The organism is Bradyrhizobium sp. UNPA324 (genome assembly GCF_006658635.1).
GTDB lineage: Bacteria > Pseudomonadota > Alphaproteobacteria > Rhizobiales > Xanthobacteraceae > Bradyrhizobium > Bradyrhizobium nanningense.
Genome location: NZ_LFJD01000004.1, coordinates 2453469 through 2563377, shown reverse-complemented (window position 1 = coordinate 2563377; position 109909 = coordinate 2453469). Strand labels below are relative to the sequence as shown.

Here is a 109909-nt window from a genome sequence, read left to right as displayed (position 1 = left end):
GATGTGCGCGCAACTTTCTCGGACAGCGCGCGAACGAGTTCGTGTCCCTGCTCGGCCAGCAGCTCGACGCTGTTGGTGGTCAGGAGTTGGTTGTAACCCATCGCGGTCGAGATCGCGCGCTTGCCGCCATGCTCGATTCCTGCCTGCACGTCGTGGCTGCCGGTGCCGCCGGTCTCGAAGGCGTAAACCCGCACGGCCTGCTCGCGCGTCAGCCCGGAGGCGAGCGCGTAGCGCGCATAGGCGCGCTTGAACTCGGCCTCGCTGGACGGGCGCTGCGGCGTGAACTGGTAGAGCTCCTGCGCCGCGCGCAGGAAATCGGCAACGACGGGAATCGGTTTGCGGGGCGGCCGTTCCGGCGTTTCCTCCGGCTCCGGATTCACCGGCTTCTTCGGCCCGTTATAGAGCGGCGGATGCTCCAGCACGTAATCATCGAGCGTCACCTGCTGCCCGCTGCGCCGCTTGGCATTGCGGGTCTTCCGCTTCTCCGAGATCTGACTCCAATAGGCACCGGCCTCGGCATCGAAGGCCGCGCGCGCCGCCTGATATTCCGCGAGCTTGCGGCGATATTCGAGCACGGCGGGCGAGGCCCCCGCGCTTTGCGCAAAAAACTGCGACAGCAGCTGGGCGTTGGCATCGCGGACGGCCGGCGGCAGCGCGTCGGCCTCGCCACTGCGGGCGGCCGGTGTGATCAGGACAAGCGCAAGTGGAACCAGCGCCAATTTGTTTCGAATCGATCGATGCATGCCGTCCTCTTAGCAGGCATCCGGTAACCGTCACGTTAACGCGCCGTTTACCATCACTTCCAGGCGAACACCGGCTGTTCCAGGTCGGTGACGCGGGTGTGCCGCCCCGCCAGCACTTCACGGAACTGGTAGATCAGGGCCGCCGTCGGCGCGTGGATCAGGCTCATCTGATGATGGAACCGGATCACGCGGCGGGTACTTTCGGGGATCGCGGTGAAATCGAAGGCGTCGTCGTGCTCGATCGTATCGAGCGCGATGCGATGGACGGAGGCGACCTCGTCCGGGTTCGGCGCGATCGCGGCACTGTCAGCCGCCCAGACCACGACCGGCGTGATCAGATAGCCGGAGCGGGTCGGATAATCGTCGAGCAGGCCGAGCACCGCGTCGGCTGAAAGCTTGAGCGCAAGCTCCTCGTCGAGCTCGCGCAGCGCCGCCTCGACCGGCGTCTCGCCGGCATCGCAGCGTCCGCCGGGCAGCGCCCATTGGCCACGATGCGCACGCAGATGAGAGGCACGCCTGGTGAGCAGGAAGGCGGTGTCGTCACCGTCGCTGGATTCGGTCAGCGCCAGCACCACCGCGGCGCGCTTCAGCGCCGACGGCTCGGCCTCGCCAGGCAGCCGCGCGAAGGACGCGCAGGCAGCTTCGATATTCCGTCTGGTGGCATCGTCGAAAGGTCTCATGGTGCTTGACTACACCAGGACTGCATCTGATGAAACGAGGAGAGACAGCGCTGCAGAGATGGACGGAGCGATGACGAGCAAGGCCGCCGCAAGGCTCAAATCAGAGGGCTGGAGCATGCTGGAGACGACCGGCTTCATGCACCTGATCGGTCCGTTGTGGGAGCGCAAGGTCGGCGGCCATCACGAGTTCGCGCTCGCGACCGAAGACAAGCACCACAACCGCCGCGGCATGGTGCAGGGCGGCGTGATGATGACCTTCGCCGACCGCACCTGCGGCATGACCGCCCGCTACGTCTCCGGCAAGGAGTTCATGGCGACGGTGCAGCTCGACACCCATTTCGTCGAAGCCGGCCAGATCGGCGACATCCTGATCTCCCGCCCGCGCGTGGTGCGCTCGACCCGCAGCCTGATCTTCATGAGCACGGAGGTGACGGTCGACGACCGCTGCATCGTGATGGCGAACGGCGTGTTCAAGATCCTGAAGGGGCCGGGGTAAAGGGGAGGCGTGGTCAAGCGGTCACCATCGCAGTCACACACTCCACTGTCGTCCCCGCGAACGCGGGGACCCATAACCCCAGGGAGGAGTGGTGGCGCGAAGCAGGCCACTCCGAGTCTTCGCCAAACAATTCCCTGTGGCTATGGGTCCCGGATCTGCGCTTCGCTTGTCCGGGACGACGAGAGGAGATTGGGCGGCCTTCCTCTCCGCGTCATTGCGAGGAGCTCTTGCGACGAAGCAATCCAGCAATCTTTCCGCGGATGCATTTCTGGATTGCTTCGCTGCGCTCGCAATGACGGAACCAGGCGGCTATGCTGCCCTCCATAAAGATATCGAGGACCCGCCCATGCAATACCGCCAGCTCGGCCGCACCGGCCTGAAAGTGTCGCCGATCTGTCTGGGCACCATGATGTTCGGCGGGCCGACCGATGAAGCCGCATCAAAGCGGATCATCGACAAGGCTCGCGGGGCCGGCATCAACTTCATCGACACCGCCGACGCCTATTCGAAGGGCGCATCCGAGGAGGTCGTCGGCCGCGCCATCGCCAGCAACCGCCACGCCTGGGTGCTCGCGACGAAGCTCGCCAATCCGATGAATACTGGGATGGGTGACGATCCCAACCGGGTCGGCCTGTCGCGGCGCTGGGTGCTGCAGGCTGCTGACGAAAGCCTGAAGCGGCTCGGCACTGATCACATCGACATCTACTATCTGCACAAGGAAGACCATTCGACGCCGCTGGAGGAGACGGTGCGCGCGATGGGCGATTTGATCCGAGCAGGCAAGGTGCGTTATTTCGGCGTCTCCAATTACCGCGCCTGGCGCGTCGCCGAGATCTGCAACATCTGCGACCGGCTCGGCATCGACCGTCCGGCGGTGAGCCAGCCCTATTACAACGCGATGAACCGCATGCCCGAGGTCGAGCACTTCCCGGCCTGCTCTTATTACGGCCTCGGCATCGTTCCCTACAGCCCGCTGGCGCGCGGCGTGCTCACCGGCAAGTACAAGCCGGATGCTGCCCCCGACCAGGAGACGCGCGCGGGGCGCAACGACACCCGCATGATGCAGACCGAATGGCGGCCGGAATCGCTTCAGCTCGCGCAGGAGATCAAGGCGCACGCGGAGAGGAAGGGCATCGCCGCCGGCCAGTTCGCGGTTGCCTGGGTGCTCAACTCAGCCTTCGTCTCCTCGATCGTCGCGGGGCCCCGCACCGAGGAGCAGTGGGACGGCTACATCAGCGCGCTCGACTATCGCTTCACCGCCGATGACGAGGCACTGATCGACCGGCTGGTCGTGCCGGGCCATCCCTCGACGCCGGGCTACAACGACCCCGCCTACCCGATCGAGGGCCGCCGCGCGCGGACGGCGTGAACTTTCGAAAGACGACGATGGCGCACGAAGACCGCTACGGCCTGCCGCTCTCCACCGCATCCGATGCGGCTGCCGGCGCTTATCGCGACGGCGTCGACCTCATGCTCTCCGGCTGGACCGGCATGGCGGAGACGCTGGAGCGCGCGATTGCGGCCGATCCCGATTTCGCGCTTCCCCATATCGCCCGCGCCCGCGTGCACGCCTTCTACCAACAGGGCGATCTGGCACGGAGCAAGGCGGCGCTCGCGCGCGAGCTGGTCGCAAGGCGCGGCACGGAGCGCGAGCGCTCGCATGTCGAGACGCTGGCGCTTGCGATCGAGGGCCGGCTGCACGAGGCGATCGCATCGACGCTGAAGCACGTCGAGAACTGGCCGCGCGATGCCCTGGTGCTGTCGCTGCCGCTCGGGGCGTTCGGCCTGTTCGCCTTCTCCGGCATGGCGGACCACGATCGCGCGCGGCACGAGCTGTGCGAGCGCGTGGCGCGGCATTACGGCGAGGATTGGTGGTTCCTCACGATGGCCGGCTGGGCCATGACCGAGAATGGCGACGTCGCACGCGGCCGGGCCGTCACCGAGCGCGGCTTCAGTTTGCGCCGGGCGAATGCCCACGCCGCGCATGCGGTGCTGCATGCGATGTTCGAGGACGGCTCGATCGAGGCGGCCGATCGCCTCGTCGACGACTGGATTCCGTCCTACGACCGCGCCGGAATTTTGCACGGCCATATCCGCTGGCACCAGGCGCTCGGCGCGCTCGAGCAGGACGATGCCGCGCGCGCCCTCGCGATCTATGCCGACGTGCTCCGGCCTTCCGCCACACAGGCGCCGCCGCTCAACGTTATCACCGACGCCGCCTCGCTGCTCTGGCGCCTATCGGCGTACGGCCACACCGTGCCGAAGACGTTGTGGCAGGAAGCGGACGCCACCGCACAAAAACTGTTTCCGAAGTCGAGCCTGTCCTTCGCCGACGTCCACATGGCCCTGTTCGCGGCGGCGACGCAAAACCACGCGGCGCTCACCGCACGCCTTGCGACGATCGAGCAGCGGCTCGCCGAGGGCAAGCTGCCGGCCGGCCCCGTCGTGCCGGCGATCTTCCGCGCGCTGGCGGCCTTCGCGGACGAGGATTACGCCTCATGCGCGCAAACGCTCGCGCCTGTCCTCACCGAGGTCGTGCGGATCGGCGGCAGCCACGCCCAGCGCGAGCTGGTCGAGGACACCTACATCATCGCGCTCATGCGCAGCGGCGAGCTGCCCCGCGCCCGTGCCCTGCTGGACGCCCGCCTGCACCGCCGCCCGTCCCTGCGCGATGCGCGCTGGCAGACGGCCACGGGCTAGCTCTGCCACGAAAAAAACACCGGCCTGGCGGCAAGTGCCGGCGGGACGGGTTGGGCGATGTGGGCGAATCGCCCTCGGGATGGCGCGGTGGTATTCCAGACGGGTCTTGCAGAACAAACGGGATCGCAACTAATTTGCGATTCGATGGTTGTGGGATGGAACCGGTTCACGGTTCTCGGGCAGGTGAGCCTTCCGATGCGCCTCTGCAGACCGCTTCCGGCCGCAGCGCTGGCCTTGGCCGCCACCCTTGCCGCTGGGACAAGTCCTTGTTTTGCCGAGACTTCCAAACCAATCCCGGTCAACAATCCGGCGGCGCAGCAGAATACCCTCATCGACCTGTTGGCGCTGATGTCCGGCCACTGCAAGACGTTCAAGGTCGCCGGCCGCACCTTCGCCTGCAAGACGGTGGCCTACGCCCATGGCGACAAGGGCCGGGTCAATTTCGCGGTCGCGGTCGACGATCCCTCCGACGACAGCCACGTCGTGTCGTTCTCGGGCGAGAACGGCAAGCGCGCCGACGACAATTCCTACGAGCTGCCGATCGACCGCATGCTGCTCAACTCCAAGGACCGCCCCAAGGTCGACGGCCTGCCGGTGCCGGCCGAGCAGACCTCCACCGGCCTCTGCCGCCAGACCGGCAATTTCGCCGCCAAGAAGGTAACTGACGTCACCTGCTCCGCCACCGACAGCGAGGGCCGCCGCTACGAACTGCTGTTCGTCTCCGACGGCACGCCGGTCAGCGTGCGCCGCATCCGGCAGTCCTCGCCCTCGATCCAGGATCCGTTCAAGTAGCTCTTCTCGCCTCTCCCCGTAAGAACGGGGAGCGGGAGAAACAACTTCACGCGAACGCCTTTTCCAGCGTAGCGAAGATCACCGCGAGCGACTTGTCGTGCCGCGTCACCGCCGGCACCGGGCGATCGATCTTCATCAGCTGATAGACCGCCATCTGCGCCGCCCGCACCGAATATTCGACGGTGAACACGACGTCGTCGGGGATTTCGACGAACTGGCTGACGAAAGCGAGATTGACCGAATTCTTCGGCACCGGCAGCGGCCGGTCGGCCCAATTGCGCGGCATGAACATGCTGGTGATGTAGGGCATGCGGCAGGGAATGCAGATCGCGTCCTCGAACACGCCCATGTCGAAATTCAGGTGGCCACACAGCTCCTTCAGGATGTCCGCGCCGCCGCAATCGGACATCGCCTTGCCGACGAAATTGCCGACGCGGTCGGGATGCAGCGCATAGCCCCAGAACACCTGCACGTTGTTCGGCTGTCCTGCGAAATGCGGCTGGTGATAGAGCACGACCGACATCAGCCAGTTGGAATCCTTGAACGTCACAAGGCCGCCGGTGCCGGCCCTGTTGCCGGAGAACGCCTCCATCCGATCGAAGAACAGCGGATCGCGGCAGGTGACGGTGAAGGACAGCCAATAGGATTCGGGGATCGAAGTGTTGAAAGCGGAGGGATTGCCGAATTCGGGACGCCCCTGCGCGATCGTCTCCCACAACGTCCAGCCCTGACTGTCTTTCTTGGTGAGACGCGACGGCGGCTCGGTCATCGAGCCCAGGCTCGAGGCGTCCGTCATCGAGCCGTTCTGGAAGAACACGAGATCGCCGTCCTCGAGCAGGACATTGGCGGTGCGGCCGTCGCGATCGAGCACGAGCTGGCGCACCCGCAAGCGTCCGCCGTCGCTTTCGATCGCCATGTCGGTGACGCGCGTGCCGCGCACGAATTGTACGCCCTGGCTCTTCAGCCAGTTGGCGAGCGGCCGTACGATCGCATCGTACTGGTTGTAGACGGTGCGCTTGACGCCACTGAGCGTCTCGATGCGCGGAAACTCGTTCATGAAGCGGTGCAGATAGCGCTTCAGCTCGACGGCGCTGTGCCAGGGCTGGAAGGCGAACGTGGTCTGCCACATGTACCAGAAATTGGACTCGAAGAATTCCGGCGAGAGCCAGTCGGTGATGCGGCTGTTGCCGAGCGCCTCTTCCGAGGCCTCGGTGAGTCGCACCAGCTCCAGCCGGTCGCGCGCGGAGAAGCCCATATGCGAGACGTCGACCTTGAAGCGGTTGCGATCGACCAGCCGCGCCTTCGAGTGTGCCGGATTCTCCACGTTGAAGGCGATCGTCTCGTCGCGCACGCTGAGGCCCGGATGCTCCAGCGAGGGAATGCTCGACAGCAGGTCCCAGGTGCATTCGTAATGGTCGGTGGTGAGCATGCGGCCGCCGCGCAGCGAATAGGCGCCGTTCGCGAGCTGGGCGCCGTCGAGGCTGCCGCCGACCAGCGGCTGCGCCTCGTAGATCACGATGTCACGCCCCCGCTGTTGCGCGTCGCGGATCAGGAACGCCGCGCCCGCGAGCGATCCGATGCCACCGCCGATGAAATACGCCTTCATGACCTGCCTCGATTTCGGTTCGAATGTCGCGGCGACATTGCATCGCGCAGCAACGGCCGAGATTGCGCTGGATCAAGCGCTGCGGGACCGGCGAAATCACGTGGCCGTTATCGGCGCTGGCTTCTTGGCATAGACGTGCTCGATCTCGTCCGCGAAGCGGCGTTCGAGCGCGGGACGCTTGTTCTTCAGCGTCGGCGTCAGCAGGCCCGCCGCGATGGTCCACGGGTCCAGCGTCCACCACACCGCGCGCGGTGTCGCGTAGGACGGATAGGCCTTCACGGCTGCCGCTATTCGCGCCAGCAACGCGGCCCGTTCCGCCGCGCCGCCTTGCTGGCCGCGCGCCGCCAGCCTTTCCTTTTCCTCCACCCAGGCTTTGGCATTCAGCACGACCAGCGCGGTGAGGAACGGCCGCTGTTCGCCGACCACCAGCGCTTGCTCGAACAAGGGATCGGCGAGGATCGCGGTCTCCAGATCCACCGGCGCGATCTTCTCGCCGGTGGACGTGACCAGGATGTCCTTGATGCGGCCGGTGATGGTGATGCGCCCAGTCTCGATGCGGGCCTGGTCGCCGGTATGCAGCCAGCCATCGGCGTCCTTGACGCGGCGCGTCTCCTCCGGCTTGTGCCAGTAGCCGAGCATCACGCTGGGGCCGCGCACCAGCAATTCGTCGTTCTCGCCCAGCCTGACCTCGACGCCGTCGAGGACGTGGCCGACCGAATGCGGATCGTTGTCGTCAGGGGTGTTGACGGAGACCACCGGCGAGGTCTCCGTCATCCCGTAACCCTGGAGGACGTCGAGCCCGAGCGCGAGAAACAGGCGGATGACGGGCTCCGCGATCGGCGCGCCGCCGGAGACCGCGACGCGCAGGCGGCCGCCGAGCTGCGCCAGCACCTTGTCGGCGACGAGGCGCTCGAGCAGCGGCCAAGCCAGCCGGTCCAGCAGCGACGGCACGCCATGCTGCTGCCGCGCGTCGAAGCGCCGCCCGCCGACGGCGATGGTGAGGTCGAGCAGCGCGCGCTCGATCCAGCTCGCGGATGCCCGATGTTGCACGATCAGCGCGTAGATGCGCTCGTAGATCCGCGGCACCGAGACCAGCACCGTCGGCTGCACATGCTTCAGATCCTCCGAGAGTTGCGGCACCGAGCGGGCATAGGCGACACAGGCGCCGACCGCGATCGGGAAGTAATAGCCGCCGGTGCGCTCGAAGGTGTGCGAGAGCGGCAGGAAGGACAGGAAGACGTCGTGCGGTTCGGCTTTGATGCGGCGCGCGATCGCCTTCACATTGGCGACCACGTTGCCGTGCGACAACATCACGCCCTTCGGCCGCCCGGTCGTGCCCGAGGTGTAGACGATGGCGGCGAGATCGTCCGGCTGGACCGCGACGTCGGTCAGCGGCGCGCTTACGCGGGGGGCTTGTGCGAGCCAGTGGTCGAGCCCGACGATGCGCGCATCCGGTGTGATGAGCCCGCCCGCATCTGCGCAGACGATGCGCTTGAGATGGTCCAGCGGCTGTCCGGTCGCCACGATCGCCTGCCAGCGCTCCAGTGTATCGACAAACAAGAGCAGCGCGCCGGAATCGACCAGGACGTAGGCAATGCTGTCGGGGTTGTCGACGGCGTGCATCGGCACCGGCACGAGGCCACGCGACAGCGCCGCCTGGTCCATGGCGATATGCGCAATGCCGTTCGGCATCAGGATGGCGATGCGTTCACCTGGCGCGAATTCCTCCGCGGCGAGCGCCCGCCGCCACAGCTCGAATTCCGCATCGATCTCGCGCCAGGACTGGCTGACCCAGCGCTGGGCGGTCGCGTCGAAATGGCGATAGGCCTCCGCTGCCGGTGTCGCCTCGACCCGCCAGCGCAGGACCTGCGGCAGCGTCTTGATCTCGGCAAGACCGTCCGGTTGACTCATCGGCCCCGGCATGGCGTCCTCTCGCATCTCATCGATTCCCAACCATTTGGTGCCTCGACACTAGGCCGGCCAGTCCTTGCCGCTTTGATCCTCAGCAAGGCGGCCGCAACTCACCCTCGCGTCCCGGACGCGGTGCGGCGCGTAGCGCTGCGCCGCAGCGCCGGACCCATACTCGCAAAGAGCCTTCTGGCGATATGGGCCCCGGCTCTGCGGCGCACCGTCGAAGAGACGCTGCGCCGCGTCCGGGGCACGAGTGTCGTCGCGAAACGAGGGAAAATCGGCATTGCCTGCCGTCTCCATTACCTCGCACATTCCACTCGACAAACCCATTGAGAAATCCGCTCATGACCAGCCCCCTCCCCGCTCTCATCGTCGTCGACGTGCAGCGCGCGTTCGACGAATGGGAGGCGGCGGGAAAGCGACGCAACAATCCGGATGCGGTGGCGCGGATCGTCGATCTGCTGCAGACGTTCAGGGCGCGCGGCGCGCCGATCTTTCATATCCGCCATGAGGGCACAAAGCCGAATTCGTCGTTCCTGCCTCAAAGCTCCGGCTATGCCGTCAAGGACGAGGCGCGCGAGCAACCCGGCGAGACCGTCATCGTCAAGCGCGTCAACAGCGCCTTCATCGGCACCGACCTGGAGCAGCGCCTGCGCGCGGCCGGCATCGGCACGCTCGTGATCTGCGGCGCCACCACCAATCATTGCGTGGAGACGACGACCCGGATGGCCGGCAATCTCGGCTTCGACGCGCGTCTCGTGCGCGATGCGACCTGGACGTTCGACCGCATCGGACCCGACGGCGACAAGCATTCCGCCGAGGAGATCCATGCGATGACGCTGTCGAACCTCGACAGCGAGTTCGCCAGCATCGTTACCACCCGTGACGTGATCGCGTCATTCGCGGCCAAGTGATGGCAACGACGTGATCGATACCGCCGATGCGACAATAAATCTCACGACGCAGGATCATCCGCCTTTCGAATCGCATGCCGCGCACTGCGTCGTTTCGACGCCCGCAACGTCCTGGAACACAGCCGACGCCCATCTGTTGTCCCACGACATTCAACTGGAGTGATAACATGAAGTATCTCATTGTCGCGATGGCGGTCGGAGCTGCGGCGCTTGCCGGCGGATCGGCGGCGAACGCGGCCGGCAATTCGAGCGCGAAGCAGAGCGCGCAGGAAAGCCAGACCACCGACATCAGTGCACACCGCAGGCACCATCACTGGCGTGGTCACCATCATTGGCGGCATCACGGCCACTACCGGCCTTATTATCGAAGCTACGGCTATTACCCGCGCCACCACGGCTATTACGGCGGTGGGCCGTACGGATATTATGGCGGCGGCCCCAGCGTGACATTCGGCTTCGGTGGCAGCCGCTGGTGAGCCACGAGGCCCGCAGAGATGCGGGCCTTTTATCTTACCTCCGCAGGATCAGCCCCGCCGTCTCCAGCCCGCTCGCCAGCGCCGCTTCCACCGTGCCCATGTCGGGGCCGCGATAGAGCGCTTCGCCCGAGAACGACACCAGGCCGTCGGCACGCGCCAGAATCGCCTGTGCCGCGCGCGTCCGCGGTGTCGCCCAGGAATAGGCGCCGCGGGCAAAGGGATCGTGCGCCCAGTTGGTCGCCGATGCCGCCACGAGCTCGCCCGCGACGTCCTCGCGCGGCAGCTTGAAGATGGCGGCGAGCGAACCGAGCCCGGCCTCGATCAATCCTTGCGGATCGAGGCTGTCCAGCTCCAGCGTGCGCGGGCCGCCGAACCAGCCGGTGAGCACGGCATGCTGGCTCGGATATTGCGTCCACCACACCGGGATCTTCTGTTCGGACAACAGGAAGGTCATGTGCGCGAGATCCTGGTGTCGCTCGCGCCACCATGGCCGCGCGAAGCGCAGCAGGATCTTGATGACATTGCCGAAGCCGATGTCATCAGTGACGGCAAGCCTCGCACTCGCGCTCGCCGGCAGGGCTATCTCGCGCAGCAGCGGCAGCGGCACGGTGAGGATCACGCGGCTGCAGCCATGCACGTCACCGCCGGCGCAGCGAACGACAGCCTCGCGGCCGTCCTCCTCGATCGCCGACACCACGCAGCCAAGATGGATGGTGACGCCGTGCCGGCGGCAGTCCGCCACCAGAAAGTCGACCAGCGCGCCATAACCGCCATCGATGCGCGCCTGCGGAGCATGCCCGCCATCCATCCATTCCTCGCGCAGCGCCAGCGTCGAGGCGCGCTCCGGGTCGGCCGCGTCATAGCCCTCGACCATCCGCTCGATCGAATGGCGCATCGACGCGGAGTCATTCCCGGCAAAATGCCGGCGCAGGAACTCGGCGACAGGGAGATCGTCCTGCAAATCCCTCAGCAAGGCTTGGAGTTCGGCCTCGTGCGGGTCGTCGCGCTCTTCGCGCGAGAGCCTCGCCCCGTCAAAGCTCCACTGCTCGCCTTCGATCTCCTGAAGCGAGAGCCCGGCCTCGCGCAGCAATCCGCGCGTGACCGGCGCCTCGCCATGGACGAATTCGGCGCCGCCCTCGGCGGGATAGCCGAACTCCGAAAGCGGCAGCTGATGGATGCGGCCGCCGCAGCGCGCGCGTGCCTCCAGCACCGTCACCTTCCGGCCAGCACACGCCAGCTCGCGCGCCGCCATCAGGCCTGCCGCGCCGGCACCGACGATGACGATATGCTCTGCCATCTCGGACATGGCCGGCTTTACCGGCTCGCCGCTTGCGGATCGTTCCTGATCAGGTAGCGCAGCAGCAGCACACCGCCGCCGAGGTCCCGTGTGCTCTCCAGCGTCATCGCCGCGATCGGCGCGCGCTTGTCGCTGTCCGCCTCCGTCGAAGAGAACACGAAGGGCGCGCCCATGGCGCCGTCGATCGCGGGGCTGAGGATCAGGTTGAACTCGTCGATCAGGCCGGCGCGCAGGAACGCGCCATTGGCGACGCCGCCGCCCTCCACCAACAGACGCTTCACGCCGGGCTCGCGGTTGAGGATGTCCAGCGTCAGCGCCAGGTCGATCTCGGACTTGCCGGCGAAGATATAGGACACGCCCTCGCCGCGCAGCCCTACGAGATGCGAATCCGGCACGCTCTCGGTCAGCACGACGACGATCGGGTCACCGCCGATGTCGGCGCGGCCCCAGCCGATCTTGCCCTGCGCATCGAGCACGACGCCATAGGTCTTGGCATCGCGTCGCGCGAACCAGTTTTCGCGCGGAAATGTCTCGCGCGTCTCGGTCGGGTAGGGCTGGCCCTTGGCGAATTCCGAGCCGGTGACGCGGCCGATCACCCAGGCATCGCCGCCGAGCTCGTCATGGATCTTCTCGAACCAGTCGGTGCCCGCTCCCTTCGGACGCCAGCGGCTGGGGTGCGTGCGGCCGTCGAGGCTGGAGTGCATCAGGCAGATGACGTAGGGCTTCATGCAACTCTCCGTAATGCGCTTCACGCCGCCGGCGCATCGCTCTTCTCATTGCCCTTGGCGCGATCGTTGACGATCACCGCGAGCGGGTTGAGCTTTGGCGGCGCGACCAGCTGCAGCGTGTTGGTGTCGTGATGATTGAACGGCGCGCCGCGCACGAACAACTCGGTCTGGATCAGATAGGTCCAGCTGCCATCGTCGTTGAAGGTGATGTCGCAGCGGTAGGCGTCGGTACGGAACGCCTGTTCCAGAAAATCGGTCGAGCAGATGCCGTAAGCGGTGTCGCCGCGCTTCGCGGTGACGGAAATTGTCTTGTCGTCGGGCCCGGCCTTGCCCGAGGCCAGCAGCACCTGTCCGCGCGGAATCGCCAACGTCTGCATGATCAGCCCGGTCGCGGGCTCCCACAGCCAGTAGCCGACCTGATCGTGGAAGGTGATGTCTTCCTCGGGCGTGTTGATGTGGATGTGATAGCGCAGCCCGTAGAACAGCTGCGGGCCGTTGGCCTACGGATCGATCGGGTCCATGCGGATGCGCTCGATGAAAGTTCGCCGCTCCGGCCCATCCGCCTTCGGATTGATGTCGATGCCCTTGTCCGCCTGCCAAATGCCCGCGAGGCGGCGCAGCGGGCCGAGATTGGCAAGGCCGTCGGGCGAGACGTCCTCAGACTCGGTGAAGATGTCGGCGGGAATGGGAAGCATGGAAGTCCTCGCGGGAAGTTGCGCAGGCAGCCATAGCATGGCGAAGAGAATCTGGCGCGTGCTCAGGCCTCACAATCGCGAATGCACATCGGCGTTGCGCGCGGGGCGATTGTCGGGCTTTTTAGGAAGATCGTGCCTGTGGCCATCCTTCGAGACGCCCGCCGTTGGCGGGCCCTCAGGATGAGGACCGGGTACGAGGCACCATTCTCAGCGAGCACCAATGCCGCTTAGCCTCATGCTGAGGAGACCGCAAAGCGGTCGTCTCGAAGGGCGAGGCGCGCGCTCAGCTCCCACAAAGCGCCATACGCGATCACCCTGCCAGAAGACGGGTGCCGGCATCAAGTCGATCTCGTCAGGCGCGCGAAATCGCTGACGCCGCTATCAACGAGGATCGCCCTCAAGCCGCTTCCGACACCGATTTCGCGCGCTGCTCGAGCACGCCGATCGTGGAGACCAGATTGTCCCGCCGCGCGCGAAGGTTAAGCGCGAGCAGCGGATAGGTCGGCTGCTGCGCATCGAACACGCCGGACTTGGCTTCCTCTTCGAGAATATCGGTATTCAAGAGTCGAACGCGCCACCACAAATCGGCGATCAACGCATCGAGCCGGAGTTCGCCGGCAGTACCAGAACGGGACACTTCTTGCATCGCTTGCCTCAACCTGAAACGGGCCTCTCCACCGAGGCCTGACTTGGGTTAGGACTGAGCAAGCAGGGTGCCAGGATGGCGGGCGCGATCCGGCTCCGGAATCAACCCGCAATGCACGGGCGGTGGAGAGCTGACGTCATGGCCGTCTCTCAGCCCTTGCGAAGGCTCGTCAAGCCCGGCCAACAAGCTGTTGGTGCTCGGGGCGATGCGCGGTCGTTGGCAAGTGCGGCCTCACCCGGGAGCCGGAACGCCTCACGCCACCGCCTGCCGTCGGCGCTGCGGTGCGGGGCCTTGCCATGACAGGTCGGCCAAGGGCACGGGCTTGCTGAAGAGAAAGCCCTGGCCGAGCGGGATACCGAGGGCGCGGAGCCGTCCGACCTGTTCAGAAGCCTCGACGCCCTCGGCAACGATCGAGAGCTTCAGGGTCTTGGCAAGCTGCACGATGGATTTCAGCACCGCGACGGTTTCGCTGCGATCAATCCGGTCGATGAAGGACTTGTCGATCTTGACCTTGTCGAAGGGAAACGCCGTCAGATAGGACAAAGACGAGTAACCGACACCGAAATCGTCGAGCGCAATGGAAACGCCGAGCGCCTTGAGGCGCTGAAGCGTCCTGAGGTTTTCCTGCGTGTCGGCCAGGAACACGCTTTCGGTAATCTCGAGCTCGAGCCTGCTTTGCGCCAGCCCGCTCTGCGCCAACGCGAACCTCACCGTATCGACGAGATCGGTGCCGGCGAACTGCAGGGCGGAGAGATTGACCGCAACCCTGACATCGGTCGGCATGGTCATCGCATCGCGACAGGCCTTGGCCAGCACCTGATTGCCGAGCTCGACGATCAGCCCGCCAGCCTCCGCGACTGCGATGAACTCGGCCGGTGGAATAAAGCCCTTGGTCGCGTGCTGCCAGCGCGCCAGCGCCTCGACCGACTTCACGCGGCCGGTGCCGAGCTCGATCACGGGCTGATAGAACACCTCGATCTCCTCGCGCCAGATCGCCTCACGCAGCTCGATCTCGAGTACGTTGCGCTGATCGGCCTCGGCCTTGAGCTCCGCCGAGTACACGTGGAAGCAGTTTCGGCCGGCGTTCTTCGAGCTGTACAGCGCCAGATCGGCATTGCGAAGAATCTCATCGACGCGCGTGCCGTGCTCGGGGACGAGAGCAAGACCGATGCTGCAGCCGACCACGACGGGATGGCCGTCGATGTGATAAGGCTCGGCGATGGCCGTGACCAGCCGCGCGGCGAGGCTGGCCGCACCGTCCTGCATCGCGGCCCGGCCCGGTGCGACGATCACGGCAAACTCGTCACCGCCAATCCGCGCCGCCGTGTCGGTGTCGCGGATCTGCGCCCTGATCCGATCCGCGACCTGCTTCAGCAACGCATCGCCACATTGGTGACCGAGTGCGTCGTTGACCGACTTGAACTTGTCGAGATCCAGCAGGAGCACGGCGAAGGGAGCTTCCGAGGCGCCGGACTTCGCGAGCGCCTGGTCGATGCGCTCCTTGAATAGATTGCGATTACCAAGTCCGGTCAAGCTGTCGTAATGCGCCAGCCTTTCGATTCGATCCTCGGATGCCTTGCGTTCGGTGATGTCTTCATGGGTGGCGACCCAGCCGCCGCCCTCGCGCCGTCCGTAGGAAATATAGACAACCCGCCCATCCGGAAACTGCACGGTGTTCGAGGTGTGCTCCGACTGGGTGAGCCGTTGCTTCAGATCGGCCAGGTAAGCCTCGACGTCGAGGACGGCGGTCTGTCTCGCAAACACTTCGCGGAAATCCATGCCGATTCGAATCTCCTCGGGCGCGAGGCCGTAAAGCTCGATCCATTGCCGATTGAATGCGATCAGGCGGTCGCGGCCGTCGAACATGCTCAACCCCTGGGGAAGGTTTCTGAGCGCATCTTCGAACTTGCTGGCAAATTCGCGAAGCTCGCGCTGGGCGCGATCGAGCGCCAGTTGGCGCCGCCAGTAGAACAGCATCGCAGTCAGAATGATGAACGTGAGCAGCAGCGCGCCGCCGAGATAGACCCCCTGCCTGGTGTCCGCGCGCGAATAGATCTCGCGCTCCGAGATGCCTACCGTGAAGATGAGCGGAAAGAGCCGCGATCTGCGTGCGGTCACCAGCCTGTCAGGGCGGTTGGGGTGGTTTTCGTTCCAGTATTGGGCGTAGAAGCCGTCCCCCAGCTCGCTTTCGACGCGGTTCGGCGAACGTTGCCCCAACACGGAGTGCGCATCGATGCCGCGCGCGGCGAGCACGACCTGGTCTGCGTTTCTGAGCACCAGCGTTCCGCCGGTGCCGAGCTTTGCGGTGTCGTAGAACCGGCCGACCACCTCGACGCTGATCGAGCCGACGACCACGCCTGCCGGATTCCTTGCGAGGTCGAAGATCCTCCTTGCAAGCTGTATGGTCCATTTGTTGGACGCGCGGCCCAGCACCGGCTTGCCCACATAGAGGCGATCCTCGGACTGCGACATGGTATGAATGAAGTGTTCGCGATCGCCGAGGTAGAGCCGCGGGCCGGAATAGCTCGCCGTCGTATCGATCATGTACCCGTCCAACCCGATCAGGGCGAACTGGACGACGTCACCGGTGGCGATGCGGGCCTTGTCGGACCAGAACTTCAGACTGAAGGTCATCGGATCCTGGGCGTAGAGCGCTCGCACCACCAGCAACGACTGATCCACGCGCTCGAAGATGCGCTCGGTGTTCTCCTCGAACAATTCGGCGACGCTGTTGCCGTGCGACCGCGCCTGCTGGACCGCATCCGTGCGTTCCGATGACGTGATCGCGAAATAGCTGATCCAGATCAGGGGCAGGAAGAACAATGCGATCTGCAGCGGAGCATTCCGCAGGATCGTTCTTCCGGCTCTGCGGACCGATCTTGCCGGAATCACGAAATGCCCCCTCGCCTCGGCCGCCAGGGCAGAACTGCACTCACCGCCAGTAGTGACATCGCCCGTCTCTGCCTCGATTGCCCCGGGGACCGCCGCGGCCGAAAGCGGCGCGCGGGCCGGTTCACGGCCCAAAGCTAGGCGTCACAGCCTTAAGTTTCGGTTCGGGTCGAGGTCAATTCTTTAACTTACGATCTCCGTATGATCACGGAGGTCGGCTGTTCTTCGGTAACCACGCGGTATTGGCATAATGGGAGACGATATCTCGGCTCTGTCCCGGTCTCTCACATCGCGCGCGCAAGGACGATCACGCCGGACAAGACGAGGGCTGCGCCTGCCGCATGACTCAATCCTCGGCCGAACGGCAGCAGTTTCTCAGCGGCGACATAGAGCGCGATGCCGATGATCCAGGTCAGATTCATCACGCCGCCGACGAACAGCAACACCATCAGAAACCAGCAGCAGCCGACGCAGTAGCTGCCGTGGCGAAGTCCCATCCGGAATGCTCCGGGCGTGCCGGGCCGCCAGTGCCGACTGAGAAACAACAGGGGGCTCTCGCAGTAGCGCAGGCAGGAATGTTTGAGCGGCGTGAACTGATAAAGCCCTGCGGCAACCAGGATGCCGCCGCCCAGGATCGCGCTGGTGCTTGCCATCGCCATCGACAGCAGCCCGTAGCGTTCGAGCGCCCCTTGCGCCAGGACCGCAGCGAGACTGAACCCGGCCCATGCCACGAGATAGCCGGCGAGAAATATCCAGGCATCGATCGCGGCGCGGGACTCGGTCTCCTGCTTGCGCTTGACGGTCGCATACAACAGAACGGTGGGCGCCGCACTCGGCGCCATCATCGCGATCATCATCACCCACCACATCACGAACAGCAGCGCGGCATAGAGCGGCGTCCACGGCATCGGCGCCATGTCCGGCATGTCCGCCATCATCTCGGTATCCATGCCGGCGCCGCTCGCAAGATAGGCCCAGGCGAGCGTCGCCACTGCGGCGGTCCCGATCGCGACGACCAGCCGATCGCGACGGAGCAGGTGTTCCAGCATCAAGTGCCCCTGCATGGACTTTGTCCGGAATCGCGATGAGGAGCCGACATCGAGATCGCGTCTCGATGTCGGCGCCGCATCAGGCCGCAACCCCCTTGGGCGTCTGCACGACATTGGCGAGCGAGCTGTGCGTGCCCTTGGTCTCGAACGGGATCGCGCCGGTCGAGCGGATGTTGGCGGACGCGACCTCGGCGGCCCTATGCTCGAAACCCTCCGGCATGATCACCTGGATGCGGTGCGGTTGACCCGTCACCGGATTCTTGATCGGCTCGACATCGGTCTCGAGCACGCCCTTGGCCACGAGCTTGGCGACGCGTCCGTCCTTGTCGAAGGAAAACTCGAACGGCGCGAAGACCGGATCGTGGATCTTGGTGACGATCATGCTGACGATCTGGAACAGCGTACCCTCGGCCGAATGTTTGCCGGAAAAGATGTCGAACAGCGCCTGACGCTGCTCCGCCGTGGCGCGCTCGTCGATGATGGGCTGGATTGTCCCGTTGCCCTCATGCAGCGGCCCGGGGAAATCGACCGTGATCGCGAAACAGAGACCGTCGAGCCTGGTCCCCTCGAAATGCCCTTTGGCAATCCGCATGGCGACCAGCCCCTTGCAATAGCCCTGGGTCGGCGGCGCATTGAAATCGCAGGGGCAGCCAAACGCGCAGGTGCAATTCTTCATCCATTCGCCTTCGAGACGCCAGTCCGATGCAGCCATGGCACATCTCCCAATGTGAGCGGGGACGCGGCAGCTGTTTGGCCGAGTTGGTCGGCGTTAGGTCGAAGCAAAGCGAAAAAGCGCGAGCGGGATCGATATCCGATCAGAAGGCCGGCATCGCGCAAAGTCTGGTGGCGAGCTGCCATTACCGTCCAATGGCCAAAGCATATCAGCCTCAGCCGGGCGCGGATAGTAATGCATACGGCAGAGTAGCCGGGGGATTCAGTACGTCCGGGATCAGGGGAATGGTGCCCAGGGAGGGAATCATACGCAATCACCGACAAGACGAACTGCTGTTTGTCCTTAATATGGTGGCCTGAGCCCCCGGAAGGGGCCGCAGTTTTGCTGCGCCGCAAAACCCCTCGATCGCGGAGCTTTTCTTATCGCCGGGGCAAGCTGGCCCGCTGGGAAGCATCTTTATGGCCTGCTGACGCCGCCCCTTGTCCCCCTCCCCTGGCGGTTCAACTTGGCCTAGGAGTAGCTGACCAGCCGCGAGCCGCGGCGGCGACGACCGCAAGCGTCGCTTTCGCGCCGTCAGCCTCGCCCTTCTCGAAGTCGCCTTCCGTCTGCGCCATCGCATTCGTGACGTGCGCAAAACAGACGACCGGACTGCCGCTCGTCGCGCTGAAGGCATAGAGAGCGGCGGCCTCCATCTCGACGGCGAGCGCGCCCAGATCCCGCGCTCGCGAGATGGCGGCCTCGGTCTCGCGATAGGGAGCATCGGTCGTCCACGTTGCGCCCCGATGCATCGTGATGCCCGGCAGAGCCCGCCCGGCCTGCTCGACATTCGTGAGCAGCGGCGCGTCGGGTGCTTCGGCGAAGGTCGAGCCCGGCAGGTAATGATAGCTCGTCCCCTCGTCGCGCAGCGCGCGGTCGATGAGCACGAAGTACGGCGTCGGCCCGATCGGAGTGATTTGTCCGGCTGACGTGACGCTGACGAGCAGCCGGCAGCCGGATGCGAAAAGTTGCTCGGCGACCAGCACGGCGAACGGCGCGCCCACGGCGCAGCCGACGATCCCAACCTCGCCCATGCCGTCGAGATCGAAGGCAAGAAGCTCCGTGTGATAACAGGCCCAGCCTTCATGGACACGGCCGGCACCGGTCCGCTTGAGGTGACGGACGACGTCACCGTCCGGATCGAGGACGCAAATCTCGGGGACAGTGACGAGCGGCAATTGCCTCTGCCGGCGCGCCTCCCTCAACAGCGCTTCGGGCCGAAAGACCGAGGGCGCGTTGTGGTCCTTGAGGCCGATAATCGGCCACGCGGCTTCTGCGCGATGAGGCTTGTCGTCCATGATGCACCTGATCGGCTTGTCTCAAGCGAGGGATTCGACGGGCAAGCCGGCAGCTTTCCACTCTGGATAACCGTCCTCGAGCCGGCGGACGCGATAGCCCCTAACCCTTAGCGCCGCGACGGCTTCGAATGAAAGGACGCAATAAGGGCCGCGGCAGTAGGCGATCACCTCGCGGCCCTTCGAAAGTTCGCCGAGGCGTCGTTCCAACTCGGCAAGCGGGATGTTGAGTGCGCCCGGCAGATGACCAAGAGCGAATTCGTCTTCGGGTCGGACATCCAGCACCGTAACCAGATCGTCGTGCAATCTTGCGACCAGATCATCGCGCGAGACCGGTTCGAGCGCGTCGCGGGCGTGGAAATAGTCGGTCACAACGCGGCCGATCTCGGCGATATTCCGCTCGCCGACGCGACCCAGCGCCTTGGTCAGCGCGACCACCTCGGCTTCGCCGGCGAGGCGATAGAGAACGTGTTTACCGCGACGCTCCGTCTCGACGAGACGCGCGCGCCTGAGGATCTGCAGATGCCGAGATGTGTTGGCGAACGTCAGATGCGCGCGGGCCGACAGCTCCTCGACGCTGCGCACCCCCTGGGCGAGGTGCTCCAACAGCTCAAGCCGATGCGCATGGCCCAACGCCTGCGCCACCTCGGCGAGGTTCTCATAGATCGCGTGTTTCGGTCCGGCACTTGACACGGTAGCTCCTGAATATATCATTCAGCAGATTGATTGAACGTATCTAGCCGCCCTTTGAGAGGAGTGCAAGTCCATGATCCTCCGCCAGTTCTTGCATAGCGATCCCGTCGGCATCTCCTACCTCTTCGGATGCGGCGGCAAGGCGGCCGGCGCGGTCGTCGATCCCGTCGGCGATATCCAGCCCTATCTTCAGGCTGCCGACAATGCCGGCATGCGCATTCATTTCGTCGTCGATACGCATATTCATGCCGACCACCTCTCGGCAGGCCGGGCGCTAGCCGACGCAGCAGGGTCGTCCTACGTGCTCTCGTCGAACGCGCGTGTGTCGTTTCCGTTCAAGGGGGTTGGCGACGGCGATGTCCTTCCGCTTGGCAACGTCACGGCAACGGTTCTCCACACGCCGGGTCACACACCTGAGCACATCTGCATTCTGGTGACGGACCGGACGCGCGTCGACGAGCCCTGGTTCGTCTTCACCGGCCATACTCTAATGGTCGGCGATCTCGGCCGTACCGAGCTCGCCGTCAGCGCCGAAGAAGGCGCAAAACAACTGTTTCGGAGCGTGAGCAAGCTGAAAGGCCTGCCGGACTACGTGGAGGTCCTGCCCGGCGCCTATGCGGGTTCTGTCTGTGGCCGCCGGCTGAGCGGGAAACCATGGTCGACCATCGGCTTCGAGAAGCGACACAATCAGGCGTTCGCGATCGAGAATGAAGCCGAGTTTGTTCGGTTCATGGTCGCCGAGATTCCGCCGGCTCCGCCGGAAGCCGCGAAGATCAGAGCCGCCAATTCAGGCGTCACGGCCGCTGCGGCCTGATGTCATGAGCGAAGCGCTAACCGTCCCGCAAGGACCGCCTTCGGTCAGGTTGGGGCTGAAGGAAAACTGGCCGCAGTTCGCTTTGCTTGTCCTGATCAACGCTTTCGTCGGCGGGATGGTCGGGATCGAGCGAACCGTCGTGCCGCTGATCGGCGCCGAGGAGTTTAAGGTCGGCTCGACGACGCTCGTCGTCTCCTTCATCGTCAGCTTCGGCGTCGTGAAGGCGTGCGCCAACCTGATCTCCGGCCAGTTCGCCGACAAGTGGGGGCGCAAGCGGGTTCTGGTCCTCGGCTGGCTGGTCGGGCTGCCGGTGCCCTTCATAATCATCTGGGCTCCGAGCTGGGAATGGGTGATCGCCGCCAATGCCCTTCTCGGGATCAATCAGGGTCTTGCCTGGTCGATGACCGTGATCATGAAGATCGATCTCGTCGGACCGAAATCGCGCGGCCTTGCCGTCGGTCTGAATGAGTTCGCCGGCTACCTCGCGGTCGGCGTGACCGCCTACCTCACGGGATATCTTGCGTCGGAGTACGGGCTGCGGCCGGCACCGATCTACCTTGGTGTCGCCTATGCCGTCCTCGGCGCCGCGCTCTCGATCCTTTTGGTGCGCGATACGCGCGAGCACGTCCGGCTGGAGACGGCGGCGCATGTGCGTCAAGCGTCGCCGATCAGCTTCCGGGAGATCTTCGTCCTCACGTCGTTCAGGGATCGGAACCTGTTCGCCGCATCGCAGGCCGGGCTGGTGAACAACCTCAACGACGGTATGAGCTGGGGCATCTTCCCGTTGTTCTTCGCTTCCTTCGGTCTGGCGATCGACCGGATCGGCATACTGAAGGCCGTCTATCCAGCGACCTGGGGCATCCTCCAGGTCGCCACAGGTCCTCTGTCCGACCGCTGGGGCCGCAAGGGCCTGATCGTCGCCGGCATGTGGGTCCAGGCCGCGGGCTTGTTCCTGACGGGGGCGACGACTCATTTCGAGTGGTGGCTCGTCGGCAGCCTGCTGCTCGGACTTGGCACGGCCATGGTGTACCCGAGCTTGATCGCCGCCGTGTCCGACGCCTCGCACCCAAGCTGGCGCGCACGCTCGCTCAGCGTCTACCGCTTCTGGCGCGATCTCGGCTACGCGATCGGGGCGCTGTCGGCCGGCCTCATCGCGGACAGATTCGGACTTTCAGCGGCGATCGCTTCGATCGCCGCCCTGACGTTCCTTTCCGGCGCTGTCGTGGCGGTGTTCATGCGGGAGCGAGCGGCGGGTTCGGTTGACCTCGCGCAACAAGCGAGCCGACCGGCGGAGTAGGCTGATTTTCTTCGATGATGGAGCAAGCCGATGCAGAAAGTCTTGATCCAGACGGTCGCCGCTCTCTCCCTCCTGCCCAGCGCAGTATGGGCGCAGGCGCAAGCGCCATCAGATACCGAACGCTACTACGGCTGGGGTCCGCACATGATGGGTTGGGGCGGAGGATGGTATCCCATGATCTTCGGTCCGTTGTTCATGATCCTGTTTCTCGCGGTCCTGGTTGCCCTTGCAGTCGCCCTCGTTCGCTGGCTGGGCGGGCCATGGCCAGGAACATATCCGCCGCATCAATTGCCGCCGGCCCGCACACCGCTCGATATCCTCAAGGAGCGCTTTGCGCGCGGCGAAATCGACAAGGCGGAATTCGAGGACCGGCGGCGCGTCCTCGGCGAGTGACTCGGCGCGCCGTCTCAGGCTCGCCTGGTTGGAAAGGAAACAACCGTGCAGATTCTGCTGATACTGAACGATCCGCCCTATAGCAGCGAGCGGACCTATAATGGCTTGCGCATCGCACTCGCTCTCGCCAAGAGCGATCCCGCGGTCTCCGTGACGGTATTCTTGATGGCCGACGCGGTCGTGGCCGCGAAGTCCGGCCAGAAGACGCCGGACGGCTATTACAATGTGGAGCGCATGCTGAAGGGCGTTCTCGCGGGCAAAGGACAAGTCCTGCTTTGCGGCACCTGCATGGATGCCCGCGGGCTCACTGATGCCGAGATACTCAGTGGCGCCAGACGCAGCACCATGGCCGAACTCGCGACCCTCACCGCTTCCGCGGAGAAGGTGTTGGTGTTTTGAACCACCCAGGAGCTGGTATGCCGCCGATTTATTTCGACTACAACGCGAGCACGCCCGTCGATCCCGCAGTCGCGGCGGCGATGCACCCCTTCCTGAAGGAGGCCTTCGGCAACCCATCGAGCGGGCATTGGGCGAGCACGCCGGCCAAGGCCGCCTTGGAGCGCGCCCGCGGCCAAGTCGCCGCGCTGATCGGCGCCGCGCCCGATGAGATCGTGTTCACCAGCGGCGGCAGCGAAGCAAACAATCTAGCGATCAAAGGCACGTTCTTCGCGCCGAACCGCCAAGGGGCGCACATCATCACGTCGGCAATCGAGCATCCGGCTGTTCTTGCTCCCTGCCGGTTTCTCGAACGGCTCGGCGGCTCGGTCACTTACCTCCCGGTGGACCGGACGGGCCGGATCGATCCGGAGGACGTGCGCCGCGCCATCACTCCGCAGACGGTCCTGATCAGCATCATGCACGCTAACAACGAGGTCGGCACCATCCAGCCGATCCGGGAAATCGCTGCGATCGCGCGGGAGCATGGAATCCGCTTTCACACGGATGCAGCACAGTCGGTTGGAAAACTCGCGACCAAGGTCAACGAGCTCGGCGTGGATCTGTTGTCGATCGCCGGTCACAAGCTCTACGCCCCGAAAGGTGTCGGCGCGCTCTATGTCCGAAGCCGAGTCGAACTGGAGCCCCTGATCCACGGCGCCGGCCATGAGCTAGGCCGGCGCGCCGGCACCGAAAGTGCGCTGCTCGCGGTTGGTCTTGGGGCTGCCAGCGTGTTAGCGCAGGATCTGAAGCCGATGGAGCGCGTCCAAGCTTTGTGCGATCGCTTCTGGCGGACGCTGCAAGATCGATTTGGCGATGGTGTCGCGCTTAATGGCCACATCACGCATCGTTTGCCCAACACTCTCAACGTATCGTTCGTCGGCAAGATCGGCGCGGAGATACTGGGACAGCTGCGCGGCGTCGCTGCATCGACGGGTTCGGCGTGCCACTCGGGACGGATCAAGCTCTCGCCCGTTCTCGCCGCGATGGGCGTGCCCGACAGGATCGGTATGGGAGCGATCCGTTTCAGCTTGGGAAGGACCACCACATCGGACGAGATCGATGATGTGGTCGCACGTCTAGCCGGGGTCGCATCGGCCTGATCGCTTGGGTGCAGCAGATCAGTTACCGGTCTAAGCGGCGTTTCTCCGCCAACAGGAGGACGGGCTCGTTCGCGCAATCGCTCGCGGCGTACCGGGTCGTGCTCCAGCGTGGAAAAGCGTAGTTTTGGTGCCCAGGGGCGGAATCGAACCACCGACACTGCGATTTTCAGTCGCATGCTCTACCAACTGAGCTACCTGGGCGTGCTCCAAGAGAGGGGCCAAAGCCCATCGAGCGGGCGGGTTATAGTGGGCCGGAAGCGGCCTGTCCACCCGGCTTCGCCAAGAGGCTTCGCCGGGCACGGCCCAGCTGTGCACAAGGCGGGACGGGCTTGACGCGGCTGGTGCGCGGCGCGCCGCCATGTCGATCAAATCATTGATATTGTTTGACTATTCAACGCCGTCCACGTCGTCATCGCGGCCTGGGATGACATAGGAGCCTTTCAGCCAGCGGTTCAAATCGACGTCGCGGCAGCGCGAGGAGCAGAACGGGCGGGTGGCTGCCGATTGCGGCTTGCCGCAGATCGGGCAGGTTCTGAGCGGGCTGGCGGGCTTTTTGATCTGGTCGTCCATGATGTCGGCAGCTTGCACGGGGTGAAAGGGTTCAAGAGCCTGTCGGCAAACGGGTTCCGCACCCGACGGCGGATGCGCCTCGTCAGGCCATTCTACTGTGCATGGGGTTGTTTTCGCGATTTTGTTGGACCGGCTTGTCGGCTCACACCGCGGTGGAATTGAGCCAGCCGAAGCGGATCGGAAAGCCCTCGCCGCCGAGCAGTGTGGTGGTCTCGTAGAGCGGCAGGCCGACGACGTTGGTGTAGGACCCCACCATCTTCACCACGAAGGAGCCGGCGATGCCCTGCACGGCGTAGCCGCCGGCTTTGCCGCGCCATTCGCCGGAGCCGATATAGGCCTGGATGTCGTCTTCCGAGAGGCGCTTGAAACGGACGCGGGTCTCGACCAGCCGCTGGCGGAAGGCTTCGCGCGGGGTGACGAGGCAGATCGCGGTGTAGACGCGGTGGTTGCGGCCCGACAGCAGGCGCAGGCACTGCGCCGCTTCGTCGACCAGATTCGCCTTGGGCAGGATGCGGCGGCCGACCGCGACCACCGTGTCGGCCGAGAGGATGAAGGCGCCGCGCAGCTCGTCGTCGAGCTGCACCGATTTCAGCGCCGCATCGGCCTTGGCCCGCGCGAGCCGATTGGCGCAGGCGCGCGGCAGCTCGCCGCGCCTCGGCGTCTCGTCGACGTCGGCCGGCCGGAGCGCGTCCGGCTCGATGCCGGCCTGGTTGAGCAGCGACAGGCGCCGCGGCGAACCGGAGGCAAGTACGAATTTGGGGCGGCCAAGCATCAGGTGATTTGGGGGATGAAGCGGGGGTGAATTGCGCGCGGAACCTATCGGAAGGGGGCTGATTTCACAACCCGGGAACCCGAGGTTTGGTGATTCGAGGCCTCCCCCACCACGCATGTGCCCGCGGTTTGTAACGCGGGTGTTACGGGAGGTCTCGTGTCCCGGACGCGGCGCGGCATGAAATGCCGCGACGCTGAGCCGGGACCCAAGGCCTGGCACATGCGGTGAGATGGGCCCCGGCTCTGCAGCGCATCGTTGCACGCTGCGCCGCGTCCGGGGCACGCGTGCTACCCGCTCGCCGCGCCCGCCTTGGCGAAGCGCCGGCGGATGCGCATCAACAGCTGGTCGCAGACGTCGCGGTACGCGGCGAGCTTCTGGTCGCGGCTGCCCTCGCTGGTGGTGGGATCCTGCGTCGGCCAGTATTCGACGTCGGCCGCGAGTGTCCGCGTCAGCTCCAGCGCCTTGTGGTGCGCCTCCGGCGAGAGCGTGATGATGAGGTCGAAATTCAGCCCCTCCCAGTCCTCCAACTCCTCGAAGGTCTGCGGCTTGTGGGTGGAGATGTCCTGGCCAAGCTCGGCCATCACGGCAACGGCGAACGGATCGAGCTCGCCTTTTCTGGTGCCCGCGGATTTGACGTAGAGGCCCTGCGGAAACATGTGCTGCAGCAGGCTCTCGGCCATCGGCGAGCGCACGCTGTTCATCGCACAGGCGAACAGCACCGATTGCGGATCGCGTGCGCGTGGGGGCGCAGCCATCCGCGTTTAACCCTTCCAATGCAGTACGGTAATGAGCGTGAACAGCCGGCGCGAGGTCTCGAAATCGACCCGCACTTTGCCCTTCAGCCGCTCCTGCAGCGTGCGCGATCCCTCGTCGTGGATGCCGCGGCGGCCCATGTCGATGGCCTCGATCTTGTCGGGAGTCGCGGTGCGGATCGCCTGGTAGTAGCTGTCGCAGATCATGAAATAGTCCTTCACGATCCGCCGGAACGGCGTCAGCGACAACAGATGCGCGACGACGGGCGTGCCGTCCTCGCAGCGGATGTCGAACATCAGCCGGTTGCCGGTGATGCCGATATGCAGCGTGAACGGGCCCTTCCCCTCGGCGCCCTCGGGCGCGAACAAATTCTGCTCGATCAAGTCGTAGATCGCGATCGCACGCTCGTGCTCGATGTCTGGCCCGGAACGGCCGATCGAGTCTTCGTCGAGCGTCACGCCGACGATGCGATTGCTGGAGTCGTCCTGTTCGGGCGGCTTTGTCATGACAGATTGAGGCGCAATCCAATCGAGCGCGAATGGGCGTCCAGCCCCTCCGCCTTGCCGAGCGTCATCGCGGCCGGACCCAGTGCACGGAGCTGATCCGGGCCGCATTTCAGGATCGAGGTGCGCTTCATGAAGTCGTGCACCGACAGGCCTGAGGAGAATCGCGCCGAGCGCGCCGTCGGCAGCACGTGGTTGGAGCCGCCGACGTAATCGCCGATCGCCTCGGGCGTATGCGGCCCGAGGAACACCGCGCCGGCATTGCGGATCCTCGCGGCGAGGGCATCGGGATCGGCAGTCATGATCTCGAGATGCTCGGCAGCGATCGCGTCGGCGAGCGGAATGGCGTCGCCCAGGTTCTTCACCATGATGATTGCGCCGAAATCAATCCAGGACGCGCTGGCGATCGCGGCGCGCGGCAGCGTCTTCAATTGCGCCTCGACCGCCTTTTCGACGTCGGCGGCAAGGCGCGCCGAGTCGGTGATCAGGATCGACTGCGCACTGGCATCATGCTCGGCCTGCGCCAAGAGGTCAGCGGCGATCCAGTCGGCATTGCCGGTGTCATCGGCAATGACGAGCACTTCGGACGGGCCGGCGATCATGTCGATGCCGACCTTGCCGAACACCAGACGCTTTGCGGCGGCGACATAGGCATTGCCGGGGCCGACGATCTTCGCGACCGGCGCGATGGTCGCGGTGCCGTGCGCCAGCGCGGCCACGGCCTGCGCCCCGCCGACGCGGTAGATCTCCGTGACGCCGCCGAGATGCGCGGCCGCCAGCACCAGCGGATTGAGCTTGCCGTCGGGCGAAGGCACCACCATCACGAGGCGCGAGACGCCGGCGACCCTTGCGGGCACTGCGTTCATCAGCACCGAGGACGGATAGGCCGCGGTGCCGCCGGGCACGTAGAGGCCGGCCGATTCGATTGCGGTGTAGCGCCAGCCGAGCTCGACGCCGAGCGCGTCGGTGAAGCGCTCGTCCTGCGGCATTTGCCGCCGGTGATAGGTCTCGATGCGGTCGCGCGCGAGCTTGAGCGCATCCAGCGTCGCGGCATCGCAGGCCTTCGTGGCGGCCTCGATCTCCGCGGCGGTGACGCGCAGCGCGGATGCATCCAGCCTCAGGCGATCGAACTTTGCGGTGGCCTCGAGCAGGGCCGCGTCGCCGCGCTTGGCCACATCGTCGACGATGGCGCGCGCGGCGGCCTCGACGTCGGCCGAGACCTCCCGTTTGGCGGCGAGGAAGGCCGCGAATCGCTGGTCAAAGTCGGCGCTGCTGCGGTCGAGGCGAACGGACATGTCTGGCTTGGCTTCTGGCTGGTCTTTGGGGCGGATTGGCGCACCAGGTCCCCTGCTCAATGGCGCGGCGGGGAAGCGGCGTCAACCCTTGCGGCCGAGCCGCTGCCGCCTGGCACCGTCCCTGGAGACGGCAGGGAGGCGTGGTTGGCATGCCACTCAGCCGTCCCCCTCGATCTCCACCCCCGTTCCCAGCGCATCCGCCCCGAGATCGGTCAGCTCGCATTCCAGGCATTCGACGTCGAGCCGGATGGCGCCACCTTGGGCGAACAAAAGCAGGGCGCTGCCGGCAGGCTCCTCTTCGCGCCCGTCCCTCGGGTGAAACTCGATGCCGACGAGATCCAGGACCTTGTCGGGTGCAGCCAAGTCGATGTTGCGCGACTTGCAGGCGAGCACGCGGTCGAAGCGGAGCGCGGCGACCAGCCGGCGCGGCTCGGCCTCGCCCTCCAGCGTCTGCTCCCAGTCCAGCCGGCTCATTCCGACCACCAGCCGCTTCTCGCTTTGTCGCCAGATGATGTCGGAGGCCTGGACACGGGCGTCCTGGACATGGGTCGAGATCACAGCGAGATCGTCGGCGTCGAGTGCGATCAGTTTGAGCTGGGGCGACATCGCCGACGCTTCTCCCTGGGAGTGGACCGGGCTCAACGCCTACAGGCCCTGAAATTTCCGCACAACCTAACGGCCCGGCAGGCTAGAGGCTATTGATATCCTCCATCTCCAGCACCCTCCGTGGATACCCTTCCCGGGCGACGCGGATCATGGCCCGGCCGATTTGCTCGGTTGAGGTGACGAGCCGCGGCGAGAGCCGGCGCAGCACCGACCAGAGCGGCCAGGTTGCGGCATAGACCGCCTGCACCCAGGCGGTCTTGGAACGGGCCCCGTGCAAGGGCTGGATTGCACCGGGCCGGAACATGTAGGCGGCCCTGAACGGCAGCTTGAGCAGATCGTTCTCGGTCTTGCCCTTGATCCGCGCCCACATCCGCGATCCCTGCTCGGTGGAGTCGGTGCCGGCGCCAGTGACATAGGTGAAGACCATCTGTGGATTGAGGCGTGCCAGCGTCGTCGCCGCCGCGAGCGTCAGGTCATATGTGAGGTGGCGATAGTGCTCCTCGCTCATGCCGATCGAGGAGACGCCGAGGCAGAAAAAGCAGGCATCGAAGCCGGTCAGCTGCGTTTCGATCGCCGAATAGTCGAGAAAATTGTCGTGGATGATCTCGGCGAGCTTGGCGTGGCGCACGCCGGTCTGGCTGCGGCCGACGACGAGCACTCGGTCGACACCGGCATCGACCAGGCATTCGCGCAATACACCCTGCCCGACCATGCCGGTCGCGCCGAAGATGATGACTTGCATCGGGATGTCCCCAATGGCGTCGCAGCTCATGCGGCGACCGCCCTGTCGAAGGATACACCGGTCGGCGTCTCCGTGCGATCAGGGCGATCTCGAGGTGAGGCGCCTCACTCCCTGAAGAACGCCAGCAGATCGGCGTTGATGGTGTCGGCGTGCGTGGTCGGCATGCCGTGCGGGAAACCCTTGTAGGTCTTCAGGATACCCTTCTTCAGCAGCTTGGCCGAGAGCGGCGCGGAATCGGCGTAAGGCACGATCTGGTCGTCGTCGCCGTGCATCACCAGCACGGGCACGTTGATCTTCTTCAGGTCTTCGGTGAAGTCGGTCTGCGAGAACGCGACGATGCCGTCGTAATGCGCTTTCGCGCCGCCCATCATGCCCTGGCGCCACCAGTTCTGGATCACGGCTTCCGACGGCTTTGCGCCGGCACGGTTGTAGCCATAGAACGGACCTGCGGCGATGTCGCGGTAAAACGCCGAGCGGCCGGCGGCAAGTTGCTTCTGAAAATCGTCGAACACGCTCTTCGGCAGGCCGCCGGGATTGGCCGCGGTCTGCATCATCAACGGCGGCACCGCCGAGAGGATCGCGGCCTTCGCCACCCGGCTCTCGCCGTGGCGCGCGATGTAGTGCACGACCTCGCCGCCACCGGTGGAATGGCCGACATGGAGGGCGTTCTTGAGGTCGAGATGCGCCGTGACCGCCGCCAGATCGTCGGCATAGTGATCCATGTCGTGGCCGTCGGCGACCTGTGCCGAGCGGCCGTGGCCGCGGCGGTCATGGGCGACGACGCGGTAGCCGCGCGTCACGAAGTACATCATCTGCGCGTCCCAATCGTCCGACGACAGCGGCCAGCCGTGGCTGAACACGATCGGCTGGCCACTGCCCCAGTCCTTGTAGAAGATCTCGACGCCGTCTTTGGTGGTGATGGTGGGCATTGTAGGGCTCCTTTGAATGGAACGTCATTGCCGGCCGCGCAAAGCGCGAACCGGAATCTGGAGATTATTCGATCGAGATTCCGGGTTCATCGCTGCGCGATGCCCCGGAATGACGGTGAATGCGTCGCGTGTTCGCGATCGTTCAGGCAAACGCCATCGGCTTGAAGCGGCGCCAGGCGCCGACGGTGAGCACGACGAAGAACACCAGCACGATGCCCTGCACCACCGCGAACACGGGACCCGACGGCGGCGCCGGCGCCACGGCAGGTGCGAGCGCGGCGAGCGCCGGCACCTTGAGGAACGACTGGATCACCAGCACGAAGACGTTGAAATAGAGCGAGATCATCGCGGTCACGACGTAGACCGGACGCCAGACGCCGGTGAGCTTCATGCCGTACAGCGCGACGCAGGCGACCGCGAGCAGCAGCAGCGAGATGATGCCGATGATGTGCGACGGCAGCAGCTTCTCGAACGGAAACAGGAAGCCGGTGACGCTGGTCAGGATCGTGAACGCTAGGAAGATCGCGGTGAGGCCGGGCATCGACTTCGAGCCGAGCAGGCCGAACATCACGACGAGGCCGGCGGCGATGGCGATCAGGCTGATGATGACGTGGACCATCGTGAAGGCGGGCAGGCTCAAGCCAAGGACCATGACATCTCTCTCCTACTCTCATTGAGATTCACGAGAGTCGTATTACGGTCCTCATGGGATTGCCACCTGCGATGTCGTCACATGCACGTGCGAAGCCATGCGTCATCGTGCGAATCGACAAACGCATGGCTGAATTCTTTGCACCGCTGTCACAAACGACGGCAGTTGCCGACGAAACTTGAATCGACCCTTCACACTTCCTTGGTGTCGAAGATCAGGAGGTCGGCGCCGCCACTGGCGAATTTCGGCACGTCAGCGCCGGTCGCCTTGCCTTCCGGGCTGCCGAAGGCCGCCTGGATGTCGGCCACGCTGTCGAAGGTGAGAATGGCGACAAGATGGATTCCGGAAGGCCCGGTTGGCGATGCGACCGGCCCCTTGCTGACGGCGTACTTCTTCAGGCCGGGAAGTTTCTTGGCGAGCGGAATGTGCGTCTCGGCATAGTACTTGTCGAAGGCGGCAGCATCCTTGGGCGTTTTATAGAGCACGACAACTTCAGCCATTTAGTCCTCCCGTTAAGCGTCTTGTTTGTCAGTCATGGATCCTCATGGTGCGGAGCGTGCGAAGCACGCCTGCGGACGATGCTTGCGGATCGACGCGCGAACCATGAAAGGCCCGGGTCGTCGTTCCGAGCCTCCATCCTTCGAGACGCGCGCTCAGGCGCGCTCCTCTGGATGAGGAGATAGTCTGTAGTTGCTGGCACGATGGCAAGTCCCATTCGACTTGCCATTCTCTTGACTTCTCGTTGCCTAAAGCGCCGGTTTTGCGGCATCGCCGAGATAGCCGTGCAGGGAAGCCACGACCTGGGCGCCCTCGCCGATGGCGCCGCCGACGCGCTTGACCGAGCCGGAGCGAACGTCGCCGACGGCATAGACGCCGGGCACCGAGGTCTCCAGCGGCGCCACGAGGCGGCCCTGGTTCTGCTCGGACTGCGCGCCTGTCACGACGAAGCCGCCGCGATCGAGCGTGACGCCGCAGCCGTCGAGCCAGGCGGTGGCTGGATCGGCACCGACGAACAGAAACAGATTGCGGATGTCGGCAGCATCCTCGTCGTCGGACAACCGGCTCTTCCAGCGGATGCGCCGCAGCAGCGCGGCCTCGTCACCCTCGAGCGCGGTGATCTCGGTGTTGAACATCAATTCGATGTTCGGCGTTGCTTCGATGCGCTCGATGAGATAGCGCGACATGCTGGCCCCGAGACCGCCGCCGCGGATGATCATCAGGACGCGTCTGGCGTGACCCGACAGGAACACGGCGGCCTGGCCTGCCGAATTGCCGGCGCCGACCAGAGCCACTTCCTCGCCGGCGCAGAGCCGCGCCTCGATCGGCGAGGCCCAGTACCAGACGCCGCGTCCCTCGAACTTGTCGAGGTTTGCGATCTCGGGCCGGCGATAGCGCGCGCCGCTCGCGACCACGACCGCGCGTGAGCGCAAGGGATTGCTGCCGTCGAGCGCCACCGAGAATGCGCCGTCCGTGCGCGTGCAATCGAGCGACTTCACCGTCACGGGGATCATGATGTCGGCGCCGAATTTTTGCGCCTGGGTGAAGGCGCGCGCAGTCAGCGCCTGGCCCGAGATGCCAGTGGGAAAGCCCAGATAATTCTCGATGCGCGCGCTGGCCCCGGCCTGACCGCCGAAGGCGCGGATGTCGAGCACGGCAACCGACAGCCCTTCGGACGCCGCGTACACGGCGGTGGCGAGCCCGGCCGGTCCGCAGCCGACAACGGCAACGTCGTAGATGCGGTCATCCTTGGCGCCGCCGATCATGCCGATGGCGCGCGCAAGCTCGCTCTCACTGGGGTTGCGCAACACCGCGCCATCGGCGGCAACCACCAGCGGCCAGTCCTCGGGCTTGGGCGAATAACGCGTGATCACCTCGGCGGCGTCGCGATCGCGCTCGGGATCGAGCAGATGATGCGGCTGACCGTTGCGGGTGAGAAAGCCCTGCAACCGCACCACGCCGGCCGAATGCGAGGGCCCGATCAGCACGGGGCCGCCGATGCCGCCCTGGATCAGGTTGACCCGGCGCAGGATCAGCGCGCGCATGATGCGCTCGCCGAGCTCGGCCTCGGCGACCAGCAGCGCGCGCAGCCGGTCCGGCGGCAGCAGCAGCGTCTCGACGTCGCCCTCGGCGCGCCCATCCACCAGCGCCGGCTGCCCCGAGAGCTGGCTGAGCTCGGCCAGGAATTGCCCCGGTCCCTGGTCGATCACCGGCGTGACGTGACCAAGCCCATCGCGCTGGGTGATGGCGACATGGCCTTTCAGCACCACGAACATGCCGGGTCCCGGCTTGCCGGTCTCGAACAGGAACTCGCCGTCCTTGTAGCTGCGGACCTCGCCGAAATGCCTGATCCGCTCGATCTCGGCCGGCGTCAGCGTTGGAAAGGTCTGTTCGGGACGCGTGAACCGCGACATCAGCGCGTCACCATTGGTCCGTTGCTGTCCGTCCTGCCCCATCGTCATTCTCGCTCATTCAAATGTTTCAAGTGCCGGCTTTCCCGGCGGTCCCCTGATTGAGGGAACCATCGTCGTTTGGCGAGGGCTCAGGGCTTGCGGCGCGCTCGCGCGCCTGCAGCTTTCGCCGCTTCAGGTTTTCGCGCAGCGCCGATTTCAGCCGGTCGTCCCGGGACGTCTTCGCCTGGGGCGCGCTCTTCTCGTTCTCGTCCATCATCACGGGGATCCGATACTGCCATCGGCGATAACATGCCCAGAGAATGCGGCAGCTCAAGAGGCCCTTTGCGATCCGATCGTGCGAAACTCGAAATGGACCGAATCCACATCCTCGGTCACCTGGCCAGTTGGCGGGGATGAGCGAACCTCGAATCGAGGGAAAGCCGGTGGTTTCAACCAAAAATGGGCACTTTGGCCCCGATATCGGCCCGATTTTCTCGTTTTGACGGGTCGAGCAAGCTTGCACAGGAGGGGGGCTTGTGGCAGATATCGGCCCGCTTGGCAGGGCCCCTCGGGCGCCCGATTCTTCACCAGCACATGCTGCCGTAGCTCAGTGGTAGAGCACTCCATTGGTAATGGAGAGGTCGACAGTTCAATCCTGTCTGGCAGCACCATTCCCTCCTGCTGTGAACATTGATTCTATCGAAAATTCGGGCCTGCGTGAGGGTTATGGCCGCGAAACGCCGCTGCGTGCTCACGCCATGGCCGGATGGCGGACAGCCTCACTGCGCACCGGCAGCAACGAGGCGCGGATGAGCCGCTGCGCCGGTTCTTCGAAATAGCGGTAGGTGAAATGCGACGCCAGCAGCGTGACGCCGATAAACATTCCGAAGAATGCGTCGTGATAGAGCGGAATCGGGGCCTGCATCAAAGAAAAGCCCAACACCATCGCCAGCTGGATCGGGAAATGCAGCAGGTAACTTGAATAGGTCACGTTGCCGGCCGCCTCGACAAGTAGCTGAAGCCGGGCCGGCAAGACGATGTCGCGCGAGAGACTATAGAGCAGCAGCGGCGTACAGATCAGAAGCAGCAGCAAGCCTATCGATTGCAGCCGGCCACCCATCAGCCAATATCCGCAGACCACGGACACGACAGCAAGCCAGGCGATGCCTTCGGCTGCCAGCGCATGAGCGGGCGAAGACTGCAAGGATCGGCGCGCCATCGCCGCGAGCCCGCCGACATAAAAGAAAGTAAAGCAGTCCGCGACCTCTCCCGGAATCATCAAGCCGAGGGCGATCAGCGCCACATTGAGCCACCAGGAGCGACTGACCAGCAACAGCACGAAGAAGACGAAATAGACCAGAACTTCGACCGAGACCGACCAGATCGGTCCATTGAAGCTCAGCGCATCCTGAGACGTCGCGGTGCCGGCCATCAGGAGCTGCAGCACGAAATGCGTGAGATCGTTATTCTGATACACGAAAGACGATCCATGGACCCCGACGTAAACGGGCTGCAGCAGGGCCACGAGCAGAAGCGTGGCGAGGTGCAATGGGTAGAGCCGCGAGACACGCAGGACGAAGAATTTCCAGCCGTCGAGCGCCCGATCGGCGATCGCGTCGCGATACTTCCAAAAAAAGATGAAGCCGCTGATGCACCAGAAAATGCGGACCGCATAGGGACCGCTGCTGTAGAATGGGGCAAGCAGCCAATAGAGCGGCAGATGATCCTGGAGAAGCCCCACGTCCCTGTCGCCAACGAAGGCGAATTGACGATAGTGAAACACCAAGATCGCGAACGCCGTCAGGAAGCGCAACAGCTCCAATCCGAGAAGCTTGTTCGCTCGGGCAGGAGCAACCATCGGTGTCAGTTCGCCCTGCATGCGACCGATGCTCCCTGCAAGACGGCTTGATCCCACAGCTGATACCCGACGGCGTTCAGGTGCACCCCGTCGATCGTGTGCGGCGCCGGCATGGGCGGCAGCGCGGCAAAGGTCGCGCCGCCGCGGCTGGCGAGTTCAGGCAAGGCGGAATTATAGCTCTCGATCAGGCGCATCGCCTTCATCTGCGCTTCGGCGGGCAGACGCGACGAAACCTCGAGTGGGGGAACCGCCAGCACGACAATGCGGGCTTTTGTCTCCGACAGCTTCGCCAGGAGCGCGCTGTAGCTCGCCCTGAACTCCGGCAAGTCACGCGCAGCTCCGAGTGCGTCGTTGATACCCAGCGCCATCACGATCGCATGCGCAGGTCTGCCGTCGAGCACATCGGTCAACCAACTGCCCAAATCGCTCGTTGTGGAGGCACCGTCCAGGCCGGCATTGACGATCGGATGACCGCAGAGTTCGCGCGGGAGCGCAGAGGCTTCGACCACGCTGTCGCCGAGAACGATGATGGGATCGTCGACCCGGGACAGCGTGTAATGAAGGATGACTTGACGGCTCCGCCGATGCGATTCGAAAAACGCCTGCTTCTTGGCAACAGAGGCCCCGGCCGCAACAGCGCCGATCAAGAGGACCGCAAAACCGACAAGCATCCTGTTCATGGACGGGCTCAAACGTACCGTAGGGGCGAACTTCGAAGCGCCGAGTTGCATCGACAGAAGCATCGCCTGCTCTTCGACATCAACGGGCCACGCCAGAGTGCCACATAAGATCGCATCGTCGGACCAAGAAAATACGATCAAATTGATACAAAACAGAATGAATGCGTGAATTCATTCCGATCTGACAGCACGATGCTCTTCGTGTTCAACCCACGCGCGGTTCAGCGTTCTCGCGGCTCGAAGCGCCCGAGTTTTGCTCTTCTCGTTCGCCCTCTCTTGTGAAGAGGACGCAGGGAAGACCGGGTGCCGGCTGGCACCCATGACCCGCTGCGCCAAGAATTTGCACACGCGAATGCGCAAGCGGAAGACAGGTGGGCCGGAAACACCCGGCCTTCCCTGCGCGATGGGTTGACGGCTTATGCCTGCTCTCCCCGGAGCCGAGTTCCTTCTGGCCTCCGTCACCTCGCGAAATCCGATGCACCGCGTCCGGTTGGCCGATGCATCTTCGCGAAAGTTTGGCTGTGGCAACGACAGCCAGGACGACATGGTTTAGCCGTACGCGACTACGCCGTTCGTCACACGAAGACGGACCTCACGAGGTTCACCCGCCCTGGTCCCGCCTTGCCGTGCCCGACGCAGCTGCGTCCACCGCAGCCCGGCCCACGTTCGTTGCGACGTACGATCGCCCCTCTCCTTGGGTCGGGATGGCGGCGAATATGCCGTAATTCCGAATTTCGGTAAAGTGCAATATTTTTGCAGGAGGAGGTTGACGGGATTTGGGTGTTTTGCCCGACGGGGCGCGACTGGGCTGCGCAAGTAAGGTTAATCCTTCCTTTCGATTGTCAGTAAAGTTTTATCTATTATCGTCTTTGTCATTCATGACGAACCAGAGGCTTCGATAGTGTTTGCGTGTTGCCTGATCGTGACTGGGACTGCGTTGCTTCTTTCCGGCATCGTTGCCTTCGGCTTTCATAGAAACTCGCTGCACTCGATGGCGCTGCTGTAGCCGTATCGGGACGGCGGCTCGCAGGATGCGTGGAATGACGTGTCCGCCGTAGCTCAAGAGCGAAGGCGAAGTCGCGGCCTTGTTCGGTACCGCGGCATGATGGGTTTCGCTTCTTTCTACCCATCCTACGCACTATCAATTGTCGCTACCCGCCGCATGCCCCGCAAACCGCTCATCCGCCCGCCGCAGGCGCCGGCAGAGCTCACGGTTGATGTTCTGCAGGACGATCACGTAAGCGTGGATGTCGGCCTTGTAACAGGCGTAGAGATTCTTGGCGGTCAGCTCGTACAATAGGGTCGGCGCCTCCGCGACCACGGTGGCAGAACGGTTTTGCATTTCGATCAGCGTCATCTCGCCGAAGAAATCGCCGCGCTCCAGAACGGAGATCGGGATGACGACGCCCGCATTCGTCCGTTTGCTCACCGCGAGCCGGCCGGATTGGACGATGAACATCGAACGTCCCGGCTCGCCCTCCGACACGACGGTCGCGCCGGCATCGAAGCGGCGCTCGGCCAGCATCGACATCAGGAGATCGAGGCTCGGTTCCGAAAGGCCGCCGAAGAACGGCGTCGCGAGCAGGAACGCTTTCAGATCGGGGGCAGTGACAACCATCGTGCAAGGATACGGCAATCTCGATCTGCGGCAAGCAGCCCTACGCGCTAACATTCCCATGTCCGGCTCCTATATGTGAAGTTCCAGCGCGCATCGCCCCACATTGGTAGCCCCCCATGATCCCCTTCTCCGTGCTCGACCTCGCGCCGATTTGCCAGGGCGGCGATGCCGCGCAGGCGTTCCGCAATTCGCTCGATCTCGCCCGCCATGCGGAAGGCTGGGGCTACAAACGGTTCTGGCTCGCCGAGCATCACAACATGACGGGGATCGCGAGCGCGGCGACGTCCGTGGTGATCGGCCACATCGCGGGCGGCACCACAATGATCCGCGTCGGCTCTGGCGGGATCATGCTGCCGAACCATTCGCCGCTCGTCATCGCCGAGCAGTTCGGCACGCTGGAATCGCTTTATCCCGGGCGGATCGATCTCGGGCTCGGGCGGGCGCCGGGTACCGACCAGTTCACGGCACGGGCGCTGCGGCGCGATCTCGCCACGACTTCCGAGAACTTTCCGCACGACGTGCTCGAGCTGCAGGCGCTGCTCGGCGAGGTGCAGCCGAACCAGGCGATCCGCGCCGTGCCCGGCATGGGGACCAAGGTGCCGCTCTGGATCCTGGGCTCCAGCACCTTTGGCGCGCAGCTCGCGGCGATGCTGGGGCTGCCGTTCGCCTTCGCCTCGCATTTCGCGCCGCAGATGATGATGCCGGCGCTGCGCGAATATCGCGCGCGCTTCGAGCCGTCGGCACAGCTCGACAAGCCCTATGCGATGGTCGGCGTCAATGTGTTCGCCGCCGATAGCGACGCGGAGGCGCAGCGGATGTTCTCCTCGCTGCAGCAACAATTCATCAATCTGCGCCGCGGCACGCCGGGGCCCCTCCCGCCACCGGTGGACGACATGGGCGCGCTGTGGTCGCCGGCGGAGAAGGCCATGGTTGGCTAGTCGCTGTCATGTTCCGCGGTCGGTTCGCCCAGCGTGGTCGAAGCGAAGTTGAAGGCGCTGATCGCTGATACCGGCGCGGACGAATTGATCACCACCGGGCAGATCTACGACCATTCCGCACGGCTGCGCTCGTTCGAGATCGCGGCGGAGGTGCGCGACCACCTGGCGAAACAGCCAGCGGTGTGATGAAATCCGATTATCGCGGCGATGAAGGTGCGCTCCCTCCCCCGCTTGCGGGCGAGGTTTGGGGGAGAGGGTGTCTCTACGATGGGACAATCCCCTAGAGGAAAGAGCCCTCACCCCCGCCTTCTCCCGCAAGCGGGAGAGGGAGCGCACCGCGCGCGTGGCGAGCCTCGAACCCGCTAATCCGCAAACCCGAACAGCCTGGCCGGGTTGTGCACCAAAATCTTCTCCAGCTCCGCCTGGTCCGCGACATAGCGGTACATCAGCTCGATCAGATCGGCATCGTTCGGCGGCTGCTTGACGGAGACCGGATGCGGCCAGTCGCTGGCCCAGACGCAGCGGTCGGCGGCGGCCTCGATATAGGCACGCGCGATCGGGATCACGTCGTCGTAGGGCGCGCCCGCCTTCGAGGTCTTCTCGCCGAGCGACAGCATGACCCAGAAATTGCCCTTCTCGAGCAGCTCCAGCATCTTGCGCAGGTTCGGATCGCTCTTGCCGGCCTCGGGGTCAGGGCGGCCCATGTGGTCGATCAGCACGGGCACGTCGAGATTCTCGTATTTGGCGACGCTCGACATGATGCCGTCCTTCTCGGGCTGGATCTTGACGTACCAGCCGAGCTCGCGGATGCGCGCCATGGCGCGGGCGAAATCGGCGTCCGACAGTACGGCACCGAGCTCCTGGCGGAAGCTGAAGCGCGCGCCGCGCACGCCGGCGTCATGCAGCTTGGCAAGATAGGAATCGTCTGCTTCCGCAAACACCAGCGCGTTGGCGCAGCCGCGATAGTTCGGGCCCATCGCGGCGAGACCGTCGAGCACGACGGCATGATCGGCGCCGTAGGTCGTGGTCTGCACGATGATGCCGCGCTCGATGCCGAGCGCCCTGTGCATGCGCAGCGCCGCTTCCCAGGTCGCGGTCGGCATCCGATAGGCGGCGCCCGGACGCTCCGGATATTTCTCGATCGGCCCCAGCACGTGAAACTGGCTGTCGACGGTCTTAGGCGGCGGCGCCTTGCTCGGGCGGCGCGGATTGGGGTCGAACGGCAGATAGGTCGGCATGCAAGCGCTCCTTCAGTCGATCACGGCGGTGAAGTCGCACTGCACCAGCGCGCCGCCATCCATGTTGTCCATCGGCAGCGCGTGACGCGCCGGCCGCGAATGCTCGTCCGGGAACATCTTCAACCACTCGACATTCACAGGTCCGCGCTGCGTGCGATCCTTCAGCCAGACCGTCATCTTGATGATGTCATCCGTGGTGCCGCCGGCGGCTTCCACCGTCGCCTTCATATGCGCGAACATGTTGGCGCATTGCGCATCGAGACTCTCCGGCATCGCGTTGGTGGCGGGATCGCGGCCGAGGATGACGCCTGACATCACGAGATTGCCGATGCGGCAGGCGTTCGGGATCGGATTGACGTGTTTGAAGCCGCCGATGTGGATGCTCTTGCGCCGCGTGTGGCCTGTCATGGTGCGCTCCCTCTTTGTTGTTGGTTCAGACGAACTGGCACGACACCGAGCCGAACGCGCCGTAATCGGCGTGGAAGGTGTCGCCGCGGCGGATGTCGACGGGACGCGTGAACGAGCCCGCCAGCACGACCTCGCCGTCCCTAAGATACTCGTCATGCGGCGCAAGGCGATTGGCGAGCCAGGCGATGCCGTTGGCGGGGTGATTGAGCACGCCGGCGGCAAGTCCGGTCTCCTCGACCTCGCCGTTGCGGAACAGCAGCGCGCCGATCCAGCGCAGATCCGCATCCATGGGGCGGAACGGCCGGCCGCCGAGCACCCGCGCGGCATTGGCCGCGTTGTCCGAGATCGTGTCCATCACCTTCCGCGTCTTGCCGGTCTCGGGATCGACGCGGTGCATGCGTGTCTCCAGGATCTCCAGCGCCGGCGTCACGTAGTCGGTGGCGTTGAGCACGTCGAAGATGGTGCAGTCGGGCCCGCGCAGCGGCGCCTTCAACACGAAGGCGAGCTCGACCTCGATGCGCGGCGCGTGGAAACGGTCAAACGGGATCGGCGTGGCGTCGGCATAGAACATGTCGGCGAACAACACGCCGTAATCGGGCTCGGAGATGCCGACCGCGTTCTGCATCGCCTTCGAGGTCAGACCGATCTTGTGGCCCTTGATGATGCGGCCGCGGCCGAGCTGCAGCTTGGTCCAGGCGCGCTGGACGGCATAGGCGTCCTCGATGCTGAAATCCGGATAATCCTTCGTGAACATCCGGATCAGCGTCTTGGTCCGCTCGGCCTCATCGAGGCGCGCGGCAAGGCGGTCGATCGTGGCGGCATCCAGCATCGTTTATTGCTCCGCCGCGACGGTGTTGCTGAGCACGCCGATACGGCGCGACTCGACCTCGACGACGTCGCCAACCTTCAGCCAGCGCGGCGGATCGAAGCGCGCACCGGCGCCGGTCGGCGTGCCCGTCACGATCATATCGCCGGGCTTGAGTGTGGCAAAGGTGGAGAGATATGAGATCAGGAAGTCGAACGGGAACATCAGCCGCTCGGTCGTGTCCTGCTGCCGCACCTCGCCGTTGACGCGCGTGACGATGTCGTGAGGCCCGCGCGGGTCGAGTTCGTCCGACGTGACGATCCACGGGCCGATGCTGCCGGAGCGGTCGAAATTCTTTCCCTGCGTGACGTTGAACTTGCCGTGCCGCAGCCAGTCGCGGATCGTGCCCTCGTTGCACAGCGTCATGCCGAAGATGTGCGACCACGCCTTCTCGCGCGGGATGTGACGGCCGCCCTGGCCGATGACGATGACGAGCTCGCCCTCGTAGTCGAGCTGATCCGAAACCTTCGGCTTCTCCAGTGGCTGGCCGGAGCCTGTCATCGACGACATGCTGCGCACGAACAGGCTCGGATATTTGGGCAGGTCCGAATTGTCTTTATATTCGGCGTTGCGCTCGGCGTAGTTGACGCCGATGCACCAGAGCTTCTCCGGCGCCAGCACCGGCGGCAGCAGCACGAGCTTGTCCAGCGCGTAATCAGGCTCTTGCTCGGCGATCGCTTCCTGCGCATCGGCGAGCGCGTTGCCCGCGATCAGCGCCTTCACGTCCGAATAGTCGCGGCCGATCCGCTTGGTCAGATCGACGACACCGCCTTCGACGGCCGTGCCGTAACGCGGCTCTCCGTCCACGAGATAGCTCAGGAGTCGCATTATCATTCCTCCGATGATGTCGAGGCGGCCTGGCCGGCGACCGGCCGGCGCGCTCAGTCTTTCGATTTGGGCGTCTGGAACACCGTGTTCAGCGTCACGATCTCGCCGAGGCGGGCGTAGCGGGGGCCACCGATGCGCGCGATCGGATCGAGCGCTTTGGTCTCGACCTTGCCGTCATTCACGAGGCCGTCGCGCAAATGGAACATCACGACCTCGCCGACGATGAGCCGGCTCTTGGCGTCGCCGAATTCGAGGCACTGCCGGAAGCGGCATTCCATCGCGACCGGCGCGGCGGCAAGTCGCGGCACTTTGATGCGCTCGCAGGGCAGCGTCTCCAGCCCGAGATGCTCGACCTCGCTGATCTCAGGCGGGTGCTCGACCGATGAGTCATGCACCGCCGACATCAGCGGGGTATCGGCGATGTGGATCACATATTCCTCGGTGTCGAGGATGTTGTGCGCGGTGTCCTTGTAATCGGCGCCCTTGCGGCCGACGCTGATGGCGAGCATCGGCGGCTTCTGCGAGACGAAGGTGAAGGCGCTGAACGGGGCGAGGTTGAGCACGCCCTTACTCGACAGGCTGGTGACCCACGCTATCGGGCGCGGCACCACGATGCCGGTCATCAGCCGGTAGATGCGCTCCGCGCCGAGCTCGCTGGGATCAATCCGCATCGATCAATCCGCCCTGATGTTGGCCTTGCGCACCACCGGAATCCACTTGGCGTCCTCGCGCTCGAGATAGGCCTTGAATTCGTCCGGCGTCATCGGCGTGGCTTCGCCGCCGAGTTTTTCGAATTTGTCGACGACGCTGGGGTCTTTCAGGATCGCGACCAGCGTCTCGTGCAGCTTGTCGATGATGGGTGCCGGCGTGCCTGCCGGGGCGAACAGGCCCGTAAAAGTCTGGCCGTCGAAATCCTTGTAGCCGAGTTCAGTGAAGGTCGGCACGTCGGGCAGTGATTTCAGCCGATGCGGGCTGGTGACGGCGAGCGCGCGGAACAGGCCGGCCTTGATATGCTGCAGGCTGACCGTGAGCTGGTCGAATGCGAACTGCACCTGCCCGCCGAGCAGATCGTTGATCGCCGGCGCATTGCCACGATAATGCGCGGTGACCCATTGCAGCTCGAGGTTCGACTGCATCAGCTCGCTGAGCAGATGGTTGGTGGTGCCGGGGCCAGGCGAGGCCATGGTCAGCTTGCCGGGCTCGCGCTTGGCGAGCTCGATGAATTCCTTGAAATTGTTGGCCTGCACCGACGGATGTACCTCGAGCACCAGCGGCGTCATCGAGATCGTCGAGATCGGCATGAAGTCCTTTTTCCAATTATAGGCGTCGCGCTTGTTGATCTCGGTCGCGAACAGCACCGGGCCGTTGGCGCCGACGAACAGCGTGTAGCCGTCGGCCGCCGACTTGGCGAAGGCCTCGCCTGCGATCATGCCGCCGGCGCCGGCCTTGTTCTCGATGATGAAGGGCTGGCCGAGCTTTTCCTGAAGCTTGTCGGCGACGATGCGCGCGGCGCTGTCGACGTTGCCGCCGGCGGGATAGGGCACGATCAGCTTGACACTGCGTGCAGGCCATTGCTGGCCCGACGCGGGCCCCGCCAGCATCGCGGCGGCAGCAGCTATGGCAATCCAGATTAATCTCATGTTAACCTCCCGGCAGCGCTTCCAATCTCACGTCGAATGCCGTGGGCGTCATCCAAGGAAACGCGAAAGGCATCTCGATCGCAGCGCAATCTCCAGATGCGCACTTTACCTGTCGAGTGAATTGTGGCGTTCTTGTCCATATTATGGACAGAACGAATTCCCCGAAAGCCGGCCGCGGCGCCCTGGAACCGCGGCAGGGCGCGCAGGCAATCCGGCGCGCGCTCGCCGTGCTGCGCATTCTCGCCGCAGGCCGCGAAGACGGTGTGCCATTGGCTGAGGTGATCCAGGCGACCGGCCTCACCCGTCCCACCGTGCACCGCATCGTCCACGTGCTGATCGAGGAAGGCATCGTCGAGCGGAATGCGCGGAGCGGCCGCTACGCGATCGGCAACCAGGTGCCGGAGCTGGCGCTGGCACGGCCGCGACCATCGCGGCTGCTGGTTGCCGCCAATCCTTCGCTGCGTCGCGCGTCCGCCGAGATCGGCGATACGCTGTTTCTGACGGCGCGAACCGGCAACGATACGCTGTGCGTCGATCGCAGGATCGGCGTCTATCCGATCCAGGTGCTGTCGATCGAGGTCGGCGCGCGGCGGCCGCTCGGCGTCTCCAGTGCCGGCGTCGCCATCCTCGCCGCGATGCCGGCGCAGGACGCGCGCAAGATCGTCGCGGCCAACGAGAAGCGGTTCGAGGCCTACCGCACCGATACGGCGACGGTCCTCGGCGAGGTCACCGCCGCACGACGGCTGGGATACGGCATGAGAGAGATTGGCCTCGTGCAGGGCACGAAATCGATCTCGACCTGGATCAAGACCTCGGACGGCCGCCCCGCCGCGGCGATGACCGTCTCCGCGGTGCGAACGAGGCTCGGCCCCCGCCGCGAGCAGGAGGTCGCGGAGATCCTGCTTCGGGAAGCGCGGATCATCGAGCAGGCGATCGGGGGGTGAGGCGTAGACGGCGCTGTCAATGGCTGACTTCGCGCGCCATTCTGTGGCACAACGCCCTCCACCGCCGACCGACCAACGAGGCCATGCATGCCCGCGCCAAAACCACCCGCCTTCGAGACCCTGAGCCTGCATGCGGGCCAGCATCCGGATCCCGTGACCGGCGCCCGCGCGGTGCCGATCTACCAGACCACGTCCTACGTGTTCCAGGACTCGGATCACGCCGCTGCGCTGTTCAATCTGGAGCGCGCCGGCCACATCTATACGCGCATCTCCAATCCGACCACCGGCGTGCTCGAGGAGCGGCTCGCCGCGCTCGAAGGCGGCGTCGGCGCGATCTGCACCGCGAGCGGCATGGCCGCGCTGCATCTGGCGATCGCGACCCTGCTCAATGCCGGCGATCACATCGTGGCGTCGAGCTCGCTCTATGGCGGCACCATCAACCTCCTGGCGCACACGCTGCCGCGCTTCGGCATCACCACGACGTTTGTGAAACCGCGCGATCTCGACGCGTTCCGCAGCGCCATCAAGCCGAACACGAAGCTCGTGATCGGCGAGACCATCGGCAATCCCGGCCTCGAGGTACTCGACATCCCAGAGGTCGCGGCGATCGCGCATGACGCAAAGATCCCGCTGCTGATCGACAACACTTTTGCCACGCCCTATCTGAGCCGACCGATCGAGCTCGGCGCCGACATCGTCATGCATTCGGCGACAAAATGGATCGGCGGCCACGGCATCGCGATCGGCGGCGCGATCATCGACGGCGGCCGCTTCGACTGGCGGGCGTCCTCCAAGTTCGCCGTGCTGACCGAGCCCTATGGCGGCTATCACGGCATCGTCTTCGACGAGCAGTTCGGCACCGCTGCCTTCATCATGCGGGCGCGCACCGAAGGCCTGCGCGATTTCGGCGCCTGCCTGTCGCCGACCAACGCGTTCCAGCTGCTGCAGGGCGTCGAAACGCTCGGCGTGCGCATGGACCGCCACATGCACAACACGCACCTCGTGCTGGAAGCGCTGAAATCCAACAAGGCGGTCGACTGGGTGCTGCATCCCTCGCTGGAGACGCACACGGACTATCAGCTCGCCAAGCAGCTCTTGCCGCGCGGCGCCGGCTCGATCATCTCCTTCGGCATCAAGGGTGGACGCCCGGCGGGACGCAAGTTCATCGAAAGCCTGCGCATGATCAGCCATCTCGCCAATGTCGGCGACGCCAAGACGCTGGTGATCCACCCGGCCTCGACCACGCATCAGCAGATGGATGCCGAGCAGCTCAGGGACGCCGGCATTGGCGAGGAGCTGGTGCGGCTCTCGGTCGGCATCGAGACCGCAAGCGACATCATCGACGATCTGGCGCAGGCGCTGCGCATCTCGCAAAAGGTCTGACACCATGAAGCTCTCCGTCAACGGCGCTGATGTGTTCGTCGCAACCGGCGGCCGCGATTTCGACAAATCCCTGCCCGCGGTCGTCTTCATCCATGGTGCCGGCTTCGATCATTCGACCTGGGCGCTGCACACGCGCTGGTTCGCCCATCACGGTTTTGGCGTGCTGGCACCTGACCTCCCCGGTCATGGCCGCTCTCCTGGGCCTTCGCTCGGCAGCATCGCCGAGATGGCCGACTGGACCGCGGCTCTGCTCGATGCGGCAAGAGCTACCAAGGCGCACCTGATCGGCCATTCCATGGGATCGCTGATCTCGCTCGAGACCGCCGCCCGGCATTCCGACAAGGTCTCCGCGCTGAGCCTGATCGGCACCGCCGCGACCATGACGGTCGGCCCCGATCTGTTGAAGGCCGCCGAGGCCAACTCGCAGGATGCCAACGACATGGTCTCGATCTGGGGCCTCGGCTTCAACGCCGAGCTCGGCGGCAGCCTCGCGCCGGGCCTGTGGATGCATGGCGGCGCGCAGGCGGTGCTCAGGGCATGCGAGCCCGGCGTGCTGTTCAGGGATCTGTCGGCCTGCAATGCCTATACGAATGCGCTTCAAGCCGCCGCGAGCGTCACGGTGCCGACCACGCTCATTCTCGGCGAGCGGGACATGATGACGCCGGCGAAGGCGGGCAAGGCGCTTGCGGCGGCAATCCCCCATGCGAAGACCGTCGTGGTGCCGGGCGCCGGGCACATGATCATGGCCGAGCGCCCGGACGAGCTGCTGGCAGCCTTACGGAACTGAAAAGGATCAATCCTCCGCGTCGTGCGTTGCGGTCAGATATCCCTATGAGTCCACAGGGGAACTCGACCATGCCAAGACAAGAAATCATCCGTAAAGCGAAGCAGGACAAGCGCGCCGGAAAGTCGCCGAGCACGCAGGCCGGCGAATTCGTCAAGGACGAGATCGACAGGATCCGCAAAGGCAAGCACGGCGCCCGCTCGACGAAGCAGGCCATCGCAATCGGCCTCTCCGAGGCACGCCGCGCCGGCGTCGACCTGCCGCCACCGCGCAAGGGACGCACCAAGAAAGCCACGCGCCGCAGCGCCAAATACGCCTATGAAGTCGGTCAGGGCAAGCGCACCGCGAAGCGCCGCCCGAAGGTGTCGCGCGCCGTCGAAGGCGTGTTGAAGAAGGAGCCGCGCTCGACGGCGTCGCGGAGCGCGCTGTCGAAGCAAGGCAAGCGCGCGGCAGACCGGCGGTCCGCAGCATCCCGTTCAGCCGCCGCACGCAAGGCAAGCCGTACCAAGGGTGCCAAAGTCCGGTCCGCGGCCGCGAAGAAGGCGGCACGCACCAGGACGCGCCGCCGAAGCTAACCTGATGTAGCGGCCTTGTGATTTGAATGGCAGCCGCTGACGCTCGACGATCCCGCCATGGCCGGATCGATCGGAGTTCCTCATGTCAGACAGTCTCAAGGGACGTACCGCGATCGTGACCGGCGGCTCGCGCGGGATTGGCGCAGCCATCTGTCGCGCACTCGCCGCATCAGGCGCCGCCGTGGCGATCAACTGCCGTGAAAGAATCGGACAGGCCGAGCAATTGGCGGGCGAGATCGGTCAGCACGGCGGCCGCGCCATCGTCGTTGCCGCCGACGTCTCGCAAGCTGAGGCGGTGACCGACATGATCCAGCGCGTGACGGCCGGGCTTGGCCCCATCGACATCCTCGTCAACAATGCCGGCATCGCCATCACACGCGGCCTCGACGACCTCACCGAGGAGGATTTCGACCGAACGATCCTGGTCAATCTGAAATCGGCGTTCCTGTGCACGCAAGCGGTGCTGCCGTCGATGCGCGCGCGAAAATGGGGCCGCATCGTCAACATCTCCTCCGGCGCCGCGCGCGGCGCCGGCTCGATCGGTCCGCACTACAATGCGTCCAAGGCCGGCATGGAAGGTCTGACGCGAGGTTACGCGGCGCGGCTGGTGAAGGAGGGCATCACCGTCAACGCGGTGGCCCCGTCCCTGATCGAGACCGACATGATGGGCGGCCAGCCCGGGCTCGTCAGCCGCATTCCGCTCGGCCGCTTCGGCACGGCCGAGGAAGTGGCTAAAGCGGTGATGCTGCTGGTCGACAATGCCTACATGACCGGCCAGACGATCGCGCTGAGCGGCGGCATGGCGTTTAGTTAAAGCATTGCCGTCCGCAGCGGGCTCCTCTTCACCTCTCCCCGCTTGCTATCGCATATGGTGTCCACGATGCGGCGGCATCGGCACTGGGCTCCCTCTCCCGCTTGCGGGGGAGGGCTGGGGGTGGGGGTGTCTCCGCGTCGGGATTGCTCAGGATTGAGGAGGATGTCCCTGCGTCGCGAGAGCCCTCACCCGCCGCGCTCTGCGAGCGCGTCCGCCTCTCCCGCAGGCGGGAGAGGCGGAGCAAGCCCGCAGACAGTCCTCGTGAAATCCTATGCGATTGCCCTGCCGCTTGTCCCACGACGATCTCGTGTGTGGAGAGAGGCCCCTCACCCCGCCCTCTCCCCGCAAGCGCGGGGCGAGGGAGACGAGAGAGCGTCACCACATCGTCGCGGCGGCGCGCGCCGCCCAGGCACGATCATATTCCGCGCCGCCGACCTTGTTGTCGCTCATCTCCGCCAGGATCTGGCCGGGCGTCGGCAAACTTTTCGGATCGATGCGCTTGTCGGGATTCCAGAGGTCGGAGCGAACGATGGCGCGGGCGCATTGGAAGTAGATTTCATCGACACTCATCACCATGACGCTGCGCGGCGCTTTGTCTTGCACCTTGAACGATGCCAGCAGCTCCGGATCGATCGAGAGGTGGGCGCGGCCGTTGGCGCGAACCGCGTTGCCGGAGCCCGGAATCAGGAACATCAGCGACACCCTGGGATCGCGCACGATATTGCGCAGCGAATCGACCCGGTTGTTGCCGCGGCGATCCGGCAGCATCAGCGTCTTGGGATCGTGGACACGGACGAAGCCGGGCCGGTCGCCGCGCGGCGAGCAGTCGATGCCTTCGGGCCCGATGGTGGCGAGCGCGGCGAACGGCGCCTTCTCGATGAACACGCGATAGAGCGGTGTGACATGGTCGGCGACTTTCACGGTCGAGGCGTCGTTGGTCACGCCGTAGATGGCCTCCAATTGTTCGACCGTATTGATCACCGTCATTCCACTCTCTCCATGTTGCGCCGGCGGTTTACCCGTGCCGGCCATCATCACTGATCACGCGCACGAGCTGACGGCTGTGATCCTCCGCGCTGCCGGCGTTGAGGATGGTGACATCGGCCTGCGCCGCCGTATCATCGACGCTGCGGGTGAGACGTTCGGCGATGTTGCCATCGCTCTGCCGCGCGCGCGCGGCAAGCCGCGCGGCCAGCACGTCCGGCGGCGCGGTGATCGCGACCACAATGACATTGGCATAGGCTTGGCGCAGGGCGCCAAGCACGGTGCGCGAGACGTTGGCGACGACCGTGCGCCCGGCGCGGATATGGTCGTCGATGTCGAGCGGCAGGGCATAGCAATGCCCATGCGCGTCCCAATGCACGGCGAAGTCGCCGCGCTCGCGCGCGCGGCAGAATTGGTCGGGACTTAACGCGATATTGTCCTCGTCGGCCGACGACGCTCGCGTCACAATACGGCGCGGGAAGACGATGTCGTGATCGTCGGCGCAGGCCGCCTGCGCGAGCCGCAGCAGCGTGTCCTTGCCGGCACCGCTGGGGCCGACCACGAGCACGAGCCGGCCGGGGCCGATTGCGCCCGCCGCCCCCTCGGCCGTGGTCGCGCTCTCGCTCATGCGACGCGGTGTCCCGCGCGCCAGACGCTGCGGACGACGGGAACGTGGCCCGCGACATGCACGCGAATCAGGTCAGCGCGCTTGCCGGTCGCGACCTCGCCGCGGTCGGTGAGGCCGACCGCCTCGGCGGGCGCCTTCGTCACGGTGCGGATCGCCGCCGGAAGGCTGATCGCGGGCACATGCTCGGGCAATTGCAGCGCGCCCATCAGCAGACTCGACGGGATATAGTCCGACGACAAGATATCGAGCAGGCCTTCGCGGGCGAGATCGACCGCGGCGATGTTGCCGGAATGCGAGCCGCCGCGCACGACGTTCGGCGCGCCCATCAGAATGTCGATGCCGGCCTGGTGCAGGGCGCGCGCTGCCTCCAGCGTGGTCGGAAATTCCGCGACCGAAACGCGGTCGCGCACGGCATCCGCGACGTTCTCCTCGGTGGTGTCGTCGTGGCTCGCCAGCGGGATGTTGTACCGATGCGCCAGCGCCACGATCTCGCGCATATTGGTTGCGGCGTATTGCTTCTGATATTCGAAGCGCTTTGCGAACAATTCGTCGAGCTCGGCATCGGTCTTGCCGCCACCCTTGCCGCGATAATAGTCGCGCAGCTTGACCTCGTCGCGGAACTGGCGCTGGCCGGGGGTGTGGTCCATCAGCGACATCAGCTTGACGTCGGGACGGTCGATCAGCTCCTTGGCCTCCTCGACCACGCTCGGCATCGGGATTTCGCAGCGCAGGTGCAGGAAGTGGTCGGCGCGCAGCAGGCTGGCATCGCGCGCGGTCGTGATCGCAGCGGCAAGCACGCCGGCGCGACCATCGACCTCCTCGGCGCCGTCCTCGCGCCAGACCCGGAGCGAGTCGAACACGGTGGTGATGCCTGACGTCGCGAGCTGGCCGTCATAGGAGACGACGGCGGCGACCGGATTCCAGAACACTTTTGGCCGCGGCACGTAATGGGCTTCGAGATGATCGGTGTGAAGCTCGATCAGGCCTGGCATGATCAGGTCGCCGCCGGCATCCCCGGCGCCTGCGGGCGCCCTGCCCTCGCCAATCTCGGCAATACGGCCATTGGCAAGGGCCAGCCAGCCTTGGTCGATCACCCGGTCGGCCAGCACGATCCTGGCGTTGGCGATGACGGTATCCTTCGGGGCGTTCATTTCCATGTCCTTCAGGCCGCGGCGGCAAAGCTGGTGACGTCGACGATACGGTCGGCAATCAGATGGCGGATTTCGTCGTCATGGACAATGGCCACCATGGCGACGCCCTGGCGTTTCTTCTCGGCGACCAATTCGACCACCACGGCGCGGTTGGCGGCGTCGAGCGAGGCGGTCGGTTCGTCCAGGAGGAGGATCGGCAGATCCGAGATGAAGCCACGGGCGATGTTGACGCGCTGCTGCTCGCCGCCGGAGAAGGTCGCGGGCGGCAGCTGCCACAGCCGCTCGGGGATGTTGAGGCGATGCAGCAGGCCGCCGGCGCGGGCCTGTGCGTTAGCGCGGGCCATGCCATTGACGATCAGCGGCTCGGCGACGACGTCGATGGTGGCCACGCGCGGCACAGCACGCAGGAACTGGCTGACATAGCCGATGGTGGAACGGCGGACGTTGAGCACCTGCCGCGGCTCGGCGCTGGCGAGATCGATCAGCGCGCCGCGGTGGCGGATGCCGATCCGGCCGCTATCGCAGCGGTAATTGCCGAAGATCATCTTCAGGATCGACGACTTGCCGGCGCCCGATGGCCCCGAGAGCACGACGCATTCGCCCGGGTTGACCTGGAAGGTGACGCCGCGCACGACCGGCAGCTCGATGCCGCCCTGCAGGTGCATCGTAAAGGTCTTGTTGGCGTCGGCGATGTCGATCATGACGGTCATTTGAAAACCCATCTTGGAAGGCTTATGGCGGCAGTATCGACGAGACGAGGAGTTGCGTATACGGCTCGCGTGGATCGTCGAGCACCTGATCGGTGAGACCGGTTTCGATGACGCGGCCGCCTTTCATCACCATCACCCGGTGCGAGAGCAGGCGCGCGACCGCGAGATCGTGGGTGACGATGATGACGGCAAGGTGCAGCTCGGCGACGAGGCCGCGCAGGAGGTCGAGCAGGCGGGCTTGTACGGAGACGTCGAGGCCGCCGGTCGGCTCGTCCATGAACACCAGCCGCGGCTCGGTGACGAGGTTGCGCGCAATCTGGAGCCGCTGGCGCATGCCGCCGGAATAGGTCCGCGGCGCATCGTCGATCCGCGCGATGTCGATCTCGACGCGCGTCAGCCAGTCGGATGCGGTGTCGCGGATGCGGCCATAGTGATTCCACCCCACCGCCATCAGCCGCTCGCCGACATTGGCGCCGGCCGACACCGCCATGCGCAGGCCCTGGGCGGGATCCTGGTGCACGAAGCCCCAGTCGGTGCGGAACAGAAAGCGCCGCTCGGCTTCGCCGAGCGTGGTGAGATCGCGGGTGACACCGTCACGCATGCGGTAGGCGACGTGGCCGGCGCTCGGCGCGAGCTGGCCCGACAGCAATTGCAGCAGCGTCGACTTGCCCGAGCCGGATTCGCCGACGATCGCCAGCACCTCGCCGGGATAGAGCGCGAACGACACGTCGCGGCACGCGGCGATGCGGCCGAAGGACTTGCTGAGGGATGTCGCGACCAGCAGCGGCTCGTCGTTCTCGCGCAGGTCTGGATCAGCCATTCGTGCCTCCTTGCGCCTTCTCCTTGTACGGCGCGCCACTGAGGCTGCCGTGATGGCCGGCGGCCTGCCGGCCCTCGCAATAGTCGGTGTCGGAGCAGACGAACATGCGGCTGCCCTTGTCGTCGGTGACGATCTCGTCGAGGTAAGAGTCCTCCGCCCCACACAGCGCGCAAGGCGCGTTGAAGCGATACGGCTCGAACGGGTGATCCTCGAAATCGAGCGACACCACCTGCGTATAGGGCGGGATCGCGTAGATGCGCTTCTCGCGGCCGGCGCCGAACAATTGCAGCGCCGGGCAATTATCCATCTTGGGATTGTCGAATTTCGGCGTCGGCGACGGGTCCATCACGTAGCGTGCGTTGACCTTGACCGGATAGGCATAGGCGGTGGCGATGTGGCCGAAGCGGGCGATGTCCTCGTAGAGCTTCACATGCATCAGGCCGTATTCGGCGAGCGCATGCATGCGCCGCGTCTCGGTCTCGCGCGGCTCGAGGAAGCGCAGCGGCTCCGGGATCGGCACCTGATAGACCAGCACCTGACTCTCGCTGAGCGCCGCCTCCGGAATGCGGTGACGGGTCTGGATCACCGTCGCCTCCTCGGTAGCCGTCGTGGTGGCGACGCCGGCGGTCTTGGCGAAGAATTTGCGGATCGAGATCGCGTTGGTGGTGTCGTCGGAGCCCTGGTCGATCACCTTCAGCACGTCCTGCGGTCCCAGGATCGCCGCCGTCACTTGCACGCCGCCGGTGCCCCAGCCATAGGGCATCGGCATTTCGCGGCTGGCGAACGGCACCTGATAGCCGGGAATCGCGATCGCCTTGAGGATGGCGCGGCGGATCATCCGCTTGGTCTGCTCGTCGAGATAGGCGAAATTGTAGGCCGGCGCGTTCATTCCGCGGCCTCCTTCATGGCATCGGGCGTTTGGGCATCGGCGAACTCTTTCCGCAGCTTGCGCAGCAGGCCGAGCTCGGACTGGAAGTCGACATAATGCGGCAGCTTGAGATGCTCGACGAAGCCGGTCGCCTGGACGTTGTCCGAATGCGACATCACGAATTCCTCGTCCTGCGCGGGCGCACGCACCTCCTCGCCGAGCTCGCGGCCCCGCAGCGCGCGGTCGACCAGCGCCATCGACATGGTCTTGCGCTCGCTCTGGCCGAAGGCGAGGCCATAGCCGCGGGTGAAGCACGGCGCTTCGGTCGCGGAGCCCTTGAACTGGTTGACCATCTGGCACTCGGTCAGCTCGATCGAACCGAGCGGCACGGCGAAGCCGGCGTCTTCCGCGAAAAATTCCACCTCGACCTCGCCGAAGCGGATCTCGCCGGCAAAGGGATGGTTGCGGCCATAGCCGCGCTGGGTGGAATAGCCCATCGCCAGCAGAAATCCCTCGTCGCCGCGCGCGAGGTTCTGCAGCCGCAGGTCGCGGCCGGCCGGGAAGTTCAGCGGCTCGCGGGTGAGATCGCCGACGCCGGCGCCCTCCTCGGCCTGCGGCGAGGATTCGATCAAGCCATCGCGGCCGAGAATGTCCGTCACGCGCGGCGTCGGCGCCGTGGATGCATCGGCCGTGGCGGGTGCCTCCGGCGCAAAGCCCTGCGCAAGCGAGGGATCGAGCAGGCGGTGGGTATAGTCGAAGGTCGGCCCGAGGATCTGGCCACCCGGAATGTCCTTGAAGGTCGAGGACACCCGCCGCTGCACGCGCATCGCGCCGGTGTCGACCGGCTCGCTCGCGCCAAAACGCGGCAGCGTGGCGCGGAAGGCGCGGACCAGGAAGATCGCCTCGATCAGATCGCCGCGCGCCTGCTTGATCGCGAGCGCCGCAAGCTCGCGATCATAGAGCGAGCCTTCGCTCATGACGCGGTCCACGGCGAGGCCAAGCTGCTCGGAGATCTGGTCGAGCGTGACCTCCGCAACGCTTTGGTCGCCGCGTCGCTTGTGGGCGAGCAGGCGATGGGCGTTCTCGATGGCGCGTTCGCCGCCTTTGACTGCGACATACATGCTTCAGCTTCCCTTGCTCACGACGCGCGTGGTGCGGGGGATCGCGACCACGGCATCATCGGCGACCAGCACGGCATCGATGCCGCGCGGAAACAGCGCCTCGTTGACATGCAGGCGCTCGAACAGATCGAAGGGCTTGATCGACGCCTGAAGCGTCGCGGTGCCGTCGATTCCGGGTCCGCGCAGCTCGAAGGAGCGACCTGATTCGAGGCTCTCGACCTGCAGGATCACCGTCGTCGAGCGATCCGGATATTCGCTGGTGCCGAGCGCGAAGCGCTCCAGCGCCGGCAGCAAGGCGCCGTCGCTGATCAGCGCAAAACTCGCGATCGAGCAATCCTGCACCACCGGCGCGCCGGTGTGGAATTTCAGCCATTTCACGATATCCGAGATCGCCGCCATCCGCGCGTCAAGCCAGAGCGGCGTGTCGTGGTCGAACAGCGTCAGCGCGATCGCCGCGGTGCCGCGCATCATCGGCTCTGGCGCCCCCGCTCCCGGCACGATGCGCTGGACCGAGCCGGGCCGCGCCATCGCGTCCATCACCGAGCGAAAGGTCGATTGCGCCGACAGCACCTTGTCGGCGAAGCCCGGCGGCAATTCCGCAATCGTGGTCATGATCTCACCCCTCACCGCGCACCATGGTGTAGAAATCAACTTTCGTCGCGGCGGTCTCGGCCGCCGCCTGCTTGCGGCGAATCATAAGCTGCTCGCGCAACGGGGCGATTACGTCGCGCTCGATGGCCGCACCAAAATCTGGGGATTGCACCAGCGCATCGCACAGCGCGATCAACCGCGCCTTCTCACTGTTCCGCCCGAGCGTGTAGCCGAAGCCGACCTCGCCGCTTGCAAGCCTCACGGCCGCGCGGGACACCGTGGCTTCGCCGAGGTTGAAGGGGGCGCCGTCGCCGCCGACCCGGCCGCGCAGCATGACGAGGCCGTTTTCCGGCGCACGCAAATCCTGATGGGCCGGCAGGGCCAAATCCAGAGCCAAGTCGCGGAGGCGGGCGGCGATCTCGCCCGCCTCCGCGTGCGCCAGCACGGCCATGGCGGCCTTGCGCTGGGCTTGCTGGTTGCTTTGCTGGGTCACCCGATCCACCGAACCTCTTGACAGAACTTGCCGCGCCGAAGTTGTCTATGATAATAGACAACTTCATACGGGCGCGCCATGACTGTTTCGTGACAAAGCCGTGATTTCTGGGCTAGGCTGACCGGCGATATGAGCATGCAAGACACTGCGTCGTCCGGCGTCGCGCTGTGGCGCCTCGTTGCCGACGGCATCGAGCGCGGCATCGCCGATGGCCGCTTTGCCGCCGGCGACAAATTGCCGGGCGAGATGGAGATCGCCGAAACCTATCGCGTCAACCGCCACACCGTGCGGCGCGCGCTCGCAGCCCTTGCCGAGCGCGGCCTGGTGCGGGCCGAGCGTGGCAGCGGCACCTATGTCGAGGCGCAGAAGCTCGCCTATCCCTTACGCTCGCGCACCCGTTTCTCCGAGATCGTCGGGGCCGGCGGCCGCGAGCCGCGCGGCCAGTTGATCGAGGCCTGCGACGATGTCGCCACCCGCGAGCTGGCGCGCGAGCTCGGCTTGAAAGCCGGCTCGCCCCTGGTGCGGATCGAGGCGATCCGCCTCGCCGACCGCACGCCGATCTGCGTCTCCACCACCTGGCTGTCGGCCGAGCTGTTTCCGAATGCGGGGGCGGTGTTCGCGGCGACGCGCTCAATGACGAAACTGCTCGCGCATTATGGCGTGCGCGACTATCGTCGCGGCGCGACCCGGATCACCGCCGGCATCGTGGACGCCACCGACGCGGCCCGGCTGGATCTCGCGCTCGGACGCCCGATCCTGGTGGTCGACGCCACCGACCACGATCTCCAGGGCAAGCCGCTGATGACCAAGCATTCCCGCTTCGCGGCGGAGCGGGTGGAGTTTCTGGTGGAGTCGTAGGGTGGGCTGCGCCGGCTCCGCATTTTCGTCATGCCCGGGCTTGTCCCGGTCATCCACGTCTTAAAGTTCCAACAGAAGAACGTGGATGGCCGGGACAAGCCCGGCCATGACGCGGAGAGAATCTTCTACGCCACAGCCCTTCGCCCGATGATCGCGAACCGCAGCTTGCCCGAGATGAAATCGATCGCGGCGACCGCAACCAAAATCATCAGGATCAGGAACGACACTTTCTGCCATTCCAGCACGCGAATCTGCTCGGCGAGTTGCAGGCCGATGCCGCCAGCGCCGACGATGCCGATGATGGTGGCCGAGCGCGTGTTGGATTCAATGAAATAGAGCACCTGGCCGGCGATGACAGGCAGTACCTGCGGCAACAGGCCGAAACGGATCTCGTGCAGCGGGCTGCCGCCGGAGGCGCGGATGCCCTCGACCTGCTTCTGGTCGGCCCCCTCGATCGCCTCCGAGAACAGCTTTCCGAACGCACCGAAATCCGACACCGCGATGGCGAGGACTCCGGCGAACGGGCCGAGCCCGACCACGTTGATCCACACCAGCGCCCAGATCAGGGTGTCGACGCCGCGGATCGAATCCAGGAAGCGCCGCACGGGAAAACGCAGGATCTGCGAGGGTATGATGTTGCGTGCGGCCAGCAGGCTGACGGGGAGCGCGAACACCGCGGCCAGCGTCGTCCCCAGCAGCGCGATCGACAGCGTCTCGCCAAGCGCCTTCAGATAGATCGGCAGCGACGAGCCGGGATCGGGCGGAATCATCATCAATGTGATCCAGCCGAGCTGGCTGAGACCTGCGAAGAACCGCGACGGCGAGAAGTCGAGATCGACGAGGCCGTAAATGAGGAGCGCGAACGCCGCGACGATCATCGCCGGCATGGCGAGCCGCGCGGACGCCGGCCGGTCGAACACGTCGGGGTAGCGCGCGCGAAGCTCTCGTGGATCGACCTCTCGCGGCGTCACGTCCGCGCCTCCTTGCCGAACAGGTGGCTGCGCAGCCAGCCGGTGGTGATGTCGATGATGAAGACCGTGACGATGATGGTGAGCAGGATGGCGCTGACGTCCGAATAGTAGAATTTGCGGATGGCGACGACGAGCTCCTGGCCGATGCCGCCGGCGCCGACGAACCCCATCACCGAGGCCTCGCGGACGTTGATCTCGAAGCGCAGCAGCGCGTAGCTGGCATAGCCCGCCGTCACCTGCGGCACGACGGCGAAGCGCATGCAGGAGAGCCAGCTCGCGCCGGTCGAGCGGATGCCCTCGACCGGCTTCATGTCGGCGTTCTCGACGATCTCCGAAAACAGCTTTCCGAGCGCGCCGGTGGAGTGGATCGCGATCGCGAGCACGCCCGCCATCGGTCCGAGACCGAAGGCGATCACGAAGATCAGGGCGAACACGATGCCGGGCACGGTACGGGCGAATTCTAGCAGGCGCCGGACGACGAAGCGCAGCCAGGGCGCGGGCGAGGTGTTTTCCGCCGCGAAGAAGTTCAGGAGAAACGCGAAGGTCGCGCCGATCAGCGTGCCGACGTAGCTGATCAGCAGCGTCTCGCCCAGCATCTTCAGCCATTTGCGCCAGCCCCAGAGCCACTCGCCGGCATCGGTCCAGACGCGCTGGCCGCTGTCGAGTGTGAGGATGCGGTCGAAATAGCTGACGAAATTGCCGAAATAGGTGAACAGCGTGCGCAGATTCACTTCCGCGCCGATCGCGGCGAGGACCAGCGCCGCGGCGAAGATCGCGATTCCCCCTAGCAGGCGGAGCCGCCTGCGCCCGACCGCCCGGCGATAGGCAGCGTTGAGGACGGCGAGCTGCTGCTCGGGTAGGATCGAAACCGCTGTTGTCATCGACTTCGGATGGGTCCGGTCAAAGAAGGAGCCGGGTTCATCGACCCGGCTCCAGGTGCGTCGTCCCGAAACTTAGGACGCCTTCTTCTTACGCAGCGCGTCGACGAACTTGATCAGCTCGATGGTGCCATCCCAGTCCTTGGTGGTGGCGGGATGAAAACCCTTCTTCTGGCCGTCGGAGAGGCGATCGAACGCGGCCTTGTCCTTGGCCGGCGCGTCGAAGAACGCCTTGGCGATAGCCGCCTTGGCGTCTTCCGGCAGGTCGGAATTGTAGGCATAGGGGCCGTTGATGATCGGCGCCGACTTGTGGATGATGCGGAAGTCGTCCTTCTTCATCGCCGAGCCGTCGGCGTTCTTCAGCATGCCCTTGGTCAGCATCTGCGCCAGCGTGGAATCGTCGTCGCTGGTCCACTGGTTGGCGGCAACGTCCACCGTCCCCTGCGACAACGCCAGCATTGCGTTCTCGTGGCTGCCGGTGAAGACGACCTTGCTGAAATAGCCGTCGGCATCGGGGATGCCCATCTTGTCGAGCTCGAAGCGCGGCACGTTATTGCCGGAGGTCGAGTTCGGATCGACCAGGCCTAGGTTCTTGCCCTTGAGCTGATCGACGCTCTTGTACGGGCTGCTCGCCTTGACGAAGAACACCGAATAATAGCCGGTCGAGCCATCGGCGTTGATGTCGTTGGCGAAGGCATCGGTCTTGACGCCGGTCAGGCGGGCGCGGGCGAACGAGGCCGAGCCGTAGCTGGCGATATGGATGTTGCCGGCGCGCTGGCCCTCGATGACAGCGGCATAGTCGTTGGCGATGCGCAGCGTGACCTTCACGCCCAGTTCCTTGGAGAGATAGCTCACGAACGGCGCCCAACGTTCGGTGACGCCGGAGGCGTTTTCCGCCGGAACGACCGCGAAGGTCAGCTCGGGATATTTGGCCTTCCAGTCGTCGGCGGAAGCGGAGGCCGTGAACGCGAGCGCGGCGGCGCCGGCGAGAACTAATCTGCGAGTGATCATGATATCCTCTTCATCTGTTGAGGTCGGTTGACGCAAAGACTTGAAACGAAGATTTGCAACGAAACGGATTTCGCTCAGGCGGCCGCGGCCGTTCCGAGCGCCGGGACGCCCTCGGGCACCGGTACAGGCATGCCGCCCATGACATCGGCGGCTTCGAGATCGTAGAGCTCGCGCGCGACGTGATCGGTCAGCGCGGACGGTGCACCGTCGAACACCACGCGCCCCTGCGCCATGCCGATCAGGCGGTCGCAATAGCTGCGCGCCAGATCCAGCGAATGCAGGTTGCAGAGCACGGTGATGCCGAAATGCTTGTTGATGCGCAAAAGCGCATCCATCACGATCTTGGTGTTGCGCGGATCGAGCGAGGCGATCGGCTCGTCGGCGAGGATGATGTCGGGTTGCTGCACCAAGGCGCGGGCAATCGCGACGCGTTGCTGCTGACCACCGGAGAGCTGGTCCGCGCGCTGCGCAGCGAGCGATGCGATATCGAACTGTTCGAGCGCGGACATCGCCAGCGCCTTGTCCTGCTCGGGCCATACTTGCGACAGCGAGCGCCAGGCCGGCATCGTCGCAAGGCGCCCCATCAGGACGTTGGTAAGGACATCGAGCCGGCCGACCAGGTTGAACTGCTGGAAGATCATCGCCGATCGCGCCCGCCATTGCCGCAGCTCCCTGCCGCGCAAGGCGGTGACGTCGACGCGATCGAACAGGATGCGGCCCTCGGTCGGCGTCACCAGGCGGTTGATGCTCCGCAGCAGCGTCGATTTGCCGGCGCCGGACCGTCCGATCACACCGACGAAGCCGCCGGGGGAAATTTGAAACGATGCGTCGTCCACCGCGGCTTTCGCGCCGAAGCGACACGTCAGACCTTCCACCACCAGCATGCAGCGCTCCAGATTAACTGGAGCCAACCGCTAACGCCGGCGCTTAACACTTGTGTGACAGGTGCTGTGCGGTGCGGCGATCCTACGCAGCTCATCCCCTGTCATCGCCCCGTCATGACATCGTCATCAAGCCGCTCGAAGAGGAACGCCCGCCCGCAATCCGGAACCAACATGGCCGCCAAAGCGCTTTCGGTCCAGCCGACCATCGATCCTTCGGCCACGCTGCACGAGACCAGGCTCGGCGCCTATACCGAGGTCGGCGCACGCACGATCCTGCACGAAGTGGCGATGGACGATTACTCCTATGTCGTGAACGACGCCCAGATCACCTACAGTACAATCGGAAAATTCTGCTCGATCGCGGCGATGACGCGCATCAATCCCGGCAATCATCCGATGCACCGCGCGACGCAGGCGCATTTCACCTATCGTTCGAGCGCCTACTTCGAAGGCGAGAGCGACGATACCGAGTTCTTCGAGTGGCGGCGGCAGCATCACGTCGATATCGGCCACGACGTCTGGATCGGCCATGGCGCGGTCGTGTTGCCGGGCCGCAACATCGGCACCGGCGCGGTGATCGCGGCCGGCGCCATCGTCACCAAGGACGTGCCGGCCTACACCATCGTCGCCGGCAATCCGGCCCGAATCGTGCGGCGGCGATTCTCCGAAGAGATCGCCGGGCGGCTTGCGCGGCTGGCCTGGTGGGACTGGGATCACGACAAATTGCGGCAAGCTCTGCCTGATTTCCGCAAGCTCGGGATTGAAGATTTTCTTGCGACATACGAAGCACGAGCGAGCTCTCTCGCCAATTCTCCCAGCAAACGAAGCGCGGTCGCGTGACAGACATTTTCCTTGAAGGCGGCGGGGCCCTGATCGGCACTGAGGTCGCCGAAACGTCATTGGCGGTATCCGGGCAGGACATCACTGCGATGGACGCCTCGCGCGGCCGGGCGCGGCTGGCGATCGATGCACGGGGCCTGCTGGTGCTACCCGGCATCGTCGATCTCCATGGCGATGCGTTCGAGCGGCAGATGATGCCCCGCGCCGGCGTCGACTTCCCGATCGACGTCGCGCTCGCCGACAGCGACCGCCAGGCGATCAGCAACGGCATCACCACGGTGTTTCACGCCACGACCTGTTCGTGGGAGCCGGGCCTGCGCAGCTGTGACAATGCGCGCGGCCTGATGGAGGCCATCGAGCGGCAGCGCCCGCAATTCGCCGCCGACACCCGCTTCCATCTCAGGCACGAGACCTACAATCTTGAGTCCGAGCCTGAAATCAGCCAGTGGCTGGCCGAGGGCCGCGTCGACCTGCTTGCCTTCAACGACCACATGGACGGCACCGTCGCCGACATGGCCAAGCCGCGCAAGCGCAACCGCATGGTGGAGCGCACCGGCCTGTCAGCCGAGGAATTCGATCGGCTGGTCGAACGCGTGACCTCGCGCGCCGACGAGGTGCCGGCTTCCGTTGCGCGCCTGGCCGCCGCAGCCCGTGCCGCCGAGGTGCGGATGCTCTCGCACGACGACGCCACACCGGCGATGCGCCGGGAGTTTCGCGAGCTCGGGGCTGACATCGCGGAGTTTCCGGTTAATGAGGAGACCGCGCAAGCGGCGGCGAACCACGGCGATGCCATCGTCTATGGCGCGCCGAACGTCGTGCGCGGCGGCAGCCACACCGGCTGGACCAGGGCCTCCGACATGATCGCCAAGGGACTCTGCTCGGTGCTGGCCTCGGACTATTATTATCCGGCGCAGCTGCTCGCCGCGTTCCGCCTCGCCGCCGATGGTGTGCTGCCGCTGCCGAAAGCCTGGGATCTGGTCTCCGCCGGACCCGCACGTGCGACCGGCCTCACCGATCGCGGCGTGCTCGACGAAGGCCGCCGGGCCGACATTCTGCTGGTCGACGACAGCCTGCCATTGCGACCGCGGCTGATCGCGGTGATCTCGGGCGGCAAGCTCGTGCATCTCACCGATGCAACACGCCTCCTCGCCGCCGCAGCGATGCCACGCGAGACTGTCGTTGCGGCGTAAATTGGTTATGCTGAGGCAATGACAGGTTTTCCCCGCTACGCGATCTATTTTGCCGCAGGCGCCGACAGCGCCCTCTCTCGCTTCGGCGCCGAGCTGCTCGGCTATGATGCCTATACCGGTAGCGAACTGGCCTTTCCCGCCGACGCATTGCGCGTCGCGCCGGACTGGTGCGATGTCAGTGCCGATCCCCGCAAATACGGTTTTCATGCCACGCTGAAGGCACCGATGGCGCTGACGCCTGGCAAGACTGATGCCGAGCTGATGGCCGCCTGCGCGAGTTTCGCCGACAAGTCTCGACCGCTTCCCGTGATCCGGCCGATTGTGGATTCCATCAGCGGCTTCATCGCCGTCATTCCGGCCGAGCCGGTCGAGGCGCTACAAGAGCTCGCCGCCGATTGCGTCCGTGAGTTCGATCCCTTCCGCGCCGCTCTGTCGGCGGAGGATCGCGCGCGGCGCAGACCTGAGAAGCTGAGCGAACGGCAGCGCGACTATCTGGACCGCTGGGGCTATCCTTACGTGATGGAGGAATTCCGCTTCCATATGACGCTGACCGGGCGGCTGGATGCGGAACGGCGCGGGGCGATCCTGGAGATGCTGCGGGCGCGGTTTGCGGCTTTGAAGATCGATGCGCTCGTGATCGATCGCATCGCGCTGTTTAGACAGCACGACGCGAGGGGGCGCTTTCGCATCGTCGACGAGTGGGCTTTGACGCGGTAGGTTTCACGACCGGCTCGCGAAATTGAAGCCGAGCGCCACCACGCCAACCACAATGAGGCTGGCCGCCCAGATCACATCCAGATTGAACCAGCTTCGTGAGACAAACCTCAATCCCAGGTAACGGTAGACCAGCCACGCCAGACATCCGCCCGCGCTGATCATGGCGACAACGTGCACCAGAGACACCAGCATCGCCATCCCGACACTTGTCTTCATCAGCGCGCCAGCGGCCTCGTGGCCGGCATCGAGTTCGAATGCTTGGCAGAGACCGAGATAGATCGGCACGAGCATCAAGGCGGCGCCGTGAGCAATGGCGACGGCAAACGACCAGAGCGCCAATTGCGTCGGCGGAATTCGTGCCAGCGCACGCGGATGGCGCCGCTCGATCAGCCGATAGACGCCAAAGCCGATGACAAGAAGGCTCGCACTGAGCTGGATCGAACGCTGCCACTCCGCCAACACGAGCAGCAGCGCGAAAGGCAGCAGAACGAGAAGCGTTGCCAGAAGGTGTCCGGCCGCGAGAGCCGCCAATGCACGGAAGAGCGCGCGCGGGCTCTTGTCCAGGAGCCCGGCCGAAACAGCGAGCGGCCATCCCATCCCGGGATTGATCCCGTGGTAGAGACCGCTCGCAATAAGCGCGAGCCAAAGCCAGCCGACCGCCGGGCTCGCGTGCCCCCAACCTAGACCGACGGGTAGCAAAAGGAGTCCGTCGAACAATCGCCGCCCTCCAGCCTGATCTGGTGCGCACGATATCCGTCGGGGAAGCTCACGAAGTAATCCTTGTCGAGCTCGAGGCCGCCGTTGCGACCGACATTGGCCATGACCTCCACGCCCGGTACCCCGTCGGGATAGAACTGGTCATCCCAGGTGGAATAGAGCGAGTTGGTCCAGTATACGCGCTTGCCGTCGCGGCTGATCTCGACCATCTGCGGGCCGGCCGCGAATGCCTTGCTGTTCGGATGGGGCGTACGGCGCGCGATGCCGCCGATGTGGACCGAGCCCGCAAGCTTCGGCTTTCGCGGGTCGCTCACGTCGTATTGGCGCATTTCGCCCGTGCCCCAGCACGAGACATAGAGAAAACGATCGTCCATCGACAGGTCGATGTCGGTCACCAGCGGCGGCACGGCACCAAAGCCCTGCAGCAGCGGCGGGAGCTTCTCCTTTGGCGCCGGCTCGGGCGGGATCGTCGCCGTCTTCTCGGCATGGAATTTCCCGCCTTCGCGCCACCAGGTCCAGATCGAGGCTTCGAGGTTGGTGGTGTCGACCACGACGCCTACGAAGCCGTACTCACGAACCGGATCGTGCGCCGGCCGCACCTCCAGCGCCATCTGATGATTGGCGCCGAGGTCGATGGTCTGGACGTTGCGACGGGCGCGGAGGTCCCAGAAGTGGAGACGATGGCCGTATTTGTTCGCAAGCAGATCTTCCGGGACGATCCCGTTCTCGAACTGTGGCGGCAACGCCCATTCGCTCGTCACCATGTAGTCGCGCGGCAGATTCCACCAGAAATCGTAATGCAGTGTCTGCGGGCCACGATCGATCTCCCATCGTCCAAGAACCTCGAACGTCTCGCAATCCATGATGAAGACGCCAGGAGGACCATTGGTGCCGTCTTTGCCACCACCGCCCAGCGTGCTCACATAGATGCCGTCCGGCCCGCAATGGATGGTATGCGGCCGCGAGTAGCCGGTCTTCTTGAACACTTCCTCGGGCTCGATGATCTTGTGGATCTTGGCTTTGGTCGGATCCGGCTTGGTATCGATGATGTAGATCCGCGACGAGCGCAGTCCCGGAATGATGAGATAGCGCCGCTCGATGAAGGCATGTCCGGCGAGCGGCGACAAGGCGGAGGAGCAGGCATTCCAGCCGAAGTGATGAAACTCATCGCCCTTGTTGGGCATCGTCACGGTGTGCACGATCTGGCTATAGGTCGGTGATCCCGGCTTGACGTCGATGACCGCGAGCGCATCCGGCTTTGAGAAATCCGGACTGAGCAGCAACGTGTAGGCAAAGTTCTCAGCAGGCGCTTCCATCGCAAGCTTGGGCGATGCGTGAAAGGTGGGATCCGGCCTCATCGTCATGGCACTGCCTCCCTGTTCTGTCGGTACGCGCCAACCTGGCCCGGGATAACGGCATGGAGAGGTATTACGCGATGTCTTGGGATGCTCCGCAGGGCCGGTTGGCGAACGTACAATATGCCATCGCCGCGCCGGGGGAAACTGGCCGAACCGCGCTATTTCGACGCCTTGGGTCGAATGGCATGCCGCCGGGATCGGGCGGAACGCACGCGTCCTATTCAGTGTCGTCCCGGCCTAGTGCAGCAATTGTGCACGGGGGGGCCGGGACGACAGGGAGACCTACTTCCCCCACCGCAATGCCAGCGCATCGCGCTCCTTCGCCAGCTCCAGCAGCCCGGCGCGCGTCGCCGGATGCAGCGGCTGCAGCGGATGGCGCACGGCGTCCGATTTGATCACGCCGCCGGCCTGCATCATGACCTTGCAGGCGATCAGGCCGCATTGACGGTTCTCGTAGTTGATCAGCGGCAGCCAGCGCTCATAGGCGGCCTTCGCCTTTTCGCGATCGCCGGCGAAATAGGGATCGATGATCTGGCGGATGCCGTCGGGATAGCCGCCGCCGGTCATCGCGCCGGTGGCGCCGGCATCGAGATCGGCGAGCAGCGTGATCGCCTCCTCGCCGTCCCACGGACCCTCGATGTCCTTGCCGCCCGCCTCGATCAGGCTGCGGAGCTTTGAAGCCGCGCCAGGCACTTCGATCTTGAAATAGCGGACGTTCGAGAAGTCGCGCGCCAGCCGCGCGAGCAGCTCGACCGACAGCGGCGTGCCGGCCACCGGGGCGTCCTGGATCATGATGGGAATGTCGATCGCGCCCGAGAGCACCTTGAAGAATTCGACGATGCCCTTCTCAGGGACCCGGAAGGTGGCGCCGTGATAGGGCGGCATCACCATCACCATGGCGGCGCCCGCCGCTTCGGCCTGCTTGCTGCGCGCGGCGCAGACGGCCGAGCTGAAATGGGTGGTGGTGACGATCACGGGAACCCGGCCCGCGACATGCTCCAGCACCGCGTGCATCACGCTCTCGCGCTCGGCATCGGTGAGCACGAACTGCTCGGAGAAATTGGCGAGGATGCAGATGCCGTTCGAGCCGGCATCGATCATGAAGTCGATGCAGCGGCGCTGTCCCTCGAGGTCGAGCTCCCCGCGCTCGTCGAAGATGGTGGGCGCGACCGGGAACACGCCGCGATAGGGGCGCTGGGCCTTGTGTGGGGTGACCGGCATCGAACTCTCCATCCCTGATGTGTCTTACGTCTGGCGCTGCGCTCACGGCGCGAGGCGGCACAGATGTAGCCGCCGCCGGGACCTGCGGCAATGGCCGCGCGACGTCGGATGGGGAACTGAGAGGAAGCTCGTTTGAGGCCATCCTTCGAGACGCCCGCCTGCGGCGGGCCCTCAGGATGAGGTCGTGGCCCGCGGCAAAATATCAGATCCTCATGGTGAGGAGCCCGCCAAAGCGGGCGTCTCGAACCATGCAGGCCGAATCTCTGACGATTGCCTAAGGTGCTTACGCGGTCTTCACCGCTCCCAAAAAGCCCTCAACCGCGACGCGGAGACGATCGGCGTCGGCCGTCATCTTCTTGACGGACTCCGACAACACCGTGCCGGCATTGCCGGTCTCCTGATTGAGCCTGGCGACGCTGCCGATGGTGTCGGTGACCTCGCGGGTGCCTTGGGCCGCCTGCTGGAAATTGCGCGAGATCTCGGTGGTGGCCGCGCGCTGCTGCTCGACGGCGGCGGCAATCGCCGTCATCTTCTCGTCGATGCCGCTGATGGCGCCGCCGATCGAACGGATGGCTGCGACCGCCTGGCCCGTCGCGCCCTGGATCTCCTCGACCTGGCGCGAGATCTCTTCCGTCGCCGTCGCCGTCTGGGAGGCGAGGCTCTTGACCTCGCCGGCGACCACGGCGAAACCGCGGCCGGCCTCGCCTGCGCGCGCGGCTTCGATGGTGGCGTTCAGGGCCAGGAGGTTGGTCTGGCCGGCGATGGCGTTGATCATCTTCACGACCTCGCCGATGCGGCTGGCGGTCTGGTCGAGGATCTCGACGGTCGCGTTGGTCTGCTCGGCCTGCGACACGGCTTCGCGCGCCTCTCGCGCACTCGACTGCACCTGCGCGGAGATCTCGCCGACGGATGCGGAGAGTTCCTCGGTCGCGGCCGCGATGGTCTCGAGATTGTTGGTGGCCTGCTCGGCGGCGGACGACACCGCCGCGGTCTGGCTGCTCGATTGCGAAACCAGCGAGCGTACGCCGGTTGCGGTGGCATCGAGCTCCCGCGTCGAGGCCGCAACGCTGTGAATGACCGCCTGCACGGTGTCGTCGAAGCAGCGGCACGCTGCGTCGACGGTGCCGGAGCGGGCGAGCTGGAGCGCCTGCTGCGATGCGCGCTCCTGGCCCAGGCGTTCCGCGGTCGCCGCGCTCTCGCGCAGGCTCTCGAGCGCCGCGGCCATGGTGCCGAACTCGTCGGGATGCCGGGATTGCGGCACCGGCGTCGCATAGTCGCGCGCGCTGATGCGCGCGATGGCATCGAGGATGGCGCGCACCGGCCGCATCAGGCGATTGCGTACCACGAACACGCCGGCAAGGGTCACGGCCAGCGCGAGCAGGAAGGCGAACGACTGCACGATGAGATTGGTGAGGGCTTTGGCCTGAACGGCCTCCGCACGCGCGATCGACTGGTCGAGCGCCGTGTTGGCGACAGCGACGATGGGCGCGAAAGGCGATTGGCACAACGCGTTCCATTCCGCCGGGGGCATCGCCGGACGGCCGCTGCCGTCGAAATTTTTGGTGAGATCGCCGATCTGCTTGAGGACGCCGTCGGTCTTCGCGCGCGCCTGTTTGGCTGTGTTGACCATCTCCGCCGACACGTCAGGCGCGGCCAGCAGCTCCTCCATGCCCGTCCAGCCGGCGGCGATGATTCCGTTCCAGCCGGCTACGGTCTGCTTCTGGGTCTCGTCGAGCGGCTTGGAGGTGTTGACGTTCGGGCGCAGGGTCGAGCACTGGATGCCGTAGCGGTCGCGCACCTGCCAGGCAAGGCGGCGGGCCTGGATCATGCGGGCAATGAAGGGATCGTTGGTCCAGGCGCGGTTCGACACCGCGGTGGAGGCCAGATTCGCGGTCTCGATCACCTTGGTGACGCCATCGTACCAGGCCGCGGTGCGCTCGATCTTGCGCTCGGCACGCGGCAGCTTCGCCTCGTCGTAGAACAGCTGGAACTTCGGGGCGGCCTCGCTCCAGCGTTGCTTCAGCGTACTCGCAAGCTCGTCGCGGCGGGTGAATTCGATGGTGGAGAGGGCCGCGACGATGGAATCATAGCCGGCCTGCTCGGCCTTCTCGGCGGCACCGAGCTTGGCGCGCGGATCGTCCTCGCCGAGCAGCGCACTCTGGGCATCGCCCCGATTGCTGCGCAGGGACACCACGCCGTGGAAGATGGCCTTGTCGGCGTTCGCAAGCCGTTCGGTCTCCAGACTGTCGCTGTAGCGGCCGAAGGCCCCGACCATCTGGGTCGCGGTAGAGGTCAGCGCGCCGACGGCCAGTAGCGCCATCAGCGTCAGGAGAAGCGAGCTTACCGATTTGTTAAACATCGTCATGGGTCGGGCGCCTACTCTTCACGAGAGGCCACCTTGCATGGCGACATGCCAAGGTTTGGTTAAGACTTTAATCAAATACCTGCGGTTGTGCCCGCCGCTCCTCCCGGCAGGCCGCGTCCGCTCACGCCACCTTGGTGAAATCCGGCGGCCGGCGCTCGGCAAAAGCCGTGAATGCTTCGCGCGCCTCGGCGGTGCGCAGGCGCTGGGCGAACTGCTCGCCTTCGGCCTGCATCTGCGCAACCAGCGCCTCGCCGTTGCGCATCAGGCGCTTGGTCGCCGTGAGGGCGCCGGCCGGCTGCCGGGCAATGCGCTGCGCCAGTGCGAGCGCCTCGGCATCGAGCGTGTCGAGCGGCACCACACGGTTGACAAGGCCCCATTGCAGCGCAGCCTGCGCCGGTACGGTCTCCCCCAGCGCGAACATTTCGTAGGCGCGGGCATAGCCGATGCGCGCCGGCATCAGCAGGCTGGAAGCCGCTTCCGGCACCAGCGCGAGACTGACGAAGGGCGTCGACAATTGCGCGTTGTCGGCGAGCACTACGAGGTCGCAATGCAGCAGCATCGTGGTGCCGACGCCGACGGCACGGCCCTGCACCGCCGCAATCAGCGGCCGGGTGCAGCGCGCCAGCGACTGGATGAAGCGGATGACGTTGCGGCTGCCTTCGGACTTGCCGGCTGCGACCGCGGCAAATTCGCCGACGTCATTGCCGGCGGTGAACATGTCGCCCTCGCCGCGGATCAGGATCACGCGAGCCGACGGATCGAGCTCGGCGGATTCGATGGCGTCGGCAAGCTTGCCGTACATCGCATCGGTCAGCGCGTTCTTCTTGTCGGGGCGCGCCAGGGTGAGGGTGAGAATGCCGCCGTTGGTCTCGATCCGGACATGCTCGGTCATGGGTCTCTCCTTTTATTCGTCTGAACTTCTTGTCTCTGGAGGTCTTGGAAACTTGTCCTGAATGCTGGTCAGCCAGCGCGCGACGATATCGATCTCGGCAGCCGTGAATCCGTCCGTCAGCGCGGCGTTGACCTCGGCCGCGCCAGCTTTTGCTTGCGCCAGCACGGCGCGTCCCTTCGGCGTCAACCAGATGCGCCAGGCGCGCCCGTCCTCGCGATCGGCCCGCCGCTCGATCAACTTCGCAGCCTCGGTGCGATCGACGAGGCCGGAAATGCCGGCCGGCCCGATGTCGAGCGCCGCGCCGGCCTCGCCCATCAGGATGCCGTCCTGCTTGCCGAGAATGAACAACAGCCCGGCCTGCGCCGGCGTCACCTCGTTGTCCGGCCGCGCCGCCATCCAGCGCTGCAAGCGGCGCTGGGCGACGCTCAGCAGATAGACCAGCCGATGATGCCGCGCGTCGGCGCTTTTATTTCGCATGCGAAATATCTAGCCGGGCGCGAGGAGGATGTCAAACGAGCCGTTTCGCTACGGCGCGCAGGTGAAGCTTGCCGCTTCCGTCACCGGTCCCGATTTGTAGTGCGGCCAGGCCGGCCAGCGGCACAGCGGCAGCGCGCGCAACGTCGTGAACGACGGCGCTTCGACCTTCTGCTCGGCAACTTCGAGATCGCCGGGCGCCTTGCCCTTCTCGACCCAGTCGACCAGCACGCTCAGCATGTCGACATTGGCCGGCGCGCCGGAGCCGACATGGTCGACGCCGGGTGCGGTGTAGAGCCGAGCGAACTCGGCCGTTTCGGCCTTGCCGAGCTTGCGTTCGACGCTCTCGAAATAGCGGATGCCGGCATAAGGGCTCTGGGCGTAGTCGGCCATGTGCTCGAGCATGATGAGCCGACCGCCGCGCGCGCGGAAACGGCCGAGATCGGGGTCGGTCGAATCCATCAGCTTCGACACCTCGAGCAGCCGCGCCTTGTGCTCCTCCACCTTGTAGGTGGTGACGTCGAGCTTGGGATCGCGCGCGAACACATATTGAATGCCGCCGGCGCCGTAGATCCAGGCGATGCCGTTGTTGGGCGCGGGCGGCTGGGCCGGCGGCGCGGTGCCGAGCCACCACGCGGTCCAGCCGCCGGTCGGGCCGATCGCGGGCGTGTCCTCGCCCGAGACGCCCCAGCCCGGATAATCGTCGAGACCGTTGGCGAGCGCGAACGGGAATTTGTAGGTTCCGTGCAGCGTCTCGATCGCCGTGATCTGCGCGTCGGTGAGACACTGATCACCCGCTTTACCGGCCTCGCAGCGCAGCGTCTCGACCTTGAATGCGGCCTTGCAACCGACGGGATCCTGCACCAGCGCATCGTCGGAGCCGTCGGCCTTGTCACACGCCGCCCGCACGGCATCGGCGACGAGCTTCACCTGCGCCGGATTGATCCAGCCCGCGCCCATGGTGACGAGACCCGAACGCGTGCCGGCGTGCTGCAGGCCGACCCAGTTGATGACAGGCACGCGGGCAAGGATGCCGTCGAAATCGTCGGGATAACGCTGCGCCATGGTGAGACCTTCGCGGCCGCCCTCGGACGAGCCCATGAAGTACATCTTTTCGGGCATCCTGCCGTAGGCGCGCTGCATCAGCGCGACCGCGGCATCGCGCACTCTCTTGTAGGCACGATGGGCAAAGTTTTCGAACGCTTCGTCGTTCAGCGCAAAGACCTGCGGCGCCTCGCCTTGCTTGGTCTCATGACCGGAATCGGTGCCGTAAGTGACGAAGCCGCGCGCCAGCGGCGATGGCTTGTCGAAAGGATAGGCCGGCGGCAGCGCAAGGCCGGTGATCAGCACGCCGTTGAATCCGCCGCCGCCATATTGCACCGAGCGCCCGTTCCATTCGACGGGAAGGTTGACCTCGAATCTGATCGGCGGCGCCTTGGGGTCGACGGGGTCGATATGGCCGAGCACCTTGCAGAAGGCTGGATTGGCCGGCGCGATGCGCCCGGACGGCGTCGGTCCGCGTTCGGCCACACTGAGCTGCGAGGGCGGCTGCAACGTTGCGGAATCGATCTTCACGGCATCGGTCCGGCCATTGAGGCCCTTGCAGACCGTTTCTGCATCCTCCGCCAGGGTGAGCGCGAAAGCGGAATTCGCGCTCAGGGCCGCCGCCGTGCCCACGAGCCATGCGCACAGCGTCGCTCTTGTCAGCGTCATCGTTCCCACCCCGTTTGTGTTCTTGTTCAAATCGACCGGAGGCCGCATTCAATGCGACCTCCGAGCAGCCGTCAATGACGCGCTAGTGCTCGAACACCAGTCGCGCGCCGATCGTGCCGTCGAGGCTGCGGATCTGCTGCAGCAGCGCGGCGGAATCCTGGCCGCCGAGATCGGCATCGAGCACGACGTAGCCGAGATCGCCGGCGGTCTCCAGATATTGCGCGGCGATGTTGATGTCGCGCTGGAGGAAGACCTCGTTGAGCCGCCGCAGCATGCCGGGCACGTTGCGATGGACATGGCTGAAGCGCGCGCCGGAGGGACGCAAATGCAGCTGCACCTCCGGAAAATTCACCGCGCCCATGGTCGAGCCCGTGATGAAATAGTCGACCAGCTTGCGCGCGACCTCGCCGCCGATGCGCTCCTGCGCCTCCTCGGTCGAGCCGCCGATATGCGGGGTGAGAATGACGTTCTCGAGGCCCTGCACCGGGCTCTTGAAGCGATCCGCATTCGACGAGGGCTCGACCGGAAACACGTCGATCGCCGCGCCGGCGAGATGACCATCGCGCAAGGCGCGCGCGAGCGCGTCGAGATCGACCACGGTGCCGCGGCTGTTGTTGATCAGGAACGAGCCTGGCTTCATCGCCCGCAGCTCCTTCTCGCCGATCATGCCCGCAGTCTCCGGCGTCTCCGGCACGTGCAGGCTGACGACGTCGCTCTGCGCCAGCAGCTCTTGCAGTCGCTCGACCGGCTCGGTGTTGCCGTGACGGAGCTTGTCGGTGCGGTCGAAATAGATCACGCGCATGCCCATGGCTTCTGCCAGCGTCGAGAGCTGCGAGCCGATATTGCCGTAGCCGACGATGCCGAGCGTGCGGCCGCGCACCTCGCGGCTGCCGGTCGCCGACTTGTCCCAGCCGCCAGCATGGGCCGACACCGAGCGCGGAAAGATCCGCCGCAGCAGCATCACGATCTCGCCGATCACGAGCTCGGCGACGCTGCGCGTGTTGGAGAACGGCGCGTTGAACACGGGAATGCCGCGCTTGCGCGCCGCCGCAAGATCGACCTGGTTGGTGCCGACGCTGAAGCAGCCGACCGCGAGCAGCTGGTCGGCAGCGGCCAGCACCTCATCGGTGATCTGGGTCCGCGAGCGGATGCCGAGCAGCGACACGCCGTCGAGCGCCCGGCGCAGCACCTCTCCGTCCAGCGCCTTGGTCAGCCGCTCGACATTGGTGAAGCCCGCGCCCTTGAAAAGGTCGACAGCGCTATCATTGACGCCTTCGAGCAGCAGCGCCTTCGCGCTCCGCTCAGGGCTTTGGCCTGGGGCTGACATGGTGTCTCCGTAGATGATGAGCTTTGCCGCAGCTCATAGACCGCGAACGATGCGCAGCACAATAGGGGGCAGATACGGGAAGAAAATGGCGGTGCGTGAGATGCTTGGCATCCCACCAGCTCCGTCATTCTCGCACGCACAGTAGCCATTCCGTCATCCTGAGGTGCGAGTGGCACGATGCGCAGCATCGCGCCGGGAGCCTCGAAGGATGAACGGCCGAGGTGCCAGCCGGGCCGTCGCCCTTCGAGGGCCGCTGAAGAAGCGGCCACCTCCAGCGGCAACGGCTTCGCCGTTGCGCGGGGGTGACGGATAACAGGATCAAATCACGTAAAACCCGTGCGTGCCGTCGCGGCGGAGCTGCTCGACGAGGCCATATTCCCAGTCGAGATAGGCTTGCATCGCGGCTTGCGCGACGTCGGTACCTTCATAGGGACGGCGGTAGCGATGGGCCGGATCGGGCTTGGGCAGCACGCGTGGCGGGCCGACCTCGAGCGCGCTGTCATAGCCGCCCTCGAGCACATAGACCTCCCAGCTCATCTGCGCCAGCCAGGACGCCGTCATGTCCGCGCGGACGCCCCTGTCGTCGGTCAGGACGATGCGTGCCCCTCGCACAGGCGCGGCCATGTCGGTTTCCTGGACGAGCTGGCCGCCGGGGTAATGGCGGAAGCCCGGGAAATGGCCGGCCGCATATTCCTCGGCGTCGCGCACGTCGAAACGATAGAGCGTGCGATCGGTCTGCGCGACAAGCGCGGCCATCTCGCGCGCGCCGATATGACGGACACCGGCGCGATAGGCGACGTCGCGCGCATTGGCCGGGCCGCCCTCGAACGGCCCGATCGCGCCGCGCCTGTCGGCGCCGTGATCGAGCGTGTGCCGCCCTAGCGTCCAGCCGATGGTGCCGTTGCGCAGCGCGCGCACCTTGTTGGGCACGCCGGCATTGATCAGCGACTGGGTGCCGATGATCGAGCGGGTGCGGCCGGCGCAATTGACGATGATGGTCGTTTCAGGGTCGGGCGCGGCCTGCCCTGCCCGCAGCACCAACTCGGCGCCAGGCACGCTGACCGAGCCCGGAATGTTCATGGTCGCATATTCGTCGAAACGGCGGACATCGAGGATGGCGATGTTGGCCTTCTCGGCAATCAGCTTTGCCACCTCGTCGGCGCTGAATGAAGGCGTGTGGCGCCGCGCCTCGACCAATTCGCCGAACGCTTTCGAATAGGAATTGACGTCCTCGAAGACCTCATAGCCCGCCGCACGCCAGGCCTTCAATCCGCCCTCGAGCGCGCTGACATTGGTATAGCCGAGCGCGGCCAGACGCTCGGCGCCGCTCGCGCACAGCCCTTCGCCGTCATCATAGAGCACGATCGGCACATCCTTGCGCGGCAGCCTCGTCTCGGCCTCGATCGCGATCCGGTCGGCGACCATGTTGGCGGCAAACAACGGATGTCCCGTCGCGAAGCCGGCCTCGTATCTGAGATCGAGCAGCGCGATTTCTTCGCGCAGCAGAAGGGCGCGGCGGATGCCGGCGGGAGTGACGGTCGGGAGCTTCATTGTGCGGGCCTTGCGAAGAGAACAGGGACCTTTTGAACCATTGCGGTAGCGTTGGCCAGCAATAAGCCAGAAGCACATGCGGAGATCAGGCTAGTCGCATTGGTATGTTGCGACGACCTGGGAGAAATCGCCTTGAGCAAGCGCATCGGGATCGATCCAGAAATGAAGCACGCCGCCGATATCTGAGTGCCAATCGAAAAAGGCAAGATCGCCCTCGATCTGAAGCAGCAATATATCTTCCAGATGCTCCTCGGTCGCATCCTGCCATGAGCTGCCATACCCCAGCATTTGATGAATCGCCGTGTGGAAATGGCGGCGTCGCCCCTGTTCAGCCGTCGGCGCCGTCCAACGATTTTGTCGCACGAGATTTGCAACGTAACTCAATGGAGCGTCATCGACAGCGTCGACATCGTGCGTCGCCATACAACGGATCGTATAGTTGATGGCGTTACCAAGGTCTTCCGCGATTCGGCCGACACCAGTGGTTACCTGCCTGTCCAACTTCTCGTAGCCCTGCACGATGTCGAACCACCAAGACCTGAACGCTGCCTTCGTGCCCGCATCGACATCATCCAGTGGAGTCAGATCCCGACACCGTTCGAGCCACCCTATGGCCCCGGCACGACAACGCTTCAGTTCCACGATTGCTTCTTCGGTGGGTGGCTTGCCGTAATATCCGTTCGTCAGGTCGCACTGGACATTCGATAAGACCGACCGAACCACGCAAGCGATCAGCAGCCAATTGAACGGCCAATTCTCATCCTTTTGATAGTTGTCCACGCTTCGGAACTGAAGCAGATCATTCTGATGCGGCTCGCCTGGACCAAGCGCTTTACATAATTCCTTGATCATGAGTTCGCCTCCGACGGCATCTTCCAGAAAGTAGAAATCACGGAACAGCCGGAAGGCAACCGGATATTTGAATTCGACCTTGGAATGGAAATCGACGTCGGGATTGAGCCATCTGACTTGGTAGTCACCGTCGCTGCCAGCCAACGGCATCAGATCCGGTGGTGGCTGGCGGTCGGGATACGCATTGCCGTCGGTTGGGCTGTAGAGGACGCGACACGGTGGGTGTCCCTCGCCAACGAACACAGAACTACAGAAGAAATAAAGCGTACCCCGCGTCGGGAGCGGTGACCAGCCGGCCCCTGGCACTTCGGCCAAGTCGATCTGGGCCACGAATGTCAATGCAACAGTCTCTGGTAAATTATAGGCCGTGACGTCTGCAGTGGGCCAATCGAAACGCGGAGGCAATTTGGGAAGCCCCCCGAAGAAACTTCGGGCCGAGTGCTCCAATGGCACGGGCAGATCGCTGCGCCTGACCAGCACGGCAGGCCGGGCCGTCTCTTCAAGTTCGTCTCGTTCCGACATTGCTGAAGGGCTCCCGTACACGACCTCAACGTGTGGAGGGAACCATTCTCTAACGCCCGAGACAAGGATTTCCTTGCTTGGCTGTGATGGCGACGCTTGGAGTAACTGGCCTCGGCCCAAGAGACCAAGTTGTCATAGGCCTCTCGGCGACCGCCTCGTCCGCTCACTCGCCGGGAACGAGCCGCCCGAGCGGTGGCTGCGCCGGACGCCGCAGCCTGCGGTGCGACAGATAGAGCAAAATGCCGGTGACCGAGAACAGCGGCATTGTGATCGCGGCGATCATGAAGACGAGCTTGCCTGGCCAACCCAGGATCTCGCCGCGATGGATGTCGTAGATGGCCGCGATGACCTTCTCGCCGAACGTCTTGTCGGCAAAGCGCTCCGCGGAGACCAGTTGCCCGGTAACGGTGTCGATGCGGAATTCATCGCGCGTGGTTTCCAGCAACGAGGCTTTCCCCCATGACCGGATGCGCAACGTCGTACCCTGCGCCGGCAGTGTCAGCAACGCCTTGGAGAACCGGTCGCCCTTCTCGCGTTGGAACGTCGTCCATGCTTGATCGAATCCGATTGGCCGCACCGGCTCGGAGTTGGCCGCACGGGGCAACTTTGCGGGCATCTTCGCTGCGGTGACGTGCGGACGCACCAGCAGCCAGGTCACGCCGTCCTTGTACCATTCGAAGGAGAAATACAGGCCGGTGAGCGTCATCGCCAGATAGACCGGCAGGACCCAGGTGCCGATCACGGTGTGCAGCGACCGGTGCAGGGCGCGCCCACCGAGCGCGAGGTTCGGCTTCAGCCACATCTTCACGCTGCCCGCCCGCCGCGGCCAGCGCAGCACGAGGCCCGTGACCAGCATGACGATCAGGCCGAGTGCGATGGTGCCGGTGATGGGGCGTCCCCAGCCCTTGCCGTCGCCGGGAATGAGCAGCCAGCGATGCAGCCGGCGCACGGTCGCGAAGAATGCCTCGCCCCGCGGCGAGCCCAGCACGTGCGCGTCATAGGGATCGACATAGAGCGAAGCCGGCCGTCCGCCCTGCTCGTCGCGGCCGAAGCGGACATGAACCGCCGCCGATGGATCGCTCGACAGCGTGACGGCAGCGACCTTGCCGAGGTCCTGCGCCGCTATCAGCCGCGCAACCAGTTCGTCAGGCATCAGCGGCGGGGCCTGACGCGGCGCGACCTGCATGATGCCGGCGTTGAGATGATCGACGATCTCGTCCTCGAAACTCATGATCGCGCCGGTCAGCGCGATCAGGGACAGCAGCAACGCCAGAACCAGACCCGCGACGGAATGGACCTGGAACAGGACCGCCTTGATCGTGTGTCCCAGCCGTACTGCCATGGCTAGAATTTCACCGTGGCCGACAGCGAGATGCGCCGCGCATCGCCGATGGCGACGTTCAAGGCATTCCCGGTGCTGGACGTATAGTAGAGCTTGTCGAACAGGTTCTTGACATTGAACTGATAAGTCACGGGCAGACTATCGATCTTGGTGTCGTACGTGGCAAAAATGTCCGCCACGGTATAGGCCGGCATGAAAAACGTGTTGGCAGAGTCGCCTGCCCGATCGCCGACATAATGCGCGCCTCCGCCAAGCCGCAGGCGTCCGGGGAGCCTGTCGCCGAAATCGTAGACGAGATAGAGCGAAGCCGTGTTCATTGGAGCATTGAACAGCTTGGCATTGCCAACAACGGGATCATCGATCAGCCGTGCGTCGGTATAGCCGTAACTTCCGATCAAGCTCCATTCGTCGGTCAGCCTGCCGGTCACGTCCAGTTCCACGCCGCGCGACCTGGCCGCACCGGACGTGCGCGCCGCCGACTTGCCGCCGCCGATGTCGTCCAGCACCAGCACGTTCTTCTTCTGGATGTCGTAGAGCGCCAGAGTGCCAGACAGCCGCTTGTTGACGTCGAATTTCAGTCCGGTCTCCCACTGCATTCCTTCTTCGGGCGCAATGGTGGAATCGACAACGAAGCCGGCCGTGAAAGGCGGGATGACCGATGTCGGCTTCAATGACTGCGTATAGCTCACGTAATAAGAGAGCTGGTCGTTGAGTTTGAAGATGACGCCGCCGAGCGGCAGAACCTTGTCGCCTGCCAGATTGGTGGCGGTCACGAAGAGGGGGCGCCCTTTTCCCGCGAGCTGCTCATATTCCATCCAGCGCACACCACCGACCACGGACAGCCAGTTGGTCAGGTGGAACGTATCCTGGGCAAAGAAGCTGCGGGTGCCGAGCTTGTCGGTCTGCTCGCTGTCGGTTGCCGAAACGGTCGTGCCCGGCGCGACCAGTCCATAAACCGGGTTGTAGAAGTTGAAGCTGGGAGTCGCCTGGCGAATCAGATCGTGGCGATCGATCGTGCGATACAGCGCCTCGCCTCCGAACAGGATCTCGTTGCGGAAGCCGCCGACCCAAACGTCGCCTTGCAGATAGGAGGTGCCGTAGCTGGCGTTGCTCAGCGAGTTGCGCGTACCGTCGTTGCTGCGGGTTTCAATACCGGTCGTGGCGTTGACGCTGGTGATACGAAGCTGGTTCGCGCTGAAAGTCTCGGTGTTGTAGCTGTAGGCCGCGGTGACCTTCCAATTGTCGTCGAGCTTCTGCTCGACTGAGGCCTGCACCAGGTCGGAAGTGCCCCACATGTTGTTGAACGGCTCGTCGAGCCGGCGCGTCTTCGGGATCGCCAGTGGAGCGCCTTTGACGAAGGCCGTGCCGCGGTCGAACGGAGTGATGAATTCGCGGTGCTCATAGGTGAGCTGGACGGTCGTGGTGTCGCCGTACCAGGCAAGCGATGGGTTCACCAGCATCTCGCGGTGGCGGCCGAAATTGCGCCAATAATCTTCGCTGACGCCGTAGCCGATGAACCGATAGGCGAGACCGCCGTCGCCGATCGGACCGGTGATGTCGAGCGTGCCGTCAGCACCGCTGCGGTTGTTCGCGTAGGTCGAGCCAAGCAGGGTGACCGAGCCGTGCTGGTAGAGTTCCGGACGCTTGCTGATGGTGTTGACGATGCCACCGGGATCCATGATGCCGTAGAGCAGCGAAGCCGGTCCCTTCAGCACTTCGACGCTATCCACTGCGGCGTTCAGGCTGCGGCCCTGCACCAGCGGCATGCCGTTGCGCATGATCGAGCCGTCGCGGTTATCGCCGAAGCCGCGGCGGATCACGGCGTCCTGGGTCCCGGCGAGCGTGTTGGCCTGGCTGATGCCGCTGATGTTGACCAGCGCGTCGTCGACGTTGCGCGGCAATTGATCCTTCAACACCTGCGCGGGCACGACGTTGACGGCCTGCGAGGTATCGAGCGGCGAGGCTCCGGTGCGCAGCGTGGTTGCGCTCGGCATTGCGCGATAGCCGAGCTTGGCGGCCAGTTGCGCGGCAGCGTCTGCTGCGGCACGCTCCGAAATCGTCGGGGCCGCGGATGCGGGGTTGCGATTGCGCTGGCGCGCGGCAGCCTGCGTGCGGCGTGAAGACTGATCCGCAGCGTGCGCCGGTTTCGGCCGCGGCGCCGGTGCGTCCACCGTCACGGGGGGGAGCGCCGATTGCGCCGGCGCAGTCGTCGTGTTGAAGGGAGATGCGAGCAGCACCGCTGCACCGATGAGAAGACCCGCACGACTTTCGCCGGCGTGGGTTCGACGGCCGTTGACAAAGAGGCCGTCCAGATGAGCAGGCACGTTCGATTCACTTCCAGGTCAGACGCAGCATTGAAGCTGGCGCGTCTAACAGCCGCGGTGCGCGAAGAGAACCGCAGCCGGAGTTGAATCGCTCTAGTGTTGAATGGTTCTAAGACCTGAGCGGCAGCAAACGGCAATCTCCAATTGCCATCGAGCCCATTGCGACACGTCGCGCGCGAAATTCGTGGCGACGTATCACGATTTTGTGCGGCCTCACGCGATGGCAGGCGCCGTCGACTCGTCGAGCTTGCGCTTCAACGCGGCGCCGTCCGACGAGGCGCGCAGCGGCGGGCGCACGCGCAGCCACGCGGCATCGCCGGTCTGCGCCGCAAGGATCGCCTTCAGCGTGGCAGTGAACGACGGCGTCTTCAGTACGACGTCGATCGCGGCCTGCATGCGCGCTTCGACAACCTTGCCGTCGACCATGCCCTTGACCAGCTCGGGCACGACATTGGCCATGCCGCAGATGGTGCCGGCGCCGCCCGCGGCAATCGCGCGGGCGATATCGGCTTCGTTGCCGACGGTGATGGCGAGCTCGGGAGCGACAGTGCGGAATGCCTGGAACTGCTTGAAGTCGCCGCTGGAGTCTTTCAGACCCGCGACCACCTTGCCGTAACGTTTGCGCAAGCTCGCAGCGACGGTGGTGGGGATCGCAACGCCCGACGTCTGCGGGATGTGATAGAGATAGGCGCGCAGCCGATCGTCGGCGATGCCGTCGATGATCGCGGCGAAGGCATCCTCGATGCCTTCGCCCGTGACGCTGCGATCGAAATATGGCGGCAGCAACAGGACGTGACGCAGGCCGAGGCCGAGCACGGCGCGCGTGAGGGCGATGCTGTCGGTGATGGCGGGGAAGCCGCCGCCGATGCCGATGCGTTCCGGGGCGACGCCGGCCTTGAGCACGGCCTCGATGGTCGCGATGCGCTCGCTGACATTGAAGGAGGTGCCCTCGCCCGTGGTGCCGAACAGCACGACGCCGTCGACGCCCTTGCCGAAGAGCTGCTTGGCGTGAGCCGCGAGCTTCGCTACGTCGACGCTGCCGTCCGTCGCCAGCGGCGTCGCCGATGCCACCCAGAACCCGCGAATTGCCTCGGTCATCACACTGCCCTTTGCTTCGATCCCGAACTAAGCCATTGATCTTCAACGATCTTACGAAGCTTCATCGGTCATTGTTTTTGCTTTACTTTTCGTCTTGTACCTTACATACAAGCGACACGCAAACTCTTTCCGCCGCAATCGCGCACATCAGGCGCAGCCAGCTTTTGAGGAGGTCTCGCATGAACATGGTGACCCCCATCGGACACCCCGACCAATTGCTTGGCGCCCTGCGCGACAAGCTCGGCGCAGCCGCGGTGTTGATCGGCACCGACGTGCCGGCGCGCAATTGCAACGACTGGAGTGCAAGCCTGCCGCAGGCGCCGCTGGCGGTGATCCGACCCGTGGACGCGCAAGGTGTCGCCGACGCCATTGCGACCTGCCGACAGGCGCGTCTGCCGTTCGTGCCGCAGGGCGGACTGACCGGACTGTGCCGCGGCGCCTCGCCCGAAGCCGGCTGGGTCGCGATCTCGCTGGAGCGCATGACCGGCATCGAGGAGATCGATCCTGCCTCCGCAACGATGACGGTGAAAGCGGGCACGCCGCTGGAGACGATCCAGAAGGCCGCGGACGAAGCCGGCTTCTTCTTTCCACTCGACCTCGGCTCGCGCGGCTCCTGCGCGATCGGCGGCAATCTCTCGACCAATGCCGGCGGCAACCGCGTGATCCGCTACGGCATGACGCGCGAGCTGGTGCTCGGCCTCGAAGTCGTGCTGCCCGACGGCACCATCATCACTGGCCTCAACAAGCTGATGAAGAACAACGCGGGCTATGACCTCAAGCACCTCTTCATCGGCTCCGAAGGCACGCTCGGCATCATCACCCGCGTGGTGCTGAAGCTGTTCCCGAAGCCGCGCTCGACCATGGCCGCGCTGTGCGCGCTGAAGGATTATGCCGCGGTGGTCGCGCTGCTCGGCGCGGCGCGCAGCGGGCTCGGCCCGCTGCTGTCGGCTTTCGAGGTGATGTGGCCGGACTATTGGGACGTGATCACGAATCGTGCCGGCGTGAAGCCGCCGATCGCCGCGGGCCACGGTCTCTACGTGCTGGTGGAAGCACAGGGCACCGACGAGAGCGTGGACGCGCCGCGCTTCCAGGCCTGGCTCGAGGAGCTGATGGAGCGCGGGCTGCTGGCGGATGCCGCCGTGGCGCAATCACTGGCGCAGACGCAGGCCTTCTGGCGCGTGCGCGACATCTGCGCCGAGTTCGGCCAGGTGCTGGGGCCGCATATCTCCTACGACATCGGCCTTGCGGTGGCGCGGATGGACGAGTTCGCTACGCGCTGCAAGGCGGCGCTTGCTTCCGGCATCAAGGGCTGCGAGAGCGTCTATTACGGCCATATCGGCGACGGCAATCTGCACCTCGTCTCCTGGGTCACCGGCCTTCCCGTCGAGCAGCAGCCGAAGGAAGAGATGGACGCGATCATCTACGGTCTGGTCCGTGAGCTCGGCGGCAGCGTCTCCGCCGAGCACGGCATCGGCACCTTGAAGAAGAAATGGCTGGGCCATGCCCGCAGCGAAGCCGAGATCGCGCTGATGCGGACGCTGAAAGCGGCGCTCGATCCCGATCAGCTGCTCAATCCCGGCAAGGTGATCTGAGAAACGCCAATGCGCTCGCTCAAGCTCGATACGCCGAAATCGCTGTCGCAGCGGGTGATGCAGCGGCTGCGGCAGGCAATCATCGACGGCGAGTTCGCGTTAGGGGCCGCCATCTCCGAGGAGATGGTGGCCAATTCCTTCGGCGTCAGCCGCACCCCGGTGCGCGAGGCCATGGGCCAGTTGCAGGCACAAGGCCTTGTGGTGATCCGGCCGCAAGTCGGCAGTTTTGTCTTTACGCCGAGTGCGGATGACATCAATGCGCTCTGCACCTTCCGCATCGCGCTCGAGCCCAAGGCCGCCGAGCTCGCCTATCGTCACGATCGCGACGGTGCGGTCGCCTCGATGAGCGAGGCGATCGCGGCGATGGAGCCGGCGGTTGTGGCAAAGGACAACGTCGCCTATGGCCGCGCCGACGCCGTCTTTCACGAGGCGCTGTTCGCCCATTGCGGCAACCGCTACCTCGCCGAATCCTATCAGCTGGTCTCCGGCCGCGTCGCCGCGCTTCGCACCAATCTGACCTCGCCGATCGACGTGCGCACCCGCACGTCGTTCGACGAGCATCGCAAGCTGCTCGATTTGTTCGCGCGCGGCGAGCTCGCCGCCTTCGAAGAATCGATGACCACGCACATCACCAATTCGGGCGTGGTCTATGCCAAGGCCTTGAGGGTGGAGACGCCCGAAGTGGATCGAGCGTGACTATTTCGCGTCCAGCCGTCCCGGCCTGTCCAGGAAATCCAGCGCGGTGTTGATCTGTTCGAGCTGGTGCTCGATCTTGTCGCGATCCTCGACCGATGGCGCCTTTTCGAGCTGTTCCACGAGCTTCTGCTTTCGCGACAGCAAGTTCTCTATGACCGTACTCACAGCTCCCCCATCGCCCCATCGAGGCAGGATTGCGGATTGAGCAGGCGCGCACGAGCCGGGCCACGCCGACCCTCGCGTCAATGTTCCCGGCGGCAGTTGGTTCCAGCGATTCGCATGTGAGGCCGTCGGATGGAGCCACGCAGTCCGATAACGGAATGACCGCCAGTTGAATTCACGGGCCGAGAGCCCTATGCCTACGCCCCATGGACACCCAGATCGCCACCGCCGCAAAGCCCCTGATGGCGCAAGCCCAGCCGCGCAAGCCGGCGCCGTTCCTTCCCATGAGTCGCGCCGAGATGGACGCGCTCGGCTGGGACGCCTGCGACATCGTGCTGGTGACCGGGGACGCCTATGTCGACCATCCGAGTTTTGGCATGGCGATCATCGGCCGATTGCTGGAGGCGCAGGACTTTCGGGTCGGCATCATCTCGCAGCCGAACTGGCATTCGGCCGAGCCGTTCAAGGTGCTCGGCAAGCCAAAAGTGTTCTTCGGCGTCACCGGCGGCAACATGGATTCCATGGTCAACCGCTACACCGCGGATCGACGTCTCCGCCATGACGATGCCTATACGGCCGGCGGCGAAGGCGGCAAGCGGCCGGACCGCTGCACTGTCGTCTACGCCCAGCGCTGCCGCGAGGCGTTCAAGGACGTAGCCGTAGTGCTCGGCGGCATCGAGGCCTCGCTGCGCCGGATCGCGCATTACGACTATTGGTCCGACAAGGTGCGCCGTTCGGTGCTGGCCGACGCCAAGGCCGACCTCCTGCTGTACGGCAATGCCGAGCGCGCCGTGGTCGAAGTCGCGCAGCGGCTCGCCGCCGGCGAAGCGCCGCGCGCGCTCGACGACATCAGGGGCGTCGCGCTGTTTCGCAAAGTTCCTGCGGACTACACCGAGCTGCACGCCGACGATCTCGATTCCGCCGACGAGGGCGCCACGCGCCAGAAGGGCGCGACCGTGATCCGGCTGCCGGCACTGGAGCAGGTCGAGCAGGACAAGGAAGCTTATGCGCGGGCGTCGCGCGTGCTGCACCGGGAGAGCAACCCCGGCAATGCGCGGCCGCTGGTGCAGCGTCATGGCGACCGCGATCTCTGGCTCAACCCGCCGCCGATCCCGCTCACCAGCGACGAGATGGACGCGGTCTACGACCTGCCCTACGCGCGCGCCCCGCATCCGTCATATGGCGATGCGAAGATTCCAGCCTGGGACATGATCAAGTTCTCGGTGACGATCATGCGCGGCTGTTTCGGCGGCTGCACCTTCTGCTCGATCACCGAGCACGAGGGCCGCATCATCCAGAACCGCTCGGAAGGATCGATCCTGCGCGAGATCGAGAAGATTCGCGACAAGACGCCGGGCTTCACCGGCGTAATCTCCGACATCGGCGGCCCCACCGCCAACATGTACCGGATGGCGTGCAAGGACCCGAAGGTCGAAGCCGCGTGCCGGCGGCCGTCCTGCGTCTTCCCCGAGATCTGCCCGAACCTCAACACCTCGCATGACGATCTGATCCGGCTCTATCGCAAGGTGCGCGAGACAAAAGGCATCAAGAAGGTGATGGTGGCTTCCGGCGTGCGCTACGACCTCGCGGTCGAGAGCCCGGAATACATCAAGGAGCTCGTCACCCATCACGTCGGCGGCTATCTCAAGATCGCCCCTGAGCACACCGAGCGCGGCCCGCTCGACAAGATGATGAAGCCGGGCATCGGCGCCTACAACAAGTTCAAGCGGATGTTCGACGAAGCCGCCGAACGCGCCGGCAAGAAATATTATCTGATCCCCTATTTCATCGCGGCGCATCCGGGCACGACCGACGAGGACATGATGAACCTCGCGCTGTGGCTGAAGAAGAACCGCTATCGCGCCGATCAGGTGCAGACCTTCCTGCCCTCGCCGATGGCAACCGCGACCGCGATGTACCACACCGGCGTCAATCCCTTGCGCGGCGTGCGCCACGGCGGCAGCGACAAGGTCGAGGCGATCAAGGGCCTGCGCCAGCGCCGCCTGCACAAGGCGTTTTTGCGCTACCACGATCCCGACAACTGGCCCGTGCTGCGCGAGGCCTTGATCGAGATGGGTCGCCGCGATCTGATCGGCTCACAGCCCTATCAGCTCGTGCCGGCGCACCAGCCGCCCGGCACCGGCAAGGCGGCCGGCACACGGCGGCCGGTGCGGCCGGGCGGCAAGACGCAGAAGTTCACGACCAAAGGTCTGCGGGTGATGAAGTAGGCGCGAAGCGCTCCGGCTTGCCTCGCGCGTCGCGTCTCCGAGACAGAATTGTCGAAAACAACCCCATGCACAGTAGACGGCATGAGCGGGATCAATGGGTTAGGACGCGTATAAACCGGCTGATCTCTGGGTGCGCGCAGACCGCTTGACTTCGCCGCCATCACGTAACATGTAAAGTTACATGAAACGAGATTCCCGACTCTCCGGCGTTCTCCACATTCTCCTGCACATGGCGCAGCAACCGGGGCCGTTCACGTCCGAGACCCTGGCCAGGGCCATGGACACCAATCCGGTGGTGATCCGCCGCATCATGGCGGGCCTGCGGGAGATCGGTTACGTGCGCTCCGAGAAGGGGCACGGCGGCGGCTGGACCATTGCCTGCGACCTGTCGAAGGTGACGCTGCGCGATGTCTATGCCGCGCTCGGCAATCCCCCGCTTCTGGCCATGGGCAACCGGACCGAGTCGCCCGGCTGTCTGGTGGAGCAGGCCGTCAATGCCGCGCTCGACCAGGCCTTTGACGATGCGGAAGCGCTGCTGCTGGCGCGGCTCGGCGAGGTGACGCTGGCGATGCTGGGCGAAGATCTTCGCAAGCGGCTCGGGTCCCGAAAGATCCACGACATCAGCGCGCATCGCGCGTGAACGGCTCCAGTCACGGGGACAACATCATGACCGACATTCAAGCCGCATTCTCCGATCCGCAATTCGTGGCGAGATACACCGAGGGGCCGCGGCGCTTCGTGCCGGGCTATGACGCCATGCAGTCCATGACGGCGATTCTGCTCGCCGAAAGCGTCCCCCGCGATGGGCAGGTGCTCGTCCTCGGCGCGGGTGGCGGCCTCGAGCTCAAAGCGTTTGCGCAAGCACATCCCGGTTGGCGCTTCGACGGCGTCGATCCGTCCGCGGCGATGCTGGCGCTGGCCGGGCAAACCCTGGGATCGCTCGCACCACGTGCACGCCTGCATCAAGGCTATATCGACGATGCGCCGGAGGGACCGTTCGACGGTGCCACCTGCCTGCTGACCCTGCACTTCGTCGATGTCGCCGAGCGGCGCCGCATCGCCTCGGAGGTCCGCCGCCGGCTCAAGCCGCGCGCGCCGTTCGTGGTCGCGCATCTGAGCGCGCCCGATGGCGAGCAGGAGCGCCCACTGTGGCTGTCGCGCTACTCCGCGTTCCTGGCGGCGTCAGGCGTCGAGCCCGAGCAGGCTGCGGCCGCGCGGAACGCCGTCACCAACCATCTGGAGATTCTCGCACCGGCGCAGGACGAGGTGATCTTGCGCGAGGCCGGCTTTTCCGATCCTACGCTGTTCTACACCGGCTTCGCCTTCCGCGGCTGGGTGGCCTACGCGTGAGACATCACGACGGCCGGGGATTCATGCCAGAGCCGGATGCGCCGGCGTGTGTGGACATGATTCCTTGCCCCGCGAATGAGGCGGTGTGACAACGTTTCTTTTAGCGCCAGATTGAGCAGAGCAGCCACTTCAATTCGTCGTGGTCTTGCCGCCACGCATGGACACGAGCCTGTCCTCACGAAATCGGAGAATGAGCCATGCGGTCTCATCAAAACCGTCTGCGAGCTTTCCGTGGTGAGAATACACCATCTGGGCCGCTTCCGACTTCGACGGCGGTCCCAGCGCTGTGACGACCTCCGAACGCGACATACCTAAATGCAGCTTGCCGTCGAAGACGAGGGGCGCGAACTTTTCCGGGATGATGGCGCAATCGGTCGAGGTCTCGGTGTCGTTCTCGGTGCGCTCTTCAACGACTTCTGTGACGAGATGGTCCGGGCCGCCCATCTCTCCGCTGGACACGATCCATAGTCGATGCTGCGCGCGCCTATAGCACAACCAATAGACACTATCTCCGGCGTCACCTTGGTGTTGGATGGTCCCTTTGCCCACGGCTTCGCGAACCGCGCCGAGCCGCGTCTTCTCGAAGCGGCCGGCGAATGCGCCCAGCGAGAAGCGGGTCACCAATCTCTTCACGACCGTCGGAGGCACGTGCTCGAACGCATGTTCGCGGTCTGGAGGCGGAGGTGTCTGCGCGGAGCAGTCGTGCGCGGGGATCGCGAAAAGGAGAAGCACCAGGAAGAGCGCCTTTCGACCATCGACTCCGAATTGCCCTCCATTGAAGATTGAGCGCTTCCGCATAGCTCGATAGCTCATCATTTTGGGCTCAAAGCTTTCTTCACCCGCCCGATCGCTTCCAGGGCGTCGGGATTCGGCCTGTCGCTATTTCCCCGAACCCTCTTCCGACCCTTGGTCGGGGTTACAATTCAAATGGTTCATATACGAACTCGGCTCACCCACGTGAGCGGTGGCATTCTCCGCGGCTGCAGACGCATCACCGACATTAACCCTGTTGGGAAATGGTTGGCCGCACGTCGGCTGCCGCCGACAAGTTGCCTTATTGCGGCGGAGAATTTTCGGCGGCGCTAACCCCGGGTTAGAGGCGCATTATGCTGAAGATGGCGTTGTTGGGCCTCCTCATCCTGTTGAGTGCAGGCGTACTGTCGGCAATGGAGCTGAGCGCACCACCGCGTCGCGCCGTCGCGATCGCCCCGCCGCTTGCCGAGCAGGGCGCAAGCGTCTCTGCTTCCCATGACGCGTTGCCGAAGGCCGATCGCCTCGATGTTGCCGCCGTGAGCAGCGCGATGCCGACACAGGTTGCTCCGGTCGATAATTCCGTTGCTCCGCGAGACATCCAAGTCGGTTCGACCACGCCGGAACCGGTCGTCCGTCATCGGCGCAATGCAAAGACGATCGCGGCCGCCGAACGCCCCAAGCCGAAGCCAAAGGCAATTGTTGCCAAGCGGACGACCAATGTTCAGGGTGCAAAGGCCGCCGGCGAGACCGAGCCCTGTCGGCTCAAGGCGTTTGGCGGCTTGCTCAAAGCGCTGAATTTGACCGGTTGCGAGATCTGAGGACACCGCAAGCCCAAACCCCTGCCTGCTTTCGCCCAGGGGGGCTTGCGGCCCATACGCCTTGTCGCCATCTTTCTCGGCCGACGCCTCGCAAATTCTTCCGGTCATGCATACGTTGCGTCCATGAAAAAAATCGGATTCCTCTCCTTCGGACACTGGACCCCCTCGCCGCAATCGCAGACCCGCTCGGCGGCGGACACGCTGCTACAATCGATCGAGCTTGCGGTCGCGGCCGAGCAGCTCGGGGCCGACGGCGCCTATTTCCGCGTGCACCATTTCGCGCGGCAGCTCGCTTCGCCCTTTCCGCTGCTCGCGGCCGTCGGCGCCAAGACCAGCAGGATCGAGATCGGCACGGCCGTGATCGACATGCGCTACGAGAACCCACTCTACATGGTGGAAGACGCCGGAAGTGCCGACCTCATTGCCGGCGGCCGGCTGCAGCTCGGCATCAGCCGCGGCTCGCCCGAGCAGGTGATCGACGGCTGGCGCTACTTTGGTTATCTCCCGGCCGAGGGGCGGAGCGATGCCGACATGGGCCGGCGCCATGCCGAGGTCTTCCTCGACCTCTTGCGCGGCGAAGGGTTTGCGGAGCCCAATCCGCGGCCGATGTTTCCGAACCCACCGGGGCTGTTGCGCCTCGAGCCGCATGCGCAGGGCCTGCGCGAGCGAATCTGGTGGGGCGCCGGCTCGAACGCCACCGCGGTGTGGGCGGCCAAGCTCGGCATGAATCTGCAGAGCTCGACGCTGAAGAACGACGAGACCGGCGAAGCCTTTCACGTGCAGCAGGCGGCGCAGATTCGCAGCTTTCGCGCCGCGTGGAAGGAAGCCGGCCACGCCCGCGAGCCACGCGTGTCCGTCAGCCGCAGCATCTTCGCGCTGATGAACGACCGCGACCGCGCCTATTTCGGCGGGGAGCGCGGCGGCGAAGACCAGATCGGCTTCATCGACCCGCAGACCCGCGCGATCTTCGGCCGGAGCTATGCGGCGGAGCCGGAGGTGTTGATCGAGCAGCTCAGGCAGGACGAGGCGATCGCCGAGGCGGATACCCTGCTGTTGACGATCCCGAACCAGCTCGGCGTCGATTATTGCGCGCATGCGATCGAGGCGATCCTGACGCATGTGGCGCCGGCGCTTGGGTGGCGTTGACATGAGTCGGCACTGCACGACCAGAAGTCGCGATTGACTTCATACGCTACCCCGCCAAAGATGCCCTGGGGACTGTTGGACTGAACCAGGGGGCTGGAATGCGCTTGTATCCGGGGATCTTTGCCGTGGCTTTCTTGCTGGCGGGGTGCGCGTCAGGGCCGACGGGCAGCGCGGCTCTGACGGATAACGTGAAGGCAAATACCGCGCGGCTGGTGGTCTATCGCTCATCCGCCCTGGGTTTCGCGGTCCAGCCAAGCTATTCGGTAGATGGACGCGTCGTTGGAGGCAGTCAGGCTGCGGGTTTCGTGGCTTGCGACCTGGCTCCGGGCCGCCACGAGGTTGCGGTCAACAATCTTCCGCTGAGCAGCAATCTGTTCGGGCAAGGCAGCGAGAAGGTGAGCCTCGATCTGCGCGCCGGCAGCACCATCTACCTCTCCGCCCAGCCGCAGATGGGAATCATCACGCCCGGTGCAATCACGTTGATTCAGGTCACGGAAAGCCAGGGCCGTGCCGACGTCGCCAGCTTGCATCAGAGCAACGGCTCATGTGGCAAGGCGTGATCTGAGGCGCTCCGCCGTCGAAACGCGGATGAAACGCCTTGTCCTGCAAATCATCTTGCGCCTCGGCCGCTATGCGATCCTTCCGGTCGTCGCGCTGGCCTGCACGATTCTCGCCAACTGTGCGCGCGTTCATAAAGAAGACGCGAAAGACCCCACGCACCGAGATTGAACTGGCGTTACGGAGAGCCAATGAGATCACATGACAATCTCGCTCGAATAGAAGGTTAGTTTTGTCATAGGCAATCGTGCCAAATGGAAAGAAGGTCACGTGACAATTCCGTTCGACAAGCTTGCGCTATGCCGAGGCTACCGGCAGCAAGTTCCGGGTACGTCTATCGGCAGCCTGATCTGCCACCTGCCCCCTCGCCCGCCTTCACGCTCGCATCGATCAGCAGCATCGCCGCCGCGAGCGCCGACTGGGCGGGACTGCTTCGGACTGCTGCCCGGTGACGTAGATGCCTTATCAGCAATAGCGGGGGCGTCGCCGTGGAGGGGTGCGCGCGCCCCATGGCGGGGGCGAGCTGTGCAAGTCCTCAGCGCGACTGGACCCAGGTCGTGCTATCCTCGTCTTCCTGACGCCGAGCTTGCCGCCATCAGCCGGGTCGCACGATGAACCAGCATCTGTCCCTCGTCAGCCTCGTGGTCGCGGACTACGATGAAGCGATTGCCTTCTTCACGCGCGCGCTGAATTTCGAGCTTTGCGAGGACACGCCGCTCGGTGGCGGCAAGCGCTGGGTGGTCGTGCGGCCGCGGGGCCAACCTGGCACTGGCCTGCTCCTGGCGCGGGCGGACGGTCCGGCGCAAACGGCGCGCATCGGCGACCAGACCGGCGGGCGCGTCTTCCTGTTCCTGGAAACGGATGATTTCGAGCGCGATCATGCGCGCATGGTCGCCGCGGGCGTGCGTTTCGTCGAGGCGCCACGGCATGAGGCCTATGGCGTCGTGGCGGTTTTCGAGGATCTCTGTGGCAACCGCTGGGACCTGATCCAATCAGTCAAGCGCAATTGACGCAGGAGCGGCCGCTCCCCCGCCTCGCGCAGCCTCATCCCGTCTTCGTCCCGGTGATGACGGCCAGTGCCTCGACGAGGCGATCGAGATCGGCCTCGTCGGTAAAGAGCGACGGCGTCACACGGATGCATTGGCCCTTGGCGACGCCGGCCCGGCGCACCGTCATGATCTTGTGGCCGTCGCGGAGCTTCACCACGATGGCCTCATTGTCGGCCTTGCTGGTCTTGCCGGCGAGGCGAAATGAGGTGATCGCGCCGTAAGAGCCGACCTCGTCCGGCGTCAGAATCTCGATGTCCTTGAATCCGCGGGCGCGGCTCACCCAATAGTCGCGCAAATGGCGCAGGCGGGCCTGCTTTGCCGCGGCGCCGATCTGCTGATGCAGCGCCAGGGCCGTCGGCACCGTCAGCACCGTGGCGAAATTGACCGTGCCGGTATGAACCCGCGAGCGGATGTCGCTCTCCGCAAAATCCTCGTCGCCCATGTCGCGGTCGATGGCGGCGAGGCGGTCCTTCCTGATGTAGAGGAAGCCCACGCCGAGTGGCGCGCCGATCCATTTGTGCAGATTGAAGCCGACGAAATCGGTCTCGAGCTCACTCACCCGGAAGTCGATCTGCCCCCAGGAATGCGCAGCGTCGACAATGGTGTCGATGCCTTTGGCCTTCGCCATGCGGGCGATCTCGGCGATCGGCATCACGAGGCCGGTGCGGTGGCTGACATGGGTCAGCAGCAGAAGTCTCGTCTTCGGGTTGGCCTCGATGGCGCGGGCATAGGCGTCGAGCACCGCCTGGCGGGTGGCAGGCTCCGGCACGTCGAACTTGACCACGTCGACGCCGCGGCGCGCGCGAAGCGCATTCATCGCATACTGCATCGAATCATAGTCGAGATCGGCATAGAGCACGCCGTCGCCGGGCTTCAGCCTGTTGTAGCCGCCGATGAGGAGCTGCAGCGCTTCGGTCGCGCCGCGGGTGAGCGCGATTTCCTCCATCGCCGCGCCGACCGCCTCCGCCACCCTGGCGCGCACGGAATCGAAATCCGCGCCCGCGCGCTGCCGCGCGTAATAGGTGTTCTGATAGTTGATCATGTCGGACTGGCGGATGAACTCGCGCCTCACCGGCTCGGCCATGATGCCCCAATAGCCGTTCTCGAAATTGACGACATCGGCCGTCACGGCATAGAGCCGCTTCACGTCCGCCCAATAGGCCTTGTCGGTGGCGGTTGCGACGGCCGAACCGGCCGGCGGCGCAACAAGCCCCTCGGCCGCCATCACCGGCGCCGCAAGCGGCGCCACAGCTGCGGCCGCAAGGCCCTTCAGGATCGACCGGCGGTCAGACGAAAGGGTCTCAGTCAAATGCATATCAGCCTCCACGACGCGCGGCGAAAGGAACAGCGATCCATAGAGCGCGAATGACAAAGCGGTGACAATTCGATGATGCCGGGCCGTGCACGCGTGCTCATGGCGTAACCGGCTCGCCGGCGCGTTGGGCCGGCCGAAGCGCCGCAACTCTCACGATGTCACCACAAGGCAGCGTTGGCGGCCTGCTGGTAGATCATCGCGGCGACGAGGGAGAGCAGCAGGCCCGCGCCTGCGAAGATCATCAGCACCTTCAGAGTTTCGACGTCGACGCTGGTTTGCGTCACACGGGATATTACCCTCGCCAGTGCAGCCATCATCGCCCGCTCCGAACAGAGCCGCGCGGGAGCGAGGCCCTGGTTCATCTAGCGTCATTGACCAAGTTTACGTGTGAAGCAGATTACAGGTGAGCTTGCGAGCTGAGCGGCAGGTGCGCCATCACAATTGACAACAAGACGCCGCGCTGCCCGGAGCGCGGTTATCGTTGAGCTGCGGATTGCGCGGGCCCCGGCTTCTTCCGTTTAGAAACCGGGGCCCTTCACGTTCAATGCATATGGCCAATGAGATAAATGCCGCCGCCGACGACCAGGATGGCGGGCACGGCCCACAGAATCAATACGGGCATTTTTCCTCTCCTCCAATCAGCTGCTCCCGAGAACGCAACGGAAAAAAAGGACAAACGTTCCGCCGCGAACGGAACGGGCAGGTGGATGGCGAGTTCATCGCAGCGCCGCATACAGCGGCGAGGGAGAATGCGATGAAGAAATTCATGCTGATATCGGCCGCCGCCCTGCTGGTCTCGACCAGCGCGATGGCGCAGACCACCGTCACGACAACGACCGGCGCCGGGCATGGTGCTGCCATACAAATCGAACCGGAATATCGCACCAAGATCCGGTCCTACGTCACCGAGCACAAGATCCGTCCTGTCGAGACGCGCGAGAAGATCGTGGTCGGCTCGCCAGTGCCGCGCGACGTCGAACTCGCGACCGTTCCGAGCGACTGGGGTCCTTCGCTTACCAAGTACCGCTACGTCTATTCGGGCAGCCACGTGATGCTGGTCGATCCCGAGACCCGAATGGTCGTCCAGGAGGTCGACTAACGCCGCCGCGGCGGGCCGTGGAGGAGCGGCCCGCCGCGTTATCGCACCTTATTCCCGCCGCGGTCCCACCTGATGCCCATCATCCGATACTTCCTGTTTGCAGGCGCATTCGCTGTGGCGCTGCTGTTCGCACTCGATCGCTCGCTGCCGCCGCTCGCCGAAATCTCTACAGACCCCGGTGTCGATCGCAGCATCATTCGCATCCACTCCGCGCGCGCTTGGCCTGAAAATATCATCTTCGACACGTCCACTCAGATCGCGATCGCGGCCTCCTCGCCCCTGCTTGCTACCGAGCGGCAAGAGGATCAGGCCAACCGCGCGTTTGCGATGGCGCCGCACAAGCCAGAGACCAGGATCACACCTCCATCTCAGCCGAGCGCCGTTCCGGCAAAGAGCTTCCGTTCGAAGCGAACAGCGCGTACAGCCCCTTCAAGGCGGCTCTACGAGCGTCAGGTGATGGTCGGAGCATTCTGAGATTTGCTTGACCTCGACCGCGGCGCACTGCGTGCATTGCTGCAAGCGTCCGGCCCCGATGAACATTGAATGAACGAACGAATGCGGTGCGCTGCCCTCTCCCGCCGCAGAACTCGCCATGAGCAGCAATCAATGCGTCAGCGTTTCCGACACAAGGAACGTTTGCGCGATTGCCAATTTATCCCGGGCCCGATTTGGCAATTTGGTTTTTGAAAACCCTGGAGGAGAACGACATGCGGATTCTGAAGCTTTCTGCGGCTGCGGCCGCGCTGCTCGCCGGCACGGCGCTCGCGGTTGCGCAATCGAGCTCGACGGTTGGCACCGGCGGTTCGTCGGCGGGCGGTGGCACCAGCAGCTCGACGGTTGGCACCGGCGGCTCTTCCGCTGGCGGCAGCGGGTCAGGCTCCGCCTCGACGCTCGGCACCGGCGGCTCGTCGGCAGGCGGCGGCACCAGCAGTTCGACCGTGGGCACGGGTGGCTCGGCGGCCGGTAGCGGCACCGGCAGCGGCTCGGCCTCGACGCTCGGTACTGGTGGCTCATCGGCCGGCGGCGGCAAGAGCTCGTCTAGCGTCGGCACCGGCGGATCGGCCGCAGGCAGCGGCTCGACGGTTGGTCAGTCGGGCGCGTCGAAGTCACCCGGCATGGGCGACGGCAAGTCCGGCAGCCATGCCAGCGACATGGGCCTGGAAAAGGGCAAGGGTCACCACAAGGACGAGTGGAAGAAGGACAAGGATTGATGCCTCGGGAAGGAGCGGCAGCAATGCCGCTCCTTCCCCTTTGTCGGTGGAGAACTCGCATGAATAGATCAATCGTTGCGATCGCAGCGTTGGCATTGATTGCCGGCGCGGCGCAGGCGGCAACCATGGAAAAGACCGGCAAGACAGCGTCGGGTGAGACCTGCAAGGTCACCGTCGAGAAGCACGCGGACGGCAGCATCAGCGCGGCCGGAGCGTCGGGTTCGGGCACGACTGGATCGACGGCGTCGAGCGGTTCGCTGTCGAGCTCGAGCTCAGCCGGCGGATCGTCAGTGCATGTGCAGGCGGGCGGCGGCAGTGTCTCGAGCTCCTCGTCGACAGCGGGCGGTCCTGGCACCACCCGTGCCAGCACCATCACCGTCAACGGCTGCACGATCTCGACGTCGTCCCCCTAAGATTCATCGAGAGGATGGAAACATGAAAACCTTGCTTACGACCTCGGCGGTCGCAGTTCTGCTGACTGCCACCTCACCTGTTCTCGCACAGAAAAGTATCACCGGCGGAAGCGCCGGCTCGGCCGCAGTAGGCGGCACGTCGGCCTCGACGGTCGGCACCGGTGGCACGTCCACATCGGCGACGGGCAGCACCGGCTCGTCGATCGCGACCGGTGGCAGCGCCGCTGCCGTGAACGGCAAGACCCAGACCGGCGTCAGCATGAACAAGGGCAACGGGCCGGTGTTGAATTCCAACGCCCGCGCGCAAGCCCATGAGGGCGGCACGTTCAGCCGCTCGCATACGCGCACCCAGGTCAAGGCCGGCGAAGAGGTCGGTTCGACCACCAAGACGATGTCGCACGTGCCGGGCTCGAAGCCGACCATGTCGACCACATCGACGACCTCGCGCTGACCTCACGACCTGCTGCCCGGCTTGCCCGGGCAGCTCTTTTTTGGATCCGATTCAGTCGGCGCTCAGGCTGTGGCTGATCCGGGTGAGGAGATGGTCCCATTGCCGCTTCTCGGCCGCGGGATAGTTGATCAGCACGCAGTGCACGTAACCTCGCGAAAAATTGCAGCGGTCGTACCAGATCTTGTCGCGCTTGATGCTGGAGACCACGAAGAAATTCGGCGCGATCCGTTTATAGATGATTCCGGGCGGCGGATCCTTCCTGGCCAGGAATTGAGCCGGCGAAAGATGCTGCCGGTTGGAAACAGCCTGGACGGTGAGATCGGCCCAGCCGTCGGAGGTGCGAAATTGCTGGCCGTAGCCGTCGGGCTTGCCGGCTATCTCCGTGAAGACTGAGACGGGAACGTCGACCGAGGTTCCTGTCTCGGCAATCCGATAGGTCGTCCAGCTATCTGCTTTCGCGCCGGAGAGCGTGACAGACAGCGCAATGACGGCAGCAGCTATCGTCTTCATGTCGGCCTCATCATTTGCGCGGCGCCAGTTGCAGCTCCATCAGGGCGATCCGCTGCAAATTCGCGACGTTGCGCTCGCCCGCACCTGCCGTGCGCAGAATGGATTCCGCGAGCGCGTTGACGTGCGAAGCGTGCACGGGCTCCGGTAGTGTGGCAACGGCAGCTTCCAGGGCGGTCGTCATGATCTCGATCGCCTCGGGCGAAAATTCGGCGTTGGAAAAATTCTTCATCGTGTGCGTCGGCCCCTGGTGCGGGCCGTCGATCAACGCCAGGGAAAAGTGGAAGTTCCTGGATCGACGTGCGCCTAACTAGGCATCGAGCAGGCCGGCCGGCGGGCCGCCGCGCTACATCACGGGCTGGTAGTGCGCGAGCGGCTCGCGTTCCGCGTCCTCGCGCGCAACGGTCTGCATTCTCACATGGCTGCCGATGACGAGGCCGGTGAGCGAGAGCATGAGCCCCAGCGCGAGCGGCGCGAACAGCGCCTCTTCCTGAAACAATCCGTTGAGCAGCACGACCATGACGCCGAAGCCGGCGAGACCCTGCGTCAGATAGCCCGACGAGGCGTAGAGACGCCAGGCCTTGAGAGCCGTCGCGAAATAGAAGGCCAGCGGCACGAAGGCGGCAATGCCCATCTGGTACAAGAGAACGCCGATCGCGCTCTCGACCGCGCCATCGATCGTTCCGGCCGCCTGCGCGGCGCTCCAGTCGATGGAAAAATAGCTCTCCGACAAGTTGCCACCGATGCCAAGGCCCCGGCCGAAAGGTCTCTGCACGAATCCGTCTAGACCGCCCATCAGCCCAATGACGTGATAGTCGCCGATCTGCAGTCCGAGGCGGATCGCCACAACCGCAAAGGCGATCATGCCGAGGAAGCCGAGCAACAACGTCACTACGGCGCCGAGCAGCCCGGTCGCGATCCAGGCCGCGACCACGAAGATCACCACGATGATCGCGCCCTTCACGCTGCAAAGAACCAGCAGCGGCAACGCTGCGAGGGCCAGCAACGGGCGTCCCACCGAGAACAGGAACAGGGCGAGGAAACCGATCCCGTAAGCGAAGCTGATCGGGTGCATGTTCGCACCGTTGATGCGCAGCAGCTTCGACAGGCCGAACCCTTCGAGCAAGGGTGTGTTCAGAAAGTCGAAGCTGAAGCGGTCCTTGAGGTCGACGGGCACGTTACCGGTGGCCCTCATCTGGGCTTCCCAGACACCCGAATGCGTCGCCTTGAGCTCGTCGAAACCCCAGAACGTATAGCTGTTGGTGATGGCAAGCCAAACATCGCGGAAGACGAGCTCGACGTACCCGCACAGGATGAGGATGACCGCGAGCGTCACCAGGAACGGCGTGATCCGCACCTCGTAGGTCGCCGCCGTCAGCAGCGACAGCTGGAACAGGAACAGCGGCAGCACGATGTTGCGCAGATAGACGGCCGCCGGCTGCCCGTCCTGGATGAAGCCGATCGCGAAATACACCGACACCACGGCGAGGGTGACGACACCCCAGCGCATGATCCGGTTCACTTCAGTCGACTGATTCCTCTGGCCCAACACGTAAAGGCCGAACGTCGCCAGCCACATGACGGAGCAGACGAGAAAATTATAGCCCTTGATGAAGTCGAGATCGGACGGCAGCGGCACCAGCGGCGACAGGATCGAGACGAACAGATTCTGGAAGAACAGAACGAAGATCGCGATGGCCGGCGCATAGGTCGGGACCGCCACGACGATGGCGATGCCGACCAGGACCTCGACCGCAATCGCGAGTGCCGGATTCGCCAGATGCAGGACCGGCGCGAAACCGATCGTTGCGATGGCGATGCAGAATGTCGCGGCGAGCTCGCGCCAGGCCGGCGGCCATGGCCCGGCCGGCACGGCCTGAACCTGCGGTAAGTCGGCGGCGCTCATCAATCGTCCTTTGGCATCGCGCTTCAGGCACGATAGCGGGGCGATGTGTAAGGATTCGTTAACGATAGCGGAACGCCCGCGGTCAGTGCCGGCCGGGCCGGGTCGGGCCGAGCAGCGCCCGCATCACGTCGGGATCGGGCCTGCCGGTGCTGCGGTCGACGAGGCCAAAGCCCTGCGCCAATTCCCAATGCGCCCAGCTCCAACAATGCTCCCTGGCATAAGCGGTGACTTCGGCCAGCCAGCGCAACCGGCTTTCCCGGGGCGCGCCGGCTTTCAACACGCCGAATTCGTTGACGATGATCGGCCGCGCGAATTGCTGCTGCCATTGCAGCGCGGGCGCGAGCCAGCGATCGGCCGTCGGCTTGTCCCTGGCGGCGGCGATCGCGACGTCGAGCAGGCCGAGCGCCTTGGTCGCGCCCCTCGCCTGCAAATCCTGGCGCATCGCCCGAACCTTGGGATCGCCGGCGTCGATCGGATAAGGCAGATCGATGATGTCGTGCAGCGGATCCTGAGCATCCCAATGGGCCTGATGGGTGAACACCATCGGATCATAGAAGTGGATGGCGTAGACGACGTCCGGGTCCTGCAGCGGACGAAACCGCGGCAGCGAGTCCGCGCGCTGCCAATTGACCGGACCGACGATGAGAGTGGTGGCGGGAAGCAATTTGCGTACGAAAGCGGCGAGCGCCTCGACCTCCGTCTGCCATTTGTCGGCGTCGATATCCGGCTCGTTGAGCAGCTCGGCGAAGACGCGATTCGCTGGATAAGATCGAATGACATCCGCAAGGCCGCTCCAGGCCTCCTGCATTTCCTGCAGCGCCGCGTCCGGATCCTCCTTGTGCAGGCGGTTGAAGCGTTCGCGGGGATGAAGATCGACGGAGGTCGAATAACCGAGCGCGGTGAGCTGCTTCAGCGCCTTGTCGAGCACACCCAGCGTCGCGTCGCGCTCGGTCTTCGATGCGAAACGAGGCATCACGCGCTCGGCCGGCACCGGCAAGCGGACATGGCTCATTCCCGCCCTGCCCAATTGCTGCAGCAATTCGCGGCTCGGCACCTCGCCGTTGATCCAGCCGTCGGCATTGAAGCCGCGAGACAGTGCGGCAAGCCTTGCCGGCGCGACGGTGTGCGGGACGGGTACGCAAGCGTCGGCAAGGACCGGGGGACCGCACGAGATCGACACGAGCATCGCCGCGGCCAGCAGACGACGGCGCGAGCCAGTCATCGTGAAACCGCAAGCCCCAATGCGCCCTCGGGCTGCGGCGCCTGCGCGCCCGCGGGCGCATGATTGACGACGAGCCCCGTCGGCACGGTCTCGTAGCGCGACAGCGCCGCGGTTACCCGGCGCATCGCCGCCGAGCCGAGCTCGCCGGCGCGCGCCACCAGCACGATCAGATCCGCATGCACCGCCAGCGCGATGGCATCGGGCTGCAGGGCGAGATTGCCGGCATGAACGATGATCAGATCGAACTCGGAACGGATATCGTCCTCAGGTCGCGCATCGGCCTTGCGGCCGGCGCTCAGCAGCTCGTCGATCGACTGAAGTCCCGCGGTGGTCGAGCCGTCATTCCATTCGGTCACCGGAGGCTGGTGACCTGCGAATTCCCCCTGCAGCCGGATCAAGACGCTCATCATGCCGCGGTTCACGGCGGCGCGATTCATCGCGCGCGCAACGGTGTTGCCGCCGGCGCTCTTGCCGACCGACAACACGAGAGCGACCTTGCAACCGCGCACCGGTACGCGATCGATCCGCTCGAGCAGCGGCCGCAGATAGACGCCGAGATCGAGCTCGGCCGAGGTCGCAATCGGTCTTTGCCAGACGGTGTTGGTCGCGGTCCCCGACGCCAGATCGGGGATGCGGGCCCAGACAGGAAGCCGCGGCATCGCCTCGGGCCGGCTTACGGCGGCGGCCGGAGGTTGGACGTGAGGCTGAACTTGCGGCTGGACTTGCGGCTGGACTTGGGACCGGTCATGCCGGCCTTGTGTGTTCCCCACCGCGACATGTACGGGAGCTTCGGTGGGCGCAGACTGGTCGGATAGGCTCGCCATCGCCGCAACGACGGCGGTCGACGTCAGCAGCGAGCCGATCGCCAGCGCCGCCAGCAGCAGCGCGAGCGGCGGACGCGTCGAGCGCAGCGGCGGAATGGCGGGTGACGCGATCTTGGTCTGCGACGCCTGCAGCTGACGCTGCTCGTTGGTAGTCTTGAACCTCGACAGGAACTGCTCGTAGATGTTCCGGTTGGCATCGGCATCGCGCTGCAGCTCCTGCAGCTTCACCAGCGCCTGCCCGTCGACCAGCATCTGCGTCTCGACCGCCTTGAGCTGCTTTTCCAGCGCGTTCTGCTGCTCCAGCTGGGCTTCATATTCGGACTTGGCGGTATCGATGTTCTTCTTCCGCTCGACCTCGATCTGCCGGTTGATGTCAGCCAATTGGCTGTAGGAGATAGCGAGGTCGGGATGGCGGTCGCCGTACACCGCCTTCTTCTGCGCGATCTGGTCATTCAGGGCCGAGCGCTGCGCCCGCAGCATGCTCAACAGGTCCTGCTTCACCGGCCCTTCGACGTTGGCCTTGAGATCGCGTTGCACCTGCTCGTAGCGCGCCTTGGCTTCCTCGGTGCGAAGACGCGCGGCGGAGACCTGCTGATTGAGATCGGTCACCCGCAATTGCTGGGTGGTGGAATCCTTGCCGGCATTGAGGATCTTGTGCTCGAGCCGGAAGGCGGCAACGGCATCTTCCGAGGCGCGCAGCCGCTCGTTCAACGTCTTCAGCCGGTCCTTGAGCCAGTCGGCGGCCTCGTCCGTCGCCGCGGTGCGGGCGCGGCCCTGGCTGGCGACGAACGCCTCGGCGATGGCGTTGGCGTAGGAGGCGGCCCGTTCGGGGCGGTTCGAGGTGAAGGAAATCGCAATGACGTAAGTGAGCCCGCGGCGCGTGATCTCGAGGCGGCTGCGGAATTTTTCGAGCAGGCGCGTCATGTCGGTCTGACCGCCCGAGATGTCATCGTCATCAGCGATCTTGAGCTGCTCGATCAGGGGGCGGAGAAAGCCGTCCGATTTGGCGATCTCGATCTGGCTCTGCAGCGCCGCGGCATCCTGGCCGATGCCCGGCAAGACGTCCTGCTCCGTGGTGATGCGCAGCTCCCGGGGGTCGAGCACGACCAGGGCCGTCGCGGCATACCGGACCGGCAGAACCATCAGGACGATGACGCCCAAGGCGAACAGTGCCAGCGCCAACGTCAGAATGCGCCGGCCGTTCTCGCGCAGGAAAGAGAGTGCTCCGGAGACGGTCAGCGATCCCCTGATCAGCCCGGGGCCGGCGCCGTCGGGCCGCGTGCTCGCAGCCCGCGGCGCTTCCCACGAAGCCGCAGGCTCCGTCGGGGCGATGCTTCGCGGAGATGCGCGGCTACCGAACGCCATGGGGTTGAACTCGAAATCAACTGACAGTCACAATTCAGAGGCTTTCGACACCGTAAATAGCCATGGTTAACCCGCGGTTACGGCCGGCGCGAAGCCGTCATGGCGCGCGGCTTGGCCGTGCCCGCGACCAGGGCCGCCCTGGGTGTGGCCGGACGCGCGGGCTCGACATCGCCAAGCAGGCAGGACCGCAGGGCTTCGATCTCCGGGCAATCGGCGGTACCGAGCGGAGCGATCAGGAAGCCGCGCTCCAGAGGCTCGCATTTGTAGCCCGGGTAACGCTGCACCCGGTCCGAGATTACGACATCGACCTTGCCTTCGAGCAGCTCGTGCAGCCCCGCCGGTTGGCTGATGCGAATGGTGAGCTGTGGCTGGGCGCGGCGGAATTGCGCCAGACGCGCCCGCAAGCCGTCGACGGCAAAGCTTGCGTGCAGCCCGATATGCAGCAGACTTGTGACGCCCTCAGGCTTGAGCTCGGCAGTTGCCTCGGCAAGGCAGCGAAACGCCTTTCGGACCTGCGCCAGATAGGTTTCGCCGGCCGAGGTCAGAATGACCTGCCGCGTCCGCCGCTCGAACAGCTGCACACCGAGCCGCTCCTCCAGCAGGCGGACCTGCTGGCTGACTGCGCCGGCGGTGACATGCAGCTCATGGGCGGCCTGCTTGAAGCTGAGATGGCGGGCGGCCGCCTCGAAGGCACGCAGCGCATTGAGTGGCGGCAGCAGATAAGTCATGGCCGGCTCCGGGCGATGCGGGGGGACCGGCAGGATGCATGAGTTTTGCTCGCGCGACAAAAGAGAAATCCTGCTTTGTCGCCGGTGACGGCGGGCGATACCCCGGGGCCGACCTTTGCGCAGCCCGAGGAAACCCGCCGCAGTGCCGCCTAAAAAACCGTCGATCGAAAATTCGTATTCGTGGATTCGCCTCGCCGTCTCCATCGCCCTCAGCACGCTGGGCTGTGTCGGCATGTGGTCGCTGGTCGTGGCGTTGCCGGCGGTGCAAGCCGATTTCAATGCGCCCCGCGCCGCGGCGGCCCTGCCCTACACATTCGCCATCGTCGGCTTCATGGTCGGCGGCATCATGGTCGGCCGCCTGGCGGATCGCTTCGGCATCCTGCCGCCGCTGGCCGGCGGCACGATCCTGATGAGCCTCGGCTATGTCCTCACCGCCTTTGCGCCGAGCCTGCCAATGTTCGCGATGATCTCAGGCGTCACGATCGGCCTCGGCGGCGCAGCGAGCTTCGCGCCCTTGGTGGCCGACGTCTCCTTGTGGTTCGACAGGCACCGCGGCCTTGCCATTGCCCTGGCAACGGCCGGCAGCTCTCTCGCCGGCGTGGTCTGGCCACCCGTCGTTCAGCATGCCATCGCCGCGCACGGCTGGCGGCAGGCCCATATCGGCATCGGACTGTTCTGCTTGGTAACAATGCTGCCGCTCTCTCTGGTTCTGCTGCGGCGGCCGGTCGCCGACGCGGCTGCGCGCGAAGCGACGAAGAGCGGCGACACGATGCAGGCTATCGGCCTGCCCCCTTCCGTCACCCAGGGCCTGCTGGCCTTGGCCGGCATCTGTTGCTGCGTCGCCATGGCGATGCCGCAGGTCCATCTGGTCGCCTATTGCGGCGACCTCGGCTACGGCTCTGCGCGCGGCGCCGAGATGCTGGCGGTCATGCTCGGCTTCGGGGTGGCGAGCCGCCTGATCTTCGGCGGGGTGTTGAACCGCATCGGAGGCCTGCCGACGCTGCTGCTGGGCTCGGTGATGCAGGCCGTGGCGCTCGCGCTCTATCTGCCGTTCAATGGGCTGGTCTCACTTTACGTCGTGTCCGCTGTGTTCGGCCTGGCGCAGGGCGGCATCGTGCCGAGCTATGCCGTGATCGTCCGCGAGCTGTTTCCGGCACAGGAAGCCGGCTTTCGCGTCAGCCTCGCCATCTCGGTCACGCTCGCGGGCATGGCGATGGGCGGCTGGATGGCCGGCGCGATCTACGACTGGACCGGCTCCTACGCCTCGGCGCTGGTCAACGGCATTGCCTGGAACATCGTCAACATGGCGATCGCGGCCTGGCTGCTGCAGCGCCAGCGCCGACATGTCGTCGGTGCCTGTGTCGCGCTCAGCTGATGTTCAGCAGGATTCGTCCCGAGGTGCCGCTGCGCATCAGGTCCAACGCGTCGTTGACGTCGTCGAGCGCGAACTGGTGGGTCACGATGCCGCGGTAGCTCACCTTGCCGGCGTCGCTCAGGCGGACGAGACGCGGGATGTCGCGCGCCGGCTGGCATTGCCCGCCTTCCGAGCCCTTCAGCACCTTCTCGAAGTGGAGCGGCAGCGTGTAGATCTCGGCCTTCTCGCGGGGAACGCCGACGAGGATGCAGCGGCCCTTCTTCGCGGTGATCTCGTAGGCAAGCTCGATCAAATTCTTGACGCCGGTGGTCTCAACGACCTTGTCGGGTCCGTCGGCACCGGTGATGGACCGAACCTCGGCGGCCACATCCTTGACCGCTTCGGAGTTGATGGTGTGGGTGGCGCCGAACTGCCTCGCCATTTCGAGCTTGTTGTCGAGGCGGTCGATCGCAATGACGGGATAGGCGCCGACCATCGCGGCAAATTGCACGATGTTCAATCCGACGCCGCCGACGCCGAACACGACGACGGCCTCGCCGATGGCGATTTGCGCGTCGTTGTTGACGACGCCGAGCGCGGTCGTCACGGCGCAGCCGAGCAGCGGCGCGCTGGTGCGATCGATCGAGGCCGGAACCGGCGTGACGCGATTCTCCGACACCACGGCATATTCGTTGAAGGTGGTGACCCAGCCGGCATTGAGGCGCTTGCCGCGCCAGGAATAGACCGGCGTGTTGGACTGGATGCCCTTGCCCGGCCGCCAATGCATGACGACGGTGTCGCCCTGCTTGCAGGAGACGACGCCGGGTCCGGTTTCGACGATCGTCGCCAGCGCCTCATGCCCCAACAGGTGCGGCAGGAACTTGTCGACGCCTTTGACGGCGTCGATCTCGTTGATCTGCGCGCCGCAGATGCTCGACGTGTGCACGTGCGCGAGCACCTGGCCGTGTTCGAGCCTATCCGGCAAATTGAACTCGTCGACGATCAGCGGCTTGCCCGACTCGACGAGAATGGCCGCCTTGGCAGTCTTGATGTCCATGAGGAGCGCCCGATCACTCGAAATAGATGAATTCGTAATCGCCGGTGTAACCGAGCTTGCCGTACAGCCAGATCCATTCCGAGGTGTGCAGGATGGATTCCGCCGTCAGCGCCCAGCATTCGAGATTGTGCAATTCGGCGACGGTCCGGTAACCCTCGACCATGACGTATTTGTTCTTGCCGACCCGCTCGATCTCCTTGAGCGCCGCCTCGAGCTCGTACAGTCGCAGATTGTGTAGGGTGCCGAGCGAGATGACGAGGTCGAAGCTGTCGTCGCCATAGGGATAGATGTCCTGGGCGCGATAGTTGAACAGATACGGCCTCACCTGCTCGTGCGAATTGGCAAGACCGTGCTTGGAGATATCGAAGCCGACGACCTTCAAGCCCGGCAGGATCTTCTGCATCTCGTAGAGCAGAAAGCCCTTGCCGCAGCCGACGTCGAGCACGCTGGAGCCGTCCTTCAGGCCATAGGTCTCGATCAGCGCCTTGGCGACTGGCGCCCAGCGCCCCTCGATGAAGCGGTAACCGCCATAGCCGAAGCGGCGGTCGCCATCCCAATAATCGGCCTCGTATTCCCGCGCCTTCAGCGAGCAGCCGATCTTGTCGTCGTTCATGCGGGCCATGTAGTCGCGCTTGGTCGCCGTATGCAGTGGCGTCACGATATTCAGGAGTCGTCCCATTTAACCCTCGGTTTCCAACGCGCGCTGAGATCGTCTTGACCGGCTGGGGAGCCCTGAGTCGCGACTTGCGAATCGCTTTATCATCTGCGGTCGAGATCATCATTGCTTCAGATCAATGATGGGGAAATCCGGCGACCGCGCCGTCAACAACCCGGCCTCGGTCTGTCGCCGGCAGTGACACGGAGACGCATGGAACGACAATGCGACGCGGGATATCGATCCTGGCGCCCGTCGGAGCCGCTCCGATCGGCCTCTCAGTTCCCTTCAGGCCTCGCCAAGCGTGTTCCGGCAGGCTAACTCACGAGAGCGGCTCAGAGGGCGGCATCGTCACCGGAACGCCTCGTCACCCTTCGTCATTGACTCTCGTCGGGCACGACAATGGAGACAGCCATGAAGAACATCAGTGTCGGCCAGATCGTCTTGTTGGTTGCTCTCGGAGCCATGTTGATCCTCACGGGCGTGTGGGGATTTTCAGTCTGGGAATCCAGCAGCGGCGTCGAAATGGGCAAGCACGGCTGGATCGCGCTTGGCCTCGGAGCTTTCTTCTCCCTGCTCATCGGCTGCGGGCTGATGGCGCTGATGTTCTTCAGCAGCCGCAGCGGTCACGATGATGTCGCCGATCCCTTCCGGCGCCGGGACAGCGAGGACAGATAGAGCGCGGCCAGCGTTCTATTGCACCTCGATATTCGCGTCCTTGACCAGCTTGCGCCAGCGCTCCTCCTCCTGCCCAACATAGCGATCGAGCTCTTCCGGTGAGCTGCCGACCATGATGAGGCCTTCGTTCGCCTCCAATTTCTTGAAAGCACCGGACTGCTCCGCCTTTGCGATCGCCTGATTCAGACGGGCGATCACTGGAGCAGGCGTCCTGGCCGGAGCGTACAATCCGTACCAGGACTCGGCGGCGTAGCCGGGAACCCCGGCTTCGGCAACGGTCGGCAACTGCGGAAACGCCGCCGAACGCTCGGCCGATGTGACGGCCAGCGCCCGGAGCTGACCTGCAGCCACCAGCGAGGCCGCGCTCGCCACGGTGGTGAACATCACGTCGATCTGTCCGCCCAAGAGATCGCTGATCGCAGGCGCCGCGCCCTTGTAGGGCACCGCCGTCATCTTGACCTTCGCCATCACATTGAACAACTCGCCCGCGAGATGAGCCGAGGTGCCGGTGCCGAACGTGCCGAAATTCAGCTTGCCGGGATTGGCCTTGGCTTCAGTGATCAAATCGGAGATCGAGTTGATCTTGGATGCGGGATTGACGACGACGATGTTGAAAGATCGCGCGATCAGCGAGACCGCCGCAAAATCCTTGTGCGGATCGAACGGCAGCTTGTTGTACAGGCTCGGGTTGACCGCGTGCGCGAAGGTCGCCATCAGCAGCGAATAGCCGTCGGGCTCGCTGGTCGCCACCGTCTGGGTTCCGATGATGGTCCCGGCGCCCGGCTTGTTCTCGATGATGACGGACTTGCCGAGGTCCGCCTGGATTTCCTGTGCCGTCGTTCGCGCGATGATGTCGGTCCCGCCGCCGGCTGCGAACGGCACCACGATCTTGACGATTTTTTCGGGATATTCGGCGCGCGCCGGCGTCACTCCGAGCGCCGCGACGACCGCACAGGCGAGGATGCCGAGATCGAGCCATCGTCGCAGGGCGAAGCCCTTTCCGCGAGCGCCGTCGTGATCGATGATTTCGCCACTGGCCATCTGGAGCTCCATCCCATTCTGTTCAGACATTGAGAACAACCAATCCGTCTGCTGCCTTCACGCCCTTGCCCGCCGGCAGCACGAAGACCGGGTTGATCTCGGCCTCCGCGAGACGATCGCCGAGCTGCGCAACCATGCGCGAGAAAGCGACGACCGCTTCTGCGAGCGCTTCGACATCGCATTTCGGCCGGCCCCGAAAACCGTCCAGAAGCGGCCAGGTGACGAGATCGCGCGCCATCGCGCGGGCCTCTGCCAGGCTGAGGCCGCCATTCGGCGGCAGCAGGCGCATCGTCGTGTCCTTGAACAGTTCGGCCGCAACGCCGCCCATGCCGAGAAGGATCGCCGTTCCCAGGGGATCGCGATGCATTCCGAGAATGATTTCGACACCGCCTGAAATCATCTCCTGAACCAGGAATTGGCCGGGTCGCTTCCCGGTCCTGGCCTCGACCTCATCCGCCATCGCCGTCAGGCGGCCGCCGATCGTCTCGGCGGTCTGGTTGACGGCGACGCCGCCGACATCGCTCTTATGCGTAATCTCGCGCGAGAGGATCTTGAGCACGACCCGGCCACCGAGGCCGCGCGCCGCCTGTTCGGCTTCGCTCGCCGTTGCGACCACCTTCTCCGCAGCGACAGGAATGCCAAAGCGGGCGAACAGCGTCTTGGCCTGTGCCTCATCCAGCGATCCCGCCGGGACGTCGCTGACATCGATCGCAGTCAGGGGCGAGCCGGATGTCTGGACCTGCTCCGGCAGTCCAGCCCGCAACAGCCCGTCGAGCGCAGCCGTGCAGCTCTCGGCGGACGTGTAAGCGGGCACGCCGCGCCTTGTGAGCACGGAGACCACCTCGGGCGCGTAGGGACTGACATAGGCAATGACCGGCTTGTCGCTGAGCGGCAGGCAGTCGTGGATGGCGTCGGCCATCAGGGCCGGCGATCCCACGGCTGACGAGCCAGCAATGACCACCAGCGCATCGTAGGAGGGACTTGCCAGCAGGACGCGAATGGCGGCGCGCAGCAAATCCGGCTGCAGGCCGGCCAGGGTCACGTCGATCGGGTTGCGATCGAGATTGGCATGCGACCCCGACTGGAGGCTGCGCAATTGCGCGGCTGTCTCAGTGTCGGGAGCGGGGGTTGCAAAGCCCGCGACGCCGAGACTGTCCGATACGATCGTGCCGGCGCCGCCGGTCGAGGTGAGGATCGCAAAACGCCGGCCGGAAAGTTTTCGTCCCGCGCCAAGGGCTGCGGGAATGTCGAGCAGGTCTTCGAACGTCCTGGCGCGGATCACGCCGAGTTGCCTGAACAAGGCGTCATACATGCGGTCCGAGCCGGCCAGCGCGCCGGTGTGCGAGACGGCCGCCTGTGCACCCGCCTCCGATCGACCGATCTTGAAGGCGACGATGGGTTTGCCGGCGCGGCGCGCCCTGAGGACCGCCTCGCGAAAGCGAAGCGGATTGCGGATCGCCTCGATGTAGAGTGCAATGACTTTGGTCGCATCGTCTTCGGCGAGGAAGTCGATGAAGTCGGAGAGCTCGAGGTCGGCTTCGTTGCTGGTCGACACCAGCTTCGAGAGCCCGACCCCGCGCGCCGCGGCGCGCGACAGCACGGCGCCGAGAATGCCCCCACTTTGCGAGATCAGCCCCGTGGCCCCCGCCGCGAAGTGATCCATCGCCAGCGCGCCCGACGCCGACAGCACGATATTGTCCGTGAGATTGACGAGGCCGATCGTGTTCGGCCCGAGGATCCGCATCGAGCCCGCGGCTTCCATGAGCTGCTGCTGGCGCGCGGCACCTTCTGCTCCGGTCTCGGTGAAGCCGCTGGCAAGAACGATCGCCGCGGCAGCCCCCCGCTCGGACAATTCGCGGACCGCGATGTGCGCGCGCTCGGCGCCGAGCAGGACAAGGCCCACGTCAGGTACCTCAGGCAGCGAGGCGATGTCGGCGTAGCACTTAAAGTCGCCGATCTCCCCGACCTTCGGGTTAACCGGATAGATCGCACCCGCAAAGCCATGCTTCTGGAGATAAGACACCGGCCGCCCCGACGTCTTGCTCGGGTCCGCGGAAGCGCCGATGACGGCGATGCTGCGCGGCCGGACCAGGCGTTCAATCGCGTTCATCGCTCATTCCTTCGACGAGGATTGCGCAAGGAACGCCGTCACCGCGTCGCGATGCTCCGCGCTGGTGTAGCAGATGGCCTGCGCCTGGCTGCCGAGATTGAAAATGTCGTGCGCGGAATGCTCGAAGGCTTCATTGAGGATCTTCTTGCTCAGCGCGAGAGCCGTGGGTGATCCCTGAGCCAGTTCGGCTGCCCAGGCCTGCGCGGCCGGCAGCAGCTCGGTCGCGGCCACCTTGCGATCGACGATGCCGAGCGCGAGCGCTTCGTCGGCCTCGACGACGCGGCCGCTGAAGATCAGCTCCTTGGCCTTCGCAAGCCCAACCCGGCGCGGCAGCAAATACAGCCCGCCGCCATCAGGTATCAAGCCTCGCTTGATGTAGGACCAGGTGAATTTCGAGCGTTCCGTTGCCATGACGAAGTCGCAGGCCAGCGCGGTATCCGCACCAAGGCCCGCCGCAGCGCCGTTGACGGCGGCAATCGTCGGCTTCGGCAGCCCCAGCAGCAACGACTGCACGTGGTGCACGCCCTGCTGGCGGCCCCATCCGTTGAATGCGACCTCGCCCTGCGGCGCCGCGAGCCGGCGTTTCATGCCGCTGATGTCACCGCCGGCACAGAAGGCGGTGCCGCGCCCGGTCAGAACCAGGGCCTTGATCGGCTTGTCGCGAGCCACGGTGTCGAGCGCGCCGGCGAACTCGGCGCGCATCTCGTCGCTCATGGCGTTGCGCCGTTCCGGTCGGTTGAAGGCGATCGTCGCGACACCGGCCTCGACGGAAAATTCGATGAGCTGATAGGACATGGCAGGCTCCGTGCGGGCTCCCGAATGCCGATTTCAGGCCGTGTCGCTTCCTCGTCGAGCCGTGCGCGGCCAAGCATTCTTCTTTGCCGTGGCTATAGCGCCTTGCACCCTCCGCAACATCCCCTTAATTCCACTAAGTGGAAATGTCGTGGGGAGGCTGGACGTGGCGCAGGCGCGCAGATATGCGGGCGGAGTTGACGGCAACCGCT

Annotated in this window: 111 protein-coding genes, 2 tRNA genes and 2 pseudogenes (2 of these 115 only partly in view); 40 read left to right on the top strand and 75 right to left on the bottom strand. The window is 65.0% G+C overall.

Features of this window, described 5'->3' with window-relative positions; genetic code table 11:
- Both UNPA324_RS12575 and UNPA324_RS12570 read right to left on the bottom strand, forming a co-directional pair.
- Nucleotides 1–743: the 5' portion of a hypothetical protein gene (locus tag UNPA324_RS12575; protein ID WP_141934811.1), read on the bottom strand. It extends 475 nt beyond the left edge of the window; the window shows 743 of its 1218 coding nt (coding positions 1–743); it begins with the start codon at nucleotides 741–743; its stop codon lies off the left edge, out of view.
- A gap of 53 nt (nucleotides 744–796) precedes the next feature.
- Nucleotides 797–1423: an NUDIX hydrolase gene (locus tag UNPA324_RS12570; RefSeq protein ID WP_141934810.1), complete on the bottom strand. Its 627-nt coding sequence runs from the start codon at nucleotides 1421–1423 to the stop codon at nucleotides 797–799.
- 70 nt (nucleotides 1424–1493) lie between these two features.
- Between UNPA324_RS12570 and UNPA324_RS12565 the strand changes: the two genes are divergently transcribed.
- The 4 genes from UNPA324_RS12565 (at nucleotide 1494) to UNPA324_RS12545 (ending at nucleotide 5411) form a co-directional block, all read left to right on the top strand.
- Nucleotides 1494–1919, top strand: coding sequence for a PaaI family thioesterase (locus UNPA324_RS12565; RefSeq protein ID WP_164936233.1), 426 nt, complete (start codon nucleotides 1494–1496; stop codon nucleotides 1917–1919).
- 346 nt (nucleotides 1920–2265) lie between these two features.
- Nucleotides 2266–3288: an aldo/keto reductase gene (locus tag UNPA324_RS12555; protein ID WP_181769378.1), complete on the top strand. Its 1023-nt coding sequence runs from the start codon at nucleotides 2266–2268 to the stop codon at nucleotides 3286–3288.
- Nucleotides 3289–3305: 17 nt separating this feature from the next.
- Complete coding sequence (locus UNPA324_RS12550) at nucleotides 3306–4619, top strand: tetratricopeptide repeat protein (RefSeq protein WP_141934808.1); 1314 nt, start codon at nucleotides 3306–3308, stop codon at nucleotides 4617–4619.
- 195 nt (nucleotides 4620–4814) lie between these two features.
- Nucleotides 4815–5411, top strand: coding sequence for a hypothetical protein (locus UNPA324_RS12545; protein ID WP_181769377.1), 597 nt, complete (start codon nucleotides 4815–4817; stop codon nucleotides 5409–5411).
- 46 nt (nucleotides 5412–5457) lie between these two features.
- Here UNPA324_RS12545 and UNPA324_RS12540 read toward each other — a convergent pair whose 3' ends face one another.
- Complete coding sequence (locus UNPA324_RS12540) at nucleotides 5458–7017, bottom strand: oleate hydratase (protein ID WP_141934806.1); 1560 nt, start codon at nucleotides 7015–7017, stop codon at nucleotides 5458–5460.
- Nucleotides 7018–7113: 96 nt separating this feature from the next.
- On the bottom strand, nucleotides 7114–8940 hold the full coding sequence (locus UNPA324_RS12535) for an AMP-dependent synthetase/ligase (RefSeq protein WP_181769376.1): 1827 nt from the start codon (nucleotides 8938–8940) through the stop codon (nucleotides 7114–7116).
- A 332-nt stretch (nucleotides 8941–9272) separates the two neighbouring features.
- On the opposite strand from UNPA324_RS12535, the gene UNPA324_RS12530 reads away from it, so the two are divergent.
- Together UNPA324_RS12530 and UNPA324_RS12525 are read left to right on the top strand one after the other, a co-directional pair.
- Nucleotides 9273–9842, top strand: coding sequence for a cysteine hydrolase family protein (locus UNPA324_RS12530; protein ID WP_128919282.1), 570 nt, complete (start codon nucleotides 9273–9275; stop codon nucleotides 9840–9842).
- 167 nt (nucleotides 9843–10009) lie between these two features.
- On the top strand, nucleotides 10010–10318 hold the full coding sequence (locus tag UNPA324_RS12525; protein WP_164936231.1) for a hypothetical protein: 309 nt from the start codon (nucleotides 10010–10012) through the stop codon (nucleotides 10316–10318).
- Nucleotides 10319–10352: 34 nt separating this feature from the next.
- Here the strand turns inward: UNPA324_RS12525 and UNPA324_RS12520 are convergent, their stop codons facing one another.
- From UNPA324_RS12520 to UNPA324_RS12480, 9 genes and pseudogenes are all read right to left on the bottom strand, one after another.
- Nucleotides 10353–11624, bottom strand: a complete 1272-nt coding sequence (locus tag UNPA324_RS12520) for a flavin monoamine oxidase family protein (protein WP_141934804.1) — start codon at nucleotides 11622–11624, stop codon at nucleotides 10353–10355.
- 8 nt (nucleotides 11625–11632) lie between these two features.
- A complete protein-coding gene (locus UNPA324_RS12515) occupies nucleotides 11633–12343 on the bottom strand; it encodes a RibD family protein (protein ID WP_141934803.1) in 711 nt (236 codons plus the stop codon).
- Nucleotides 12344–12363: 20 nt separating this feature from the next.
- Nucleotides 12364–13038: pseudogene (locus tag UNPA324_RS12510) on the bottom strand (FABP family protein).
- A gap of 397 nt (nucleotides 13039–13435) precedes the next feature.
- Nucleotides 13436–13684 (bottom strand): hypothetical protein, encoded by a 249-nt coding sequence (locus UNPA324_RS12505; RefSeq protein WP_141934802.1) that lies wholly within the window; start codon nucleotides 13682–13684, stop codon nucleotides 13436–13438.
- A gap of 252 nt (nucleotides 13685–13936) precedes the next feature.
- Nucleotides 13937–16507 carry a bifunctional diguanylate cyclase/phosphodiesterase gene (locus tag UNPA324_RS12500; RefSeq protein WP_141934801.1) on the bottom strand — a complete coding sequence of 857 codons (2571 nt, stop codon included), beginning with the start codon at nucleotides 16505–16507 and terminating at the stop codon, nucleotides 13937–13939.
- Nucleotides 16508–16857: 350 nt separating this feature from the next.
- Nucleotides 16858–17622, bottom strand: a complete 765-nt coding sequence (locus UNPA324_RS12495; protein WP_246667166.1) for a DUF2182 domain-containing protein — start codon at nucleotides 17620–17622, stop codon at nucleotides 16858–16860.
- 79 nt (nucleotides 17623–17701) lie between these two features.
- The gene (locus tag UNPA324_RS12490) at nucleotides 17702–18334 is read right to left on the bottom strand and encodes a DUF1326 domain-containing protein (protein ID WP_128919275.1); all 633 of its coding nucleotides are present in this window, start codon (nucleotides 18332–18334) and stop codon (nucleotides 17702–17704) included.
- Nucleotides 18335–18795: 461 nt separating this feature from the next.
- Complete coding sequence (locus UNPA324_RS12485) at nucleotides 18796–19629, bottom strand: nucleoside phosphorylase (protein ID WP_141934799.1); 834 nt, start codon at nucleotides 19627–19629, stop codon at nucleotides 18796–18798.
- Between the two features lie 21 nt (nucleotides 19630–19650).
- Nucleotides 19651–20319, bottom strand: a complete 669-nt coding sequence (locus UNPA324_RS12480) for an ArsR/SmtB family transcription factor (protein ID WP_141934798.1) — start codon at nucleotides 20317–20319, stop codon at nucleotides 19651–19653.
- Nucleotides 20320–20392: 73 nt separating this feature from the next.
- Between UNPA324_RS12480 and UNPA324_RS12475 the strand changes: the two genes are divergently transcribed.
- Genes UNPA324_RS12475 through UNPA324_RS12455 form a run of 5 tightly spaced genes read left to right on the top strand, consistent with a single transcriptional unit; the run spans nucleotide 20393 to nucleotide 24361 of the window.
- The gene (locus UNPA324_RS12475; RefSeq protein ID WP_141934797.1) at nucleotides 20393–21133 is read left to right on the top strand and encodes an MBL fold metallo-hydrolase; all 741 of its coding nucleotides are present in this window, start codon (nucleotides 20393–20395) and stop codon (nucleotides 21131–21133) included.
- 4 nt (nucleotides 21134–21137) lie between these two features.
- Entirely contained in the window at nucleotides 21138–22430 is a 1293-nt protein-coding gene (locus tag UNPA324_RS12470; RefSeq protein WP_128919271.1) for an MFS transporter, read from the top strand.
- A gap of 30 nt (nucleotides 22431–22460) precedes the next feature.
- The gene (locus tag UNPA324_RS12465; RefSeq protein ID WP_128919270.1) at nucleotides 22461–22823 is read left to right on the top strand and encodes an SHOCT domain-containing protein; all 363 of its coding nucleotides are present in this window, start codon (nucleotides 22461–22463) and stop codon (nucleotides 22821–22823) included.
- 45 nt (nucleotides 22824–22868) lie between these two features.
- The gene (locus tag UNPA324_RS12460) at nucleotides 22869–23222 is read left to right on the top strand and encodes a DsrE/DsrF/TusD sulfur relay family protein (protein ID WP_141934796.1); all 354 of its coding nucleotides are present in this window, start codon (nucleotides 22869–22871) and stop codon (nucleotides 23220–23222) included.
- 17 nt (nucleotides 23223–23239) lie between these two features.
- Nucleotides 23240–24361, top strand: coding sequence for a cysteine desulfurase family protein (locus UNPA324_RS12455; RefSeq protein WP_141934795.1), 1122 nt, complete (start codon nucleotides 23240–23242; stop codon nucleotides 24359–24361).
- Between the two features lie 125 nt (nucleotides 24362–24486).
- On the opposite strand, the gene UNPA324_RS12450 is transcribed toward UNPA324_RS12455, so the two are convergent.
- The 13 genes from UNPA324_RS12450 to UNPA324_RS12390 form a co-directional block, all read right to left on the bottom strand.
- Nucleotides 24487–24562: transfer RNA gene (locus UNPA324_RS12450), tRNA-Phe, on the bottom strand.
- A 186-nt stretch (nucleotides 24563–24748) separates the two neighbouring features.
- Entirely contained in the window at nucleotides 24749–24931 is a 183-nt protein-coding gene (gene yacG, locus UNPA324_RS12445; RefSeq protein WP_128919267.1) for a DNA gyrase inhibitor YacG, read from the bottom strand.
- Between the two features lie 142 nt (nucleotides 24932–25073).
- Nucleotides 25074–25703: a Maf-like protein gene (locus UNPA324_RS12440; RefSeq protein WP_128919266.1), complete on the bottom strand. Its 630-nt coding sequence runs from the start codon at nucleotides 25701–25703 to the stop codon at nucleotides 25074–25076.
- 287 nt (nucleotides 25704–25990) lie between these two features.
- Nucleotides 25991–26458, bottom strand: a complete 468-nt coding sequence (locus tag UNPA324_RS12435; protein ID WP_128919265.1) for an arsenate-mycothiol transferase ArsC — start codon at nucleotides 26456–26458, stop codon at nucleotides 25991–25993.
- A gap of 6 nt (nucleotides 26459–26464) precedes the next feature.
- Nucleotides 26465–26962, bottom strand: a complete 498-nt coding sequence (locus tag UNPA324_RS12430; RefSeq protein ID WP_141934794.1) for a UPF0262 family protein — start codon at nucleotides 26960–26962, stop codon at nucleotides 26465–26467.
- Entirely contained in the window at nucleotides 26959–28254 is a 1296-nt protein-coding gene (hisD, locus tag UNPA324_RS12425) for a histidinol dehydrogenase (protein WP_141934793.1), read from the bottom strand. Before hisD ends, UNPA324_RS12430 begins: the two co-directional genes overlap by 4 nt.
- A gap of 156 nt (nucleotides 28255–28410) precedes the next feature.
- A complete protein-coding gene (locus tag UNPA324_RS12420) occupies nucleotides 28411–28860 on the bottom strand; it encodes a DUF2948 family protein (protein ID WP_128919262.1) in 450 nt (149 codons plus the stop codon).
- A gap of 82 nt (nucleotides 28861–28942) precedes the next feature.
- Entirely contained in the window at nucleotides 28943–29602 is a 660-nt protein-coding gene (locus UNPA324_RS12415; RefSeq protein WP_181769375.1) for an NAD-dependent epimerase/dehydratase family protein, read from the bottom strand.
- Between the two features lie 104 nt (nucleotides 29603–29706).
- Nucleotides 29707–30531 carry an alpha/beta fold hydrolase gene (locus UNPA324_RS12410; RefSeq protein ID WP_128919261.1) on the bottom strand — a complete coding sequence of 275 codons (825 nt, stop codon included), beginning with the start codon at nucleotides 30529–30531 and terminating at the stop codon, nucleotides 29707–29709.
- A 142-nt stretch (nucleotides 30532–30673) separates the two neighbouring features.
- Entirely contained in the window at nucleotides 30674–31183 is a 510-nt protein-coding gene (locus UNPA324_RS12405; RefSeq protein ID WP_128919260.1) for a hypothetical protein, read from the bottom strand.
- Between the two features lie 191 nt (nucleotides 31184–31374).
- On the bottom strand, nucleotides 31375–31683 hold the full coding sequence (locus tag UNPA324_RS12400) for an EthD family reductase (protein WP_126260320.1): 309 nt from the start codon (nucleotides 31681–31683) through the stop codon (nucleotides 31375–31377).
- Between the two features lie 246 nt (nucleotides 31684–31929).
- On the bottom strand, nucleotides 31930–33636 hold the full coding sequence (locus UNPA324_RS12395) for an FAD-dependent oxidoreductase (RefSeq protein WP_141938844.1): 1707 nt from the start codon (nucleotides 33634–33636) through the stop codon (nucleotides 31930–31932).
- Nucleotides 33637–33661: 25 nt separating this feature from the next.
- Entirely contained in the window at nucleotides 33662–33850 is a 189-nt protein-coding gene (locus UNPA324_RS12390) for a hypothetical protein (RefSeq protein WP_141934791.1), read from the bottom strand.
- Between the two features lie 319 nt (nucleotides 33851–34169).
- Between UNPA324_RS12390 and UNPA324_RS12385 the strand changes: the two genes are divergently transcribed.
- Nucleotides 34170–34244: transfer RNA gene (locus UNPA324_RS12385), tRNA-Thr, on the top strand.
- Nucleotides 34245–34324: 80 nt separating this feature from the next.
- Here UNPA324_RS12385 and UNPA324_RS12380 read toward each other — a convergent pair.
- The 3 genes from UNPA324_RS12380 to UNPA324_RS12370 all read right to left on the bottom strand — a co-directional run bounded on the left by UNPA324_RS12380 (nucleotide 34325) and on the right by UNPA324_RS12370 (nucleotide 37729).
- Nucleotides 34325–35452, bottom strand: coding sequence for an acyltransferase family protein (locus UNPA324_RS12380; RefSeq protein ID WP_246667165.1), 1128 nt, complete (start codon nucleotides 35450–35452; stop codon nucleotides 34325–34327).
- Nucleotides 35437–36174, bottom strand: coding sequence for an SGNH/GDSL hydrolase family protein (locus UNPA324_RS12375; RefSeq protein ID WP_128919258.1), 738 nt, complete (start codon nucleotides 36172–36174; stop codon nucleotides 35437–35439). The genes UNPA324_RS12380 and UNPA324_RS12375 overlap by 16 nt, the downstream gene beginning before the upstream one ends.
- Before the next feature lie 1078 nt (nucleotides 36175–37252).
- On the bottom strand, nucleotides 37253–37729 hold the full coding sequence (locus UNPA324_RS12370) for a cyclic nucleotide-binding domain-containing protein (protein WP_141934790.1): 477 nt from the start codon (nucleotides 37727–37729) through the stop codon (nucleotides 37253–37255).
- 116 nt (nucleotides 37730–37845) lie between these two features.
- On the opposite strand from UNPA324_RS12370, the pseudogene UNPA324_RS12365 reads away from it, so the two are divergent.
- Nucleotides 37846–38853, top strand: a pseudogene (locus tag UNPA324_RS12365) (LLM class flavin-dependent oxidoreductase).
- A gap of 176 nt (nucleotides 38854–39029) precedes the next feature.
- Here the strand turns inward: UNPA324_RS12365 and UNPA324_RS12355 are convergent.
- From UNPA324_RS12355 to UNPA324_RS12330, 6 genes are read right to left on the bottom strand one after another with little or no spacing between them, the layout of a single operon-like run.
- A complete protein-coding gene (locus UNPA324_RS12355) occupies nucleotides 39030–39905 on the bottom strand; it encodes an amidohydrolase family protein (RefSeq protein WP_141934789.1) in 876 nt (291 codons plus the stop codon).
- Between the two features lie 12 nt (nucleotides 39906–39917).
- Complete coding sequence (locus UNPA324_RS12350) at nucleotides 39918–40313, bottom strand: RidA family protein (RefSeq protein ID WP_128919254.1); 396 nt, start codon at nucleotides 40311–40313, stop codon at nucleotides 39918–39920.
- Between the two features lie 25 nt (nucleotides 40314–40338).
- Nucleotides 40339–41142 carry a 2-oxo-hept-4-ene-1,7-dioate hydratase gene (gene hpaH / locus UNPA324_RS12345; protein ID WP_141934788.1) on the bottom strand — a complete coding sequence of 268 codons (804 nt, stop codon included), beginning with the start codon at nucleotides 41140–41142 and terminating at the stop codon, nucleotides 40339–40341.
- Between the two features lie 3 nt (nucleotides 41143–41145).
- On the bottom strand, nucleotides 41146–42006 hold the full coding sequence (locus UNPA324_RS12340; protein ID WP_141934787.1) for a fumarylacetoacetate hydrolase family protein: 861 nt from the start codon (nucleotides 42004–42006) through the stop codon (nucleotides 41146–41148).
- A gap of 53 nt (nucleotides 42007–42059) precedes the next feature.
- On the bottom strand, nucleotides 42060–42677 hold the full coding sequence (locus UNPA324_RS12335; protein ID WP_141934786.1) for a flavin reductase family protein: 618 nt from the start codon (nucleotides 42675–42677) through the stop codon (nucleotides 42060–42062).
- 3 nt (nucleotides 42678–42680) lie between these two features.
- Nucleotides 42681–43646 carry a Bug family tripartite tricarboxylate transporter substrate binding protein gene (locus tag UNPA324_RS12330; protein ID WP_141934785.1) on the bottom strand — a complete coding sequence of 322 codons (966 nt, stop codon included), beginning with the start codon at nucleotides 43644–43646 and terminating at the stop codon, nucleotides 42681–42683.
- 143 nt (nucleotides 43647–43789) lie between these two features.
- Here UNPA324_RS12330 and UNPA324_RS12325 point away from each other — a divergent pair, with 143 nt between their 5' ends.
- From UNPA324_RS12325 to UNPA324_RS12305, 5 genes are all read left to right on the top strand, one after another.
- The gene (locus tag UNPA324_RS12325; protein WP_181769374.1) at nucleotides 43790–44590 is read left to right on the top strand and encodes an IclR family transcriptional regulator; all 801 of its coding nucleotides are present in this window, start codon (nucleotides 43790–43792) and stop codon (nucleotides 44588–44590) included.
- Nucleotides 44591–44677: 87 nt separating this feature from the next.
- A complete protein-coding gene (locus UNPA324_RS12320; protein ID WP_128919248.1) occupies nucleotides 44678–45973 on the top strand; it encodes an O-acetylhomoserine aminocarboxypropyltransferase in 1296 nt (431 codons plus the stop codon).
- 4 nt (nucleotides 45974–45977) lie between these two features.
- The gene (locus UNPA324_RS12315) at nucleotides 45978–46760 is read left to right on the top strand and encodes an alpha/beta fold hydrolase (protein WP_141934783.1); all 783 of its coding nucleotides are present in this window, start codon (nucleotides 45978–45980) and stop codon (nucleotides 46758–46760) included.
- Nucleotides 46761–46828: 68 nt separating this feature from the next.
- Nucleotides 46829–47332, top strand: coding sequence for a DUF6496 domain-containing protein (locus tag UNPA324_RS12310; protein WP_141934782.1), 504 nt, complete (start codon nucleotides 46829–46831; stop codon nucleotides 47330–47332).
- Nucleotides 47333–47414: 82 nt separating this feature from the next.
- Nucleotides 47415–48146 (top strand): SDR family NAD(P)-dependent oxidoreductase, encoded by a 732-nt coding sequence (locus tag UNPA324_RS12305; RefSeq protein ID WP_141934781.1) that lies wholly within the window; start codon nucleotides 47415–47417, stop codon nucleotides 48144–48146.
- A gap of 375 nt (nucleotides 48147–48521) precedes the next feature.
- Here UNPA324_RS12305 and UNPA324_RS12300 read toward each other — a convergent pair whose 3' ends face one another.
- The 9 genes from UNPA324_RS12300 to phnG are packed head-to-tail and all read right to left on the bottom strand — an operon-like array spanning nucleotide 48522 to nucleotide 55521.
- Nucleotides 48522–49133 (bottom strand): pyridoxamine 5'-phosphate oxidase family protein, encoded by a 612-nt coding sequence (locus tag UNPA324_RS12300; protein ID WP_141934780.1) that lies wholly within the window; start codon nucleotides 49131–49133, stop codon nucleotides 48522–48524.
- Between the two features lie 28 nt (nucleotides 49134–49161).
- Entirely contained in the window at nucleotides 49162–49758 is a 597-nt protein-coding gene (gene phnN, locus UNPA324_RS12295) for a phosphonate metabolism protein/1,5-bisphosphokinase (PRPP-forming) PhnN (protein ID WP_128919243.1), read from the bottom strand.
- On the bottom strand, nucleotides 49755–50909 hold the full coding sequence (locus tag UNPA324_RS12290; protein WP_128919242.1) for an alpha-D-ribose 1-methylphosphonate 5-triphosphate diphosphatase: 1155 nt from the start codon (nucleotides 50907–50909) through the stop codon (nucleotides 49755–49757). The genes phnN and UNPA324_RS12290 overlap by 4 nt, the downstream gene beginning before the upstream one ends.
- An 11-nt stretch (nucleotides 50910–50920) precedes the next feature.
- Nucleotides 50921–51619 carry a phosphonate C-P lyase system protein PhnL gene (gene phnL, locus UNPA324_RS12285; RefSeq protein WP_181769373.1) on the bottom strand — a complete coding sequence of 233 codons (699 nt, stop codon included), beginning with the start codon at nucleotides 51617–51619 and terminating at the stop codon, nucleotides 50921–50923.
- Between the two features lie 22 nt (nucleotides 51620–51641).
- Entirely contained in the window at nucleotides 51642–52439 is a 798-nt protein-coding gene (gene phnK / locus UNPA324_RS12280; RefSeq protein WP_128919240.1) for a phosphonate C-P lyase system protein PhnK, read from the bottom strand.
- Complete coding sequence (locus UNPA324_RS12275) at nucleotides 52432–53328, bottom strand: alpha-D-ribose 1-methylphosphonate 5-phosphate C-P-lyase PhnJ (RefSeq protein ID WP_128919239.1); 897 nt, start codon at nucleotides 53326–53328, stop codon at nucleotides 52432–52434. The genes phnK and UNPA324_RS12275 overlap by 8 nt, the downstream gene beginning before the upstream one ends.
- Nucleotides 53325–54428 (bottom strand): carbon-phosphorus lyase complex subunit, encoded by a 1104-nt coding sequence (locus UNPA324_RS12270; RefSeq protein ID WP_128919238.1) that lies wholly within the window; start codon nucleotides 54426–54428, stop codon nucleotides 53325–53327. Before UNPA324_RS12270 ends, UNPA324_RS12275 begins: the two co-directional genes overlap by 4 nt.
- A gap of 3 nt (nucleotides 54429–54431) precedes the next feature.
- A complete protein-coding gene (phnH, locus tag UNPA324_RS12265) occupies nucleotides 54432–55040 on the bottom strand; it encodes a phosphonate C-P lyase system protein PhnH (protein ID WP_181769372.1) in 609 nt (202 codons plus the stop codon).
- Nucleotides 55041–55044: 4 nt separating this feature from the next.
- The gene (gene phnG / locus UNPA324_RS12260; protein ID WP_141934778.1) at nucleotides 55045–55521 is read right to left on the bottom strand and encodes a phosphonate C-P lyase system protein PhnG; all 477 of its coding nucleotides are present in this window, start codon (nucleotides 55519–55521) and stop codon (nucleotides 55045–55047) included.
- A 120-nt stretch (nucleotides 55522–55641) separates the two neighbouring features.
- On the opposite strand from phnG, the gene phnF reads away from it, so the two are divergent.
- Nucleotides 55642–56370, top strand: coding sequence for a phosphonate metabolism transcriptional regulator PhnF (gene phnF, locus UNPA324_RS12255; RefSeq protein ID WP_141934777.1), 729 nt, complete (start codon nucleotides 55642–55644; stop codon nucleotides 56368–56370).
- 125 nt (nucleotides 56371–56495) lie between these two features.
- Here phnF and phnE (UNPA324_RS12250) read toward each other — a convergent pair whose 3' ends face one another.
- From phnE (UNPA324_RS12250) to phnC, 4 genes are all read right to left on the bottom strand, one after another.
- Complete coding sequence (gene phnE, locus UNPA324_RS12250; RefSeq protein ID WP_128919235.1) at nucleotides 56496–57341, bottom strand: phosphonate ABC transporter, permease protein PhnE; 846 nt, start codon at nucleotides 57339–57341, stop codon at nucleotides 56496–56498.
- A complete protein-coding gene (gene phnE / locus UNPA324_RS12245) occupies nucleotides 57338–58222 on the bottom strand; it encodes a phosphonate ABC transporter, permease protein PhnE (RefSeq protein WP_141934776.1) in 885 nt (294 codons plus the stop codon). Before phnE (UNPA324_RS12245) ends, phnE (UNPA324_RS12250) begins: the two co-directional genes overlap by 4 nt.
- A gap of 72 nt (nucleotides 58223–58294) precedes the next feature.
- Entirely contained in the window at nucleotides 58295–59230 is a 936-nt protein-coding gene (gene phnD, locus UNPA324_RS12240; RefSeq protein WP_128919233.1) for a phosphonate ABC transporter substrate-binding protein, read from the bottom strand.
- 74 nt (nucleotides 59231–59304) lie between these two features.
- A complete protein-coding gene (phnC, locus tag UNPA324_RS12235; protein WP_128919232.1) occupies nucleotides 59305–60114 on the bottom strand; it encodes a phosphonate ABC transporter ATP-binding protein in 810 nt (269 codons plus the stop codon).
- Nucleotides 60115–60285: 171 nt separating this feature from the next.
- Between phnC and UNPA324_RS12230 the strand changes: the two genes are divergently transcribed.
- From UNPA324_RS12230 to UNPA324_RS12220, 3 genes are read left to right on the top strand one after another with little or no spacing between them, the layout of a single operon-like run.
- Nucleotides 60286–60954, top strand: coding sequence for a transferase hexapeptide repeat family protein (locus UNPA324_RS12230; RefSeq protein ID WP_128919231.1), 669 nt, complete (start codon nucleotides 60286–60288; stop codon nucleotides 60952–60954).
- Entirely contained in the window at nucleotides 60951–62144 is a 1194-nt protein-coding gene (locus UNPA324_RS12225) for an alpha-D-ribose 1-methylphosphonate 5-triphosphate diphosphatase (RefSeq protein ID WP_141934775.1), read from the top strand. Before UNPA324_RS12230 ends, UNPA324_RS12225 begins: the two co-directional genes overlap by 4 nt.
- An 18-nt stretch (nucleotides 62145–62162) precedes the next feature.
- Nucleotides 62163–62861, top strand: coding sequence for a DUF1045 domain-containing protein (locus UNPA324_RS12220; protein ID WP_128919229.1), 699 nt, complete (start codon nucleotides 62163–62165; stop codon nucleotides 62859–62861).
- Between the two features lie 3 nt (nucleotides 62862–62864).
- Here UNPA324_RS12220 and UNPA324_RS12215 read toward each other — a convergent pair whose 3' ends face one another.
- The 13 genes from UNPA324_RS12215 to UNPA324_RS12155 form a co-directional block, all read right to left on the bottom strand.
- Nucleotides 62865–63458, bottom strand: a complete 594-nt coding sequence (locus UNPA324_RS12215) for a hypothetical protein (RefSeq protein ID WP_128919319.1) — start codon at nucleotides 63456–63458, stop codon at nucleotides 62865–62867.
- 83 nt (nucleotides 63459–63541) lie between these two features.
- Nucleotides 63542–64942: a selenium-binding protein SBP56-related protein gene (locus UNPA324_RS12210; protein ID WP_141934774.1), complete on the bottom strand. Its 1401-nt coding sequence runs from the start codon at nucleotides 64940–64942 to the stop codon at nucleotides 63542–63544.
- A 276-nt stretch (nucleotides 64943–65218) separates the two neighbouring features.
- Nucleotides 65219–66157 carry a dihydrodipicolinate synthase family protein gene (locus UNPA324_RS12205; RefSeq protein ID WP_128919227.1) on the bottom strand — a complete coding sequence of 313 codons (939 nt, stop codon included), beginning with the start codon at nucleotides 66155–66157 and terminating at the stop codon, nucleotides 65219–65221.
- Nucleotides 66158–66440: 283 nt separating this feature from the next.
- A complete protein-coding gene (locus UNPA324_RS12200) occupies nucleotides 66441–68522 on the bottom strand; it encodes a methyl-accepting chemotaxis protein (protein ID WP_141934773.1) in 2082 nt (693 codons plus the stop codon).
- Nucleotides 68523–68643: 121 nt separating this feature from the next.
- Complete coding sequence (locus UNPA324_RS12195) at nucleotides 68644–69414, bottom strand: enoyl-CoA hydratase (protein WP_141934772.1); 771 nt, start codon at nucleotides 69412–69414, stop codon at nucleotides 68644–68646.
- A 12-nt stretch (nucleotides 69415–69426) separates the two neighbouring features.
- Nucleotides 69427–69891 carry a MarR family winged helix-turn-helix transcriptional regulator gene (locus UNPA324_RS12190; RefSeq protein ID WP_141934771.1) on the bottom strand — a complete coding sequence of 155 codons (465 nt, stop codon included), beginning with the start codon at nucleotides 69889–69891 and terminating at the stop codon, nucleotides 69427–69429.
- Between the two features lie 48 nt (nucleotides 69892–69939).
- Complete coding sequence (locus UNPA324_RS12185; RefSeq protein WP_181769371.1) at nucleotides 69940–71601, bottom strand: tannase/feruloyl esterase family alpha/beta hydrolase; 1662 nt, start codon at nucleotides 71599–71601, stop codon at nucleotides 69940–69942.
- An 82-nt stretch (nucleotides 71602–71683) separates the two neighbouring features.
- Nucleotides 71684–72928 (bottom strand): phosphoglycerate dehydrogenase, encoded by a 1245-nt coding sequence (gene serA / locus UNPA324_RS12180; protein WP_128919223.1) that lies wholly within the window; start codon nucleotides 72926–72928, stop codon nucleotides 71684–71686.
- 318 nt (nucleotides 72929–73246) lie between these two features.
- On the bottom strand, nucleotides 73247–74479 hold the full coding sequence (locus UNPA324_RS12175; RefSeq protein ID WP_141934770.1) for a rhodanese-like domain-containing protein: 1233 nt from the start codon (nucleotides 74477–74479) through the stop codon (nucleotides 73247–73249).
- A gap of 90 nt (nucleotides 74480–74569) precedes the next feature.
- Nucleotides 74570–75853, bottom strand: a complete 1284-nt coding sequence (locus UNPA324_RS12170; protein WP_141934769.1) for a DUF1963 domain-containing protein — start codon at nucleotides 75851–75853, stop codon at nucleotides 74570–74572.
- A 163-nt stretch (nucleotides 75854–76016) separates the two neighbouring features.
- A complete protein-coding gene (locus tag UNPA324_RS12165; protein ID WP_141934768.1) occupies nucleotides 76017–77195 on the bottom strand; it encodes a PepSY-associated TM helix domain-containing protein in 1179 nt (392 codons plus the stop codon).
- 2 nt (nucleotides 77196–77197) lie between these two features.
- The gene (locus tag UNPA324_RS12160; RefSeq protein ID WP_141934767.1) at nucleotides 77198–79519 is read right to left on the bottom strand and encodes a TonB-dependent siderophore receptor; all 2322 of its coding nucleotides are present in this window, start codon (nucleotides 79517–79519) and stop codon (nucleotides 77198–77200) included.
- 213 nt (nucleotides 79520–79732) lie between these two features.
- A complete protein-coding gene (locus UNPA324_RS12155; protein ID WP_181769370.1) occupies nucleotides 79733–80617 on the bottom strand; it encodes a dihydrodipicolinate synthase family protein in 885 nt (294 codons plus the stop codon).
- A 179-nt stretch (nucleotides 80618–80796) separates the two neighbouring features.
- Between UNPA324_RS12155 and UNPA324_RS12150 the strand changes: the two genes are divergently transcribed.
- From UNPA324_RS12150 to UNPA324_RS12130, 5 genes are all read left to right on the top strand, one after another.
- Nucleotides 80797–82209, top strand: coding sequence for an FAD-binding oxidoreductase (locus UNPA324_RS12150; RefSeq protein ID WP_128919217.1), 1413 nt, complete (start codon nucleotides 80797–80799; stop codon nucleotides 82207–82209).
- A 9-nt stretch (nucleotides 82210–82218) separates the two neighbouring features.
- Nucleotides 82219–82905: a GntR family transcriptional regulator gene (locus tag UNPA324_RS12145; protein ID WP_128919216.1), complete on the top strand. Its 687-nt coding sequence runs from the start codon at nucleotides 82219–82221 to the stop codon at nucleotides 82903–82905.
- Between the two features lie 368 nt (nucleotides 82906–83273).
- The gene (locus UNPA324_RS12140; RefSeq protein WP_141934765.1) at nucleotides 83274–85295 is read left to right on the top strand and encodes a YgiQ family radical SAM protein; all 2022 of its coding nucleotides are present in this window, start codon (nucleotides 83274–83276) and stop codon (nucleotides 85293–85295) included.
- A gap of 181 nt (nucleotides 85296–85476) precedes the next feature.
- Nucleotides 85477–85935: an Rrf2 family transcriptional regulator gene (locus tag UNPA324_RS12135; protein WP_128919214.1), complete on the top strand. Its 459-nt coding sequence runs from the start codon at nucleotides 85477–85479 to the stop codon at nucleotides 85933–85935.
- Between the two features lie 26 nt (nucleotides 85936–85961).
- Nucleotides 85962–86645, top strand: a complete 684-nt coding sequence (locus tag UNPA324_RS12130; protein WP_128919213.1) for a class I SAM-dependent methyltransferase — start codon at nucleotides 85962–85964, stop codon at nucleotides 86643–86645.
- 129 nt (nucleotides 86646–86774) lie between these two features.
- Here the strand turns inward: UNPA324_RS12130 and UNPA324_RS12125 are convergent, their stop codons facing one another.
- Nucleotides 86775–87461, bottom strand: coding sequence for a hypothetical protein (locus UNPA324_RS12125; protein ID WP_141934764.1), 687 nt, complete (start codon nucleotides 87459–87461; stop codon nucleotides 86775–86777).
- Between the two features lie 290 nt (nucleotides 87462–87751).
- On the opposite strand from UNPA324_RS12125, the gene UNPA324_RS12120 reads away from it, so the two are divergent.
- From UNPA324_RS12120 to UNPA324_RS12100, 5 genes are all read left to right on the top strand, one after another.
- On the top strand, nucleotides 87752–88216 hold the full coding sequence (locus tag UNPA324_RS12120) for a hypothetical protein (RefSeq protein WP_128919211.1): 465 nt from the start codon (nucleotides 87752–87754) through the stop codon (nucleotides 88214–88216).
- Between the two features lie 123 nt (nucleotides 88217–88339).
- The gene (locus tag UNPA324_RS12115; RefSeq protein WP_128919210.1) at nucleotides 88340–89362 is read left to right on the top strand and encodes an LLM class flavin-dependent oxidoreductase; all 1023 of its coding nucleotides are present in this window, start codon (nucleotides 88340–88342) and stop codon (nucleotides 89360–89362) included.
- Between the two features lie 98 nt (nucleotides 89363–89460).
- Nucleotides 89461–89922: a DUF2846 domain-containing protein gene (locus tag UNPA324_RS12110; protein ID WP_141934763.1), complete on the top strand. Its 462-nt coding sequence runs from the start codon at nucleotides 89461–89463 to the stop codon at nucleotides 89920–89922.
- A 28-nt stretch (nucleotides 89923–89950) separates the two neighbouring features.
- Nucleotides 89951–90091 carry a hypothetical protein gene (locus tag UNPA324_RS35115; protein WP_181769705.1) on the top strand — a complete coding sequence of 47 codons (141 nt, stop codon included), beginning with the start codon at nucleotides 89951–89953 and terminating at the stop codon, nucleotides 90089–90091.
- A 440-nt stretch (nucleotides 90092–90531) separates the two neighbouring features.
- Complete coding sequence (locus tag UNPA324_RS12100; RefSeq protein ID WP_128919209.1) at nucleotides 90532–90930, top strand: VOC family protein; 399 nt, start codon at nucleotides 90532–90534, stop codon at nucleotides 90928–90930.
- 34 nt (nucleotides 90931–90964) lie between these two features.
- On the opposite strand, the gene UNPA324_RS12095 is transcribed toward UNPA324_RS12100, so the two are convergent.
- Both UNPA324_RS12095 and UNPA324_RS35110 read right to left on the bottom strand, forming a co-directional pair.
- The gene (locus UNPA324_RS12095) at nucleotides 90965–92284 is read right to left on the bottom strand and encodes an aminotransferase class V-fold PLP-dependent enzyme (RefSeq protein WP_141934762.1); all 1320 of its coding nucleotides are present in this window, start codon (nucleotides 92282–92284) and stop codon (nucleotides 90965–90967) included.
- A gap of 158 nt (nucleotides 92285–92442) precedes the next feature.
- Nucleotides 92443–92601 (bottom strand): hypothetical protein, encoded by a 159-nt coding sequence (locus UNPA324_RS35110; protein WP_181769369.1) that lies wholly within the window; start codon nucleotides 92599–92601, stop codon nucleotides 92443–92445.
- 437 nt (nucleotides 92602–93038) lie between these two features.
- Between UNPA324_RS35110 and UNPA324_RS12090 the strand changes: the two genes are divergently transcribed.
- The 5 genes from UNPA324_RS12090 (at nucleotide 93039) to UNPA324_RS12070 (ending at nucleotide 95458) form a co-directional block, all read left to right on the top strand.
- Nucleotides 93039–93383, top strand: a complete 345-nt coding sequence (locus tag UNPA324_RS12090) for a DUF1236 domain-containing protein (RefSeq protein ID WP_141934761.1) — start codon at nucleotides 93039–93041, stop codon at nucleotides 93381–93383.
- 114 nt (nucleotides 93384–93497) lie between these two features.
- Nucleotides 93498–93857: a hypothetical protein gene (locus tag UNPA324_RS12085; protein WP_141934760.1), complete on the top strand. Its 360-nt coding sequence runs from the start codon at nucleotides 93498–93500 to the stop codon at nucleotides 93855–93857.
- Nucleotides 93858–94090: 233 nt separating this feature from the next.
- Complete coding sequence (locus UNPA324_RS12080; protein ID WP_141934759.1) at nucleotides 94091–94594, top strand: hypothetical protein; 504 nt, start codon at nucleotides 94091–94093, stop codon at nucleotides 94592–94594.
- 59 nt (nucleotides 94595–94653) lie between these two features.
- Nucleotides 94654–95007, top strand: coding sequence for a hypothetical protein (locus UNPA324_RS12075; protein ID WP_128919204.1), 354 nt, complete (start codon nucleotides 94654–94656; stop codon nucleotides 95005–95007).
- Nucleotides 95008–95029: 22 nt separating this feature from the next.
- Entirely contained in the window at nucleotides 95030–95458 is a 429-nt protein-coding gene (locus UNPA324_RS12070) for a hypothetical protein (RefSeq protein WP_141934758.1), read from the top strand.
- A gap of 51 nt (nucleotides 95459–95509) precedes the next feature.
- On the opposite strand, the gene UNPA324_RS12065 is transcribed toward UNPA324_RS12070, so the two are convergent.
- The 6 genes from UNPA324_RS12065 to UNPA324_RS35945 form a co-directional block, all read right to left on the bottom strand.
- Nucleotides 95510–95968 (bottom strand): hypothetical protein, encoded by a 459-nt coding sequence (locus UNPA324_RS12065; RefSeq protein ID WP_141934757.1) that lies wholly within the window; start codon nucleotides 95966–95968, stop codon nucleotides 95510–95512.
- Nucleotides 95969–95978: 10 nt separating this feature from the next.
- Nucleotides 95979–96197 (bottom strand): hypothetical protein, encoded by a 219-nt coding sequence (locus tag UNPA324_RS12060; protein WP_141938836.1) that lies wholly within the window; start codon nucleotides 96195–96197, stop codon nucleotides 95979–95981.
- Between the two features lie 114 nt (nucleotides 96198–96311).
- Nucleotides 96312–97871: a hypothetical protein gene (locus tag UNPA324_RS12055; protein ID WP_141934756.1), complete on the bottom strand. Its 1560-nt coding sequence runs from the start codon at nucleotides 97869–97871 to the stop codon at nucleotides 96312–96314.
- 82 nt (nucleotides 97872–97953) lie between these two features.
- Nucleotides 97954–99093 carry a glycoside hydrolase family 5 protein gene (locus UNPA324_RS12050; protein WP_141934755.1) on the bottom strand — a complete coding sequence of 380 codons (1140 nt, stop codon included), beginning with the start codon at nucleotides 99091–99093 and terminating at the stop codon, nucleotides 97954–97956.
- Nucleotides 99090–101282, bottom strand: coding sequence for a GumC family protein (locus UNPA324_RS12045; protein ID WP_128919199.1), 2193 nt, complete (start codon nucleotides 101280–101282; stop codon nucleotides 99090–99092). The genes UNPA324_RS12050 and UNPA324_RS12045 overlap by 4 nt, the downstream gene beginning before the upstream one ends.
- Before the next feature lie 77 nt (nucleotides 101283–101359).
- Nucleotides 101360–102010 (bottom strand): LysR family transcriptional regulator, encoded by a 651-nt coding sequence (locus UNPA324_RS35945; RefSeq protein WP_141934754.1) that lies wholly within the window; start codon nucleotides 102008–102010, stop codon nucleotides 101360–101362.
- Between the two features lie 142 nt (nucleotides 102011–102152).
- Between UNPA324_RS35945 and UNPA324_RS12035 the strand changes: the two genes are divergently transcribed.
- The gene (locus tag UNPA324_RS12035; protein ID WP_141934753.1) at nucleotides 102153–103385 is read left to right on the top strand and encodes an MFS transporter; all 1233 of its coding nucleotides are present in this window, start codon (nucleotides 102153–102155) and stop codon (nucleotides 103383–103385) included.
- Here the strand turns inward: UNPA324_RS12035 and UNPA324_RS12030 are convergent.
- Nucleotides 103378–104421, bottom strand: coding sequence for a zinc-binding dehydrogenase (locus UNPA324_RS12030; RefSeq protein WP_128919196.1), 1044 nt, complete (start codon nucleotides 104419–104421; stop codon nucleotides 103378–103380). The genes UNPA324_RS12035 and UNPA324_RS12030 overlap by 8 nt on opposite strands.
- 13 nt (nucleotides 104422–104434) lie before the next feature.
- Nucleotides 104435–105100 carry a class I SAM-dependent methyltransferase gene (locus tag UNPA324_RS12025; protein WP_128919195.1) on the bottom strand — a complete coding sequence of 222 codons (666 nt, stop codon included), beginning with the start codon at nucleotides 105098–105100 and terminating at the stop codon, nucleotides 104435–104437.
- 390 nt (nucleotides 105101–105490) lie between these two features.
- Between UNPA324_RS12025 and UNPA324_RS12020 the strand changes: the two genes are divergently transcribed.
- A complete protein-coding gene (locus tag UNPA324_RS12020) occupies nucleotides 105491–105754 on the top strand; it encodes a hypothetical protein (RefSeq protein WP_128919194.1) in 264 nt (87 codons plus the stop codon).
- A 15-nt stretch (nucleotides 105755–105769) separates the two neighbouring features.
- Here UNPA324_RS12020 and UNPA324_RS12015 read toward each other — a convergent pair whose 3' ends face one another.
- The 3 genes from UNPA324_RS12015 to UNPA324_RS12005 are packed head-to-tail and all read right to left on the bottom strand — an operon-like array spanning nucleotide 105770 to nucleotide 109700.
- Nucleotides 105770–106795 (bottom strand): tripartite tricarboxylate transporter substrate binding protein, encoded by a 1026-nt coding sequence (locus tag UNPA324_RS12015; RefSeq protein ID WP_141934752.1) that lies wholly within the window; start codon nucleotides 106793–106795, stop codon nucleotides 105770–105772.
- Nucleotides 106796–106817: 22 nt separating this feature from the next.
- Nucleotides 106818–108905, bottom strand: a complete 2088-nt coding sequence (locus tag UNPA324_RS12010; RefSeq protein WP_141934751.1) for an acetate--CoA ligase family protein — start codon at nucleotides 108903–108905, stop codon at nucleotides 106818–106820.
- 3 nt (nucleotides 108906–108908) lie between these two features.
- Nucleotides 108909–109700 (bottom strand): enoyl-CoA hydratase/isomerase family protein, encoded by a 792-nt coding sequence (locus UNPA324_RS12005; RefSeq protein WP_141934750.1) that lies wholly within the window; start codon nucleotides 109698–109700, stop codon nucleotides 108909–108911.
- Between the two features lie 163 nt (nucleotides 109701–109863).
- Here UNPA324_RS12005 and UNPA324_RS12000 point away from each other — a divergent pair, with 163 nt between their 5' ends.
- Nucleotides 109864–109909: the 5' portion of an IclR family transcriptional regulator gene (locus tag UNPA324_RS12000; protein WP_141938834.1), read on the top strand. The gene runs 740 nt beyond the window's last position; only the first 46 of its 786 coding nucleotides appear in the window; the start codon lies at nucleotides 109864–109866; its stop codon lies off the right edge, out of view.

Bases quoted from the DNA above. Each gene is read 5' to 3' on its own strand.
- UNPA324_RS12330 (WP_141934785.1), bottom strand. From the start codon at position 43,646: ATGAGATTAATCTGGATTGCCATAGCTGCTGCCGCCGCGATGCTGGCG.
- UNPA324_RS12515 (WP_141934803.1), bottom strand. From the start codon at position 12,343: ATGAAGCCCTACGTCATCTGCCTGATGCACTCCAGCCTCGACGGCCGC.
- UNPA324_RS12315 (WP_141934783.1), top strand. From the start codon at position 45,978: ATGAAGCTCTCCGTCAACGGCGCTGATGTGTTCGTCGCAACCGGCGGC.
- UNPA324_RS12110 (WP_141934763.1), top strand. From the start codon at position 89,461: ATGCGCTTGTATCCGGGGATCTTTGCCGTGGCTTTCTTGCTGGCGGGG.
- UNPA324_RS12435 (WP_128919265.1), bottom strand. From the start codon at position 26,458: ATGGCTGCGCCCCCACGCGCACGCGATCCGCAATCGGTGCTGTTCGCC.
- phnF (WP_141934777.1), top strand. From the start codon at position 55,642: ATGAGCATGCAAGACACTGCGTCGTCCGGCGTCGCGCTGTGGCGCCTC.
- UNPA324_RS12350 (WP_128919254.1), bottom strand. From the start codon at position 40,313: ATGACAGGCCACACGCGGCGCAAGAGCATCCACATCGGCGGCTTCAAA.
- UNPA324_RS12420 (WP_128919262.1), bottom strand. From the start codon at position 28,860: ATGTCGCCCCAGCTCAAACTGATCGCACTCGACGCCGACGATCTCGCT.
- UNPA324_RS12025 (WP_128919195.1), bottom strand. From the start codon at position 105,100: ATGGGACGACTCCTGAATATCGTGACGCCACTGCATACGGCGACCAAG.
- UNPA324_RS12005 (WP_141934750.1), bottom strand. From the start codon at position 109,700: ATGTCCTATCAGCTCATCGAATTTTCCGTCGAGGCCGGTGTCGCGACG.
- UNPA324_RS12415 (WP_181769375.1), bottom strand. From the start codon at position 29,602: ATGCAAGTCATCATCTTCGGCGCGACCGGCATGGTCGGGCAGGGTGTA.
- UNPA324_RS12150 (WP_128919217.1), top strand. From the start codon at position 80,797: ATGAACATGGTGACCCCCATCGGACACCCCGACCAATTGCTTGGCGCC.
- UNPA324_RS12475 (WP_141934797.1), top strand. From the start codon at position 20,393: ATGATCCTCCGCCAGTTCTTGCATAGCGATCCCGTCGGCATCTCCTAC.
- UNPA324_RS12195 (WP_141934772.1), bottom strand. From the start codon at position 69,414: ATGACCGAGCATGTCCGGATCGAGACCAACGGCGGCATTCTCACCCTC.
- UNPA324_RS12485 (WP_141934799.1), bottom strand. From the start codon at position 19,629: ATGGACGACAAGCCTCATCGCGCAGAAGCCGCGTGGCCGATTATCGGC.
- UNPA324_RS12165 (WP_141934768.1), bottom strand. From the start codon at position 77,195: ATGGCAGTACGGCTGGGACACACGATCAAGGCGGTCCTGTTCCAGGTC.
- UNPA324_RS12305 (WP_141934781.1), top strand. From the start codon at position 47,415: ATGTCAGACAGTCTCAAGGGACGTACCGCGATCGTGACCGGCGGCTCG.
- UNPA324_RS12340 (WP_141934787.1), bottom strand. From the start codon at position 42,006: ATGCGACTCCTGAGCTATCTCGTGGACGGAGAGCCGCGTTACGGCACG.
- UNPA324_RS12540 (WP_141934806.1), bottom strand. From the start codon at position 7,017: ATGAAGGCGTATTTCATCGGCGGTGGCATCGGATCGCTCGCGGGCGCG.
- UNPA324_RS12290 (WP_128919242.1), bottom strand. From the start codon at position 50,909: ATGAACGCCCCGAAGGATACCGTCATCGCCAACGCCAGGATCGTGCTG.
- UNPA324_RS12125 (WP_141934764.1), bottom strand. From the start codon at position 87,461: ATGATGAGCTATCGAGCTATGCGGAAGCGCTCAATCTTCAATGGAGGG.
- UNPA324_RS12145 (WP_128919216.1), top strand. From the start codon at position 82,219: ATGCGCTCGCTCAAGCTCGATACGCCGAAATCGCTGTCGCAGCGGGTG.
- UNPA324_RS12325 (WP_181769374.1), top strand. From the start codon at position 43,790: ATGGACAGAACGAATTCCCCGAAAGCCGGCCGCGGCGCCCTGGAACCG.
- UNPA324_RS12390 (WP_141934791.1), bottom strand. From the start codon at position 33,850: ATGATGGACGAGAACGAGAAGAGCGCGCCCCAGGCGAAGACGTCCCGG.
- UNPA324_RS12155 (WP_181769370.1), bottom strand. From the start codon at position 80,617: ATGACCGAGGCAATTCGCGGGTTCTGGGTGGCATCGGCGACGCCGCTG.
- UNPA324_RS12310 (WP_141934782.1), top strand. From the start codon at position 46,829: ATGCCAAGACAAGAAATCATCCGTAAAGCGAAGCAGGACAAGCGCGCC.
- UNPA324_RS12550 (WP_141934808.1), top strand. From the start codon at position 3,306: ATGGCGCACGAAGACCGCTACGGCCTGCCGCTCTCCACCGCATCCGAT.
- UNPA324_RS12520 (WP_141934804.1), bottom strand. From the start codon at position 11,624: ATGTCCGAGATGGCAGAGCATATCGTCATCGTCGGTGCCGGCGCGGCA.
- UNPA324_RS12400 (WP_126260320.1), bottom strand. From the start codon at position 31,683: ATGGCTGAAGTTGTCGTGCTCTATAAAACGCCCAAGGATGCTGCCGCC.
- UNPA324_RS12080 (WP_141934759.1), top strand. From the start codon at position 94,091: ATGCGGATTCTGAAGCTTTCTGCGGCTGCGGCCGCGCTGCTCGCCGGC.
- UNPA324_RS12115 (WP_128919210.1), top strand. From the start codon at position 88,340: ATGAAAAAAATCGGATTCCTCTCCTTCGGACACTGGACCCCCTCGCCG.
- UNPA324_RS12455 (WP_141934795.1), top strand. From the start codon at position 23,240: ATGCCGCCGATTTATTTCGACTACAACGCGAGCACGCCCGTCGATCCC.
- phnE (WP_141934776.1), bottom strand. From the start codon at position 58,222: ATGACAACAGCGGTTTCGATCCTACCCGAGCAGCAGCTCGCCGTCCTC.
- UNPA324_RS12430 (WP_141934794.1), bottom strand. From the start codon at position 26,962: ATGACAAAGCCGCCCGAACAGGACGACTCCAGCAATCGCATCGTCGGC.
- UNPA324_RS12140 (WP_141934765.1), top strand. From the start codon at position 83,274: ATGGACACCCAGATCGCCACCGCCGCAAAGCCCCTGATGGCGCAAGCC.
- UNPA324_RS12055 (WP_141934756.1), bottom strand. From the start codon at position 97,871: ATGAGCGCCGCCGACTTACCGCAGGTTCAGGCCGTGCCGGCCGGGCCA.
- UNPA324_RS12120 (WP_128919211.1), top strand. From the start codon at position 87,752: ATGCTGAAGATGGCGTTGTTGGGCCTCCTCATCCTGTTGAGTGCAGGC.
- UNPA324_RS12565 (WP_164936233.1), top strand. From the start codon at position 1,494: ATGACGAGCAAGGCCGCCGCAAGGCTCAAATCAGAGGGCTGGAGCATG.
- UNPA324_RS12470 (WP_128919271.1), top strand. From the start codon at position 21,138: ATGAGCGAAGCGCTAACCGTCCCGCAAGGACCGCCTTCGGTCAGGTTG.
- UNPA324_RS12440 (WP_128919266.1), bottom strand. From the start codon at position 25,703: ATGCTTGGCCGCCCCAAATTCGTACTTGCCTCCGGTTCGCCGCGGCGC.
- UNPA324_RS12230 (WP_128919231.1), top strand. From the start codon at position 60,286: ATGGCCGCCAAAGCGCTTTCGGTCCAGCCGACCATCGATCCTTCGGCC.
- UNPA324_RS12020 (WP_128919194.1), top strand. From the start codon at position 105,491: ATGAAGAACATCAGTGTCGGCCAGATCGTCTTGTTGGTTGCTCTCGGA.
- UNPA324_RS12465 (WP_128919270.1), top strand. From the start codon at position 22,461: ATGCAGAAAGTCTTGATCCAGACGGTCGCCGCTCTCTCCCTCCTGCCC.
- serA (WP_128919223.1), bottom strand. From the start codon at position 72,928: ATGTCAGCCCCAGGCCAAAGCCCTGAGCGGAGCGCGAAGGCGCTGCTG.
- UNPA324_RS35110 (WP_181769369.1), bottom strand. From the start codon at position 92,601: ATGATGGCTGCACTGGCGAGGGTAATATCCCGTGTGACGCAAACCAGC.
- UNPA324_RS12065 (WP_141934757.1), bottom strand. From the start codon at position 95,968: ATGAAGACGATAGCTGCTGCCGTCATTGCGCTGTCTGTCACGCTCTCC.
- UNPA324_RS12075 (WP_128919204.1), top strand. From the start codon at position 94,654: ATGAATAGATCAATCGTTGCGATCGCAGCGTTGGCATTGATTGCCGGC.
- UNPA324_RS12505 (WP_141934802.1), bottom strand. From the start codon at position 13,684: ATGCAAGAAGTGTCCCGTTCTGGTACTGCCGGCGAACTCCGGCTCGAT.
- UNPA324_RS12530 (WP_128919282.1), top strand. From the start codon at position 9,273: ATGACCAGCCCCCTCCCCGCTCTCATCGTCGTCGACGTGCAGCGCGCG.
- UNPA324_RS12060 (WP_141938836.1), bottom strand. From the start codon at position 96,197: ATGAAGAATTTTTCCAACGCCGAATTTTCGCCCGAGGCGATCGAGATC.
- UNPA324_RS12545 (WP_181769377.1), top strand. From the start codon at position 4,815: ATGCGCCTCTGCAGACCGCTTCCGGCCGCAGCGCTGGCCTTGGCCGCC.
- UNPA324_RS12275 (WP_128919239.1), bottom strand. From the start codon at position 53,328: ATGAACGCGCCGGCCTACAATTTCGCCTATCTCGACGAGCAGACCAAG.
- UNPA324_RS12185 (WP_181769371.1), bottom strand. From the start codon at position 71,601: ATGACGCTGACAAGAGCGACGCTGTGCGCATGGCTCGTGGGCACGGCG.
- UNPA324_RS12495 (WP_246667166.1), bottom strand. From the start codon at position 17,622: ATGCTGGAACACCTGCTCCGTCGCGATCGGCTGGTCGTCGCGATCGGG.
- UNPA324_RS12270 (WP_128919238.1), bottom strand. From the start codon at position 54,428: ATGTATGTCGCAGTCAAAGGCGGCGAACGCGCCATCGAGAACGCCCAT.
- UNPA324_RS12010 (WP_141934751.1), bottom strand. From the start codon at position 108,905: ATGAACGCGATTGAACGCCTGGTCCGGCCGCGCAGCATCGCCGTCATC.
- phnK (WP_128919240.1), bottom strand. From the start codon at position 52,439: ATGGCTGATCCAGACCTGCGCGAGAACGACGAGCCGCTGCTGGTCGCG.
- UNPA324_RS35945 (WP_141934754.1), bottom strand. From the start codon at position 102,010: ATGACTTATCTGCTGCCGCCACTCAATGCGCTGCGTGCCTTCGAGGCG.
- UNPA324_RS12355 (WP_141934789.1), bottom strand. From the start codon at position 39,905: ATGCCGACCTATCTGCCGTTCGACCCCAATCCGCGCCGCCCGAGCAAG.
- UNPA324_RS12380 (WP_246667165.1), bottom strand. From the start codon at position 35,452: ATGCAGGGCGAACTGACACCGATGGTTGCTCCTGCCCGAGCGAACAAG.
- UNPA324_RS12490 (WP_128919275.1), bottom strand. From the start codon at position 18,334: ATGGCTGCATCGGACTGGCGTCTCGAAGGCGAATGGATGAAGAATTGC.
- phnH (WP_181769372.1), bottom strand. From the start codon at position 55,040: ATGACCACGATTGCGGAATTGCCGCCGGGCTTCGCCGACAAGGTGCTG.
- UNPA324_RS12100 (WP_128919209.1), top strand. From the start codon at position 90,532: ATGAACCAGCATCTGTCCCTCGTCAGCCTCGTGGTCGCGGACTACGAT.
- phnC (WP_128919232.1), bottom strand. From the start codon at position 60,114: ATGCTGGTGGTGGAAGGTCTGACGTGTCGCTTCGGCGCGAAAGCCGCG.
- UNPA324_RS12395 (WP_141938844.1), bottom strand. From the start codon at position 33,636: ATGGGGCAGGACGGACAGCAACGGACCAATGGTGACGCGCTGATGTCG.
- UNPA324_RS12090 (WP_141934761.1), top strand. From the start codon at position 93,039: ATGAAGAAATTCATGCTGATATCGGCCGCCGCCCTGCTGGTCTCGACC.
- UNPA324_RS12200 (WP_141934773.1), bottom strand. From the start codon at position 68,522: ATGACGATGTTTAACAAATCGGTAAGCTCGCTTCTCCTGACGCTGATG.
- yacG (WP_128919267.1), bottom strand. From the start codon at position 24,931: ATGGACGACCAGATCAAAAAGCCCGCCAGCCCGCTCAGAACCTGCCCG.
- UNPA324_RS12050 (WP_141934755.1), bottom strand. From the start codon at position 99,093: ATGACTGGCTCGCGCCGTCGTCTGCTGGCCGCGGCGATGCTCGTGTCG.
- UNPA324_RS12070 (WP_141934758.1), top strand. From the start codon at position 95,030: ATGAAAACCTTGCTTACGACCTCGGCGGTCGCAGTTCTGCTGACTGCC.
- UNPA324_RS12095 (WP_141934762.1), bottom strand. From the start codon at position 92,284: ATGCATTTGACTGAGACCCTTTCGTCTGACCGCCGGTCGATCCTGAAG.
- hisD (WP_141934793.1), bottom strand. From the start codon at position 28,254: ATGTCCGTTCGCCTCGACCGCAGCAGCGCCGACTTTGACCAGCGATTC.
- UNPA324_RS12300 (WP_141934780.1), bottom strand. From the start codon at position 49,133: ATGACGGTGATCAATACGGTCGAACAATTGGAGGCCATCTACGGCGTG.
- UNPA324_RS12210 (WP_141934774.1), bottom strand. From the start codon at position 64,942: ATGACGATGAGGCCGGATCCCACCTTTCACGCATCGCCCAAGCTTGCG.
- UNPA324_RS12320 (WP_128919248.1), top strand. From the start codon at position 44,678: ATGCCCGCGCCAAAACCACCCGCCTTCGAGACCCTGAGCCTGCATGCG.
- UNPA324_RS12375 (WP_128919258.1), bottom strand. From the start codon at position 36,174: ATGCTTCTGTCGATGCAACTCGGCGCTTCGAAGTTCGCCCCTACGGTA.
- UNPA324_RS35115 (WP_181769705.1), top strand. From the start codon at position 89,951: ATGAAACGCCTTGTCCTGCAAATCATCTTGCGCCTCGGCCGCTATGCG.
- hpaH (WP_141934788.1), bottom strand. From the start codon at position 41,142: ATGCTGGATGCCGCCACGATCGACCGCCTTGCCGCGCGCCTCGATGAG.
- UNPA324_RS12370 (WP_141934790.1), bottom strand. From the start codon at position 37,729: ATGGTTGTCACTGCCCCCGATCTGAAAGCGTTCCTGCTCGCGACGCCG.
- UNPA324_RS12405 (WP_128919260.1), bottom strand. From the start codon at position 31,183: ATGGTCCTTGGCTTGAGCCTGCCCGCCTTCACGATGGTCCACGTCATC.
- UNPA324_RS12215 (WP_128919319.1), bottom strand. From the start codon at position 63,458: ATGGGATGGCCGCTCGCTGTTTCGGCCGGGCTCCTGGACAAGAGCCCG.
- UNPA324_RS12030 (WP_128919196.1), bottom strand. From the start codon at position 104,421: ATGGACATCAAGACTGCCAAGGCGGCCATTCTCGTCGAGTCGGGCAAG.
- UNPA324_RS12045 (WP_128919199.1), bottom strand. From the start codon at position 101,282: ATGGCGTTCGGTAGCCGCGCATCTCCGCGAAGCATCGCCCCGACGGAG.
- UNPA324_RS12135 (WP_128919214.1), top strand. From the start codon at position 85,477: ATGAAACGAGATTCCCGACTCTCCGGCGTTCTCCACATTCTCCTGCAC.
- UNPA324_RS12130 (WP_128919213.1), top strand. From the start codon at position 85,962: ATGACCGACATTCAAGCCGCATTCTCCGATCCGCAATTCGTGGCGAGA.
- UNPA324_RS12335 (WP_141934786.1), bottom strand. From the start codon at position 42,677: ATGCGGATTGATCCCAGCGAGCTCGGCGCGGAGCGCATCTACCGGCTG.
- UNPA324_RS12570 (WP_141934810.1), bottom strand. From the start codon at position 1,423: ATGAGACCTTTCGACGATGCCACCAGACGGAATATCGAAGCTGCCTGC.
- UNPA324_RS12015 (WP_141934752.1), bottom strand. From the start codon at position 106,795: ATGGCCAGTGGCGAAATCATCGATCACGACGGCGCTCGCGGAAAGGGC.
- UNPA324_RS12190 (WP_141934771.1), bottom strand. From the start codon at position 69,891: ATGCGAAATAAAAGCGCCGACGCGCGGCATCATCGGCTGGTCTATCTG.
- phnL (WP_181769373.1), bottom strand. From the start codon at position 51,619: ATGACCGTCATGATCGACATCGCCGACGCCAACAAGACCTTTACGATG.
- UNPA324_RS12525 (WP_164936231.1), top strand. From the start codon at position 10,010: ATGAAGTATCTCATTGTCGCGATGGCGGTCGGAGCTGCGGCGCTTGCC.
- UNPA324_RS12410 (WP_128919261.1), bottom strand. From the start codon at position 30,531: ATGCCCACCATCACCACCAAAGACGGCGTCGAGATCTTCTACAAGGAC.
- UNPA324_RS12555 (WP_181769378.1), top strand. From the start codon at position 2,266: ATGCAATACCGCCAGCTCGGCCGCACCGGCCTGAAAGTGTCGCCGATC.
- UNPA324_RS12220 (WP_128919229.1), top strand. From the start codon at position 62,163: ATGACAGGTTTTCCCCGCTACGCGATCTATTTTGCCGCAGGCGCCGAC.
- phnD (WP_128919233.1), bottom strand. From the start codon at position 59,230: ATGATCACTCGCAGATTAGTTCTCGCCGGCGCCGCCGCGCTCGCGTTC.
- phnN (WP_128919243.1), bottom strand. From the start codon at position 49,758: ATGAGCGAGAGCGCGACCACGGCCGAGGGGGCGGCGGGCGCAATCGGC.
- UNPA324_RS12535 (WP_181769376.1), bottom strand. From the start codon at position 8,940: ATGCCGGGGCCGATGAGTCAACCGGACGGTCTTGCCGAGATCAAGACG.
- UNPA324_RS12170 (WP_141934769.1), bottom strand. From the start codon at position 75,853: ATGTCGGAACGAGACGAACTTGAAGAGACGGCCCGGCCTGCCGTGCTG.
- UNPA324_RS12205 (WP_128919227.1), bottom strand. From the start codon at position 66,157: ATGCCGGTCACCCCACACAAGGCCCAGCGCCCCTATCGCGGCGTGTTC.
- UNPA324_RS12175 (WP_141934770.1), bottom strand. From the start codon at position 74,479: ATGAAGCTCCCGACCGTCACTCCCGCCGGCATCCGCCGCGCCCTTCTG.